This is a genomic window from Rhizobium mulingense (assembly GCF_029194105.1).
GTDB lineage: Bacteria > Pseudomonadota > Alphaproteobacteria > Rhizobiales > Rhizobiaceae > Rhizobium > Rhizobium mulingense.
The window spans coordinates 223,443-338,785 of sequence record NZ_JARFVE010000002.1; the positions used below are offsets into that span (position 1 = coordinate 223,443).

The window sequence follows — 115,343 nt, forward strand, 5'->3', positions numbered from 1 at the left end:
CGCTGGAGACGCTTCACGAAACCTGCAGGGAATCGAACCAGCACCTGGCGACGCTGCGCGAAATCGCCGAACCGATGGGCATCCGCTTCCTCGGCATCGGCGGCAGCCCGAAATGGACCTATGCGCAAACGCCGCAAATGCCGAAATCGCGCTACGAGATCATGACCCGCTACATGCCGAAAGTCGGCAGCAAGGGTCTCGACATGATGTACCGCACCTGCACGATCCAGGTGAATCTCGACTTCTCCTCGGAAGCCGACATGCGCCAGAAGATGCGCGTTTCGATGAAGCTGCAATCCTTGGCGACCGCGCTCTTTGCATCTTCGCCCTTCACCGAGGGCAAGCCGAACGGACTGCTCTCCTGGCGCGGTGATATCTGGCGCGACGTCGACAACCGGCGCTCGGGCCTGCTCGATTTCACCTTCCGCGACGATTTCGGTTTCCGCGACTACGCCGAATGGGCGCTCGACGTGCCGATGTATTTCATCGTCCGCGACGGCCGTTATCACGATTGCACCCATGTCACCTTCCGCCAGTTCATGAACGGCGCGCTGAAGGGCGAGGTCGCCGATCCGGCGCCGACGATGGGCGACTGGACAAACCATCTTTCGACGCTGTTCCCCGACGTGCGGCTGAAGCGTTTCCTCGAAATGCGCGGCGCCGACGGCGGCCCGTGGCGGCGCATCTGTGCGTTGCCGGCCTTCTGGGTCGGCTTGCTCTACGATGATGCGGCCCTGCAAGCTGCCGACGAGTTCACCAGGAATTGGAGCTTTGCCGAAGTCGCTGCCCTGCGCGACGCCGTCCCCGCCGAAGGGCTGAAGGCTGAGTTTCGCGGGCATGCACTGCTTGACGTGGCCCGCGAGGTGGTCGCCATATCGAGGACCGGCCTCAAGACGCGCGGAAAGCTCAACCGCGAAGGCCAGGACGAAAGCATCTTCCTGGCGCCGCTCGACGAGGTGCTCGCCAAGAAGGCGACGCTCGCCGAGGATCTGCTGTCGCTCTATCACGGCCGCTGGAACGGCTCCGTCGAACCGGTCTTCGAGGACTATCAGTACTGAGCCTGCCCGGAATTTTGCCGGGTTCGGAAGGGCGCCGCGCGCGTTTGCCGAAACGGCTTTAAGTTCTTATGGCAAAAAGCCGTTTGCACATTACCTTTTCCAGATATAGTGGCGTTACACACGCGTCACGACTCGGGGAAAGGGACCTCCATGCTGCCACTCTTCGACATGATGATGCAGGCGCAGAACGGTGCGGCGATGGAAGCGATCGCGCGGCAGTTCAACCTGGCGCAGGAACAGGCGACCAAGGCGATGGCGGCGCTGATGCCGGCCTTCTCCGCCGGCCTCAAGCGCAGCACCAGCAACCCTTACGATTTCGTCGGGCTGATGCAGGCCGTCGCCTCCGGCAATTACGCGCGCTATTTCGAGGATATGAGCCGGGCCTTCACGCCGGAGGGCATTTCCGACGGCAACAATATCCTCGCCCAGCTCTTCGGCTCCAAAGAGGTTTCGCGGGCGGTCGCCGCCCAGGCGGCGCAGATGACCGGGATCGGCCAGGATATCTACAAGCAGATGCTGCCCGTTTTGGCCGATACGCTGATGGGCGGGCTCTTCAAGCAGACAACCGGCCAGTTGGCCTCGCCGGTCAACCCGTTCGTCAACACGGCAATGGGCGAGACCATTCAGAAATGGCTCGAGAGCACCGGCTTTGCGCCGAAGCCGAAGGCGGCCCCGGAACCCAGCATCTTCGACAATCCCTTCACGCAGGCGATGCAGCTGATGTTCTCGATGCCGAAACAAGAACCGGCGCCTCAGCCGAACCCCTTCCTCGACAATCCCTTCGCCAAGGCCTTTCAGGAAATGATGACCGGGCTTGGCCAGCAGCCGCCAGCCAAACAACCGCCAGCCAAACAACCGGTGGGCAAACAACCCGCGGCCAAGACGCCGAAGGCGCCGAAGGAAGAGGCGAACAATGCCGAGAGCTATAGCGACATGCTGAACGCCATGTTCGACAGCGGGCTTGAGGTGCAGAAGAGCTACCAGAGAAACCTGGAAGCGATTTTCGAAACCTACCGGCCGAAGCCCCCCGAAACCAAGGCATAAAAAAACCCGGCGATGGCTTGGGAAAAGCCGATCACCGGGTCAAGCGGCAGGGCTATTGGCTATCACCCTGCGGGGAAACTCGACACTCCTACTCCTCGTGAGGGCGGAAAAGCTGCAGGCGCCAGCGATTGCGCGCCGAGCGCGTCAGATGTTCCGACGGATCCTCGAAAAAGGTCGAGGCCAGGAAGGCAGAAGTCAGGTCGGCCCTGGTGAGGCCGATATCCCTCAGCTGACTGTCGTTCAGATCACGCAGCCCGTTGACCTCCATTCGATTGCGAAACCCGCGAAAGATGGAGACCAGCGGAGCGAGGCCTGCCACCAGACGCTGGAAAAGCGTCGGGGTCAGCTTGCTGCAGTCGAGTTCTAGTGTTCGGTCTGTCGTGTGCATCGAACTCTCCTTTCTCGGGCACGCAACAACCCACCCCCTCCGCGAGGTCGTGCGAGAGGGGATAAGGCTGAATTCTGCTTGGGCAGGCAGGGTGTCTGCCCTTCACTTTGCTTGATTTGCACCCCGAAGATGCCAAAGACCTATTGATCAGTCCAACGAATGTTTCTAATGATTATCATCAGCTATCTTTATGGGTGATACCATGTCCGCGCCTCTTGATCTCGACCAATTGCAGACTTTCATCGCCATCGTCGATTCCGGCAGCTTCACCAAGGCGGCCGACAAGGTCTACAAGACTCAATCGGCCGTCTCCATGCAGATGCGCCGCCTCGAGGAGCGCATCGGCAAGCAGCTCTTCATCAAGGACGGCCGCGGCAACCGGCTGACGGTCGAGGGCGAGAAGCTGCTCAATTACGCCCGGCGCATCATCCGCCTCAACAATGAGGCGATCGCCGCCTTCGACGACAACAGGCTGGAGGGAACGCTGCGCATCGGCACGCCCGACGACTACGCCGACCGCTATATGCCTGAGATCATCGGCCGCTTCGCCAAGACGCACCCGAATGTTGAGCTCTATATTGTCTGCGAGCCTTCGGTGGATCTTGCCGAGCGCATGCACAAGGGCGAGCTCGATATCGCGCTCGTCACCCACAATCCGCGCGAGCGCATGTCCGACGTGGTGCGAACCGAACCGCTCTGCTGGGTCGGCTCGGCCAACCATCCGATCCGCGACGACGCGCCAGTGCCGCTTGCCGTCGGCCGCCGCGACTGCCAGTGGCGCCAGCTCGCCTGCTCGGCGCTCGATGCCGTGGGACGCGAGCACCAGATCCTGTTCACCAGCTGGTCCTGCACCGTCGTCGCCGCGGCCGTGCTTGCCGGCATGGCCGTCTCGGTGATGCCGGAATCGGCGCTGCGGACGGGCATGAAGGTGCTGAGCCAGGCAGACGGCTTTCCGGCGCTGCCGCCGGTGCAAATCGGCATCATGAAGCGGCCGGGCGTTTCGATCTCGCTGATGAACGCGATCACCGCGCATATCACGGCCTGCCTCGACAACATCACGCCTGCTGTCATTGACGACGGTTTGGATGCGGACGTCAAATCCGCGCAGGCGCGCCTTTATCCGCGGCTGAAGTCCGCAAATATGGTGCCTGGCTGGTAGAGGCTCTCAGACGGCGCGCGGCGCGGCCTCGGTAAAAAGGGAGGCGCGGATGACGCGTTTCCACTCACCGAGCATGCGCCGCGCTATAGTCTCTTCGCTGATGGCGGCAAGCCGGATGACGGCGCCGATCAGATGGCTGAAAAGGTAAGTGCGGGCGAACATTTCCTCGTCGCAAAGATCGGGAGCCAGCCTGCGCACGGCGTCATGAAAAATGCCGGCGACACGGCCGCTATGCTCTATATTCAGCCGCAGCAGATCCTGCTCGGTCTCCGTCCCCATCCAGACGCCGAGATAGACGGGATCGTCATGGTAGGAATCGTAATACCAATCGATGATATCGCAGACGAGATCGAGCGCCTGGTCGAGCGACTGCACGTCGGAGAACATCGCCGCCGTCTTCGTCTGTACCGCCGAAGCGTGCTGATCGAACAGGGCTTTGACGATCGCCGCTTTCTCCGGGAAATATTGGTAAACCGAGCCGATCGGCACTTTGGCAGCGATCGCGAGCTCGGTCATCCGCATGGCGCTGACGCCCTTCTCGGCGATGATCTTGGCAGCGGCGGCGAGAATAAGATCCAGCCTCTGAATGCTGCGCTCCTGCTTCGGCTTCCTTCGCAAGCCGATGCGATCCATGCTTTCCGCGCCCATGTCGTTCCCGTTTTTATTGTTCGCAGCCGAGGCTTCTGCCACCAGCGCGTCGAGCGGATATGACATGCAGGTCTTCATCAGGCGTAAACGGAAAGGCTCGCATTTTAACGACCTGCAAACGCGTATCAAAATTGGGAGTTCAGCTGTTCCCACCGGTTGCGTCAGGCGAGAGAATCCTTGAAATAGTTGCGAATTTCTCTTCGACGGGAATAGGCTGATGGCGCGACCCTTCGTTGCGAGGGGAATGACCGTCCAGAGATTTTAGAACTTCACAGATAGGGTCGCCTTAACCCCATGCTGCTGTGCGTCTTCCGCGATCTGGCCGGAATAGGCAATCCCGAGCGCAGCACCTTCGTTGAGGGCGACGTCAAGGCCGGCGTCGAGAACGAAGGCGTTCTGCGCCAGCGGCACGCCGACGACGGTGAAGGCATCGCCTCCTGCGAAAGCTTGCGTCGACAACGGGACGATATCGCCGGCGGCATGGCGCCAGCCTGACATGCCGTGCAGGGTGGCGCTCGTCCCGGCGAGGCGAACCTCCATTTCGGCACGCAGGCCGAGCGTGGTGATGGTGGTGTTGGTCGTGCGGCCGGAGACGTCGAGTGCGGCCGCCCCGCCCTTTTCGGAAAAGCCCGCCGTTCGAATGCCCATATGGGCGAGATTGACGAAGGGCTCGAAGGAGACCGCCGCCCTCTCGAACCGGTAGCCGAGCTCCGCAAAGCCCTGCAGCGTGCCGCCCCCATAGTTCGCGTCCAGCCTGTCCTCGAAGCTGCCGATCGCGACACGGCGGCTGGTTTCGATGTCATGCCAGGTATAGGCGAGGCCGGAGCGGAAGGCGAGACCGCCCCAGTGCGTACCGGCATACAGGCCGAGATGATAATCGTCGCTCGAGCCCGACGAAGCACGGTGACGGGGATCGAACCTTGAATTGCTGTAGCCGGCCATCAGGCCGAACCTGACCTCGTCGAAACTGCTGTCGACACCGGCAAGAAACCCGCCCGTCTGATGGCGGAATGTGGCGGCATTGCCATCCGTGAACGCCTCGCTCAGACCGCCGAAGGCCATGCTCCAGAAAACCGGCCCGTCCGCGGTCTCGGCGGCGGTCAGTTCCGGCGCGCCGGGCCAGAAGGCTTGTATCGGAACCATGGCGGTGACGGGATCGCCGAAAGCGGAGCGCAGACGTTCGTTGGCGGCCTCGCGAACAAACAGGCTCTGGGTGATCAGCGCCGTCTTGATCGACGCATGGATTTCGCCGGAAAGCGCGTCGAAGCTCGCCTGAACTTGCGACCGGTCGTCGGGCAAGGTGACGATCGCATCGTAGATGTCGTTGCCGGAGCCGAGGTTCTCGGCAGCCGCCGCCGTGGCAATCTGGTTGCTCGTCGCAGCCATGTCGGCGAAGCTCACATCATTGCGGGCAATTTCCAGGTAGACATTGTTCAAATCATAGGAGAGGTCGGCGGCCAGAAAGGCATAATTGGAGGTAACGGCGCTAAAGGTTCCGCTCACCCCGCCGCTCGCGGTCAGGATCGTATAGGTGGAGAACGGCCTGTACTCGCCATTCATTCCGATATGGGAAACGGTCGCGCCGTTGAGAAAGGCGGTGCCGGTAACCGAGATCAAATCGCTCGCGGTGCCGGCGGGATCGACCTCGACCTCATAAGTAGCGCCCGGATCGAAAGTGAGATTGCCGCCGACGGTCAAGGTTCCGATCGAATTGCCCGGCGCGATGGTGACGCCCGCCCCGGCGGTCAGCGCGCCGATATCACCCGAGCCACCCAGTCTGCCGCCCGTCATCGTCAGGATGCCGCCAAGGCTGCCATTGACGATCAGGCGGCCGTCCGAAACCGTGGTCGTCCCGGTAAAAGCCGAACTGTCGCCGCTCAGACGCAGGGTGCCGCTGCCGGCCATCGTGAGGTCGCCGCTGCCGGAGAGTACGCCGCCATAGGTGCTCTCAATTGCCTGATCGAGCGTGAGGTCGGTGCTGCCGAGCGCGATCTCGCCGCCGCTTCCCGAAAGCTCACCCATGGTCAGGTCGAAGCCGCCGAGATCGAGTATGCCGCCATTTACCGCATAGGCGCCGTTCTGCACGAAGGCACCGGCGCTGCCCGCCAGCAGCGTGCCGGCCTCGACCGTCGTTACGCCGGTATAGCTGTTGGTGCCGGACAGCGTCAGCGTGCCCGTACCCTGCTTGGTCAGGCCGCCGACGCCTTGCAGATCCGTGGTTATGCCGACCGCAAAGCCGTTGGTGTCGATAAAGGCGCCGCCCGAATTGGTCGTTACTTCGCCGGCGCGGAAGCCGCGCAGGAAATTCGCCTCATTGCCCGTTGCCCGCAGAATGCCGCCGTCGAAAACGAGGCTCGCACTGCCGCCGCCTCTCTCGACATAGCCGGTCTCCAGGACGCCGCGCCCGCTTCCGGCACTTCCGGCAAGTTCGATGGTGCCGGTCGCGGCTGAATCATCCGCGATAACGACCGCGGACGCCGATATCATGCCGGCATCGTCGATGCTGACGCTGCCTGAACCGAATTGGCCGACGAACAGCGTTCCGGAACTGATCCAGCTCGAGCCTGCGCCGGTCACGCTGACCACTCCGCTGCCGTTCGAACTGAAGCCGACATAACCGAAGCTGCCGGTGACAGAGCCACCATTCGAAATGGTCAGCGTTCCCGCGCCGGCCGCGCCGACCGAGACCTCGATGGAATTGCTCCAGAGCGAGTTGGCGCCCGTAACGATGACCTCGCCGACGGCGCTGGAATCATTGCTGATATAGCCGGATGCACTGTTGACCGTCCCGCCATTCGAAATGATCAAAGTGCCGGTGCCGCTGTCGCCGATGGTGAGATCCTGGAAGGTCGTCCAGGCCGAACCTGTGCCAGTGACCGTTGCCGTGCCGCTGGCGCCGGAGAAATAGCCGATATGTCCGAACTGGTTGTTGACCACAGCGCCGTCTTCGATGGTCAGCGCGCCGGCGCCCTGATGGCCGACATAAAGGTCGTCGGAATTGCTCCAGCTCGAGCCTGAGCCGGTGACCGTCACCGTACCGCCGGCGCCGGGATCGACGCCGAGCACGCCGATATCATTGCTGACCGCGCCGCCGTTGCGGATGATGAGGGTCGCATCATTGCCATTCTGATCGCCAATGACGAGATCGGTGTTGATGGTCCAGGGAGCCGGCTGCGTGCCCGGGCCGGTGCCGCCGGGGTCGTTGCCGTCGACGATCTCCGTGTCGTTGCCGGTTATGACCTGCTGCGCCCACCCCGGCTCTGCTGCCAGCATCAGCGCCAGCGCCGCGGTGCTCGCCGAGCCCGCAAGTCGCAGCATGGCCATGCGATGGATCGCCGCCCCGCCTGTCCTCTCGTCCATCTTCGCTCGCAAAACCGTCCCACTATCACTCGCTCGCGCAGAAATAGACGAATCAATTTAAATATTAGTAACCATGTTCCCGAGGTTATCTTGACGGGCGCCCGTGTCTTTCCGCACGCGTGAGGGATGCTGCAACATTTTGAATTTATGCATAATTTTGTCCTTGAATCGATTCCGATTCAGGGAGTTATGCCGTTGGTCGCGGCGCGTTTATCCCATTGCCATCCACCCGGCCAGCCAGACCCACATGGCGGCGAGCACGAGGTAACCGGCGGCGAAGATCGGGCTCCGGTAGCGGAGATCATTGCTGGTGACGTGGATGGCCGCATGCGCATAACGCAGGGCGACGAAGACCCAGGCGAACGCGACGGCGACAAGATTGTCGGCCTCGGTGACATAGAGAAGAATGCAGCAGGCATAGAAGAGCACGGGCAGTTCGAACTGGTTGGCGAGACAGTTCTTGACGGCGAGGCTTTCGGCCGGCTCGTCACGATTTTCGCGATAATCCGATTTCGCGATCCTGCCGGCGCGGACCATTTTCGCGCGCCGCTGTCCAAGAAGCGCATAAAGACCATAGACCAGGGCCACATGGGCAAGCAGTGGCCAGAAGATTTGATAGCCGGTCATATTGCTCCCTCAAGTCCTTTCCGTTCCGCACTCGTTGCCAGGAGTAGCCGAAAGGGGAGCAGGATGCCAGCGGCCGAGAACGCGTCTCAATCTCGGCGCGGCGACAGCCAGCGGACGATGGCAAGCCGGGCGAGGAGGATGAAGCAAATGGCGAGGCTTGCGAATTTCAGCCGTGTCATCCACGGCAGCAGATTTGCCGCCAGACTCGCGGACCCTCCATCGCCGAAGGCGATCAGACTTGAGATATTCTCGCCGTAGTCGGCGATGCCGTAGAGGAACGGCAGCAGGTAGACGGTGCGGCCGACGAGCGGATGCATCGATCGTCCGAACCAGGTGCCGACAGGACCGAGCTTGAGGAATGAGAGGAACAAAAGCGCCGTCAGCAATGCCGGAAAGATCAGCTCCGGCCCGAAATACATGGCGCTGAGCAGCCTTGCCGCCGTCTCGTTGCCATCGAGCAGCGTCTGCATATGAAAGACGGCGGACTCGTCGTAACCGGCGAAATAGGTGTCGAGCACCGCCTGGCCGGTTTCATGCTTGAACGGAACGACGAAGCCGAGGGTTGTCCAGCCGAGCACGGCCAGGCAGAGAGCGGCGAGCAGCGCGATGATCCAGAGCGGAATCCCGCTGCCCGCCTTCATGATCAGAGACCGGCGCCCGGATAGTTCGGGCTTTCCCGGGTGATCGTCACGTCATGAGCATGGCTTTCGCGAAGACCGGCGCCGGAGATGCGCACGAAGGTGGCCCGCTCCTGGAAGTCCTTCAGATCCTTGCCGCCGACATAGCCCATGGCCGCCTTCAGGCCGCCGGCGAGCTGGTGGACGACGGCCGAGACCGGTCCCTTATAGGGAACCTGGCCCTCGATGCCCTCAGGCACGAGCTTCAGCGTGTCGCGCACTTCCGCCTGGAAATAACGGTCGGCCGAGCCGCGGGCCATGGCGCCGACGGAGCCCATGCCGCGATAGGCCTTGAAGGAGCGGCCCTGGTAGAGATAGACCTCGCCCGGGCTCTCATCGGTGCCGGCGAGCAGCGAGCCGATCATGACGGCGGAAGCGCCGGCGGCGATCGCCTTGGCCAGGTCGCCGGAAAATTTGATGCCGCCATCGGCGATGACGGGCACATCCTGATCCTGGGCGGCCTGAACGGCCGACATGATGGCGGCGAGCTGCGGAACGCCGACGCCGGCGACGATACGCGTGGTGCAGATCGAGCCCGGGCCGATACCGACCTTGACGGCATCGGCGCCCGCATCGATCAGCGCTCTGGTGCCGTCATAGGTGGCGACGTTGCCGGCCATGATGCGCACCGAATTGGAGAGCTTCTTGACCCGGGTGACGGCATCCAGCACGCGCTGCGAATGGCCATGGGCGGTATCGACGACCAAGAGGTCGACGCCGGCCTCGATCAGCCGCTCGGCCCGCTCGAAACCGTCATCGCCGACGCTGATGGCGGCGGCGGCGCGAAGCCTGCCTTGGGCATCCTTGGAGGCGTTCGGGTTCAGCTGCGACTTCTCGATATCCTTGACGGTGATGAGGCCGACGCAGCGGCCTTCGGTATCGACGACCAGCAGCTTTTCGATGCGATGCGAGTGAAGCAGGCGCTTGGCTTCCTGCTGATCGACGTTCTCCTTGACGGTGACCAGATTGTCCTTGGTCATCAGCTCGTGGATCTTCTGCTCCGGATCGGAGGCGAAGCGAACATCACGGTTGGTCAGGATGCCGACCAGGCGGCCGGACTTCTCGACGACCGGGATGCCGGAGATGCCGTGCGACTTCATCAGGCCGAGCGCTTCGGCGAGCTTCGCGTCCGGACCGATGGTGACGGGATTGACGACCATGCCGCTTTCGAACTTCTTCACCTGTCGGACCTCTTCGGCCTGCTCGACCGGCGTGAGGTTGCGATGAATGACGCCGAGGCCGCCGGCCTGGGCCATGGCGATCGCCAGCCGGCTCTCGGTGACCGTGTCCATTGCCGAAGAGAGGATCGGGATGTTGAGATCGAAGTCGCGGGCGATGCGGGTCGCGATGTTCGTCTGCCCCGGCATGACTTCGGAATGGCCGGGCTGCAGCAGCACGTCGTCGAAGGTAAGCGCGTCCGCGCCGGTTGCCGTTTCAATGATGCGTGCCATGGCCAAATTCCTTCATTTAATAAGAATGCAATCCTGCCCGGAAACGAATCGTCCGCCCCGGCGGTGTGCATGAGTTGCTTGGAAGTTGGCGAGGGCTGGTAACACGTCTATGACAGGAAGGAAATAGCAAAAAACCCGGCGTGCCAGCCGGGCTCGTCATGGGTGCCATGCACGAAGAGCAATTCCGGGAAAAACGGAACCGCTTGGCGATCAGATATCGAACTGATAGGTCTTCGGCACGAAGCGGTAGCCGCCGTCCTGCCTTTCGGCGAAACCGACCGCCGGGAACGGCATGTGATAGCCGAGGAAGGCGATCTTGTCGGCCGCGATCATGGCGAAAACCTTGCGGCGGGCGGCGGCCGCCTGCGCCTTGTCCATATCGAAGCGCACCTCCCAATCCGGCCGCAGCAGCGACAGGATGTAGTGATTGGCCGTATCGCCGGTCAGTACCAGGCGTTTGCCCTCGGATTCGACGTGGAACACCATGTGCCCCGGGCTGTGACCGGCAGCCAGCATCGCGGTCATGCCAGGCGCGACGCTGGCGCCATCCTTGATGAAGGTGGCTTTTTCGACGAGCGGCGTCACATTGGTGAGTACGGCCTTGTGGCCGCCCTCGGCCGGTGTGCCCTCGCGCGCGGTGTTCGACCAGAAATCATATTCGGCCTCACCGATGACATAGCGGGCATTCTTGAAGGCGGGCGCGCCTTCTTCCATCAGCCCGCCGATGTGATCGCCGTGCAGATGGGTCAGAACCACCAGGGTCACGTCCTCGGGCGAATATCCCGCCACTTTCAGGCCCTCGGCGAGCTTTCCGAGCCCGCGGGCGCGGCCGCCCGCGCCAAAGCCGGTGTCGACGAGAATGAGGTCGGAACCGGTGTCGATGAGAACAGGCGCATAGCCGTTCAGGAGCTTGTCGGCCGGCAGGAAGTTGGCGGTCAGCAACGCCTGGACGGTTTCGGGATCCTGATTGGTGCCGTAGGTCTCATAAGGTTTTTCGGAGATATTGATACCGTCCCTAACGACGGTGAACTTATAGGAACCGAGCTTGAACTGATTGATTTCAGGTAAAGGCGCGATATCCATACGTCTGCTTGCTCCAGTGGCGGCCGCTTCGGCCTGGTCTCTCAAAATTGCCGGCGCCGCCAGCAGGCCGAGGCTTGCGGCAAAAAGCGTGCGTCGTGTCATTCGCGTTGAAATCGCCATATATCCATCCCCATGATGCGTGCTTTGTCGCTGCTCGGCCGATGACACCTGCCGGGTTTCTGGCCCGGCAGCCTAAACATATGTCAATCTTGATAGCGAACCTTGTCCGACAAGCCGTCTCACGCAGACGTGAAGCAAAGAACGCATCGAACCGGATTTGAGCATTGGCAGCTTCCGGAACTCGGATTAAACAGCACGGGCCTTCCAGCTCCATCCGCGCCCATCAAGGCTCCCGCCTATGAACCGCATCGTCCCGCTGATCCTCGCCGTCGCTCTCTTCATGGAACAGATGGACTCCACCGTGATCTCGACGGCGCTGCCGGCGATCGCCCTAGACCTCCATGTCGGGCCGATCACGCTGAAACTGGCGCTGACCTCCTACATGGTGGCGCTTGCGGTGTTCATTCCGGTCAGCGGCTGGATGGCGGACAGGTTCGGCGCCAAGAAAATCTTTCGCCTCGCCATATCGGTCTTCGTCATCGGCTCGATCTTCTGCGCCATCTCCTCCAACCTCGTCGAATTCGTCTTTGCCCGCTTCCTGCAGGGCATGGGCGGCGCGATGATGACGCCGGTTGGCCGTCTCGTGCTGGTGCGCACGACACAACGAAGCGATCTGGTCTCGGCCATGGCACTGCTCACCATCCCGGCGCTTGTCGGCCCACTCACCGGCCCGCCGCTCGGCGGCTTCATCACCACCTATTTCAGCTGGCACTGGATCTTCCTGATCAACGTGCCGGTCGGCATCATCGGCATTTGGCTCGCGACGATCTTCCTGCCGGAGGTGGAGGCGACAGCCCCGCCGAAGCTCGATTTCACCGGTTTCGTGCTGACCTCGCTTTCGGCCGCGGGCGTCGTCTTCGGCCTGTCGGTGGTCAGTCTGCCGGCCCTGCCGCCGATCATCGGCGTCGCCGCCACCGGCATCGGCGTCCTGTGCGGCTTCCTCTATATCAGCCATGCGAAGCGCCACCCGGCGCCAATCCTGAACCTCGGCCTGTTCAAGAACCCGACATTCCGGGTTTCGACCACGGGGGGCAACCTGTTTCGCATCTGCGTCGGCGCCATGCCGTTCCTGACACCGCTGATGCTGCAGCTCGGCTTCGGTCTGACGCCGTTCCAATCCGGCCTTATCACCTTTGCCGGCGCGATCGGCGCGATCACCACCAAGTTCATGGCAAAGCGCGTCTTCGCAGCCATAGGCTTCCGCACGACGCTGCTCGGCGCCGCTATGGTGACGACTGTCGTGACCGTCATTACCGGCCTGTTTACACCAGCAACGCCGCATCTCATCATCATCGGCGTGCTGCTGCTCGGCGGCTTCTCCCGCTCCTTCATGTTCACCGGCGTCAATGCGCTGGCCTTTGCCGATATCGACGATGCGCAGGCGAGCCAGGCGACCTCGATGAGCTCGGTGATGCAGCAGATCAGCCTGGCGCTCGGCGTCGCGGTCGCAGCCGCGATCCTGGAAAGCTCGATCTATATTAGAGGCGAGGCGCTGCAGGTGGCCGATTTCCACCTTGCCTTCTACATCATCGCCGGACTGACGGTGATTGCGACCATTCCCTTCATCAGGATGGACCGCAACGCCGGCGCGCTCGTATCCGGCCACCGCTCGAGGCGCGTAGCCGCATCGACGATCGAGGCCGAGCAGCAGGCCGTGAAATAAGCTTTCTATTCAGGGCTCTCGCAGACGGCAGAGAGCTTGTTGCCGTCGAGATCGCGAACATAGGCGGCATAAAAATGGGCATGGTAGGAGCGCAGACCCGGCCCGCCTTCATCGGCGGCGCCCGCCGCGATAGCCGCCGCATGGAAGGCATCGACGGCCGCCCTCGTTTGGGCTGAGAACGCGACCATGGCGCCATTGCCTGATGTCGCCCGGCGGCGATTGAAGGGGGTCACCACCCAGAAACGGCAGCGCGTATCGCTTTCGGCGGAATAGCCGATCTCCTCCTGCGAATAATGCTGGCGGCGATAGCCGAGTACCGGCAGAACGGCATCATAAAAATGCGCTGCGCGATCGAGGTCGTTGGTTCCGAGCGTGACGTAAAGAAGCATGGGGCGTCATCATCTGCCGGGATCTGCCCGAGATCAAGCCTGCTCTTCCTCAGCTTCCGCCTTGCGGCCTTTGAAGCCCTTGGCGAGCAGGAACATCTCGACCGATTCGGCGCGCGACGAGTTCGGCTTGACGTGGACGACCTGCCGGAAATTCTGCTTCAACATGGCGAGCAGATCACGCTCGGTGCCGCCCTGGAAGGTCTTGGTGAGGAAATGTCCGCCCTCGCCCAGCACCTCGATGGCAAAGTGGGCCGCCACTTCGCACAGATGCATGGTGCGCAGGTGGTCGGTGCGGTGATGGCCGGTGGTCGGCGCCGCCATATCGGAGATGACGAGATCGGGCGTGCCGCCGACGGCCTCCATCAGCTTTTCCGGCGCGCTCGGATCAAGGAAATCGAGCTGCAGGATCTTGACGCCGGGAAGCTGGGTCATTTCGAGGAAATCGATCGCGGCCACACGGACATCCTCATCGGTCGAACCGGTGACCTTGGCGGCGATCTGCGACCAGCTGCCGGGAGCCGCACCCAGATCGATGATCCGCCTGGCGCCCCGCAGGATGTGGTATTTCTCGTCGATCTCGAGCAGCTTGAAGGCGGCGCGGGCGCGATAGCCTTCGAGCTGGGCGCGCTGCACATAGGGATCGTTGATGTGGCGCTGCAGCCATTGGCGGGAGGACGCCTTCATCTTCTTGTTCTTGACGCGCTGGCCGAGCTTGCGGCCGGTGCGGTTTCCCGCGATCGGTGCCTTGGTCATGCCTTTCCCCTCATTTCGCGCGCTGGCCGCGGCGATTGCGATTGCGCCGCCACACGCCGTCATCGGCCATCATGTCGGTGAGCAGGCCTTCCCTCAAGCCGCGATCGGCAACGCGCATGCGCGGGCTCGGCCAGCGGCGGCGGATCGCCTCGAGAATGGCGCAGCCTGCGAGAACCAAATCGGCCCGGTCCGGCCCGATGCAGGGATTGGCGGCACGGCTGTCGAAATCCCAGGAGAGAAGCTTTGCCTGCATGGCGGAGACCTCATCATCCGACAACCAGATGCCGTCGACCTTGCGCCGGTCATAGCGCGGCAGGTCGAGATGCACGCCGGCAAGCGTCGTCACCGTGCCCGACGTACCGATCAGGTGGAAATCGCTGGTCTGGGCAATTTCGATCTCGGGGCAATCGAAGCGCCCGAGCATGCCTTCGACCTCGCGCACCATGCCTTCGAATAGCTCCGGCGTGACATCGCGCCCGCCGTGACGCTCCGACAGCGTCACGACGCCGACCGGCAGCGACGTCCAATGGGTGATGTGATTGGCAAGCCGGCTGAAGCGATTGTCGCCGATGCGGATGACGGCGATCTCCGACGAACCGCCGCCGATATCGAAGAGCACGACGGAGCGTGTCTCGCGCCCGACCAGCGAAGAGCAGCCGGAGACGGCAAGCCGCGCCTCGGTCTCCCGATCGATGATTTCGAGCTCGAGGCCGGTTTCGGCAACGACTCGGCCGAGGAATTCCTCGCCATTGACCGCCTGGCGGCAGGCTTCGGTGGCGATCAGCCGCATGCGGCGGATCTCCCGGTTCCTGAGCTTGGAGGCGCAGACCCTCAGCGCCTCGATCGCCCTTTCCATCGCCTCATCGGACAGACGGCCGCTCGCCGCAAGGCCCTCACCGAGGCGGACGATGCGGGAAAAGGCATCCACGACGCGGAACTGACCCGGACGGGTCGGCTGGGCAATGAGCAGACGGCAATTGTTGGTGCCGAGATCGAGAGCGGCATAGAGCTCTTCCGGCCAGGCATGCTCGGGCGCCAGGCGATCCCCCGGGTGCGCGTGGTTCTCCGGGCGGCCCTTGCGGCCGGCGCCGTTCTGCATCTCGCGCGGGAGGGCGGCGCGCGCCGTCTCCTCAGCCCGGTTTTCCTGCGGGTGGATATGGGAAGGCTTTGCCGATGTCAGCGGCCGGCCCTGCAGGCCGCGCTTGCCGCGATGCTTGCGGCGGTTGCGCCGGCTCGACGGCGAATCGCCTCCGTCCCGCGCGGCATTGGCTGCGACGCCCGTCTGTTCCATCGGCTGGGGTTGAAGCGAGCCCTCCTGCGAAGCGCCATGGCCGCCGCGACGGCGCCGCTTTCGCTTGCGGGCCGGATGTCCGGCGGCATCTTCCATTGGGCGCGCTGGCTGCCCGGCATTGCCGGAGAGCTCATGCGAAGCGGGATGAGCGGCGCTGCGGGTTTGCCCACCGCGCTTGCCCTTGCGGCGCCTGGACTTCTTGTCCTTGCGCCCTGCCGCCGACGCCCCGTGAACTTGCGGCTTAACGCCGCCTTCGGGGTCTTCCACGTTGTTTTTCCACCGCGCCGCGCAACTCCCTGAGGTATGCAGCAGGCGCTCATTCGATTTTTGCGTTGCCGCAAGAATATCAGCGCCCGCCAAAATCACCAAATTCTTTTTTGGCAGAGGGATTTGCGGAATAATTCCATCCTTGGCTGACGCGGCCGATTTTTTTCAAAACAGGTATTTGCAATCGGCGGGCTTTTGTTTATAAGCGCCGCACACCAGCCGAACCGCCCGCCGGTTCGCACTTGCTGGGGAATAGTTCAATGGTAGAACAGCGGACTCTGACTCCGTCGATCTTGGTTCGAATCCAGGTTCCCCAGCCAATTCTCCCTAAATGCCCTTAATTCCTTGATTTTCCAGTCGTGCCGGATATCGTTTTGGCATCATTGGCGACCTGATGCCCAGGACTGTAGCCCACAGGTGATGCCCAGGCGCTAGCGCGCCGCAGCCGACCCTTCGGGCGAAGACAGGGTATTCGTTATGGCCGTGCGCCACGAGGTCGAGAATCTCATTCGCCGCGGAAATATCTTCTATTGGCGGCCGCGCATACCGGCCGCTTTCGTTCATTGCCATCCGGGCAGCCGTCTTTCACTCAGCCTTCATTGTTCCGATCATAGAAAAGCTCAGACCATCGGCCGGAAGCTCAATATGCGACTGGCCGAACTGAAGATGAATTCGAAGGAAGCGATGCCTACCAAGAAGCAGCTCAAGATCCTGTTCGAGCACGTGCGGGATGAGGAAATCGAGAGGCTCGATGACATCAGCACGATGGCCAAGCGCAACGGCCGCGGTGGCGATGTCGTCGAGATGGAGCTCGATCTCGAGGTCGGCTGGGCCTGTCAACTGCTGGCGAAGTTCGGGACCCGCGTGGAGCTCTCCCTAGAGAACGGGTGCGCTGGCCTCACATACCTCCTGAACAACGGCGTGCCAGCCTCGCATGTCGATGCCATCCGGGCAAACTACGGGGCGAGCTGACCACAGCACGCAGTGCCGGATTCGAAGACGGCATCCGAAGGCTGATCTACCACTTCGAGATCGATGACACGGCCACCAATCGCGAACGAGCGGCGTCGAAGATGTTCGAAGGCCGTGCGGCTGCCCTGCTTGACATCGACGACCGCCACGACCTCGTCGACCGAAGCCTCAGCGAATTCACAGGCGGCGGCAGAGCCAGCAAATCCGTGGCCGAGATGAAGCCCGCAGAGGTCGAGCCAGCCACCCCTCTCTCATTGATGTTGGCCGAAGAGAGCATACCGGCATCGACTGCGACGGATATCGCGGAGGAGGCGGAAATCGCCTACCTCGACCTATCGCCGCGTCCCGCAGCGGCCAGGAAGGCTTCACCCAAACCTCAGGAAGCCGAACAGCGCGTTGTTGCCGTATCGGAGTTCGAGCAGGAGTGTGAAAAGCTCATCGCGAACATGCGGGATGAATGGACAGCGGAAACGGGGCGAGACGCCATGGCGCTGGTGCGGAGGAGGTGGGTCAGATCGGGCGCGGAATTGTCTGGAATCTTCTGGCCCGAGAAAACTTCCCATTCGCTGAGTATTTGCCAGCTCCGGAGTTGATGGAGGCAATCTGCTATGCTCATGACCTGGGGCACCCACCCTACGGTCACGGCGGCGAACGAGCCCTCTTTAGAAATATGCGCGAGTTCGGCGGCTTTGAGGGCAACGCCCAGACCATCCGAATTCTGACGAAGCTGGAGAAGTATTACCGAGGAAATGGAATACTCCCGACGCGGCGCCTTTTGCTTGGCGTTCTCAAATACCCGGTAGCGTATGGACGCTATGAAATAGGCGAAGGAGACAACAAGCCTCCGAAATGCTTCTACGATGAAGACATGCCCCTTATCGAGGCGGCATTGTCGATCTTCTCACCTAACGATACTGAAAAATTCACGTCGATCGGGCGGGATGGCAAGCCGATCTATAAAACGCTTGATTGCTCCGTCATGGAGCTTGCGGACGACATCGCCTATGGTGTTCACGATCTTGAAGACGGTGTCGGGCGAGGAATACTCAAGCGCGCTGAGATTGAAGACGATCTGCTGGACGGGTTTAGACGGGCAGGCGTGTCGCATGTACGCAACCTCACCATTCAAGAGCTACTGGATAAGCTTTTCTCTAGCGACGCTTGTGAACGAAAGCACGCAGTGTCGCTTTTGGTAGGGTTCTTCATTCTTGCAATTGAAGTGAGCCGTCTCAACACGTTCGAGTCGGGATTCCTCGACTTGCAGGCGACGGTACAGCCGGAGATTTCTCGCCTCCTTAAGCACTTGTCGAAAGAGATCACTTTCAAGAGCTTGGTTAGTCGACGCGAGGTGCAAACTCTTGAATTTAAGGGTGAAAAGGTCATTGATGGACTATTTTCTGCCTTTGATGAAAGGCCGGTGCAACTGGTCGGCTCAGAAGCTTTCGATCAAATAGAACCTGGGCTCAGCAATTTAATCTCCGACAAGAATGGAAATTGGCGCGACCTTGAGACGCCATACCGGCTTAAAGCGGCAAGAACAATTTGTGACTTCATCGCCGGGATGACAAATCCATACGCCGAGAAGTACTACAGGCGGCTCTATGAGCCTGGATATGGCAGCAGCACAGATGAACTGTGAACTAAGCAGGGGCGGAAATTGTTTCCGCTCCGCCCGCTGACGGGAATACCTCCCTATCAATGCCGCTAGCGATGACTTGCTGCGGCGACGGCGTTCCCAGCGGACCTTCGCTGTGCCGGCGTCGGATCGGGAACATATCTTCGCCGTGGTGGTGTAGACGGGTATGATGTAGCCGGCATAGCCAAGGGCTTGTCATATCGATCGTGATGAGCATCGACCGCTTTAGTCCCACAGACTTCGCACGTTTGCTTTTCAAGGTCACCCGCCTTCACCGCCCGCTGTACGGCAAGATGAGCATCATATTTGGCCGGATTGGCTCGGCGCCAATTCGCTTGGCGAGTATGGGTTTTTAGCATCAACGCACCCCAAACAAAGCTACGTCGCAACAAGCTCGGCGAGCTTGTCCGCCACCACAGCTATAGTGTCTTCTTCGGTGCTCAGGCCGCTTCGCGAGGCCAAAAGAGGACTGACGTTGCGGAGAGCTTCATACGTAGTGTTATGGACGATCGGAACGAGCTGTTCGGTCGCCAGCAGTGCCGAAAGCTCCTTATCGGCAACGCCTGCGGCTGGAAGACGGCGCAGCAATGCGGGCGTCACAAGCACGACCCCTACGCGCGACTTCACCAATCCTTTGTCGATTTCGCGAAGCAGCGACGTACCGAGGGCAACGTCCTTTTCGCTGAACCAGACTGATACGCCACGTGCCTCAAGCAGATCATGAAGCGTCTTGGCGTCCCCCTGCCGGTCGTCCCACGCATGACATAGGAAGACATCACGGAGATCGGGTAGCTCCGCTCGGATCTCGGCAGTCCGGCGTATTGGCGTGAGCGCCCGCACTTCTGTGGGGGTATACACGACGGCCGAACCAGCTTTTGACCATTTCGCACGTACACGACCAGACCCGCCGCCGCTGCTTCCTGACGAGGGGCGATAAGACGGCGAGTAGGAGGGCGAGGACCCATAACCGCTATTGTAACCGCTATAACTGCTGTAGCCACCATAGCGGCCGCGGCCGCGACATGCCGGACAATTCGCTGCGGCACTCGCTGAGCGATGCCCTTCTTTCGGTGCTGTACATTGAGCCATTGGAGGAACTCTCTTTAATGGAATGTCGCGTTCAACTGTCCTTGATTGTTGTGCGCGGGTTTGCCTTGCCATGCTTTGTGGTCACGAACCGTCCGGAGATAGCACTCCGATAGGTGCCCCCGGTGATCCCGCCACCCTTCGCTTCCCGCACCGTCGTCCGCGGGCTTGCCAGTCCATGTTTGGCTGTAACAAACCGCCCACTGATTGCGCTGCGGAAATTGCCTCCGCCCCCTTTTCCTTTTGCCATTTGCCTGCCCTTATCGAACGACCCTGGGAATCGGACCATTCCAATAGTACTCCAGCAGGGTGTCAGAAGTTGTCACCCTCAGAATCAGAGGATCGTGGCGGGTTGTCGCTTCTGTGCTTTGAGTTCGAATTCGATTATGGCAAGGCGTCGAAATCACTTCTGCGGTGGTGTTCAACTAGCCTGCGCAGCCCCTCAGGAGCGATGACCTCGACCGCATCTCCCCATTGATAGAGGTGCCAAGCCATCTCGAGCCAGCCTGCTGCATGAAAGCGCACGATGAGGCTGCCATCCTCTTGCGTTTCACCGGTTTGTTTTGGGTGAAAGCAGAACTCGGCCGCCCTTGCTGCGGCGCGCGGAGCGAAACGCCAGATGACTTCGTCATATTGCTCCGGGTCCTGGTACACGCCGAATGATTGTGCCGCATAATCCTCCAGGGAAAAGCCTGGCGCGGAGCTGAAGCTCTCGTCCAGGGTTTGAGCGCTCAGAATCTGGTCCATGCGAAAGTTCAGCAAATCTTCGCCGCGGGCCGGCTGGCGCGCCACGAGATAGCTGCGGTGCCCCAGCAGGAGACCATGCGGCTCTATGATCCGTTCGGGTGCCTCCTCAGTTCTGTAGCGTAAGCGCAGGCGTAACGGGCCGCGTAGGCCCTCGATTACAGCATCCAGTACCGCTGGCGCCAGATTGACGCGCGGGCCGGGGCGAGTGACCGATCCCATCGCCAAGAGAACCGCTTCGACATCGGTCTCGGTGCGCAGGGCGTCTTTGGGCGTCAGGCGCGCCAGCAACCCGTCGCGCAGATCTTCCAACGCGGCAGCGTGGCGTAGCCGGCCATCACCGCGTGCCGTTCGGCTGGCGATCTCTAGGGCTTCGATTGCCGTTGCCTGACGGAGCTGGAGCCGGTCGAGCATCGGGTCGGCGACACGCCAGCGCCGCCGGCGGTCCGCGCCATCCACCGCTTCGACATTGGTGAACACGGTCTCGAGCGCTTCTGTCATGCGCTGTGCTGTTCGATGCGAGACGGCGAATTCCTCGCAGATTTCATCGAGGCCAATCCCCGTTCGCCGCGTTGCGGCCAGCCGCGCCAGCCTGATCAGATCTTGAGCCTTGGAGAACGACATGATCCAGTTCCTGGCCGCCAACTATGACATATATTGACACCCACACACGTTATGGCTGAACTTGCACTCTGTCGAGATGGAAATCTTGTTGCGGATTGCGCTCGATCGGGGGGACGGCAATGCGAACTATTGAGGGGAACCAAATACTTTTGTCCGCATCGGATCTGATGCGTTTCATGGGCTGTAGCCACGCAACCGCGCTCGATATCGCCTATATGCGCGGCAGTGGGCCAGTGCCCCGCGAAGACAGTGATGACGCGGCTCTTCTGCAGAAGCAAGGTGATGCCCATGAAGCCGCGCATCTGGCGAAGCTCAAGGCGTCAGGTGTGTCGGTGTTTGAGATCGCGCGGTCAAATCTGGCCGACAATGCACGGGAAACTCGCGCGGCGTTGGCCGAGGGGCCGCAGATCGTGTTTCAAGGAGCGCTACTTGGCGACAAATGGGGCGGCTGGTCAGATTTCCTCGAGCGCGTCGAGCGCCCGTCAAACCTCGGCCGCTTCAGCTATGAAGTGACCGATACCAAGCTCAAGCGGCGTCCCCATCCCAAGCATGTGCTGCAACTGGTGCTGTATTCAGACCTGCTGACGCAGATTCAGGGCCTCGCCCCTGAATTTGCCCATGTCGAACTGGGGGATGGCAGCCGCGCGCGCCTGCGCCTTGCCGACTATCAGGCTTATGCCCGCATGGCGCGCCAGCGGCTCGAGGCCTTCGTGGAAAATCCGGTGCCGACCCGGCCGATCCCTTGCACCGATTGCAGGTTGTGCCGTTGGGGCGATCATTGCGAACACCAGTGGCAGGCCGAGGACAGCCTGTTCAACGTCGCCAATATTACACGGACCCAGGTCAAGAAGCTTGAGGCGGCCGGTGTTACCACCATGGAGGCGCTGGCCGCGCTCGATCATCCGGTCCGCGGCATGGCCGATACTACCCGGGCGCGGCTGGCGACGCAGGCGCGTCTGCAGCATTTCCGCAAGACGGGGGCGCCTGCCTTCGAGTTGCGCGAGCCGGAACCCGGCAAGGGCTTCGATCTCTTGCCCGCGCCGCAGCCGGGCGACATCTTCTACGATATCGAGGGCGACCCGCATTACGAAGGCGGCCTCGAATATCTCCACGGCGTTTGGCTCGATGGGCAGTTCAAGGCTTTCTGGGCGCATGACCATGGCGCTGAAGCGCGGGCTCTGTCCGAGCTCCTCGATTTCTTTAAACAAAGACTCGCGGCCTATCCCGAAGCGCGCATCTATCACTATGCCCCCTACGAGATTACCGCCTTGCGGCGGCTAACCGCCAAATACGGGATAGGCGAGGCCTTATTCGACCGGCTGCTGCGCGAGCGGCGCTTTGTCGATCTTTTCGCGGTAGTGCGGGGTGCACTTATAGGCTCGGAAGCCAATTATTCGATCAAGTCAATGGAAGCCTTCTATGGCCGGGTGCGCGAGGGTGAGGTGAAAACCGCCGGCGGCTCAGTCGTCGCCTATGAGCGCTGGCGCGAAACCGGAGAACAATCGATCCTCGATGAGATCGAGGACTATAACCGCGTCGACTGCATCTCGACCGAAGAATTGCGCGACTGGTTGGTGAGCATTCGGCCCGCTGCCCCTTGGCCGGTACTGGCGGCCGACGCCAGCGACAAGGAAGTCGAGGAAGACGCCGATACCCAGGCGCTGCGCGCAAAGCTCGCTGCCTCAGGACTGCCACAGGGTCGGCAGGATATGCTGTTCAATCTGGGCATGTTTCACAAGCGCGAGGCCAAGCCTGCGCAATGGGCGGTCTTCGACAGTGCTGGCAAAGACGAGGGCGATCTGATCGATGACCTCGACGCGCTGGCCGGTCTGGAGGCGATAGGCCGTGCAGAACCGGTCAAGCGCTCGATGCTACGGCGCTATCGCTTTCCGCCCCAGGAGACCAAGCTACGCGGCGGTCGCAACGCGACTGTCCCGGTTGTCGATGGACCACCAGCAAGTGTTAGCATCGAAGAGCTCGACCGCACCGAGCGGATCATCGCTGTCAAGGCCGGGCCGGCTAAGGCGCATCTCCTGACCGATCGCCTGACGCTGCATCCAGATTGGCCGCTCAGCACCGATGTCATTGCTGCGGCCTTGCGCGACGTAATCGACGATCATTGCGACACTCGCCGTTTGACCGCGCTCAATGACCTGCTTGCGCGCGCGGCCCCGCGTCTTGTGACGGGACCCCGCGCCGATCTGCTCGATGGCGCCGATCCTTTGACCGGCACGATCGCAGCGATCGCCGCCATGGACGGCACCGTCTTGCCGATCCAGGGACCGCCCGGAACGGGCAAGACTTACGTGACCGCGCATGCGATCTTGGCGCTGGTGCACCAAGGGTACCGCGTTGGCGTGGCATCGAACAGCCACGAGGCTATCCGCCATGTGCTGATGGGGTGTCTTGCCGCGCAAGGTGTTGGCAATCCTGCTCCGGGTTTGTGCATCGGCCATAAGGTCAGCAGCGGCGAGGATGGCTATCCGGACAGTTGCACCGGCGTCATCCGCTCGACCTCTAATGAGGATCCGCTATGGCGCCGCGCCCATGTCGTTGGCGGCACCGCCTTCTTCTTTGCTCGGCCCGAACACGAGCAGGCGTTCGATTGGCTATTCGTCGATGAAGCCGGACAAGTGGGGCTGGCCAATATGGTCTCCATGGGCCGCTGCGCGCGCAACATTGTGCTGGTCGGCGATCCGCGTCAATTGCCCCAGGTCATCCAGGGAGCGCATCCCGATCCCGCCAACCTTTCCTGTCTTGAGTGGATGCTGGGCGATCACGCTACCATCCCGCCCGATCGCGGCATCTTCCTGCCGGTCTCGCGCCGCATGCATCCCGATGTGTGCGAGTTTATTTCGCGGCAAGTCTATGAAGACCGGCTCGTCAGCGCTCCCGATACGGCCATCCAGGCGGTGCGCGGGACCGGTTGCCCCGAAGCTGGCACTTTCTGGGTGCCGGTCGCGCATGAGGGCAATGCCCAGATCGCGGCCGAGGAAGTCGCTGCCATTCAAGCGACGATTGACGATCTGCTCTCGGGAACCTGGACCGACAAGGATGGGGCAACGCGCGCCCTTGGTCTCGCCGATATCATCGTCGTTGCGCCCTATAATGCGCAGGTCAATGCCCTGCGGGACGCCTTGCCTGCTGGCATTCGTGTCGGCACTGTCGACAAGTTCCAGGGGCAGGAAGCACCCGTCTGCCTGATATCCATGACCGCCTCGTCGGCCGAAGAAACACCACGCGGCATGGATTTCCTGTTCTCGCTCAACCGTATCAATGTCGCTGTCTCGCGCGCCAAGGGCCTTGCGCTCGTTTTCGGCGCGCCGCGGCTGCGCGAAGCAAAATGCGAGACCGTCGAACAGATGGGTCTTGTGAACACGCTATGCGCCTTACCTGAACTTGGAGAATTTTGAATGTGGGAGAATTTCGAGGCGCGCCTCGAAGAAAATGAGCGTGATCGGCCCATACCATTGCGCCGGGTGCTTTTCGACGTGGTGCGCGGCTCGGGCCTGCGCCCGGGCGATGGCGTCACCAAGAAAATGGCGTCCTTTGAATTTGGACCGGGCGAGCGGCTATTGTGGGAAATCCAGAACCCGAACAACTTCTTTCTCCATGTAAAATGGCGCGATCTGGTCGAGGCGAATGGCTTCGCCACCGAGTTACGGCCGTATCAGAGGGGTATGAAGGATGGCGGGCGACATTCCGCGCTCAGCCGCGACTGGTCCTTCGGCGATGCTGACTGCTGTGTCCTGCGGATTGAGAATGCCGAAGCTCTGCGCCATCTGATCGCGGTGCTGCCGCAGCCCGGCGATAGGCTGGTGCTCACTCCGGCTGCGATCACGCGCTGGATCGAGCGCTTGCGCCATTTCTTTCCCGCCCTCGATCGGTTCGATCGGCCCGATCCGCATTTCGATGAGGCGGAGCGGACCTACAAACTGGAGATTGCGGCCGAGCTCAAGACGGTGATTGCGCAAGCCGGCTCCGATCGGGAACTCGTCGATGCCGTCAACATCGCGCTGGCCAAGAGCAATCTGCTGCAATGGCGCGCCTATTGGCCGATGTCGTCCAAGGGCGATGCCGATCGCGGGCAGCTCTGGCCGGCCTTGCGTACACTCGTCGACGCTGCACTTGGCGCACCCAACGGTCACGCCTCTGCACTGGAGGCCTTTGTCGCCGCCTGGATCGCGGCCGTCCCGGACGGCAAACCCGATCCGGCCCGCCAGATCGCAGAATTCCTGTTCCTCCATCTCGCTCCCGACGAGGGCATCTATATCCGCCATTCCGTGCGCCAGGACCTCTGGCTGGAAGCAGTCGGCAGCAGGTTTCCCGATCATGCGTCGATAGCCGACACCTATCGCGACGAATGGCGCTTCATGCAGGCGGTCCGCCACGTTTTCGCGGACCGGGGTCTGGCGCCGCGCGACATGATCGATGTGCAAAGCGCGCTGTGGATCGTCCACAATTACAAGGAAAAGGATGTGGCAATCTTTTCGCGCGAGGCGATCGAGGCAGCGATGGACGCCTATGATAGCTACCGCCAATCGGGTGAGCACGCCGCCATCTTCGAGGCCTTCGGCGAGCCGCGCGACTATTGGGTGCGCTCTACACGCGAGCGGCCCAACCGGATCTACCCCTCTAAGCCGATTGTCGGCTTCATCCGCGGCAAGACGCAGCTCAATGGTGGCTGGGGGCAGAAGGCCGATGCCGCCGCCCAGCTCCACAATGCCGGATATATCATCGTCGTTGCCGATAACGCTCCGGTCACTCCGCCCGAACGCTATGAGCATCTGGTCAGTAACGCTGATCGGATCCGGCTCTGCGCGCGCAACTATTATGTCGAACTGGCCCGTGAGAACGGCGCGTCAGAAGTCGCGATCCGCGCCAGCGACTTAAGCCGGGACATGGCTCTGCGCGATGCGTTTCCGGCCATTTGCAGCGCGCTCGGCGGCGAGAAATTTCAGAAGCTCGCCAATGTCCCCACACCGACGCACACTCTGCCCAATCCCAGCAGTTCCACCGTCTTCACCTATCAGCTCACCTCAACGGAAGAGCACCAAACCATGACCTTTGAACCCATGACTGCGATGCCCGCCGCCACCAATCTCATCCTTTACGGCCCGCCGGGAACCGGCAAGACCTACGCCACGGCTTGGGAGGCCGTGCGGCTTTGTCTGGGCGACGCCGAGGCCCAGCAGCTACGCGATGACCGTGACGCCCTAATGGCCGAATATCGTCGTCTGGCCGCCGAGGGACGGATTGAATTTGTCACCTTTCACCAATCCTTTTCCTACGAGGACTTTGTTGAGGGGTTGCGGCCGACGACCGGGAGCGTACAGGAAGGTGACACCGAGGGTGCCATTGCTTCGGGCGGCTTCAGTCTCAGGCCCCATGCCGGCGTGTTCAAGATCATCAGCGAGAGGGCGCGGCTCGACACCGGCGACGCGCCAGCCAAACGGCTCGACCGTTCGCGCCCGATCTACAAGATCGCGCTCGGCCAGCGCGGCAGCCAAGAAGATCGGATCCGTGAAGGCCTCGATGGCGAGCTGATCCATCTCGGTTGGGGCGGCGATATCGACTGGTCCGACGAGCGCTTCGACGATTTTGAAGAAATCCGGAAGACGTGGAACGACCAAAAAGACCCTGATGCATCCGGCAAAGACCCCAATATCGAGATGCTCTATGCTTTCCGCTCTGGTCTCCAGATTGGCGACTATGTCGTGATCTCCGATGGACGCGACAGCTATCGTGCCTTCGGCCGGGTGAGCGGCGAGTATTATTTCGATGCCGATGCCGACTTCCACCCGCACCGGCGCAGCGTCGAATGGATCTGGCGCAGCGATAATGGTGCCGAGCGCGAGCCATTCTACGCGCGCAATTTCCGCCGGCAGTCAGCCTATCGGCTCGATCCGGACCGGATCGACTGGGACGCGCTCGAAGCGAAGGTGATCGATCCGAATGCCGAGCGGCCAGTGGCCGGCGCGCGGCCGCATGTCCTCATCATCGACGAGATCAACCGGGCGAATATCTCCAAGGTCTTCGGCGAGCTGATCACACTGCTCGAAGTCGACAAGCGGCTCGGCTGCGAAAACGAAGTCAGGGTCCGGCTTCCCTATTCGGGAACGAGTTTTGGTGTGCCGGCCAACCTGCACATCATCGGCACCATGAACACCGCAGACCGCTCGATAGCGCTGCTCGACACCGCCTTGCGCCGCCGCTTCACCTTCCGCGAGCTGATGCCGGATGTCGAAGAACTGCGCCGGGCGCTGGCGGCCAGAGGGCTTGATGCCGCAAATCTCGATGGGATCGATCTGTGCAAGCTGCTGCACACGATCAACGAGCGGATCGAATATCTCTTCGATCGCGAACACCAGATCGGCCACGCCTATTTCTCCGCCTGCCGCAGCCGCGCCGATGTCGAGGACGTCATGCGCCACAAGGTCATCCCGCTTCTGGCCGAGTATTTCTACGAGGACTGGTCGAAAGTCGCCGCGGTGCTGAGTGATGGCGACGGCATCAATGGCTCCCATTTCCTTGAAGCGCGGCGGCTGACGGCGCCGGCCGGCTTTGCCGATGATGAGCTGGGCGGTGACAAGCTGCGCTGGAGCGTGAAGGCGCGCTTCGATTTTTCGGAGTTTGCCGCCTGATGCCCGCTTATACGGTTCGGGAATGGGACAAGCTCGCATATGGCGAGGGCAAGGGGCAGATTGCGGCCCGCCACGCCGATCGTCTGGCGGGTCTGGCGGCCCACTCGGCCTTTGCCGGGCGCGGCGGCAGCGGCGTGCTCGAACATGGCCGGCATGCATTGCGCGCCCGCGGCGTGGTCGGGATTCTGGCGGCGGGCGATGTTAGCCTGGAGATATTGCCCAAGATCGATGTGGCGCCCGGTGAAACAACCGATCACCAGAACGCAGCGATCCGCAAGCGTCTGGTGCATATGCTGGCGGTTGCGCTCGACCTCAAGATCGACCTCGGCGTCATCACCGATCTCGCCTGGCAGCGCGAAACTCTGCTGGAAATCCTGATCCGCATCTTTTGCGGCAAGCTGACCGAAGCCCTGCGCAAGGGCATGCCGCGCCGCTATGTCATTCGCGAAGAAGATCTGCCGACCTTGCGCGGGCAGCTCGACATCACGCGCCAGTTCACCGGCCATGCAGTCAATCCCTCGCGCCTTGCCTGCCGCTTCGATCTTTTGTCCGAAGACACGCCGCTCAACCGTATCATGAAAGCAGCAGTGGTGTGCTTGGCGCGCCTCTCACGGCGCGCCGCCAACCAGCAACGCCTGCGCGAGCTGGCTTTCGTCTATGCCAATATTACCGACGTGCCGGTTTCCGCGCTGCGATGGGATCAGGTGGTGATCGACCGCACCAACCGGTCCTGGCAGGAGCTCTTCGCCATGACCCGGCTCTTCCTGCAGGACCGCTATCAGACAACCACCGGCGGCGCCGGCCGGGGCACCGCCATGCTATTCGAGATGAACGCGCTGTTTGAGGAATATGTCGGGCGGTTGATCGCCCGCGCTCTGGCGGGGACAGGGCTCACCGTCTCGTTGCAGAGCGGACGGCTGTTCTGTCTGAGCGCACAGGACAGCGGACGCGCTCTGTTCCAGACCAGGCCCGATATCCTGATCCGCCAGGGGGGCACGGTCACTCATGTCATCGACACCAAGTGGAAGCGGATATCCGCGCGGATCGATGATCCCAAGCAGGGTGTCTCACAGGCCGATGTCTATCAGATGATGGCCTATGCCCAGCTCTATCGCGCGCCACGCCTGACGCTGCTCTATCCCCACCATCCGGGCCTCGGCGCCGAAGACACGGTTCGCACGCGCTACCGCATTACTGGACACACTACCACCCTCGAGACCGCCAGCATCGATGTATCGAACAGCTCGCAAATGCTGGCCAAGCTTCGCGGTCTGATAATCGGGGAAACAAGCCCAAGTTTGACGACAGCGAAAACGTTCAACCAAAATGCTTCCACTTGATGCACGATAGGCGACCAATCTGTCGGAAGAGCCCAATCAGGAACTACGGCAGTTTGTGATAGGTGTCGACACGGAACCGACAAGCTTGAATATTGGTGAACTGATAAAAGGCCGCGAGGTCCCTCGGTGCAGGTCCACCAGGGCGTGTCGCCATGCTGTTGGCGGTTCACGTTGAGCCATGGCGTGCTCTCTACAAGTCGAATACACACCGGGGCTTTCCCCGGTCCCGGACTGCGTTCAGGATGGCCAAATCGGCGTCACCCGCTCAATGCGATATCTCTTCTCGAACTCACGGAGCACCATTTCGAGCGTTGCCTCAAAAGCACCCTGGTCGAACATCATCGATTTATTTGCCTCGTGAAGGTAGCGCCAGTCGGTGAAGGCATCTTGGTGCTGATACAGAATGTGACGAATGCTGTGGTCGATGAAGAAACCGTTGGGATGGTACGGGACCACTGACCTTCTGAATTCCGCATCGAGTTTCTCTTGGCTTTCGGGCTTTAGGCTATCAAACAGTTTCAATAGGTTGTGCGACTTGACAACTTTTGGATCGTCGTAGTCGAAAACGAACCACGCCTTCAGCGCCAACTCCATGGAAAGCGCCAAAAGCATCGGTTCAACGCCGACGTGGTCGCTTTCGCGGAGGTCTGCATCCGTTCGGAATTCTGGGTCTGGAAAGCTCTGAGTTTTTCGAAAAATCGCCTTTGCGGCTTCCCCGATTCTAATGGCCGTCGATAGGCGCGCACTCATTAGAGATCCATTGATTGATGTAGACTGGTTTTGGAACTTGAGCTGAGAGATTACAAGAACGCTATTGCTTAGGCCAGGTGGCACGGAGTTACAACTTAACGACAACAGGGTGGAGTTGAGTTCACCGCCGGGGCTTGTTCTCCCCCTCACCCAATTCTGGCGTCCGACTACTGAGCGGACTCTCTTTAAGGAACTCGCGAGAAGGTGGCTGAACGGCAGGAATGGGGCGCATAGCGGCCGTTCGATTGATGGTTGCCGGACGGCGACCTCAGTGCTTAAAGCGGAAATTATTGCCGCTCGACTCCTGCTGTTGACTGGGACCCAAAGCCAGGGCACAAAGGTGGCATCCACGGTCGCTCGCGGCGGGAAAATATAGGGAAATCAAAGGCGATTTTGCTAAGTCTTTGAAATCATGTGAGAATACAAGGTCCCCAGGCAAGCCATTTTTGACCGATTTCATCAATTCAAATTGGCTACTATCTCCGCACGGAAAAGTGGCGTCTTCTCAATAACTTGGACGATCTCTGCCGCAGTTCCTTCGGCCATCCATCCTTTTCGAAGGCGGCCAGGCAAATTGGCTGGGGACCAGCCTCGACTGCAAAAAGTTGGCTTCGTCACCGACCAGACGCTCCACGTCTATGGCGTCAAGCGTTGAATGACAGGCTGCTCTATGGCGTGCTGCGGCTGGCTCTTTTTGGATGCTGTTTGGCACAAATAGCATCTTCATCATGTTTGAAGTTAGGTTCGTAACGAGCGACTTTCGGCACCATCAACTTGTATTCTTGAAAGAGATGGTCATGACTGAAACAAGCGCGACGATTGCAGGAGTTAAGATTCCCAGCAGCTCTATGGCGAAGGCAGCCACAGAGCTAGTTCGAGATACCGAAACCGAGCTGCTCTACCACCACTCGCGACGGGTCTTCTTGTTCGGCGCCCTGACTGGTGATCGCAAGGGTCAGAGCTACGACGCCGAACTACTCTACATCGGCGCCATGTTCCACGACATGGGCCTCATGGATTCGCATGCAAGCGAAACCGAACGCTTCGAAGTCGACGGAGCGAACGCAGCGCGGGAGTTCCTACGCGCCTACGACATACCGGAGCGCGACGTCGACGACGTCTGGGACTCGATCGCGCTCCACACGACGCCAGGCATTCCGCAGCACAAGCGCCCAACCGTTGCCCTTGTGACCGCCGGCGTCGAAATGGACGTGCTCGGCATCGGCTACGACGAGTTCACAAAGGAGCAGCGCGAAGAAGTGTGCGCCTGCCATCCGCGGGGCCTGAAGTTCAAGCACGGCATCCTATCTTCCTTCTGCATGGGGACGATCCGCAAGCCGGAGACCACCTTCGGCAACGTGAAAGCCGACGTGCTTTCTAGGATGGATCCGCGGGTCGACTTTACTGATCTGATTCTTGGTTCGAAGTGGGAAAGCTAAAAGGCGGCAACCACTTCGTCGACGGGGTGGGTTAGTCCTCCAGCCGCTGAAAGCTCGCTCTGTACTGACCGGGCGTGACGCCCAGCCTCCTTGAGAAGACCTGCCTCATGCGATGCGGCGATCCGAATCCGCATTCGTAGGCGATCTCCTTAAGCGCCAGACGGCTTCCCTCTAGCAGGTTTCGAGCGGCGTCCAGCCGGGCGTTCTCTACGAACTCGGCCGGCGTCGTTCGCGCCTGCTCCGCAAACAGACGTGCGAAGCTCCTGCGGCTCATGTGGATGTGGTCGGCAAGCTCGTCCACCGTCAGGCGGGACCTCAGGTTCGCCATGACAAACTCCGAGATCGCCGCCAGCGGAGACTTGGGATCCGCCGGCGCCACCACATATGGACTAAACTGCGACTGCCCGCCCTGGCGCTGGGCGACGACGACAAGACGCTTTGCGACTGTCAGAGCGATCTCCGTTCCGTGATCCTCCCTCACGATGGCGAGCGCAAGATCGATGCCGGCTGTCACTCCGGCCGAGGTCAGCAGACCGCCGTCCTTGACGTAGATACGGTCGCGGTCCACGACGGCGTCTGGGAAGCGCTCCGCCAGAGCGTCGGCATTTTGCCAATGCGTCGTCACCCGCTTTCCACCAAGAAGACCTGCATGTCCAAGGACGAACGCGCCCGTGCAAACCGATCCCGTTCGGACCGAAACCTTCGACAAGCGCCGGATGCATTCCAACATGCCCGTGTCCGGGAGGTCATCGGGAAGTTTCGGGCCGCCGGCTACGAGTACAAGATCGTAGCTGCCGGTGGCTTCGTCGTATGTTCGGTGCGCTTCCATCCTCATTCCGTTTGAGGCCGCGAAAATGCCCTCCGGTCCGACAACCTCGACCAGATATCTGTCGGCCTCCGGCAGAAGTGCATTCGCTTCCTCGAACACGTCCATAGGACCGGAAACGTCGATTGCTTGGACGCCGGGAAAGACGACAACAGCTACTGAGCGCATGCGAAGCTCCCGCCGTGGAATTCCTCAATGAGCACCATAGCCAACCCTTTGTTCAATCGGGATCGACCCGACATTGAAGAAGCGTCGAATAAGACGATTTGGCTGCACCCTACGAACATCGCATGATTGTCTCGATCAGGCGCTCGCACGTCCGCACCACGTTCTTGATAGGTGCGGTCGCGACGCCGAGCAGCAGCCCTGCCTCTGCCATTTCAGCGGACGCGTACCAGGGCGAAAGCGGTGCGGGAAACGTGCCGAAGGTCAATGCATCCCTGGCGATCGCAACGTCGCGCGCGCCCTTAGGCAGTTTAAGGAGGACCGACAGGCCCGGAGCCGAGACCGAGTCCGGGCCTAGGGTGTCGCGGAAATAGTCGAGAACCGGCTGCCGGGCCGCCGCGTAGGCACGTTTGATCCTCCTCAGGTGCCGCATGTAGTGCCCTTCTCGTATGAACTCGGAAATCGCCAACTGAACCGACGGACCGGGAGGCGGAGACAGGCAGGCCGCCACTTCGGCGAACCGGCCTGCGAGTTCGGCAGGAGCGATAACGAAACCGAGCCGGAGGGCCGGACTGATTGTCTTGCTGAACGAACCAATGTGAATGACACGGCCGCCGTTATCGATCGAGGCGAGCGCCGGCGCAGCCCGCCCGCTCAACTGGAGTTCGCTCAGATAGTCGTCCTCGACGATCCAGGCTCCGCTGCGCTCCGCCCACGCGAGAAGTTGCAGCCGTCTCTGCAGAGAAAGTGTCGCGCCAAGTGGTGCCTGCTGGCCCGGCGTCAGCACCGCGAGCTTGGCTTCGGGGTAGTTGCGTGTTCCGTGGTCGACGTTAAAGCCTTCGCCGTCGACAGGGACCGGAACCGGAAGCACATGAGCAAGTTCAAGTGCCCGCCGGGTCCAAGGAAATCCGGGATCCTCGAACCACGCACTGTGGCCATGCAGTCCGAGGACGCTGAGGGTCAGTCCGAATCCGCCTGCGAAGCCGCCGGTGATGATGACCTGAGAAGCCGAGCAGTTGATCCCTCTGGCCACGGCCAGATACGCTGCGATTTCACGTCTCAACTCGATCTCTCCGCGGGGATCCGGGTACAGAGGCGGCGCACTCAGCTCGGCGCGAACGGCACTTGCACGCAGCCGGGCCAGCAATTTGGACGGCATCGTATGAGATGCCGGAATGCCCATCTGAAACAGTGCTGGCCCTTGAGTCATCTCCAGATACGTATCAAGAAATGAGCCTGCCGTCGGCGACGTCACCCTTTTGGAGCCGGAGCGGGGACGATCGGCCACCCGCGTTCCCGCGGCCCCCGAAGCTTCGATCAACTGCGCGGCGGCGAGCTTCTCGTAGGCGGTCCGTACCGTTCCCCGTGCGACACCGAGCTGGACTGCAAGGTCCTGCCACGAGGGAAGCCGTGCACCCGGTTCAAGTACCCCATCCTCTATGGCTCTGGCGATCCCATTGCGGATCTGCTCGGACAGGGAGCGTGATTCCGCCCGGTCCACGGTCAACTTCAGCAGCGTGTTCATCTGGTCATGGTACACTAATTCTTCGCGTTCTTGGTTCTTTTTTCTGGATCATGATGAGGGCATTTTGAATGCGTCTCTGAAGGAGAATGAACCATGAAACGATCGATAAATCGCGCTGCAACTGCACTTACGGTTGCAATTTTGATTGCGGGACCAGTGCCGGCCCACGACGCTGAGCGGGAAAGCGTCACGCCGAAGTTCGCCCACGCGCTCGCCAACATTCCCGGTAAGTCCATGCGCGTCGTCGAGGTTGACTACGCGCCCGGCGCTTCCTCGCTCCCGCACACGCACGCTCCGTCCGCCTTCATCTACGCCTACGTCCTCTCGGGCGAGGTGGAGTCGAAGGTCAACGACGGCGAAACCCGTAGGTACAAGGCGGGCGAAAGCTGGTTCGAGGCGCCCGGCGCCGTTCACTCGATCAGCCGCAACGCCAGCGACACGGTGCCGGCAAGACTGCTTGCCGTCTTCGTCGTCGATACCGACGAGACGAAACTCACCACCCCTGTCAAGGAATAAAAGGAACTCGAACGATGACAAGAAGGCTCGACTACAATCAGGTTGCTCCAAACGGCGCCAAGGCGCTCGGCGGCGTCTATGGCTACGTGCTCCAGAGCGGTCTGCCGGGTGAACTGGTAGACCTCGTGTATCTGCGCGTATCCCAGATCAACAACTGCGCCTACTGCCTCGACATGCATACTCGCGAGCTCCTGAAGCGCAGCGTGAAGATCGAAAAGCTCGCGCTGGTTCAGGCATGGGAGGAAGGCGGCAACCTCTTCAGCGAGGCCGAGCGCGCTGCGCTTGCCTGGGCCGAAACCGTGACTCTTGTTGCGGAGACAGGCGTACCGGACGGCGCATACGAGGCGGCACGCCAGGTCTTCGACGAGAAGCAGCTTGTCGATCTTACGATCGCCATCAGCCTGATGAACAGCTACAATCGCATGGCGATCAGCTTCCGCAACACGCCTCAAGCGGTCCTCGAGACCTGACGGAGGACAGAACATGGCTGTCGTTGAAATTTCCGGCATCAGGATTCCGGACAGCAGGCTGGCCCGCGAAGCGAGCGAGTTCGTCCGAGAGATGGAGAGCACGTTGCTGTTCGAGCACTCCACGCGCGTCTATTTCTGGGGCGCGATGGCCGGGCAGCGGAGGGGCCTGAACTTCGATCGGGAACTGCTCTTCGCGGCGGCCATGTTCCACGACATCGGCCTGACAGCGGGCTTCAAGGAGAGCAGACTGCGCTTCGAAGTCGACGGCGCGAACGCCGCCCGTGACTTTCTTCGCGGCCACGGCATCTCGGAAGACGACATGCAGAAGGTCTGGCTCGCGATCGCGCTGCACACGACGCCGGGGATTTCGGCGCATCTGGACCCTATTGCTTGCCTGACCGCCGAAGGCGTCATGATGGACCTCGTCGGCGCCGGCTATAATCGGTTCGACGAAGACCAGCGAGCTGCCGTCGAAGCAGCATATCCGCGCGGAGCCGGCTTCGCTGAAGGCCTACTCCAGGCACTTTACGATGGCCTGGAGCACCGACCGGACGTCACTCAGGGAACAGGTCTCGCCGACGTGATGGCGGACAAGAACGCTCATTTCCATCGCCGCAACTTCTGCTGCCTGATGCGGAATTCCCCGTGGGCATGCGACGATTGCAGCTCCAGCTAAGAGGTTTTCCCATGTCGAAAATACCAGACGGAGTACGAATCCCTGACAGCCAGATTGCCCGCGAGGTCACCGAATTCATCCGTGACACCGAGAGCGACCTGCTCTTTCACCACTCCGTACGGGTCTACTTCTGGGGAGCGATGACCGGAAACAGAAAGCGAATGATCTTCGACCCTGAACTGCTCTATACGGCATGCATGTTCCACGACCTAGGACTGACAGACCAATATGGTGACAGCCAGCTCCGCTTCGAGGTCGACGGCGCCAATGCCGCAGCCGACTTCCTTAGAAGCCGTGGGATTGCGCCAGAGCAGATCGAGATCGTCTGGAACGCTGTCGCGCTTCACACCACTCCCGGGATTCCGGAATTCATGCGCCCGGAGATCGCACTGGTTCAGGCGGGCGCCGGAATGGACGTGGTCGGACGTGGTTTCGACGAGTTTTCTCCCGCGGAACGCGAGGCTGTCGTCGCAGCATATCCTCGCGAGGACGCCTTCGCAGACGGCATCATTGAAGCCTTCTATCATGGAATGAAGCATCGTCCTCAGAGCACGTTCGGTACATTCAACGACGACGTCCTCGCGTTCAAGGATCCAACGTTCGAGCGGGTCGACATCTGCAAGGCGATACTCAGCTCCCGATGGAAAGTCGAGCCTCGCCGCTGCGGAAACGCTTGCGATCACGCTCATTGAGCAAATGAGAATTTCCGGGTCTGCCGACGTTCACCTCTGCTCGCTACTGCGGATGTTGGATTGCCGAGCCCTGCGCACTCGATCAGAGGAAAAATACGACCATGAAGACACGAACGTTCCTCGTCACCGGTGCGAGCAGAGGCATTGGCAGAGCGCTGTCACATCGCCTCGCCGAATCCGGCCTTATCACCTTGGTTTTGGGATGAACTTGGCCCGTCTCACTATGGTTATGAGACATACCGTTCGAGGTCGAACCGCGCCGCCGGACCGTCAGCGGAAGGCATAGTCGGCCGGGACCATTTGCGTTTCGATGACGAGCTTCACCTCGTCCCCCAGTTCCGGAATGGCGAAGCCGAGGCCCCATTCGCTGCGGCGGATCGTGCCGGTGGCCGAGAAGCCGAGCTTGGAAGTCTTCATGATAGGATGCTGCGCCATGGATCCGTTGAAGGTCACGTTGAGGGAAGCGGGATGTGTCTGGTCCCGGAAGGTCAGCACGCCTTCCACTATCCCGGTCCTTTCGCCGGTGATCCGGATCGTACTGGAGACGAACCGGATCTGCTTGCCGGCCAGGAAGTCCGGATCACCGCCGATCTTCGCGTCGAAGTCGACCACGTCCGACCAGGGATAGTCGGTCCGCACCGACATCGGGTCGATCTCCACCGTCAGCTTGGAGGCTTCCGGCTTGATCGGGTTCCAATCCAGTCGCGCATTCACGCCGGTGAAGCGGGCGGTGTAGTTCGACAGGCCGGAATGGTTGAACGACCAGAGGAGGCTCGAATGCGACGGGTCGGTCTTGTAGGCTCCGGCGGAGGCCCGCTCATCGAGACCTGCGGCAACCGCGAGAGCCGTGCTCAGTGCGAAACCGACATAGAATGCGGCTATGCGAAGCATGGATGTTTCCTTGAATCCATAGTGTTGAAAGGGTGCCGCCTGTTCAGGCCGCCTTATCTCGGCCAATCGCCTGGATCTTGTCCCAGACCTGTCCGGGCCGGGGAATGTCGAGGTCGAAAACAGTTTCAAACGTGTCCGCGAGATGGGCGGCGCTTGTGATGCGGTGTTCGCTAACGCTGTTGGGCGTCACGGTGCGCAAACGATCGTTCTGCAGGGCGATGTAGCCCTCCGCGGTGTGACGCAGGACTGCCAGCGCATTCGTGAATGGCGAGCCGGGATCCTGCATCAGCCAGCCCTGGGTGGCGGCCATGGCGGCCTCGTCGCTGTGGTCGGCCCGGAAATCGAAACTGCGCGCGATGCCATGCACATGATTGTTGAAGCGCAGCCAACCATCTTCCGTCGGCATGATCGAAAAATCGAAACCGCGCTGGTTGATCGGTCCGACAGCAAGCGGCACGGGTTCGACGATGGCATCGGCCACGCCGACCTCGGCGAGATAGGCGCGGTCGAGATCGACACGCAGGGTCAGGTGATTGCCGATAGCGATGTCGCCCAGTTTCTCACGATCAACGCCACCACAGAGGCGGGTTACCCGGAAACCGAGCGCATCGAGAGCTGCGCCGAAGAGACCGTTCATCTCGTAGCACCAGCCGCCGCGCCTGCCCTCCACCATCTTGGCGAAGGCGGATGCCGGGGTGACCGAGGACGGCCATCCCATGAAGGCATCCAGCGCCTCCCAGGTGAAGGTCATGAGGTGAGCGCGGTGAAGCCTCGACAGGCTATGAAGGTCGAGAGAAATCGGCCGATCGACCCCGATCCTTGCGAGATATGTGTCTAGTTGGCCGGTTGTCAGGGTCATTTCGTTTTCGTTTGAAGGCACGTGTGTCATCCTTCAGTCTCCTTTCGATGGACCGTTGTTAAGGTTCTCGATGCTGTGTTTCGGGGCGGTTTGTCGCCAGATCAGGCGACCGTGCGGTCGTCGTCAGGCAGGAAGGTGAGGCCGAAATCCTTTGCGACGGAGGCGATCTGCTCGGGCGTTTCGGGCTTGCAAAGCTCGATGATCGGAAAGAAGTTCTCGAACCCGCCCGGCGTCACGACGACCATGAGGCAGCCTTCCTTCTCTCCGATGTTGCGGAAGCGATGCGGCACGCCGCGCGGCAGCGCGATGCAGCCCCCCTCCGTCAGTTCGACATAGTCGCCGGCACACCAGAAGCCGAAGCAGCCGGACAGGACGCGGAAGAACTCGTCCTCGCGCTCGTGCACATGAAGCGGCGGCCCCTCCCCGGGCGGCACGATGACCTCAAGCATGCCGAACGAGCCGCCTGTATTGGCCGCCATCATGCGTATGATGTGTTTGCCGAACGCCATTGCCGGCGTTCCATGGCCCGGCGGTGATACCGCCGCATAGGTGAATGTCTTCATGTCGGGTCTCCGTCTGCTTGAGGATATCCATCGATTACTTTGTGTTGCGTCTCATGATAAGTTCGATAAATTGACATCATTGAATGGATAATCGCGCTCATGAAAACGCTCGATCCGCTTGACGGGATTGCCGCCTTTCTAACGGTTTCCATGTATCTCAGCTTCTCTAAGGCGGCGGATGAGCTGGGCATGTCGCGTGCGACGGTGGGAGCCCAGGTCAGACAACTCGAGGATCGCCTCGGCATTCGCCTATTTCAGAGATCGACACGCAAGATCGCCCTTACCGAGGCGGGCGCGGCCTACCGGGAAGCCCTTTCGGGTATCCTGCCGCAGATAAGGGAGGCGGAACGGGCAGCAATCTCGTTCCAGAAGGAAGCTGTCGGGCGATTGCGGGTGTCTGCGCCGCCCGACCTCGGGCATCTGGTGATCGTGCCGGCGGTTTCGGAGTTCCTCAAGCTCAACCCGGCTGTATCCATCGAGCTGGACCTGTCGCACCGGGCCGTAAACCTGATCGAGGATGGCTTCGACCTTGCAATTCGAGGCCGCCTGTCTGTCGATCCTAATCTGATCACCCGGCAACTGGCGACATCGTCATTGGTGATCTGCGCTTCACCTACCTATATTGCCGAACATGGTGCACCGGAGACGCCGCACGACCTCGCACACCACTCCTGTCTCCACTTTGCCGAACTAAGATGGGGGCGGGTCTGGCCGTTCAGCAGGAACGGTGAGGAGTTTCGCATTCCGATCGTGCCCCGGCTGGAACTCAATCACAGCCTTGGCCTGCGCGATGCCGCCTTGCTGGGGGTCGGTATCGTCCTCCTGCCCGACTTTATCGTCGGGGAAGACCTCAGGCAGGGCCGGTTGGTACGTCTTCTCCCCGACTGGGATATAAGCACGATACAGTTGCAAGCGGTCTATCCGGCCAATCGCCATATTGCGGTGAAGGTCCGACGCTTCGTCTCGTTCCTGGCAGGCAAACTGCGGGAGTAGATGAGGCGGCCCTCGAGATCCTGGCGGGACAGACCGCCAACGCCTTGAGGGCAAGCGAACGGGAGGCGGCGGCAGCCGAACCGGGGCAGGGCTCGCCCGTGCCCGAACCTGCGGCCAGCGGCCGGGATGTCCGCGTGGCCCATCGTGCCTTCGGCGAGTGAAAGGCGACCATTGGTGCGAACCGGACGTTGGCCAAGGAACTGTCAACTCCCGCTCTCCACCCATCTCTGCTGATGCTGACCAGCCAGCGAAAGCCTGCCTCGCCCGGAAGCGGAAATTATTGCCGCTCTACGCACGTGTTGACTGAGGCCCAAAGCCAGGGCACAAAGGTGGCATCCACGGTCGCTCGCGATGGGAAAACAGAGGAAATTTCAAGTTTTTTCTTCTAAGTCATTGAAATCATGTGAGATTCCAGGTTCCCCAGCCAATTCTCCCAGATTGATGAGACGACAGGCGCCGATGCGGATGTCTGACCTGCTGCTTGTCAAAATAGCGAACGGTTGCCGCGATTCCGGCCGTGATCGTGCGCTTCGATCAACAGCTCCGCTCAGGGAGAGACATCAGACAGCGGCGCGCCCGATGCTGACGACACGCTGATGTCGCCGAGAGAACTCTAAACGGCTCGATCGCTACTTTCGCACCGCGGCGCCGTTGCCTTCGACCTGCAAAAACCATTCATATACGGCGCGAACCCCCTCCTCCAGCGAGATGCGCGGCTTCCAGCCCATGTTCTTCAGCTTGTCGTTGCTCATCAGCTTGCGCGGGGTACCGTCCGGCTTGGAGAGGTCGTGGGCGATTGTTCCTTCATAACCGACAACGCGGCAAACCAGGCGCGCGAGCTCGATGATTTCGATATCCTCCCCCGATCCGACATTGACGTGCTCAGCGCCCGAATAATTCTTCAACAGGAAAACGAGCGCATCTGCACAATCGTCGACGTGAAGAAATTCACGCCGGGGCGTTCCGGTTCCCCAGATGATAATTTCGGAAGCTCCGGTCGTCTTTGCGAGGTGGATTTTCCGGATCAGCGCCGGCAGAACGTGACTGGATTGCAGATCGAAATTGTCGCCCGGGCCATAAAGATTGGTGGGCATGGCCGAAATATAATCGCGGCCGTGCTGCTTGCGGTAGGCTTCGGCCAGCTTGATCCCGGCAATCTTGGCGATCGCATACCATTCGTTGGTCGGCTCGAGCGGACCGGTCAGAAGCGCATCTTCAGAAATCGGCTGCGGCGCAAATTTGGGGTAAATGCAACTTGAGCCCAGGAACAGAAGCCTTTCGACACCGCTGCGATGCGCGGCTTCGAAGATATTGGCCTCGATGATCAGGTTATCGTAAAGAAAATCGGCCGGAAAGGTATCGTTTGCAAGAATGCCGCCAACTTTCGCGGCGGCAAGGATGACTGCATCCGGTCTGTTTGCCTGGACGAATCTTTCGACCTCGTCCTGCCGCTTGAGATCAAGCTCCTGACGCGTTGCCGTCATGACGGTGCAATTTTCTGAGTGAAGCCGGCGCACAAGTGCGCTGCCCACCATGCCCCGATGGCCGGCCACCCAGATTTTCTTGTTGGACAAGTCGGACACTCAGCTCTCTTTCCTGAAGTTTTGAGCCTTCCAGTGCTTGATATCCTCACGCACCATTTCGGCGGCCAGTTCGCGAACCGGCGTCTTGTGGTGCCAACCCAGATTTTGACGCGCCTTGCTCGGATCGCCAAGCAAAAGATCGACTTCGGTCGGACGAAAATACCGGGGATCGATTTCGACAAGGCATCGACCCGAGGCGGCGTCATAGCCCTTCTCGTCAACGCCGGATCCCTTCCAATCCAGGGTGATGCCGACATCGGCGAAGGCCCACTGGACGAACTGGCGCACGCTGGTCGTCTCGCCCGTCGCCAATACGTAGTCCTCGGGCTTGTTCTGCTGCAGCATCAGCCACATGCCTTCGACATATTCGCGCGCGTGGCCCCAGTCGCGCTTGGCGTCGAGATTGCCGAGGAAAAGCTTCTCCTGAAGACCGAGATGGATGGCAGCCACCGCCATTGTGATCTTGCGGGTAACGAAGGTTTCGCCGCGAAGCGGGCTTTCATGGTTGAACAGAATGCCGTTCGACGCATGCATGCCGTAAGCCTCGCGATAATTCACCACGATCCAATAGGCATAGAGCTTGGCTGCGGCATAGGGAGAGCGCGGGTAAAAGGGCGTATTCTCGTTCTGCGGCACTTGCTGCACGAGGCCGTATAGCTCCGATGTCGACGCCTGGTAGAATCGCGTCTTCTTCTCAAGACTGAGGATACGGATCGCCTCAAGCAGCCTCAGCGTCCCAATGCCGTCGGCGTCTGCCGTATATTCAGGCGTTTCGAAGCTGACGCCGACATGGCTTTGTGCGGCGAGATTGTAGATTTCATCCGGCTGCGTCTGCTGCACGATCCGAAGAAGATTGGTCGAGTCGATCATATCGCCATAATGCAGCATGAAGCGCGGATGGGCTTCATGCGGATCCTGGTAGATATGCTCGATACGGCCGGTGTTAAAAGACGAAGATCGCCGCTTGATACCATGCACCGTATAGCCTTTGCTCAGAAGCAATTCGGCCAAATAGGCACCATCCTGACCAGTCACCCCAGTGATAAGCGCGGTTTTCGTCATTTTCTACGTCGTCTCTCAATGCAATCTTCAGGATGTGTTTATGGAAACGACCGAACGAGCGCAACCCCCATATGACTGAGCCCAATCCACCGACATGAGCATGATGGAGCTCTGTGGTTGACGCGGGTCAGGCGCAGTGGGACTGAAGCGTGAAAAATCACCTGCCGTACCGGCGGCAAGGTAATGGGCGGACGGGCAGATGGCCATTGTATAGCCTACTTCTGATAGATAAGCGGCGCGGGAGACCTTGATTTCCGATTATTTCAGTTGCGCTCGTTGCAGAAAGCGACAAGAAGGTGGTTGTCTATTGATCTGCGAGACGCTGGTTAGCAATGCCTGAAAATACTCCCACTGAGACGCCTCGCTCAGGATGGTTCTTAATGCCGATGCAAGCGCTCGTCGCCCCTCTGCTGGCGATGCCGCGGGTTGCCAAACGCGCTCTGGCCTTGCTGGTGGATTCCAGCTTTTGTGTTCTGACGATCTGGCTGGCCTATTGCTTCCGCCTGAACGAATGGACGGTGCTGACCGGTGTGCAGTGGCTGCCGGTTTTCGTTTCACTGTGCATGGCCCTTCCCATCTTCATCGTCATGGGCATGTATCGGGCGATCTTCCGTTATGCCAATATGGCTGCTTTCATTACTGTTCTGAAGGCGATTGCGATCTACGGCGTTGCCTTCATGACGATATTTACAGCACTCAGCGTCCCGGGTGTTCCGAGAACCGTCGGCATCCTCCAGCCCTTCCTTCTGTTAATTGCGATCGGGCTGTCGAGGTTGAGTATCCGCTATTGGCTGGGGGATGCCTACCAGCGCATCCTTCACAAGAATATGCTCGCCAAGGTGCTGATCTATGGGGCAGGCAAGGCCGGGCGGCAACTCGCCGGCGCCCTGAGGAACAGCGCCGAACTCATTGTCGTCGGTTACCTGGATGATGATCCGCGTCTTAAGGGCGGCGTCATGGGCGGCTTGCCGATCTACGACCCCTCGGATCTTCCGGTGCTTGCCGAATCTCTCGGCGTCCACAACGTGCTTCTTGCTCTTCCCTCCGCAACGCGGCAGCGCCGCAACGAAATCCTGGAGCACGTCCGTAAAGCCAGGGTCAATGTTCGCACGTTGCCGGATCTCACTGCCCTGGCTCAGGGACGCATCGCCGTCTCCGACATCCGAGAGCTCGAAATCGAAGATCTGCTGGGAAGAGAAGCGGTCGCGCCGCGCCAGGAGCTACTCGACAAGTCGATGCGCAACAAGGTGGTGATGGTCACCGGTGCCGGCGGCTCAATCGGCGGCGAATTATGTCGTCAGATTTTGCGCACCGGGCCTTCCAGCCTCATCCTCATCGATCAGAACGAGTTTGCGCTTTACAGTATTGACGCCGAATTGCGGAAGCTGGCCGAACTGTACAGATATGAAAATCTGCAGATCGTCCCAATCCTCTGCTCTGTCCGCGATCAGGATCGCATGGAACATGTCATGCAGAGCTGGCGACCTCAGACGCTCTATCATGCAGCCGCTTACAAACATGTTCCCCTTGTCGAACACAATGCCGTGGAAGGCATCAAGAACAATGTGATGGGTACGCTGGTCGCTGCACGCACGGCGCATAAATGCGGCGTCTCGAATTTCGTGCTGATCAGTACCGACAAGGCCGTGCGTCCGACAAATGTGATGGGCGCCAGCAAGAGGTTGGCCGAGATGGTCCTGCAGGCGCTCGCAGCGGAATCGACTACCCACAGAATGCGGACGAATTTCTCCATAGTCCGTTTCGGAAACGTGCTCGGCTCCTCCGGATCCGTCGTGCCGCTTTTCCGGCAGCAGATCAAGGAAGGCGGCCCCGTAACGCTGACACATCCTGATATAACCCGCTATTTCATGACCATTTCCGAGGCTTCCCAACTCGTCATACAGGCCGGCGCGATGGCCGAGGGCGGAGATGTTTTCCTGCTCGACATGGGAGAGCCAGTTCGCATCGCCGATCTCGCCCGCAAGATGGTGGAGCTTTCCGGGCTGGCCGTCCGCGACGAAAACAATCCCGAAGGCGATATCGAGCTGTTCGTTACCGGTCTTCGGCCCGGCGAGAAGCTTTATGAAGAACTTTTGATCGGGGATAATCCTGAAACAACCGAACATCCTCGGATTATGAAGGCGCGCGAGGATTTCCTATCCTGGCCCGAGCTGTCGCGAAGGCTCAACGCGCTCAACGCGGCATTGGACCGGAACGATATGATCGCTGCACGTGCGACATTGGCGGAGCTTGTTTCCGGCTATTCGTCAACGGGTGAGGTCTCGGATCTGGCTCTCACCGGCGCCGAGGCCAATACCGCCGCCTGAGACATGAGCGGCGGCGGGTTCGGGTTCAGCCACGCTGTGAGTGACAAAAATGGCTGACGCGGCCCACGAGACCGGCAACGACTCTAACGAGGACCGCTCTGGTGAAACTTATGAGCTCCATTTATGAGGTGGCTGCCTACGACCAAATAGCGAGCACAACCGCTAGATACCAGCGGGGCTCCCTTTTTCAAGGCCCCGACGAAAGCGCCAGGAACCTAAGCCAAAGCACCACATGACCGTCACCCACGTTATCGGGATAAGCGTGTATGCGGGCCTTTTGATGATTGACATCGAAGGTGCGATAGGATTGAAGCGTCATCAGCCTGCTGCTTTTGTTAGATTTCTTTGCTAGTTTGGCGCTATGGTGGAAAGCTGAGATGATGGAACAAAGGTTATTTGACGAGGAAATTAATCTTTTTTCGATTGTATCGCTTTTGAGAAGAGGCGTTGCCAGCATTGTTGTGTGCTGTTCCGTTGGAGTTCTGATAGCAGGCATTTTTCTGTGGCGTAGCCAACCCTTTTATCAAGCTTCAGCCCAACTGGTGCTTGCAACCGCATCTAATCCCACGCAGTTAGACCCCAATGCTGTCGCTCTTGTAGAGCCTCGCGAGCATGTTACTTTTCGTCTCCAGTCTCCATCCGCTTTCGATCAGCAGACCGTCTCCACGTGCTCCGGTGGCGGCGTGGCAACATCCGAACAGATAGCGCACAATGTGCGCGTGAAGGCACCGTCGGTTCCGAGTGACGTCGTTGAAATTTCATTTACTGCGCCTACCCCCGAATTGGCGCAGCAATGTGTAGCTGCGATCGTGCGGGGGGTTCAAGAACAGCAGACGTCAGTCGCATCCGACGGTTTGGAACGTCTGAAATCTAAAATCAGCTCCCTTCAGAGCCAGCTCGCCGAAAATTCTAATCTTCTCAAGCAGGCGCAGGGTTCCGAATGGCAGCAAGCAACATACCTCGCCACTCGGGACGACGCGATCGCCTTGCGTAAGGATATTGCCGATCTCACGGCCAAACTCGAATTAGGCAAGTCTGCTACGCTGCTTTCTCCAATTTATGCTCCGCCAAATCCAGCCTCTCCCACAAAGATAACTATTCTGAGTGCGGGTCTCTTTATCGGTTTTGTTACCGGCGTTCTGGTAAATCTCCTAAAAGACGCGTATGTCATCCAACGAAATCGCCGCAGACGGCCGAAGAGCTAACTCATCCCCGCACTTTGAACCAAACCGCGCGGAATACCTGTATTCCACGCGATACAAGCTTCTTCGAGAAGAAGCGTACTGGGTTGGCTCTCAAGCCATGAATTTTGAGCGCATGAAGGACTTCTTTGTTCTGCTGCAAGATATTTTGCCAACTGCGATTTGTGGTGCCGCCCAAGCGCATCGTTACCATTACTCCGGGCAAATAATTTGAGTTGATATGGTGGCGCTCTAGAAACCGCATCATTAATTCGACATCAGCAGCAATCCTGTAATCGAGGTCAAATAGACCATGGCGCTCGTAGACCTCCCGCCGAACAAAGAAGGTTGGATGAGGCGGGCACCAGCCCTCTTCGAAAGCTCCCGGCACAAAAGGCGAAGAGCGCCAGTGGCGCACTACCGAAGAGATATCATTTTGCCGAACATAGCAAAGATCGCCGTAGCACGCGTCCAAGCCCGGATCCAAAAACGCCTCTGCAACCTTTGCCAGAACACCTGGCATGTAGAAGTCGTCCCCATTGATGAAGCCTATAACTTCACCGGTCGCAAGACGTATTCCTTTGTTCATGGCATCATAGATACCAAAGTCCTTTTCGGAAACCAGCCGCGTGATAACATCGCCGTGTTCGTGGATCCGGTCAAGCGTGCGATCCTTTGAGAGCCCGTCAACAACTATATATTCCATGTTTGGATAGTTTTGGGCGCGAACAGACTCTATCGTGTCAACGATCGTGGCTTCACTATTAAATACAACGGTGATGATTGAAATTTTTGGGTTGCGCATTATTGATTTCGTCGCTGGTGGATAGGAGGTCAGTCTGCCGGCCTTCCTCTAAAGTCTGTTACCGGCGCTTGGCGGCTCGCTGAACGAGTGAATGGAAATCGGCGATAAAACGGTTTACCCGTTCGTTAGCGACGGCCTGTGCCTTCGCTGCCCGTTCGAACACGACATCCGGCGAAGACGGGGTTGCCGAAGCGAGTGCGTCGGCCAACGCGTGCGCGTCATAGCGATCGAAATAGACCGCCGCTTCACCCGCCTGTTCACGGTTGACGTCCAAATCAGACAAAATCAGTGGCACGCCCCAAGATAGAGCTTCTTCGACTGTCGTGCTCCATCCTTCGAAGAGAGATGGATTCAGCAAGGCCATACTGGCGACTGCAAGCGGGGCGAGATCGCGATACGGAATAAGGCCGAGAAGTATGAAGTTCGAGGAAAGACCGGAACTGTCGATGGCAGCCCTCACCCGCGGAAAATAAGAGGGATCGCGCGGATCACACTGGCTACCAGATGCTACTATCGTAACCTCTTGACCGCGGCGATGCAGAATCTTCAATGCTTCTACGACCAGCAGATGGTTCTTATGTTGCCAGAACTGATTAGGAAGGAAGATGTATCGCTCAGGCAGTTCATATTTGTCAGCGAGAGCACGGGCAGCCGAAGGAGCAATCACTCCCTTGGGCTGCACTGCGAATCTAGCGACATGTGTGCGCCCTCGGGAGGACGGATAGAAATGTTCACAAGCAATCCGCGAATCCTCGCTGCTCAGCATTATTTCGCGTTTTCCTAGAATCTGAATTCTAAACCCTATATCGCGTTTCCAGTAACCGACCCGGCTGAAGAGATGGGGAAGGAAGCGGTGCTGAAAATCCGGAATCCAGGCAATAGCGGGGACGCCTAGATTGAAGCCAAAAAATTGTGCCACTTCAAATGTTACGTCAATCTGATGAACTCTAAATAAGTTACGCACACCCCAGTCGGCGCTTGTGACAATGCTGGTAAGCAGAGATTTAAGACACCTAGATCTGTTAAAGAGCGGACTACGGACCACCTGGACGCTGTTAAGTGCGACAAAAGGGGTTACATCATCCTCATTGACGTCGGTGCCGAAGAACATCACGGGCGCAACAGCCCTACTCTGATCATTGGACAGCAGCGTAACGAGATTCAACAGATAGTTATAACCGCCTGTCCAGCTTTTCCCACCGATCATCGTGAAGGCAATGCGGATCATGATCTCGCCCCAGATTCGGAGCGAAACCAGCGGACGTAATCGGCTAGGCCTTCCATCAAATCCTTTTGCCACTCAAATCCTAGAGCTGCGAGCTGATCCGATTGTGCGATCAGACTCTGGGGATCGCCAGCTCTTGCTTTGCCTGAGAATTCAATTTCAGGACTCAAGTTGGTATCGGCCGCCCATGCTTGGCCAACGCCTTCAACGATCGTACGAACATTGGTGCCGCGGCCAGTGCCGATATTGATGACCTTTGGTGGGAGGTTGGCTTCCGTGTGGATAAACGACAGCGCGCGCACGACGTCGGTCACCGCCGTCCAGTCTCGAAGCTCGTTGCCACTACCACCGAGAAGGATCTGGTCAGGATGGACCTCGAGCTGCGAGCAAACATCCCAAAGCAGCTGCTTGCGTAATCCCTCCCCATAGACCGAAAACAAGCGACCAATCACCACTTTCAACTGATAGCTCTCGGAATAGGAGATGCACAAAGATTCCATTATATGCTTGTGATGACCGTAGGGGGAGAAGGGGTTCGGTCTCGCCGTCTCCGCTATCTGGCCTATATGGCCTGCCCCGTAAACAGCAGCACTAGAAACCGCCACCAGTATACTTTTTGAGGCCTCCTGGCGCAGCCATTCTAGCAGTTCAACTGTGGAGCTGACCGTACGGTGGAAATCTTCGCGGGGATTTGCGATTGCTGCTCCCACTGAAGAGCCGCCCGCGAGATGGTATACGATGTCGACCGTTCCGAACTGCTTTTGAATTGAGCGAAGGTTGGGGATGTCGATCTCGCCATTTAGCCAATAAACCAGCCCCCAACGCTGAGCATGAAGCGGTGGCCAATTCCCATGCCCGAGGCCAATCACCACGTTTCCGGCAAGTGCGAGCGACTTTGCCAGATGTCTTCCGATAAATCCGTGAGCGCCTGTTATTAGTATACGAGCCATTCTTTTTCTTTATAGGGGCCGCGTAGCGACAAAGGAATATAGCCGACCAGGCCGATGATCAAAGTTCGCTGCGGCGCGCGAGAAGATTGCCCATACAGCGCGAATATTCAAAAGCACCTGAGTTGCTTTTGCAATAAGCGGCAATCGCACGGCAATCCGCGCTCCAATTTCCGCCTTCAACTCCTCGGGAGTGTAGGGCGCGAAGTTGATCTCGCTCTCAAAAGGTGTAAGTAGCCTGTCCATCTTAAAACCGGCAGAAACAATCGAGTTCCGGTAGTCATTCAGGAGAAAGGCGTTTTCCCCTCCATAGAGCTTGTGTAGGGGATGGCGATCGAGAAAGGTCGGCAAATCGCGTTCGCTCGATATGACATGTTCGCGTACTGCGATGAAGCGCCCACCCGGTTTGAGCACTCGATAGAATTCACGACATGCGGCCGACAGATCCGAGGTGTGGTGCAGAACGGCTCTGGCAAAAACCACATCGAAGGCATGCTCAGGGAACGGGAGCTTCTCGGAAAATTCTTCGGCGATCGAAATTGAAAGATGAGCTTCATTGGAGAGCTCTCGAATTGCACCAGCACCTACGAGGTCGCTCGCGTCGGGTTCGAGTGCCGTTACTTCGAAACCTTCCTTAGCCAAAGCATAGCTGGCTATCCCCCGGCCGGCGCCAATATCTACAGCGGTTCCTGGTGCCTGCGGGAGAAATTCACGAATGGCAGACCACTCACCGCTCCGCCAATAGCGCTCCGCGGCCTCCAGAATTGGATCGTCGTAATACGCATCAAATACCAGCCTCTGCTGATCAGGCTGTTGCCGAAGCCACTGGACGGCTTCTTCCCATGTATCCAACTTTGTTGCTGTCATGGTTGAGCTTCTGCCTCTCTTGGTGTCGGGGTGAGAATCCGAATTATGCGAGCAGGGTTACCGGCGACGACTGCGTAAGGCGGGACATCGCGCGTGACAACTGCATTGGCTCCAATAACCGCCCCGTCACCGACTGTCACCCCCTTCAGAATACTCGCGCCGAAACCAATCCACACCTGGTTTCGAATAACCACCGGCCTGATGGATACCCCCGTCCAATCCTTGTTCCCCAAGCTCCAATCTGTCACATCGTTCTTGCGCAGCTCCCAGTCGAGAGAATGTGAATCGTGATCCACAATTGTCACTCCCCATGAGATGATGACGTCGTTTCCAATCGCAATCGCGGAATGGCAAACCAAATGACTGGCGCCTATGTAGCAGCGATCGCCAATGGTGATGCGGCCACCGGAGTGGTCAAAGCTAATGTTGCAATTGATGATACATCTCTCGCCAATCTCCACGGTGCCTCGACGAATGGATCGCAATGCTAGCCACCGGACAGTGCTACTGCTCCCAACGACAAATTTACTGCGCCTGCGAATTAACCATCCCGCCGCCGTGTTTGCGATTGTGGCCGGGCTAAACGTCATGCGTTACCAGCCAGCTGTTGGAAATTAAGCCATTGAGCATGCTTGCTGTATGACGTCCGTACAGTTCGAGTTCCTTCCTTAGCCAACGCCTGAAGACGCTCCGGTTCCCTAAGCAGTTTTACGATTTTCAGCTGTGCGGACTCAGCATCTTCATAAGTAACGACGCTGACATTGTCGACCATCCCCTCGGGATAAACGCCGGCGTCCGACACCATTAATGCACCACATCCCAACGATTCCCAGCATCGCATATTTCCCCTATCCGTGCCCGCCATATCGACAGCGCCGTTTAGAACGATTTTCGACTTTGAAATCGCTTCATAAAGCTCGCGCCCGAAGAGTGGGGCACGGGATACTGCACGAATATTCGTTGGACGTCTGTGCTTCCCGAGAGGCAAAAGCCACCCAATTGGGCTTTCCGCAAGCCTAGTCAGTCGTGACCGGTCAAGATGGTAGTAAACTTCGAAATCTCTTCTAATGGCAGATACCGCTTCCAGTATCTCTGCACGGCGACGGTGGTGACGACTATATCCTCCGACGAAAAGCACATCGATTGGTCGATTTCGGTTTTCGGCGTAGCTGTCCATTGCAGGATCATGGGCCGGCGTAAAATATTCAGCCCGCCAGCCAAGCTTCCTATAACCTTCCAGTATGAGAGGAAAGTTGCAGACTATCAAATCGTAAGCGCCAAAGTCGGCGTTGCTCGAAGGTGCCGCTCGCCACATGATTGACTTCCGCACGCTGCCGGGAAGCTTGCGGACAAATTCGTTTCCGTATCGCATTGGATCCAAATTATAGAATATCTCAGTGCGATGATGCTCGATCTGGCTCAACAAAATTTTCTCCATGTCGGAGGAAGCGGGCAAGCCGTTTTCTATCGCCCAGTATCTTTGGAGTATCTCGTCATCGCCATTCGTAAAGAAGAACTCTGGCGACCTATCCATCGCCGGTTTTAATATGTGACAAGCCCCATAGCGATCATCCAGAAAAAGCGCCAATCGATCTGAAAAACTTCTCGCACCGCCTGCGAGCATGTTGAGCCGCTGCAGGTAAGCCGGATATACCCCGGAATTCTGAAAAACGCGCATCTAGGACTTCTATATCTATCCGGTCGTGACAAGCTGTTCTCGCCCGCCATTGTTGTTATCTGGCACCCACTTCAGCGAACTAGACAGCGCCACTACTAGTGGAATAATCAAAATTAAACCACCTGTCATCATCGCAGTTTGAAGAGCGGTTGAAAGCATCACGAATATTCCATAGTGGCCCAGAGCCAGCCCCGCAATTGTTGCGACGGTCTTTCCTCGCTTTACGAAAAGTTCGATATCTAGCAAACGAATAAAGAAGCCGGCAAAGAGTGAAAACAGAAGAACGCCAATCCAAGAGAAGTCGGCCCAAGCATCCGCGATGAACAATGCTGTCGATGTGGAACCTTCCACACCCCTATGGACGGCGCCGACCAGTAGATAAGTTGGCTCATTGGGTTCTCCCGCTAGAAAGCTGATCAGCCAACTGGACTTACTGCCCCAGCTGTACGGGATAACGCTCGGAATTGCAGTATAATACTCGAGCAAGCTCTCATTCGGGATCATGAATATCCGGTAAAAGAGAAATTCGAGTGCGTCGCCGACACCATGTAATTCACGAATGGCAATAAGTACCATCGCTCCGAACAGAAGTACGCCAAACAGAATAAACCTGATCGCCATCCCTAACGGCAAATCTAAAGATTTTCTAAGATGTTCAACGACTAGCAACTGCAGTATAAATATCGCCAGTGGTGCCTTGCTCAGAGTTGAGGCCTTGGCCACCACAACGGCGATTATAAAAGCCCAAGCAATCGCGATCGCTCTCAATTTCATTGACCGCTGTCTTATTACTATAAAGCAGCAAAAGGCACAGAACGGAAGTACATTGGAGACCAGGAGATTGAAAAGATAAAAGCGGCTTCCACCCGACTCCCGTCGCATCGCAATTTTCGCGACCTCACTTGCATCCGAAATAAAGTAGACGATTATTTTGGGTATGTTGTTTTCTAACACAACAACCGCCAAAATGATAAGGAGTCCGATTATTGAAATAACCTCGACGCGTTGACCGACGCCTTTAGATATGCGGACAGGCCGAGTACGCCAGGAATGCAGGGCAGCCTGGATCTGCTGATGACTAATGCCAGACGCGAAATCCGCCAACCCTATACCGAAAGTAATGCAGATAATTGAAATGGCAAGTGAGAGATCCAGCGCGCCTATAGCATCATTATAGGGGGCAGCAGACATGATTGTCTCGAAGAACTTGGTCTGAGGACCCCATACTCGAGTGTAATATAGATACATAGGGCCATGAAGCATGAGCATGAGGCCTAAAAATACTGACGAAAGCGTCAGATTGATACCCACCTTCCAAACGTAGAAGCCCACCGACAGTGTGACAGCCATTGCGAAGACGAGGCTAGTCGACATCAGCTGCCTCTACGGTTGCGCTGCGTGACGGCAGCAAAATTCGAGTCACCTTACGCAGGCGCAAAAGCGCTTTATGAAGCCACATGCCGTTCGGAAAGTTACTGTGCGGTACTGGCGGTGCCTCGATATACGATTGGAGCTCTTCCGGCTTCAATCCCAGCTTTTTGGCCACGAACTTTGTTTCCCTGCGGGCATCCTGAACGGAGATGATGGGCGTTGAAATTTCGCGCAGCGCCTCCTCCCGTGTCATTTGTCCGGCCACAATCAAACTTGAAAGATGAAGCCGTCTTTTGTCAAAGTTAAATTTTTTCGGAAGATAGATATCCTGGTAGAATTTTGTGAATCGAGATTCACTGTGTTTGCCGCCGTAGTCTCGCCACCCATATTCGCGCTGAAGCTCAGTGCGCGCCTCTTCTTTATTGTAGTCGATGTAGTTGAGCGGACGGTGAATGGTGAGTTGCCGTCGGACGCGGGTAAGCCAAATATACTCAAGAGGGCTCATGAAGGGATAGGTCGTGAGCTTCAAGGAGCCGAAGCGTTTTTGAATCGCGCTCGCATGCGTTCCGTCAATCGACGGATAGCCAAAGCCGCGGGGTATCACCGATTCTGACGCGAAGTTTACGCCGCTGAGGAAGTGACGAATGCCGAATTTAGCTGCTGTCCTATAGAGGGTGGAAAAGAATGCATGATCTTGCGGGATGTCCTGATTGAGGACAGAAGCCTTCATAAACGCAATCTGCAGATCGCGCATCTCCTGCCAGTCGATTACATACGTGTGAAGGTCGAGATCGAGTTTTCGGACAAGAATTTCAATATTGTGGACGGCGGGCTCGGAATTCCAACCGCCGTCGACATGGACCGCCAGAAGACGAAGACCATGCTTTCGCGCAGCTAGATGCGCAAGAAACGCGCTGTCAATTCCACCGCTAAGCCCGACCATGGCGTCGTACGGCTTATCTGCGCCTTCTTCCTTCAATGTGGCGATCAATCGCCGCATTCGTATGTCGCCTTCGGGGCCGGTCCACCACTCGTGCGGCTTGCGATTCAGCGCATCTCGACAGCAGTTACATTGGCCGTTTGCGTCAAACACGATCGACGGGTTGGAGTTGTCCATGACGCAAAATGAGCAAACTCGCGACGCGTTATCCATGAGCACCTTGCTCCGCCTCCTCCAAAATTTCTGGTGCAGGGTAGCTTATAAGGACTGCCCTTAGCCGACCGATAAAGGTGAAGGCGCTCCCCGAAGCCGCGGCGGAAGCGCCGGCATGAAGGCCTTCCATCAGGTGGGCGACGTTTCCGGCGCCACCCAAGGCAACGACCGGAATGCTCAGCTTCCGGGTAATCGACTGGATCAACTCAAGATCATATCCGTTGCGCGTGCCGTCGAGAGTTTTCGACTGAAGAATTATTTCGCCAACGCCGGCATCCTGCAGCCTCAGGCAGAATTCTATCGGCTCTTGCCTCGCATCGCTTGAAGCGTAGCAGCTCGCCGCCGCGCCGCGACCGTTAACGTCGACACAGGCGACCACAGCCTGGCTGCCCATATCGGCAGCGATCGCTCCCACCAGTTGCGAATTGCGCGCGCCTTGACCGAGTACAAACTTCTCGACGCCGGAACGGTTAAGTTCCTCGCACTGCTTAAGCTCGGTGATGCCGCCGCCATATGCCAAAGGCATGAAACATTCGGTTGCGAGTTCGCGAACGAAGCCGAGGTCAGGACCTCGCCCCGTACGTGTGGCGTCGATATCGAGAATGCAGATCTCGTCGACTTCCTTTTCGTTGAACAGGCGAACAACATTGAAGGGATCGCCGACGTAGGTGCGCTCACCAAACTCTATCGTTTTCACCAGCCGACGTTTCTGATCGACCAGCAGGACGGGTATAAGCCTTTTTCTCATCAAAGCTTTCCGAATGCTTCAAGAACCCGCATTCCGAAGCGGTGGCTTTTTTCAGGATGAAATTGCACGCCGCTGACATTGTTCGAACTCACTGCGCAACATAGCTCCTCGCCGTAGTCGATGACGGCGGTAACGTCATTCGGATCATCGCAATCGACAAAATAGCTGTGGTCGAAATAAAAGCGCTCCCGCCGGTTGGACCTGTCGAACAGAGCGCTTTCTCGGCGCGGCCTTATCTCAAGCCAGCCGATATGAGGAACCTTAAGGGACGATGTTGCCGGCAGCCTGATGCGCTTCACATCCGCATTTATCCAGCCAAGGCCAGTTTCCGAGCCTTCCTCGCTGCATCGCGCCAACAGCTGCATACCAAGACATATGCCGAGAACAGGAACCCTCCGTTCGCGCACCGCGTGATTCAGCGGATCGACCAATTTTCTGTTTCTCAACGTGGCCATTGCTTTGTCAAACGCACCGACCCCTGGAAGAATGAGCTTCGCGGCACTTTCGATCTCCTTGGGATCACCGCTTGGCCGAGCATCGATCCCCAGATACTCCGCCATATTGGTAATTGCGCCGATATTCCCGACGCCGTAGTCTACCACAGTGATCACTCAAAACCCTCTCTTGCGTTTCACAAGATGGTTATTCCATCCAATTAGGCGTCTCTCGGACAAAGCCGTTCTAACGGACCCATAGATACGGGACAAGATAATGCTCCCGGTTTTCGTCGTCATCGCCACGGCTGCGATCGCAGCGGAGACAACGCAGACAGAACAGACATACGCGAAAGCGAGGGATAGCCAGCCATTGATCCAGGTGAAATTCAGGCCTAAAGATCCGACAACTACGCAGATGCCAACCAAGATAGGAGCAACTGTACAGGCGAACATTTGCTCCGCGCTGAAAGCGCGAAAGAAGCAGTTGCGAGTCACCAAAAGCGCGAGAGGTACTCTTACAAGGCTGGCAGCAAGCAAGCCTGCTCCAGCAGCGTATGGACCGAAACACCAAATGGAAACGAAAGAAAAAACAACCGTCATCACCGAATACGCAAGCGAAGTATATGCAGCCGGTGCGTTTCTGCCCATTCCCATGGCGTAATACTGGAATACATTCGAACCGCACCCGACGATGCCGCCGAGAATGAGTATCTGGAGCAGATGCGTGCCGCCTGCAGCGGTTTCTTCCCCGACCCAAACCGTCAACAGCGGCCTGGAGAGAACCGCGATTGGCGAGAGTACGATGGCTCCGAAAGCCGAATTGCCCCATGAGGCGAGCATAAAGAAATCATGCCGCTCCTCTTCACGGCTGTTCGACATGTTGCCAAATCGAGGAAACAGGACTTCACAGATACGTATGACCGCAATGTAAGCGGCCTCCTGGACGCGATTGCACACGTTATATTGGCCGACAACGGCAGACGGCGCGAGCGAAGCCAGAACGTAGCGGTCCATCTGGTTGCCAAAGATTCCCGCAAGCTGAGAGAGGCTTTGCCATTTTCCAAAATGAAGCAATGATTTCAGTTCGTCGGGAGACGATGAGATCAATCGGCCGCTCTCACGGAATTCCGAGGATGTAACCCATATCCATCCTGCAGTCGACAATACAAGACTTCCAGAAAACCCGAGCAAATAGCCATTTAGCACTGGAAAGGACCATGTGCATCCCAAGGTCATGATGATGGTTGCGAATGAACTCCACGCTGATGCTTTGGCCACCAATCGAAAACTTTGCTTTCCCACGCAAATACCTTGCAGGACAAACGAGAACTGCTGCGCCATTGTGCCGGTTGCGACAATGAGGAAGGAGACGGTGAGATTCTGTGATGGAAGAGACGCACCGGCGATGCCGGTCATGATCCAGGGCCCGGCAAGCACGATCCCTAGCCACGCCACCGCCGAAGCGATTAGGCAGATTTTCATTCCGACGATAGCGATACGGGCGGCGGCATGCTCCTCGCCACGTCCAATCCGCGCGGAAATTTCCCTGACAACGGCCTGCCCGAGCACGTTACCGATCAGCGTCACGGGAGCTGCGATAGCGATCACTATGCCTGCGCTTCCCAGCGCCTGCAGTCCAATCCAGCGCACGACGAACGGCACCGTGGCAAGGTTAGCAACCAGCGTAAAAAGGAAACCCGCAAAATTCCAGCCTGAGTTTCCAAGAAGATTGCTGCGCCTTCCATGGCTCTCCGGGCGTTCATCACTCACTCGGCGAATCCCCTGATCGTATCTGCGACGTATAGGAGTTGAGCATCTGTCATTTCAGGGAAAATCGGAATTGAAAGAATCTTGGATTGATTCCCAAACGCGTTGGGGAAATCTTCCGGCCGATGGCCAAGGCGTTCGTAAGCCGGCAGGAATGGCAGCGATATTGGATAGTTGACCACGGTTTGGATGCCGGCATGTTTTAGGTGTGCAGCCAGGGCATCGCGACGCTCGTGCTTGATCACAAAAAGGTGATAGACATGACTTCGTCCTGCTGCGGTTTCGGGCAGTTCGACCCAATCAATATCCTTGAGGGCGCTCATATAACGTCTCGCCAGTGCCTGCCGTTTTGCAGTCCACTCGCGCAAACGCGGCAGCTTTACTGAGAGAATCGCGGCTTGTAGTCCGTCGAGGCGACTATTTATTCCTTCGATTTGGTGGTCGCCTTTTGAAAGCCCGCCATGCCGCGCAAACATTGCCATCCGATCGGCCAGTGATTTGTCCTTGCAGGTAATGGCGCCCGCGTCGCCCATCGCGCCAAGGTTCTTTCCCGGATAGAAAGAATAAGAAGCGACATCCCCAAAGCTCCCGACGATTTGCCCATCAATTTCGGCCAGATGGGATTGAGCACAGTCTTCTATGACCCAGAGACCGTGCTTCCGTGCTATCGCCATGATCGCAGTCATATCGGCCGGTTGGCCATAGAGATGAACCGGGATGATGCCAACCGTTCGAGCCGTGATCTTCGCTTCGATTTGGACAGGATCGATGGTGTGTGTCAAAGCATCAGTATCGCAGAAGACAACATTGCCACCGGCTTGCGAGATGGTCTCTGTGGTTGAAATCCAAGAATGAGCGGTCGTAATAACTTCATCCCCAGGCCTGACGCCTAACGCACGCATCGCTATGAAAAGTGAGTCCGTGCCATTCGCACACGAGATGCAATAAGGGGCGCCAACAGCGGCGGAAAATTCGTCCTCGAACGTCTGAACGAATGGCCCCCTGATAAACGCGGAGGATCGAATAACCGAAGCTATTGCAGCATCGATCTCCTCCTTCAGCGAGAGATATTGGAGATGAAGATCAGCGAAGGGAACTTTCATTAAACCTGCTTTTGGTAAATTTTCATGATTTCCGCGTGTGGCAGCGCCGCCAACTCACAAAGCCAAAGGCGCCGGTTATCTACCAACGACGACATTTCCGAACAAACTAAGCTTCGTTGCTTGCCGTACGAGGTATAGGCCGGGCGGGATTGCCGGCATAGATGCCGGAAATGGTGATATCCCGGGTTACAACGGCGCCTGCGCCGATGACAACGTCGTCGCATATCTGAACTGGAAGGACCGTGGCGTTTGAGCCAATCGAAACCCGATTACCGATTCGAGTTTCCTTCCAGAGCGCGCGATTTCCCCGTGCAGGCCCACCTCCCGAAAAAAGATCGTTCACAAAAACTACCCCATGCCCAATGAAACAATCCTCCCCAATCTCGACAAGTTCGCATATGAAACTATGTGACTGAATTTTTGTGCGCGGCCCTATCTTCACGCCCTTCTGGATTTCCACGAATGGGCCAACAAAGCAATCATCGGCAAGTTCGCATTCATAAACATTGGCTGGCTCAACTATTTTTACGCGAGCGCCACAAACGACGTCCCTGACCTGCGCCTTCCAAAGCGTGGGAAAGCCGTCGCTCATTGGGAAGACCGTCCCAGTTTTGAGTGTTTCAATTCCAAAGGAAGTTTCACTTCTTTATTCGAAGCGATTGATTCATAAAGCGCCGAGATCAATTCAAGACTCTGGCGGCCCTCATGACCATCCACCAGAGCTTTTGTATCATTCACTAGGCAATCGACGACGTGTTCGTAATAAGCCTGATGACCAAAACCATAAACGTTTGGAGGATTAACCGAGTATTTCTCCATAACATGCTCATCGCCTAAGTCATTGTCGCCGAACTGCCAGGTGCGGATCTTGTTCACCGCAAAGCCTGCAATCTCAACAGAGCCCCCAGCACCAAGTATCGAAATCGATCCTTCAATGTCCTTGGGTCGAGTTGCTGCGGTAGCTTCTATAATGCCGAGTGCGCCGTTGCAGAACTTCAGTGTGGCGACGGCAGTGTCTTCCGCCTCGATATCCACCAACGCTGTCGCTGCTCGCGCGTGAACACTTTCGACATCACCCATGAACCAAGTCAACATGTCGATATGATGACTTGCCTGATTGGCAAGGACGCCGCCGTCATATTGCCAGGTACCGCGCCAGCTATCCTGATTATAGTAACTCTGATCGCGGCACCATCGGACCCTAACCGTGCCGAGCACGAGCTTACCGAAGCGTCCCGCATCAAGAGCTTCGCGCGCCTTCACGACCGGGACGTTGAAACGGTTTTGCTTGACGACGAACAATCGAATATTATTCTCGTCACAAGCCTTGATCATCGCTTCAGCATCGGTCAGAGTCAGGGCCATTGGCTTTTCGACGACGATATGTCGTTTATATTTCGCCGCCGTAATGACGTGTTCTGCATGCATACCGCTTGGCGTCAATATCGATACGACATCCACCTCCGTGCTCTGAAGCATTTCGTCGATTGACTGATAGTAAGGAACGTCGAACCGCTCTCCAAATTCCTTTGCTTTTTCTTCCACAACATCACAAACTGCAACGAGCGTCGCACCTTTTATCTGTGACAGACCCAAGAGTTCGGAATGCCTTTTGGCAATGCGCCCGCATCCGACGATAGCGAATTTTATCAAGATCTCTTTCCCCATACGATCGTAAGCGCTCTCATTCGACTTACGTTGACATCGAGACATGCTGTCTGGGCATAGCATGTCGCTGCGCGTACCCTAGATCACGCAGTACCAAGTTTCCCCTTCGGCTATATAAACTGGATCCGATCAGGAGAAGTTTTCGAACCGCGGCGCGTAAGGCAACATTCAATTCAACCAAGCTTTGGTAGATTAAACCAACTGACTGCATAATGCCTGCATCTACGCCGCAGACTTTCGCGAGATAAGCCCTGTAAGGGCGCGCTCTCTCTAAGAGCTGGCGAACATTCAACTGCTCGATCAAATTAAGCTGTTTGAGTCCGCCAGTAAAAATCCGACAAGGCAGATGTCGGTCTGCCATCAGCTGCCGTACGATGGCCAAGCCAGCCATACGGCTATGCCGAGGCATTAACGTATTTGGAAGACCCATAATTTGCTCGCGAGCCCGTGGCATCAGGAAAGCACCAGACTTTGTTATCGATGACCGTACCATTGCCATATCGGACTCTCGGCAGGTGGATGTCTCATTGGGTGTTCCTGTTGTAAAAGTCAATCTTGATCTCTCAGAGGAAACCGGCGAACCCGAGCTTTCCGGGAATGTCTTTTGCAAACCGCCCTTTTGCGTGAAGCTGATACCGCTCCCCGTTGCAATCCGCGGTTCCTGCCCTTTGCTGCCATCCCGGCTCTAGCCAATGGTTCATCTATGGCCAAGGGCCGAGGTTAGGTCTTCAATAGGTCCATTTCCTGCCCCAGTCCGTCAGCGGTTTTTCAAAGAAACGAAAGCTGACGTAAGACCACCATAAGGACAACACAAGCGCCAAAGCAGACAGAGGAACGGCGCCGAAGCTATGCAGCGCTTCCGGCTGGCGGCCTCCGATATAAATTGCCGACAACATCAGTGGATGAACAAGATAGAGCGTATAAGAGATCCGACCCAACTTCTGTAGTTTTTCATTCCTTAGATATTTAAGGTTCTCGCTTCCCAGAGAGCCAAGAATGTAAATGAGCAGTGCGCTATACAGAAGTGCGAGATAAGTATGCCCCCATGCTGCTGTAGTCGATGCGACGTTGTTTGACATTCCCACGACGAGGGGTATGAATCCGAAGGCAAGGATCCCAACCGCTTTGGTCCACCCAGACAAATTCCGACGGAGCCACTCTCTAAAGCGATCATCCCGCCACAGAATGGCGACAACCCCGCCCTCTGCAAGTCCATCAAGGCGGCTAAAGGTGTGCACATACATCGTAAAGACACTGCCGTACCCGAAATAACCGACTGACCGGTAAATGATCGACGCGCCGGCCACGAGCGCTAGCATTGGCAGCAACATTCGCTTTGGAAGAAACAGGATGACAAAAGGGAAAACGAGGTAAAACTGCTCTTCGATTGCGACGGACCAAGTTACAGATATGCCGCCTGGACCCCATTGCTCATGGGTCGCCATCCAGATGTTCTGGGTGAACGTCAAATGGCGCCAAAGCGGAGTATCAGCGTTGAACACGGCGTTACTAGCGCCTGCATATACGGCGCTCCAGAATAAAAAGACCAACGCTAGATAAGATGGCACAATGCGGAGTACACGCCGCAGATAGAAATGCCTCAAAAAACGAAATGCGGGTTGTTGCCGATCGAGAATGATACCGATGATAAGAAAACCGGACAGGACAAAAAACAGGTCGACGCCGGTGCGTCCTAGGATGGTCACATCATGTATAGCCTTGAATAAAAAATTATCCCGTGACGTCAATGGTGCGCCGACGAAATGCCATATCAGCACCATGCCGACTGCAACGCCCCTCAGCCCGTCCAGTTCCACAAGACGCGGCGCTGTCGAGACGTTATAGGTCTGATTGATCTGCAGCATCAGAACATTTGCCTGCGCATTGCGAGTGCCCGCCCTGTCAGTTGATACCGATTGCAGAGCCTGGGCGAGACGAGCAGAGTGCACCAGCCATATACACCATATTTCTAACGGCCACCTTGGGGGCAAAGCGAAGCAGGTTCTGGCGGATCTGGTATTTGAGCCAACCCTTTGCCCGTCCGGAAAGATATTGCTCATACTCTATATCATGAGCGAAGATCATCATCTTCTCGATGTTTAAACCCGAGGTTTTCAATAAGTTCTCGAAAGAGCCGGGCGTGTAGAAGTTAATATGCCCATAGGGACCAGACATGCGGATTGACCTGTCGAGGTTGCTGGTCAGTTCGAGCGGCACTTCTATATAAAGTTTCCGGCTGACACGTTTGGCCTCGTGGAGAAACATTCGCTCGTGCTCGACGTGTTCAAGAACATGAACGGCGAGGGCTAAATCGAAAGCCTGGTCAGGATGAGGAACTTTGTATCCGTCGAATTGATCGACAGAACGGACAGCGGGGATCGAACGGGCCTTTATAGCACTAACCCCGGAGGGAGAAATCTCGACTGCTGAAAAATCTTTCGCAAAGCCGGAAGCATGGAGCTCGGCCAACACCGCTCCTTCTCCCGCGCCGATATCGATGACCGAATCAAATTTTTGGTTTCCAGCAACGGTCCGTATATGAGCCACTGACTGACGAGCAGCGATGGCCCGCTTCTCGGCTACTACCCCATCAGCATAATAGTCGTCATACATATTCATCAGGCCGGCATCTGTGCGCATCTTTGTCCCCTGCATAAGATAGAGTTAAGCTTGCATACTCGAAACAGGTGCGCAACCGTGTTGGAGAACGCTGCACAAAGTACTACTTGGTTTGTGGGGTCCTCAGACAGCTACCCTCCCCCTCACCCCTTCCGCAATCCCCGTCATCCTGTCCGCCGCAGCATGTCCGATCAGCATGAAGGCATGCGTCGCATTCGACCAGTAGACGACATTCATACCATTGCGGTTTTCAAGGTCTGGCGCCTTCGGCCCTGCGTCAGATTTCACTATGCAGAGCGCCATCGGGCCGGTCTCGGGGTCGAGATAGGCGATCTGGGCGAGCGCCTTACCGTCATATTGCAGCAGCAGGGCGCGTTTGAAATCGACCCCCGGGAGCGAGACGGCTTCCGGGGAGAGTGACAGACCGAGCTTCTCGTCGAGACTAGCGAGCTGGTCGGCCTGGTCCTGCCTGCCGGGGACGGGGCCGGCGAGCGTTTCGGCGGTATAGAGCGAAATATAGTCGGCGACCGCGGCGCGCCATTCGCTGTTTTCGTCCTTTGCCGAAAAACCCCTGCCGATGCCGATAACGGCGCGGTCGATGGCGATGCCGGCGACAAGCGAAGCGGCGAGAGCGCCGAGGAAGCGACGGCGCGTGGGCGCGGGCGCCGCGATAGATCTTGCGTTCTCATGCGCAGGAATGGCGGCGAGCATCGCCTCCAGTTTCTCCCGCGGGGCTTCGGAGAGGAGCGGGGAGAAAGCCTGCTCGAACGGCAGGCTGGCGCGCGCCAGGAAATTCAGCCGTTCGGCGACGCTCTCATCTTCCTGGACGATGGCCTCGATGCGGGCTGTCTCTTGCGCTGTCAGCTCGCCATCGATGAAGGCTGTGAGATCCTCGTCGGAGGGAATGGTGTGTTTGGTGCTCATGGCCGTTCCCCTTCAGGTCTGGCGCCGGAGAGCCTGGCGCGGGCGGCCGCCAGCCGGCTCATCACGGTGCCGATCGGGATATCCAATATCCCTGCAACCTCGCGATAGGAAAGTCCTTCCACATAGGCGAGGAAAACCGCCGTGCGCTGCGCCTCGGGCAACGCATTTACCTGCTTCAGCACCTGCCCCGCCATCACATGTGTTTCAGCATCGTGCGCGCCGTCGAAAGTCAGCGCCTCGCCGGCATCGACGAAACCCTGGCCCTGGCGCACCCGGCGTGAGCGGATCTCGTTCAGCCAAATCGAATGCAGAATCGAAAATAACCAGCGGTCGAGCCGAGTGCCGGGGACGAACTGACCGGCGCGCTCGAGCGCGCGAAGGCAGGTCGCCTGTACGAGGTCGTCGGCGACATCACGCTGGTGCGAGAGGACGAGACCATAACGCCAGAGCCTGGCCAGGTTTTCCGTCAGACCGCTCCTGATATCCGCTTCGCTCGCGATGGCAGCCTCCGCCGATCCTGCATCCCTTGGAACCGCCTGATAAACCGGCGATGCCATTCTCGCGCGACTATAGGCAGGAAATGTAGCGTCCGCGACCGACATTCGGATATCCTTTCCCGGCTCCATTTCCCGCCAGTGACCTAAGCTCAGATCTTCGACGGGTCGAGGATCGCCGCGTTCAGATCCTGATATTCCTCGCAAGCCGTGCCGCAGATCGTCTTGATCGTGTTTAACTGCTCTTTTGCGAGGTCGAGCCGGCCCTTGATGACATAGGCTTCGCCGAGATATTCGCGGACCTTGGCGTATTGCGGATCCATCTTCACCGACTGCAGGTAATAAGAGATGCCTTCGTCGGTGCGGCCGAGTTTGCGGGTGGCGTAACCGCGATAGTTCAGCACCTCTGCGCTGCTCTGGTCCTTGACAGTATCGAGCATGGCAAGCGCCTCTTCATAGCGGCCGGCCTTGGCCAGCGAATAGGCATAGTCGGTACGGTTCTCGTCCGAGACATTGGCGCTCTGCTGCTTGACGCATTTCTTGGTCTTCTGGTCGTAGATCTCACCCTTCTTGCAGGTCGGCATCGTGCTGTTGTCATTGCCGACAGCAAAGACGGGGCCGGTGAAGAGGGAAGCGGCAAGGCAGCCGCCGAGAAGGATGGAAGCGATGCGGACTGTCGTGATCGTCATGGGAGAACTCCTCGAGAGTGACGTTGCGAGGAGTGAACACCGCTGCCCCGGGTCTTATTCGCCGGCCCCTCCATTTTCTTCATCACTGCTTCGTGAAGCCATCGACGCCGAATAAATCATCGGGACCGGGTGTTCTCAGCGTTGTGCCGGGAAGACAAGGAGAATTCCGTGACCGATACCGTGAGACTCGTCAGCCTCGCCACCGCCACGCCTGAACATGTCATTTTCCAAAACCAGGCGGCCGAAGCCTCGGCTCGGCTGTTTGCCGGCCGTTTCGAGGATTTCCATCATCTTGCGCGCGTCTTCGACACCGCCGGTATCTACAAGCGCCATGCGGCACGGCCGCTTGCCTGGTTCGACGAGCCGCATGGCTGGCAGGACCGCATGCAGGCCTATGCGGAGGTGGCAGGCGCCCTGTTCGTCGAGGCGGCCACCTCGGCACTTCGCCGGGCCGGGCTTGAAGCCGGCGATGTCGACTGTGTCGTCACCGTTTCTTCCACCGGCTTTACGACGCCGAGCCTCGATGCGCAGCTTAGCCGCCGAATGGGCTTCAGGACCGATATCGAGCGGGTGCCGGTGTTCGGGCTCGGTTGTGCTGCCGGCGTCTCGGGTTTTGCGATCGCGGCACGGCTAGCCCGCAGCCGGCCGGGCGCCGTCGTGCTTTTCGTCTCGATCGAGCTTTGCACGCTCGCCTTCCGGCTGGACGAACTGACGCGGCCAAACATCATCGCGACGGCGCTGTTCGGCGACGGCGCGGCCGCCTGCGTGCTCCGCGCTAGCGAAGGCGGCCTAGCGGAAGTGGAATCGACCGGCGAGCACCTGTTTCCCGACACGCTCGATATCATGGGATGGAAGATCGACGACGGCGGCTTCGGCATCGTGCTGGCCCAATCGCTGCCGCCCTTCGCCGAACGGGAGCTCGCCCCGGCGGTGACGGCCATTCTGGCGCGAAACGGTCTGGAACTGACAGACATCGACCGCTTCATCTGCCATCCCGGCGGTACAAAGGTGCTGGCCGCAATGGAGAGCGCGCTTTCACTGACATCCGGCACACTCGATCACGAACGAGCCGTGCTTGCCGAATACGGCAACATGTCTTCGCCGACCGTTCTCTTCGTGCTGGAGCGGGCGATCCGCGCCGGGTTGCCGGAGCGCTCGGCGATGATCGCCATGGGCCCGGGCTTCTCGGCGAGCTGCGTGACGCTTCGGAGGACCGCATGATGTGGCCGTCGATCGTACTTCTGACATTCGTGACGCTGCAGCGGCTGGGAGAGCTCGTGCTTGCCCGGCGCAACACCGCCGCCCTTCGTACCAGGGGTGCCAGAGAGGTCGCGCCCGAACACTATCCCCTGATGGTGGCGCTGCACGCGGTCTGGATCATCGGCCTCTGGCTGCTGGCGCCCGGCAGACCAATCGAGCCCTTCTGGTTGGCGATATTCATGGGGCTACAGGCGCTGCGGCTCTGGGTGCTGGCGACGCTGAAGGACCGCTGGACGACTCGCATCATCATTCTGCCAGGGGCACCACTCATCCGCTCCGGCCCCTACCGCTTTCTCCGGCATCCGAACTATGCGATCGTCGCCGGCGAGATCGCGACCCTTCCTCTCGCCTTTGGCCTGCCGGTCTTTGCGGTCGTCTTTTCGCTTTTCAATGCCGCCATCCTGCATGTGCGGATAAAGGTCGAAAATGCCGCATTGGAAAGCGCAATGATTTTGAAATGAACGCGATTTTTCGTTTGCGCCCCGGGTTCGGCCCGGGCATTTTACCGGATAATCAAGCGGAATGCAGGGGAATGACAATAAACGCAATCGTGCTTGGCGCCGGCATCGTCGGGGTGTCCACTGCCATCCATCTGCAGCGACGCGGCCGGCAGGTGACGCTGATCGACCGCAAGGATCCGGGCAGCGAAACCTCCTTCGGCAATGCTGGCCTGATCCAGCGCGAAGGGGTGGCACCTTACGGCTTCCCCCAGCAGCTCGGCCTGCTGCTGCGTTATGCGCTCAACAACGAAATCGATGCCCATTATCATCTCAGTGCGCTGCCGAGCCAGCTCGCCTTTCTCGCCCGTTACTGGTGGAATTCGAATGCCCGGCGCCACGCGGTCATCACCCGGGCCTATGCGCCGCTGATCGAAAACTCGGTTGCCGAGCACAAGGACCTGATCGAGGCCTCGCAGGCGCAGGCGCTGATTCGCAAGGACGGCTGGATGAAGATTTTCCGGACGGAAGCGGCGCGCGACGAGGCCCTTGCAGAGGCCGCACTTTGGCAGACCGAATTCGGAGTGGACTATGACAGCCTGACGCCGGCCGACATCGCCCGCATGGAACCCGATATGACCGTCCGTTTCGCCGGCGGTATCCGTTGGCGTGATCCCTGGTCAGTGCTCGACCCGCATGCGCTGACATTGGCCTATCGCCGCTATTTCGAAAGCCTCGGCGGCCGCTTCGTCACAGGCGACGCCGCCTCGCTCGGCCAGTTCGGCGCCGGCTGGAAGATCATGACCAGCGAGGGCGCACTCGAAGCGGAGGATGCGGTCCTCGCGCTCGGCCCCTGGGCAGCCGTCGCGACGCGCCGGCTCGGTTATTCCTTTCCCCTCGGGATCAAGCGCGGCTATCACATGCATTATGCCGCCAAGGGCAATGCCGTGCTCAACAACTGGATCCTCGATGCCGAGCGCGGTTATTTGCTGGCGCCGATGAACCGCGGGATTCGCCTGACGACGGGGGCGGAGTTCGCAAGGCTCGACGCGCCGAAGACGCCGGTGCAGCTCGACCGGGCGGAAGCCGTGGCGCACAGGATCTTCCCGCTCGGAGAAAGGCTCGATCCCGAACCGTGGATGGGCGCGCGCCCCTGCACATCAGACATGATGCCTGTCATCGGCAAGGCTCCTCGCCATCAGGGCCTGTGGTTCGCCTTCGGCCACGCCCATCACGGGTTGACGCTCGGGCCGGTGACCGGCCGCGTGCTCGCGGAACTTATCACCGGCGAGACGCCGCTCATCGATATCTCGGCTTACTCGCCGCAGCGCTTCAAACCATAACACCGAGGGTGGAGAGACCCCGCAGGGCCGTCGCCGCAATGCCGACGACCGTGTCGTCGATGTCGACGGTGACAACGCCTTGTTCGCCCGTCGGCACCTCGAGTGTCGCAAGCTGACTTTCGAGCAGCGAGACTGGCATGAAGTGTCCTTTGCGCTCACCCATTCGCTTCGTCAGCAGCGCCTTGGATCCTTCGAGGTAGATGAAGAACAGATTGCCGCCGGCAGCACCCCTCAGTCTCTCACGATAGATGCGCTTCAGCGCCGAACAGGAGACGATGATGCCTTCTCCTTTTTCCAGCGAGGCATGCATGCGTTTGGCGATCAGGTCGAGCCATGGCATCCGATCCTCATCGGTCAGCGGAATGCCCTTCGACATCTTCTCGACATTGGAAGCGGGATGAAGCGCATCACCTTCGACGAAGGCCAGGTGCAAGGCCTCGGCGAGTTTTTCGCCGACCGAGGACTTGCCGCAGCCGCTGACCCCCATGACGATGATCGCATGAGGTTTGTTGATCGGGTCGTCCTGCATGTTTCCTCTCAAACGGCGGCCTCCCGCTCAGTCGAGCGGGAAATGACAGGCATATTGCTGTGCGCCTTCTCCCCGTAATTCGGGAGAAACCTGGCGACAATAGTCCTGCGCCTTCCAGCAGCGCGGGTTGAAGTGACAGCCTGACGGAGGCTTCAGCGGCGATGGAAGTTCGCCCTGCAGGCGGATGCGGTTCTTGGCGCGCTCGGGATCGGCGATGGGGGTCGCCGACAGCAAGGCGGCCGTATAGGGATGGCGCGGGCGGGCGAAGACCTCGGCTGCAGGACCGGTTTCGATCGGGCGACCGAGATACATCACCATCACCTCGTCGGCGATGTGATGGACGACCGAGAGGCCGTGCGAGATGAAGAGATAGGCAAGACCCATCTCCTTCTGCAGATCCATAAGCAAGTTCAGCACCTGCGCCTGGATCGACAGATCCAGCGCCGAAACCGGTTCATCGAGCACCAGCACCTTCGGCCGAAGCATCAGGGCGCGGGCAATGGCGATGCGCTGCCGCTGGCCGCCGGAGAACATATGGGGGTAGCGGCCGTGATGTTCCGGGCGCAGCCCGACGCGGGCCATCATCTCCTCCACCTTGCGGCGGCGGGCACCGGCATCGAGATCGGTATTGATCTTCAGCGGCTCTTCCAGAATTGCACCCACCTTCTGGCGCGGGTTGAGCGAGCCGTAGGGATTCTGGAAGACGATCTGCACCTGGCTGCGCAGGCTGCGGTCGCCGACTCGCGCCGGCTTGCCGTCGATCAGCAATTCGCCGGCCGTCGGATCCTCGATCATCGTGACCAGACGGGCAAGCGTCGACTTGCCGCAACCGGATTCGCCGACGACGGCAAGGGTCTTGCCGGAATGGAGGCTGAAGCTGACGCCGTTCAACGCCTTGACGGTGGCGTCGGCTTTGAAGAGACCGCGGTTGACGGTGTAGAAGCGGGCGAGATCCCTGCCCTCGAGAACAGCGCCCGTCATACCAGGTCTCCTGCAGTTTCGACGCGCATCACGCCGGGATGCCCTAGCGGCTTGCCGTCCTTCAATGGATAATTGCATAAAGCCAGCCCGAGCTCCGGCCCCTGGCGTACGACGCCGCGATCGCATTCGACCGTGGCGTAGCCGCAACGTGGCGCGAACAGACAGCCTGTCGGGCGGCCATGCTGGCCGGGCACGACGCCGGCGATCGAGGGGAGACGCTGGCCGACTTTGGCGCGTTCCGGAAGGGCGGCGAGCAGGGCTGCCGTATAGGGGTGGTGCGGATCGCGAAACAGCGCCCTCACCGGCTGCTCCTCGACCTTCTGGCCGGCATATTGCACCTGCACGCGCTCGGCGGTTTCGGCAACGACACCCATATCGTGGGTGATCAGCACCAGCGCCATGCCGTGCTCCTTCTGCAGGCGCACGAGCAGATCGAGGATCTGCGCCTGGATCGTCACGTCGAGCGCGGTCGTCGGCTCGTCGGCGATCAGGAGCTTCGGATTGCAGGCGAGCGCCATGGCGATCATGACGCGCTGGCTCATCCCACCCGACATCTGATGCGGGAAGTTCGAGAGCCGGTCTTCCGGCGCCGGAATTCCGACGAGGTTCAAGAGCTCGATCGAGCGTTCGCGGCGCTCTTTCCGGTTGAGGCCCATGTGGAAGCGCAGGGTCTCGCCGAGCTGGAAGCCGACGGTGAAACACGGATTGAGGCTCGACATCGGCTCCTGGAAGATCATCGCCATGTCCTTGCCGACGATCCTTCGACGCTGGCGGGCGGAGATGCCGCGCAGATCCTGGCCGTCGAACTGCATGCGGTCGGCGGTGATCTTGGCAGTCCAGGGCAGAAGCCCCATCAGGGCCAGCATGGCAACGGATTTGCCGGAGCCGGATTCACCGACGATCGACAGGATCTCGCCCTTGTCGCAGGCAAGCGATACGCCATCGACGGCGCGGAAAAGACCGGAAGACGTCTGGAATTCGACAGTCAGATTTTCGATTTCGAGGAGCGGCATCACGACCTCTTCAGCTTGGGGTCAAGCGCATCGCGCAGGCCATCGCCCATCAGGTTGATGGCAAGAACGGTGATGAGGATGGCAAGACCCGGAAATGTTACGACCCACCAGGCGCGCGAGATGAACTCACGGGATTCAGCAAGCATCGTGCCCCATTCGGGCGTCGGCGGCTGGGCACCCATGCCGAGAAAGCCGAGGGCGGCGGCATCGAGGATCGCCGCCGAGAAGGCAAGCGTCGCCTGGACGATCAACGGCCCCAGACAGTTCGGCAGGATGGTCTTGAACATCAGCCGCAGGGTGCCTGCTCCGGCGACCCGTGAGGCGATCACATATTCCTTCTCACGCTCCGAAATGACAGAGGCGCGGGTCAGCCGCACGAAATGCGGCTGGTTGACCAGCGAAATCGCGATCATCGCGTTGGTCAGGCCAGGACCGAGGACCGCCACCAGCACGAGCGCGAGCAGCAGCGACGGGAAGGCCAGGATGATGTCCATCAGGCGCATGATGACGGTATCGATCCGGCCGCGGAAATAGCCGGCGACGAGGCCGATCAGGACACCACATATGACCGAAAGTGTGACGACCACGACACCGATGAAGAGTGAGAACCGCGCGCCGTAGATCAGCCGCGAGAGGATATCGCGGCCGACGGCATCCGTTCCGAGCGGAAAGGAGGCGTGGCCTCCCTCCATCCAGGAAGGCACGGCGAGCAGCACCTCTCGGTTCTGCTCGTTTGGCGCATGTGGCGCAAAGACCGGTGCGAAGATCGCAACGACGAGAATGACGACGAAAACAAAGAGGCCGATGACGGCGCCCTTGTTGCGGGAGAAATAGTGCCAGAATTCCGCAAGAGCGGATGGCTGGCCGGTTTTAACGGTGACCGTGCTCATGGACCGCTCCTAGTGACGAATGCGCGGATTGATGAAGCCGTAGAGGACGTCAACAATCAGGTTGACCAGCATGATGACGCCGGCGATCAGGAGAAGGCCGCCCTGCACCACCGCGTAATCGCGCTTGAATACCGAATCGACCATCCATTTGCCGATGCCCGGCCAGGAGAAGATCGTCTCGGTGAGGATGGCGCCGGCAAGAAGGACACCGATCTGCAGGCCGATCGTGGTGATGACGGGGATCATTGCATTGCGCAGTGCATGCACGCCGACGACGCGCAGCGGCTTCAAACCTTTCGAGCGTGCGGTGCGGACATAATCCTCGCCGAGGACCTCGAGCATAGCCGAGCGCGTCTGGCGGGCGATGACGGCGAGCGGGATGGTCGCCAGCACGATGGTCGGCAGGATGAGATAGCTGACGGCCGAAGCAAAGGCCCCTTTCTGACCTGACAGCAGGCTGTCGATCAGCATGAAGCCGGTCACCGGCTTGAAGAAATACATCAGCGAGATCCGGCCGGAAACCGGCGTCCAGCCGAGATAGCCGGAGAAGAAGATGATGAGCAGCAGACCCCACCAGAAAATCGGCATGGAATAACCGACGAGGGCGACACCCATCACGCTCTGATCGAACCACGTGCCTCGCTTGACGGCCGCAAAGACGCCGGCGGGCACCCCAAGACAGACGGCAAGGATGATGGCGCAGAAAGACAGTTCCAGCGTTGCCGGAAACAATGTCAGGAATTCGCCGAGAACGGGCCGCTTGGTGACGATCGAGGTGCCGAGATCGCCCTGCAGCACTTTTCCGAGATAATCGAAATACTGCATATACATGGGCCGGTCGAAGCCGAGATCGTGCATGATCTGGGCGTGCCGCTCCGGTGCCATGACGCGTTCACCCGAGAGCAGCATGACGGGATCTCCGGGCAGCAGGCGGATGAAAGAGAAGGCAATCAGGGAAACGCCGAGGAATGTCGGGATCAGCACCGCAAGGCGGCCGATGAAAAAACGCAACATGGCAGATGTCCAATAGTTTCCGGCGGTCAGGAGGACCCTGACCGCCGGCTGCGCCCAGCTCTGCCGGGCATTCTTACATTATTCTTGTTATTCGGATACGTCGACGCCGTCGAAACGGTGAATGCCGAGCGGGTCCATCTTGAAGCCCGAGACCTTCTTGCTCATCGGAACGAAGACGAGCGAGTGGTCGAGGGTCGCCCAGGGGGCTTCCTTCTTGAAGATCAGCTGCGCCTGCTCGTAGGCCTTGGTGCGCTCGCCGACATCGGCGGTCAGCTTGGCCTTGGTCATCAGGTCGTCATATTCCTTGTTGCACCACTGGGCGCGGTTGTTGCCGCCGACGGCATCGCAGCCGAGCAGCGTATCCATGAAGTTGTCAGGATCGCCATTGTCGCCGGTCCAGCCGAGGATGACGGCACCGTCACGCTTCACGTCGGAGGAGAGCTTCAGATATTCGGCCCATTCATGGGTGACGATCTCGACCTTGACGCCGATCTTGGCGAAATCGGCCTGAATCAGCTCGGCGGCGCGGCGGGCGTTCAGCATGTATGGACGCGAAACCGGCATCGCCCAGACCTTCATGCTGAGGTCCTTGACGCCAGCATCGGCGAGCGCCTTCTTTGCGGCATCCGGGTCGTATTTCTCGTCCTGAACGGCGTCGTTATAGGACCACATCGTCGGCGGGATCGGGTTCTTGGCAACGGTCGCCGCACCCTGGAAGACGGCATCGACGATCGCCTGCTTATTGATCGCCATGTTGAGCGCACGGCGGACTTCGGGCTTGTCGAACGGCGCCATCTGCGTGTTGTAGGCGAGGTAGCTGACGTTGAGGCCGGGCTGCTCGAGAACCGTCAGGTTCTCATCCTTCTTCAGTTCGGGAACGTCGGCAGCATTCGGATAGGGGATCAGGTGGCACTCACCGGCCTTCAGCTTCTGCGCGCGCACCGCGGCGTCGGAGGTGATGGCGAACACTAGATCGTCGATCTTTTCCTTGCCCTTGAAGTAGGTTTCGTTCGCTTTGTAACGGATGACGGCATCTGGCTGGTAAGCGACAAAGGTGTAGGGGCCAGTACCGAGCGGCTGCTGGTTGAGCTGCGCCATCTTGCCGTCGGCGGCAAGCTTGTCGGCATATTCCTTGGACATGATGGAAGCGAAATCCATCGCGAGGTCGGCCAGGAACGGCGCTTCCGGGTGGTTGAGCGTGAACTTAACGGTAAGGTCATCGACCTTCTCGACCGACTTGATCAGCTCAGGGAAGCCCATGCCGGCGGCATATTCGTAGGAGCCGCCCTCGACATATTTGTTCCAGGGATTGTCGGATTTCAGCTGGCGCTCGAAGGAGAACACGACGTCGTCGGCGTTGAAATCGCGCGTCGGCGTGAAGAAGTCGGTGGTCTGGAACTTGACGCCGGGATGAAGTTTGAAGGTGTATTCCTTGCCGTCGTCCGAAACGCTCCAGCTGTCGGCCAGACCGGGTTCGATCTCAGTGCCGCCATGCTTGAATTCGACGAGGCGGCTGTAGACCGTGCGCGACGAGGCGTCGAAGGTCGTGCCTGCCGTATAGAGGCTCGGGTCGAAGCCTTCCGGCGAACCCTCAGAGCAATAAACAAGGGTCTTGGACCAGGCCGACGTCGCCATGACCGAAATCAGGGCCGTCGCTGCCAGCATGACAGAGATCTTTTTCATAATATTTGTTTCCCGGTTGTTCTTTTTTGATGTCTGGAGACCGCAGATTAGGCATCCCGATCGACGGTCGATGGAACGACATTTATCTACTGAAAGCAACGGGCTACGGAGAAAATTTTTCCAGATGGACAATTTTAGAAATTTTAGGTCAAAAATCGGCCTCATTTCGAAATATTCGGATAAAAACCGGCAGAATTTCGTCGCATTTTGGATATTGCACCTCCTTAGCTGCGCATTATGACCATTCCCCGCATCCGCGAGCCTGGTGAAAATGCCGCAAACAAAAACCGCGGCTGCCGGGGCAACCGCGGTTTTACAAGTCTGTTCTGCTGTGAATTTAGGCGGCCGGGACGACGATCGCGGGCTTGCGGTACCCCTGCTCTCCGGTCAGTCCAAGAAGGAAATTGATCTGCGGACGGGCCTTGACGAGATCGTCGATGGTGTAGTCCGAAAGCACGGCAAAGAACGCGTTGAGCGCCTTGCGCAGCGCCGAATTCAGGCCGCAGCTGTCGACCAGTGGGCACTCGACCATGCCGTCATCCTCGAAGCATTCGGCCATGGCGAAACTGTCTTCCGTGACCCGCACCACGTCGAAGAGGGTGATGTCGGCCGCCGGCTTGCCGAGCCGCACGCCGCCATTGCGACCGCGCACCGTCTCGACCAGTCCCGCCTTGTTCAGCGGCTGGAGGATCTTGAAAAGAAAGAGCTCGGAAACGCCGTAAGCCTTGGCGATTTCCGGGATGCGGCTCAGCTGCCCGTCGTTGGCAGCACAATACATCAACATGCGAACCGCATAGTTGGTCTGCTTCGTCAACCGCATGCCATTCTCCTGACTCGTGCCCGTTCAGACCTATATAGGCGGTTTGGTAGTTTTGAACAATTCCAAAATATGAAATTCGCATTCAGCTTATGAGGCCATTTGCCGCGACGTCTATTCCGCCTGCTGAGGCTGGGGATCACAGCCCAGCAGAGCGGCAGCGACGTGATTCCTAGACTTTAGTAAAACGGGGGCCGAAAGGCCCCCGAATTGCAGATCGATCTATCGTCAGATCACTTCATCGTCGGCATGACGAATTCGGCGCCGCTCTTGATGCCGGAGGGCCAGCGGGCGGTGACGGTCTTGGTCTTGGTCCAGAACTTGATCGAGTCGGTGCCGTGCTGGTTGAGGTCGCCGAAGCTCGATGCCTTCCAGCCGCCGAAGGAGTGGTAGGCGAGCGGAACCGGGATCGGAACGTTGATGCCGATCATGCCGATATTGACGCGCGAGGCGAAATCGCGGGCGGCATCGCCGTCACGGGTGTAGATGGCGACGCCGTTGCCGTATTCGTGCTTCATCGGCAAAGACAGGGCTTCTTCGTAATTCTGGGCGCGAACGACGGAGAGAACCGGTCCGAAGATCTCGGTCTTGTAGATATCCATCTCGGGGGTGACGTGATCGAACAGGCAACCGCCGACGAAATAGCCGTCTTCATAGCCCTGGAGCTTGAAATTGCGGCCATCGACGACGAGCTTGGCGCCTTCCTCGACGCCGCGGTCGATCAGGCCGCGGACGCGGTTATAGGCGTCCTTGGTGACGAGGGGGCCCATGTCGGCCTTGTCGTCGGTGTAGGGGCCGATGCGCAGCGATTCGATCTTCGGCGTCAGCTTCTCGACGAGGCGGTTGGCGGTCTCTTCGCCGACCGGGACGGCAACCGAGATCGCCATGCAGCGCTCGCCGGCCGAACCGTAGCCCGCGCCCATCAGCGCGTTGACGGCCTGATCCATATCGGCGTCCGGCATGATGATCATGTGGTTCTTGGCACCGCCAAAGCACTGGGCGCGCTTGCCGTTCATTGCCGCCGTGCCGTAAACGTAGCGGGCGATCGGCGTCGAGCCGACGAAGGAAACGGCGCCGATATCGGGATCGGTGAGGATCGCATCGACCGCGCCCTTGTCGCCGTTGACGACGTTGAGGATGCCGGCCGGCAGTCCGGCCTCGATCATCAGTTCGGCAAGACGGATCGGCAAGGAGGGATCACGCTCGGACGGCTTCAGGATGAAGGCGTTGCCGCAGGCGATCGCGGGTGCGAACATCCACATCGGGATCATGCCGGGGAAGTTAAAGGGGGTGATGCCGGCGCCGATGCCGACCGGTTGGCGGATCGAATACATGTCGATCGCCGGACCGGCACCTTCGGTGAATTCGCCCTTGGCGAGATGCGGAATGCCGCAGACGAATTCGCAGACTTCGAGGCCGCGGATGACGTCGCCCTTGGCGTCCTCGATCGTCTTGCCGTGCTCCTTGGAGAGCATTTCAGCAAGCTCGTCCATGTGCTTGTTCAGGAGTTCGACGAATTTGAAGAAGACGCGGGCGCGGCGCTGCGGGTTGGTGGCAGCCCATTTCGGCTGCGCAGCCTTGGCGTTTTCGACGGCCGCGCGCAATTCCTCGACGCTTGCGAGTGCGACGGTCGCCTGCACTTCGCCGGTTGCCGGATTGTAGACGTTGCTGACACGGCCGCTGGTGCCGGCGACCTGCTGGCCGCCGATGAAATGTCCGATCTCACGCATGGATGTTCCTCCTGTTTGGATGGCCTACAATCGCACTTCAATTTGCACAAATCAATGCGCTGATATAAGCAACCGTTGTGCGCATAATATAGCTCGATTGTTGCATCGGGTGCTGATATTTCCAAACTTGGCACCCCATTTGAACAAGTCAAACCCAAGGAGAGGTCGAGCCGATGAGCGGGGAACCTGTCGTCAGGATGGCGGAGCTGGAGATCGATCCGGCCAAGCTGGAAGCCTACCGCGCCCTGCTTACAGAAGAAATCGAAGCGTCGCTTGCTCTGGAAGACGGCGTTCTCTCACTCAGCGCCGTTTCCCTCCGGAACAATCCAACCCTGATCCGTATCCTCGAGGTCTACGCGAACCAGGAAGCCTATGAGGCCCATCTGCGGACACTGCATTTCCTCAAATATAAGCAGGAGACGGCCGGCATGGTGACATCGCTGACGCTCATCGATGTCGATCCGATTGTCATGCGTGCCAAACCATGAACTGGGACGATGTCCGCATTTTCCTTGCCGTCGCCCGCACCGGGCAGATCCTGGCCGCTTCGAAGCGATTGGGGCTCAATCACGCCACGCTTTCACGGCGGCTGACGTCGCTCGAAGAGGCGTTGAAGACGCGGCTTTTCATCCGCCGCACGAATGGCTGCGAGCTGACGGCCGAAGGCGGGGTCTTCCTGCATGCCGCCGAGCGCATGGAAACCGAAATGCTGGCAGTGCAGGCCAATCTCGGCCACACTGACACGGCAATCGCCGGCACGGTGCGCGTCGGCGCGCCCGACGGCTTCGGTGTCTCCTTTCTGGCACCGCGCATGGGCAGGCTGATCGAGCGCCATCCGGCGTTAAAAATCCAGCTGGTGCCGGTGCCGCGCTCCTTCTCGCTGTCGCAGCGCGAGGCGGATATCGCAATCACACTGGAGCGTCCCGAACAGGGCCGCCTCGTCTCCTCCAAGCTCACGGATTATACCCTCGGCCTCTATGCCTCGCGCGACTATCTCGCCCGCCACGGCAGGCCCGGCCACGTCGAGACGCTGAAGGCGCATCCGCGCATCGGCTATGTCGAAGACCTGCTCTTCACCGCCTCGCTGAATTTCTCCGGCGAGGTGATGCGCAGCTGGGACGCCGGTTTCGAAATCTCCACGGCGATCGGCCAGACGGAGGCAGTGCGATCGGGCGCCGGCATCGGAATCCTGCACGATTATATCGCCCGGCAATATCCGGAACTTCAGCGCATCCTTCCTGACGTTTCGATCCGCCGCGCCTATTGGACCACATATCACGAAACGGCGCGCGACCTCGTACGCGTCCGCAGTGTCGTCGACTTCCTGCAGGAACTTGTCAGCGCCGAACGGCAAATCTTCCTTTAACCCCCGGAAGCGTGTTTGGCCGGCTCGTCATTCTCGTCCGGATTGGGAACAGGCGCTTCATCCGGAAGCCGGTCCGGCTCCGGTTCGGTGATCGGCGGCACCGGCTTCCAGCCGGGTGCCGGCATCGGCGGCTGATCGGGAATGGGTTCGTTGGGCACGGACATGACCGCCTCCCTTCATGTTTGCGATGTTCGTCGGGCTATTTGTCCGGCTTCAGCGTCTCGGCAGCGCGCATCGGCATGCTGTCGATAATGGCGAAGAGTTCGCCGCTGGTGATCGGCTCGCTGACTTTCAATTTGACGGTTCCATCCTTGCCGAGAAGGAAGGCTGCGAATTCGCCCGCCTCCGGCCCATCGAGATCGTGACGGATCGCTTCGCCGTCAAGGCCATTGGCAGCGCCGAACAGCGGCCGGACATTACCGGCCGAGACCTTCAGCACCACTATATCGCGCTCATCGAGCGCCGCGCGATCAGAAAGCAGCTGGTTTTCTTGGCGCGCCGCGCGGGCATTGTCCCTGTCGGCGAAAAGAATGAAGACACGGTTCTTCCACTGGAAGGCGGCTAGGCTTTTGATCGGCGCATAGGCGCTGTTGGTCTCATCGATTTTTGTCGCGCCGTAGAGAAGGGTTTTCGACATGCATATTCTCCCGTTAACCTGGAGAACGGCGCGCGTCGGCATGGGTTCCATTGAAACGATAGGGACCGGATTTTCACTCTGAAGGGGAAAGATGGTACGGTTGGGGGGTCTCGAACCTCCGACCTCAGGTGCCACAAACCTGCGCTCTAACCAACTGAGCTACAACCGCATATACCGCGCCGGGCGCGATGGGGGTCACATACGAGGACTTCGCGATGAATTCAAGCCCCATTCCTCGTCAATATACAAAAAGGCTGGACGCGAGGTCCAGCCTTTTTGTTTCCGACCGGTTAAGATCGATCAGGCAACCTTGAAGGAGGCCATGGCCTTTTCGGCGGCGTCCTTGGAGGGCTTTGCGAGCTTTTCGGCAACCTGCTTGGTGGTTTCCTGCATCGACTTCGCCTGGTCGACGGCGAGTTCGGCCTGCTTGCGCAGGAACGAAGTCTGCAGCTCGACGAATTCGGCGACCGACTTGACGCCGAGCAGGGCTTCCATGTGCGAGAGCGAGCTCTCCGCATTGACGCGCAGGACGTCGATGGCCTTGAGGCCGATCTCGACGGTGCCGGCCTGGGCCGTCTGGACGGTGGCTTCGAGCGTCTTGCCGGCTTCTTCGCCGGCGGTCTTCAGCTTGGCATAGGCGTCTTTCGACTGCTGTGCGCCCTTTTCAGCGAATTCGCGGAAGGATTCCGCGAGCTTGGACGGGTCGAAAGAAGCAATTGAAAAAACGTCATCGGTCTTTATGGTAGCCATGTCGCATTCCTTTGGGTTGAGGCAGCCGCTGCCTGTGATCATCGAATGACGTCTATATAGGGCATTTCATTGTGCATTGCAACAATTATTGTGCAACGCACAAGACGTTAACCCTGTGGGCCGAAACTACCCTGCTGTTCTGGACCGGCATGCGACCTGCAGTTATTAATAAGCCGTTAATTTAGAAGGCCGACAGCGACAAGGTTCGATCATGCCCGCAGTCCAATATCCGTTCATCGATATCGCCGTGCATGCACGGGTGCGGGAACGCTTTTCACGCGGCGAGGCGATGGTGCTGTTTTCGGCCGATCTTGCCCGGCTGCTCTGGGCAAACGGCGCGGGTGCCGAGCTTTTCGGTCATTCGGCGGTCTATGATCTGCTCGACCAAGGCGTCGACCGAACCGACATTACCTTCCGCCAGTTGGAGACAGCGGCGCGCCAGCTCGCCGATATTGGCGACAACCGCAGCCTGATGATCCGCGTCGCCAAAGGCTTCCAGCGCGCGCAGGTGCAGGCGGCGGCCGAACTGATCCGGCTTTCACAGGGCGAAAAAGCCATTTTGTTTTCGGTGCCGGTCTCGGCAAGGCCGCTTGCATCAGACGCCTCCGCCGCCCAGATGCTGCAGGGGCTCGACGATCCCGACACGCATATGGCCGTCATTGGCGCCAATGGCGAGGTCATCGCCGCCTCGCCGGGCTTTGCCTCGCTTGCCATCTCCGGCGAGACCGCCAAGACCCTGATCAATCTTGCCGGCGCGCATCCCGATCGATTGGTCAAGCGCCCGGTTGCTACCGGCCGGGGTTATCTCCCGGCCGCGGTCGGCAAGCTTAGCGACGAACCGCCGCTCAATCTGCTGTTTGCTGTGGAGACCGCGATCGGTCATCTCGACCCGGTCGATGCACCCGTGCTCGATCCAGTCGATGCACCCGTGCTCGACGCTGTCGATGCACCGTCGCGGGCGGCTGACGCGCCCGCGAGGGAAGCAAGCGTGCCGCCAGCCGAACTTCCCCCGGAAGAGCCGGTCGCAGCACCCGGCTTCACCGAAATCGTCGACGCGGTGTCTGATATCGAAGAGGTCGAGGAGACCCTCGAAGAGGTCGCCGTCGAAAGCGAACAGCCGGCAGAGGCGGCCGCCGCATCCGCCGACGAGACGACTGCGGAGATGCACCGGGGTGAAGACGCGGCGCCGAAAAACGACGAGGGCGTAATCGACAGCAGTGCTGATGAGGCTGACGCGCCTGCCGCGCTCGTCGACGAGGCTTCGGCCCATTCGGCTGATGAGACCGCGGAAACGAACGGGACGGCAGAACCGGCCGAAGCCAGCCAGACGCCCGCCGAAGAGACGCCGGCCATGGCCAATGAAGCGCCGGCCGCTGCCGCGCCTGCGATTTCCGACACGTCCCCTACCCCGGCGCTTGCACCGGAAGCCGGCTTCGTCTTCCGGCCGAACAGCCGCGCCACGCGCTTCGTCTGGAAAATCGATGCGGAAGGCCGGTTCAACGAGGTCAGCCACGAATTTGCCGAGGCCGTCGGTCCGCATGCATCCGCCATCATCGGCTCCGCCTTCAGCGATATCGCCGCTCTTTTCAACCTTGATCCGGAAGGCAAGCTGTCCGAGGCGCTCGCGCGCCGCGACACATGGTCGGGCAAGACGATCCTCTGGCCGGTCGAGGGCACCAGCCTCGTCGTTCCGGTCGATCTCGCGGCACTGCCGACCTATACCCGCAACCGCGACTTCGACGGTTTCCGCGGCTTCGGCGTCGTCAGGCTCTCCGACGCGCATGAGGATCCGCTGGCGCTTGGCCTGACGCTCGGCCCGGATGGCGTCGGCCATGGTGCGGCAAGCCTCGGCCCGATCGCCGAGCCTGTCGCCGAACCGGTGCCTGACATGCAAGCCGCGTCCGAGGAAGTTACGGCGGAACCGCCAGTGGCGGACGAGAACGGGATTGAGACGCCGGCAGTAGCCGCGCCGCAGGCCGAAGAGACGGTCCCGGAAGCGATTACCGGCGAAGAGACGAGAGTCGAGACACCCGCCCGGGAAAATGCTGCAGACGAACCGCCGGCGCTTCGCATCGTCGAAACACCCAATCGCCGTTTCACCGACAAGGTCGTTCAGCTTCACAGCACCGGCGCCGCACTGACGGCCGCCGAACAGGCGAATTTCCGGGAAATCGCCAAGCGCCTGGAAGCCTTCGGCGCCCTCAAGGAAGAGCCTGCCGCTCCGCCGTCGACGGACGCCGGCGCCACGGAGACAGCGGCTTTCGAAGCGAGCTTGGAACCGGAAACTTTCAAGGAAGAAGCACCGCTCGCCGATACGGCCGGCATGGCTTCGGCCGAGGAGCCGGCGCCGCAGGAAGCGATCTTCGAGAACGCGGCCGAGGCGCTGCGAGAAGAGCCTGAAGAGCCCGCCTCCATAGAAGAGGACGAGGCGACGGAAGGGCTCGAGGAGACGGTAAGCCAGATCGAGGTTCTCACAAGCTTCATCCCGCCGCGGGTCAAGATGACCGACGGGCTGTCGGCCGGAACGGTCGACCAGCTGCCTGTCGCGGTGCTCATCCATGTCGGCGACGCGCTGATACATGCCAATCCCGAATTCATGCGGCTGACGGGCTATGCCTCCCTCGATGCGCTGCGCGACGTGGGCGGCATCGAAGCGCTGCTGCAGCGCCGCGAACTCGAGGAAAATGCCACGGGCTCCGGCACCATGATGCTGGTCAAGGCCGACGACACGCTGACGCCGGTCACCGCGCGGCTGCAATCGGTGCGCTGGGAAGATGCCAACGCCCTGATGCTGGCGCTGATGCCGTTGGAAGGCAAGGAAGACGCCCGCGCTGATGCCGGCCGGTCCGAAGCCCGCCCCGAGCGGATGGTCGAGAAGGTGGCCAAGCTTCAGGTCGAAGTGGAGGAGTTGCGCTCGATCCTGGAAACGGCGACCGACGGTGTCGTCGTCATCGGAACGGAGGGCGACATCCGCTCAATGAACCGGTCGGCAAGCGCGCTTTTCAATTATGACGAACAGGAGACACGCGGCAAACCCTTCGTCATGCTGTTTGCCCATGAGAGCCAGAAAGCCGTTGTCGACTATCTGAACGGCCTCTCCGGCCATGGCGTCGCCAGCGTCCTGAACGACGGGCGCGAGGTGATCGGCCGCGAGGCCGCCGGCGGCTTCGTGCCACTGTTCATGACGATGGGCCGGCTCACCTCTTCGAATGGCTATTGCGCCGTCATCCGCGATATCACCCAATGGAAGCGCACCGAGGAAGAGTTGCGCAACGCCAAGGGGGCCGCCGAAACCGCCAATGCCCACAAGACCGATTTCCTCGCCCGCGTCAGCCACGAAATCCGCACGCCGCTTAACGCCATTATCGGCTTTTCCGATATGATGGCCGGCGAGCGTTTCGGTCCGATCGGCCATCCCCGCTATATCGAATATGCCAACGATATCGGCCGCTCCGGCCGGCACGTCCTCGACATCGTCAACGACCTGCTCGACATTTCGAAGATCGAGGCGGGCGAGATGGATCTCGATTTTGCCGCCGTCGGCCTCAACGAGGCGGTCTCGGAGGCCGTCGCCCTAGTCCAGCCGCAGGCGAATGGCCAGCGCGTCATCATCCGCACGGCGCTGTCGCATGCGGTGCCCGATGTCGTTGCCGATCTGCGCTCGATCAAACAGATCGCGCTCAACATCCTATCGAACGCCATCCGCTTCACCCCGTCGGGCGGGCAGATCGTCGTATCCACCTCCTACGAGGCGAATGGCAGCGTGGTGTTGCGGGTCCGCGATACCGGCATCGGCATGACGCGCGCCGAACTCGACCATGCGATGAAGCCCTTCCGGCAGGTCTCCTCGACCCAGTCGCGCCATCGTGGCGATGGCACCGGCCTCGGCCTGCCGCTGACCAAGGCAATGGTCGATGCCAATCGGGCGACATTCTCGATCAATTCGGCGCCCAACGAGGGCACACTCGTCGAGATCACCTTCCCGTCGCAACGGGTGCTGGCCGGCTGATCCCTATCAGCAGAGTTGAGCCTACAGCCGCTGCAAATTTCTGCGCGGCATGTCGTAAAAAAAGGGCAGCCCAGAGGCTGCCTTTGAATTTAGTGCTGTTCAACAAGAGCTCAGGCGATGAACGTCATGTTTCGTAAGCTCTGCTGCATAATTCCTTAAATCAGAATCGATTTGAGGGCAGATTATGCAGCAACTCAAAGTGCTACAGCGTCCTTACGCGTCGAAGACGCGGGCGCTATAGCGCTTCAGGCCGCCTCGTTCATGTGCGGCCCCTAAGTTATTTCACCTTTGACGAACCTTTCTTAACGAAAGGTTTCCATGACAAGGGATTGCTGAATGGTGAAAGCTTGTGGTTTACGATTCCTTATCAGTCCCTCAGTTCGCTTAAGCCTGCAAAGAGCCGCAGCGCCTCGGGATTGGCGAGCGCTTCCTGGTTTTTCACCGGCCGGCCATGCACGACCTCGCGCACCGCAAGCTCGACGATTTTGCCTGACTTGGTGCGGGGAATATCGGCAACCGCGATGACCTTCGCCGGCACATGGCGCGGCGAGGCGCCGGTGCGTATCCGTGTCTTGATCGCCTTGATCAGCTCCTCGTTCAGCGTCACGCCCGCTGCCAGGCGAACGAAAAGGATGACGCGCACGTCGTCCTCCCATTCCTGGCCGATGCACAGCGCCTCGGCCACCTCTTCCATCTGCTCGACCTGATTGTAGATTTCGGCCGTGCCGATGCGCACGCCGCCGGGATTGAGCGTCGCATCCGAGCGGCCGTGGATGATCAAGCCGCCATGTTCCGTCCATTCGGCGAAATCGCCGTGGCACCAGACGTTGTCGAACCGGTCGAAATAGGCGGCGCGATATTTGGCACCGTCGGGATCGTTCCAGAACATCACAGGCATCGAGGGGAATGCCTTGGTGCAGACGAGTTCGCCCTTTTCGCCGCGCACCGGCTTGCCGTCATCGTTCCAGACGTCGACGGCAAGGCCGAGGCCCGGCCCCTGGATCTCGCCACGCCAGACCGGCTGCAGCGGATTGCCGAGCACGAAACAGGAGACGATATCGGTGCCGCCGGAGATCGAGGCGAGCTGCACATCTGCCTTGATGCCCTCATAGACGAAGGTAAATCCTTCGGGCGACAGCGGCGAGCCGGTCGACGTCATCAGCCGCAGGCTGGAGAGATCGTGGCTTTGGCGCGGCGTCAGCCCGCTTTTGCGCACCGCATCGATATATTTCGCCGAAGTGCCGAAGATTGCGAATTTCTCGGCCTCGGCATAGTCGAACAGCACGTTGCCGTCGGGGGCAAAGGGCGATCCGTCGAACAAGCAGAGGGTGGCGCCGCTGGCAAGACCGCTGACCAGCCAGTTCCACATCATCCAGCCGCAGGTGGTGAAGTAGAAGAGCTTCTCGCCGGCCTTGAGGCCGCAATGCAGCCGCTGCTCCTTCAGGTGCTGCAACAGCGTGCCGCCGGCCGAATGGACGATGCATTTCGGCACGCCCGTCGTGCCGGAGGAAAAGAGGATGTAGAGCGGATGGGCGAAGGCGAGTTGGGCGAATTCAATCTCGCTCGCCTCATAGGGCGCAATGAAGGCTTCCAGCGTCGAAGCGCCAGGCGTTGCGAGCGCCACCGCCTCGGAATCGCCGGCATAGTGGACGACGATCGTCGGCACGCCCAGGCTTTTCGCCACCGCGGCGACCTTGGCGCCGACGTCCTGCAGCTTACCTGAATACCAATAGGCATCGCAGGCGATGAACAGCCTCGGGCCGATCTGGCCGAAACGGTCGAGCACGCCCTGTTCGCCGAAATCGGGGGAGCAGGACGACCAGATGGCGCCGATCGAAGCGGCCGCCAGCATGGCGGCGACGGCCTCCGGCATGTTCGGCATCATGGCGGCGATCCGGTCGCCTTCGCCGATACCCTGCGCCTTGAAGGCCTGCTGCAGCCTCGAGACCAGCGCGCGCAGCCGATCCCACGACCAGCGATCCGCAACCTTATCCTCGCCGCGGAAGAGGATGGCGTCGCCCTCGCCGCGGCCGGGCAGCAGGTTTTCGGCGAAGTTCAGCGTCGCATCGGGAAAGAAGCGGGCGCCGAGCATGCTGTCGCCGTCGATCAGCACTTCCGCGCCACGTTTTCCCTTCACGCCGCAGAAATCCCAGACGGTCGACCAGAATTTCTCCCGCTCGGCGACAGACCATGCATGCAGGTCCTCAAAGCCCGAAAGCGATAGCCCGAAGTCCGCGTTGCAGCGCGCCATGAAGGCATGGATCGGGCTTTTTGCGACGGCTACGTCCGATGGCACCCAAAGTGGTCTGTTGTCCTGCATTCAATCCTCCTCCCCAATCTTGTCTTTATATCATGCTGCATTGCATTATAAAGGGCGGAACCGGAGTGCATCCGACGCCCGGTGAAACAGGCCGGAAAGCGCAAACGATCTCAACGTCGATTCAAAATACCCGCGCACACGCGGCGTTGGTGGGATTTGCATCTGCCCGATATTTCCTATATCCGGCGAAATCAGCGCTTAACGGCTTAACCGGCTGAATGCCCGGCGGAGATCATGGGTACGTCAAGACATCGCAGGTGGCGCAGGAAGATCGGACCCGTTTCGCGCTGGCTGCCGGCCTTCGCGCGTGTTTCGACCGTGCTGCTGCTGATAGCGCTTGGGCTTTTCGTGGCGCTGAGGGTGGCCGCGCCCTATCTCATCACCACCGGTTTCGTGCGCTCCGGCATCGAGGACGCACTGTCTAAATGGACGGGCTATCAGGCCGAGATCGAAGGCGATCCGGTTCTCGAATTCTGGCCGACGCCACGCATCACGCTGAACGAGGTCACGATCCGCCAGCCGCGCGAAAGCGGCGACAAGCTGCTCGGCAGCATCGAAAGCCTGTCGGCCGATTTCAGCCTCATCGATGCGCTGAGAGGCCGGACGAGTTTCCACGAATTCCATCTGCTGCGTCCCAACCTGGCGCTGACTCGTGACGAAGAAGGCCTGATCGACTGGAGTTATGCCGGCCTGCTTGCCCGTGCGATCAGCGGCGTGCGCTATGAAAACGGAACCGAGGTGCTCGATCCGGCTCTCGATGCCGAGATCGGCGCGGTGACCGTCGAGGACGGTACGCTTGCCGTCACCGACATCGGGAGCGCCAAGACCTACCATTTCGACAGCGTCACGGCCGACATCGCCTGGCCGCGGCTCTCAGGCGCGATCTCGGCGGTCGTCATCGCCCGCATCAACGGCGAGGACCTGAAGGTCGATTTCGCCTCCCGCCAGCCGCTGCTCGCCTTTGCCGGCAAGAGCGCCGAGACGCGGACATCGCTGACGTCAAACCTGCTGACGGCGCGTTTCCAGGGAATTGCCAGCATCGCCCGCCTTTCGGCCGTTTCCGGCAATATCGCCGCCACTATTCCCGATGTGCCGGCGCTTCTCACATGGTCGGGCAAATCGATCCCCGGCATCGGGACGCTGAAAAGCGCATCGCTGGAATCCGACATCATGTCGTCGGGCAGCGGGCTGCGCTTCAACGATCTCAGCCTGTCGCTGAACGAGGCAAGCGCTACCGGCGTGATGGACCTTTCGACCGTGCCCGGCAAACGGCCGAAGATCGGCGGCACGCTTGCCTTCGACCAGATGAACCTCAAACCTTTCCTCGATGCCTTTGCGCTCAGGCTCGCCGCCGGCGAGGCAGAGGAAATCTCCAAAGGCGTGCGCGAACCGCTTCAGCTGCTTGACATCGACGTCAGGCTTTCGGCGCGGCGCGCGCAGATGGGTCTCTTCGAGCTTTCCGATGTCGGCGCCAGCATGATCGTGACTGGCGGCGAGGCGAAATTCGATATCGGCGACAGCGCCTTCGAAGGCGGCGAGCTGACCGCGCATCTGGAAGCGACGCAGCGTGATTTCGACGGCGGCGGCAAACTGCAGCTGTCGATCCGCGATGCCGACTTCGCCGCTCTTGCCGAGCGCCTGCAGCTCAAAGGGCCGCTGCCGCTTGCGACGGGATCGCTCGATCTCGACCTGCAGTCGCCAAAAGCGATCTGGACGACCGGCCTTGCCGACGTCACCGGCAGGCTGCACTTCTGGACGAAAGAGGGCACAATCCCCGGCATCGACGCCGCAGCGCTGCGGACCCAGGCCGCCGAAAAGCCGTTCTTTCCGCTGAGCGCGGCGGCGAACGGCGCCTTCGCCTTCAGCCGGCTGGATCTTCAGGCCGATTTCGCCAATGGTTCGGCCGAGATCCACGACGCCCATATCGCCGGACCTGCACAGACACTGACACTTTCCGGCGTCGTCACCTACCAGTCGAACGGGCTGGCGCTTTCAGGCTCGCTGGAGGCAACCGATCCGGCCAAGGCGGCCGAGCTGCCGCTTCTGCCGTTCTTCATCGGCGGCTCGTGGCCAAATCCGGTCATTTCGCCGGTTCCGGTGTTCGGCAATACGCCTCACGCGCAGTAAATCAGGCCCCGGCGGCGGCGCGCTCGTCTCGATCACGTTGGATTTCGCGGCGCTTGGTGATGATCGAGGCGCAGACGACGCCGACCGCGACGACGGCGATCAGAATGGTGCAGACGGCATTGATCTCCGGCGTCACCCCCAAACGAACTTGACTGTATATCTTCATCGGCAGCGTGGTTGCGCCCGGGCCGGAGGTGAAGCTTGCGATCACGAGGTCATCCAGCGACAGGGTGAACGCCAGGATCCAACCCGAAAACACTGCCGGCGAGATGATCGGCAGGGTGATTTCGAAGAAGGTGCGCACCGGCGGCGCCCCCAGATCCTGCGCCGCTTCCTCGATCGACTGATCGAAGCTTAGAAGCCGTGACTGCACGACGACGGCGACAAAGCACATGGTCAGCGTCGTATGCGCCAGCGTGATCGTCCAGAAGCCGCGGTCGAAGCCGATCGCCACGAAAAGCAGCAGCAGCGACAGGCCGGTGATGACCTCGGGCATGACGAGCGGCGCATAGACCATGCCCGAGAAAAGCATGCGGCCGCGAAAGCGGGTGTAACGCACCAGCGTCAGCGCCGCCATCGTGCCGAGCACGGTGGCGAAGGTGGCCGACAGCAGACCGACACGGATCGTCACCCAGGCGGCGTCTAGCAGGGACTGGTTCGACAGCAGCGAGACGTACCATTTGGTCGAGAAGCCGCCCCAGACGGTAACGAGCTTCGACTCGTTGAAGGAAAAGATCACCAGCAGCACGATCGGCAGATAGAGGAAGGCAAAGCCGAGCACGACGGAGATGACGTTGAAACGGGTCCATCGCAGCATGGTCTATCTCCCCCGCTCTTCGGCCTTGGCCTGTGCATTCTGAAAGAAGACGATCGGGATCACCAGGATCATGAGCAGGATGGTTGCGACCGCCGAGGAGACCGGCCAGTCGCGATTGGCATTGAACTCGTTCCAGAGCGTCTTGCCGATCATCAGCGTCTGCGACCCGCCGAGAAGATCGGGGATGACGAACTCGCCGACGGCGGGGATGAAGACCAGCATGCAGCCGGCCACCACACCGGGGATCGACAGCGGGAAAGTGACGCGCCAGAAGGCCCGGATTGGCGTGCAGCCGAGATCCTGGGCCGCCTCGATCAGCGTGCCGTCCATCTTTTCGAGCGCCGAGTAGAGCGGCAGCACCATGAAGGGCAGGTAGGAATAGACGATACCGATATAGACGGCCGTGGGCGTGTTGAGGATGATCAGCGGCGTGTCGATCATATGCAGCGACAGGAGGAACTGGTTCAGCAGGCCTTCGGGCTTCAGAATGGCAATCCAGGCATAGACGCGGATCAGGAAGCTCGTCCAGAATGGCAGGATGACGAGCATCAGCAGCGTCGGGCGGATCGTGCGCGGCGCCTGCGCCATGCCGTAGGCGATCGGATAGGCGATCAGCAGCATCAGGAATGTCGAGACCGCCGCGATGATCACGCTCGACAGATAGGCGTTGAAGTAGAGTGGGTCGTCGGTGAGATAGCCGTAATTGTCGAAGGAGAAGGTCGCGACCTTGCTCCAGAAACCGCCCCAGCCGTCGGCAAAGGAGAAGACCGGCTCATAGGGCGGTATGGCGATCGCCGTCGTTGACAGCGAGATGCGGAAGACGATGAAGAACGGCGCCAGAAAGAAGAGCAGCAGCCAGGCGTAGGGAATGACGATGACGAGGCGGTTATAGAAGGGTGATGCCAGCATTCCCATGATCTCAATCCTTCAGCAGCACGCCGCCGTCTTCATCGAAGGAGACCCAGACGTCCTGATCATAGGTGAAGGGGTCTTCGACGGAGCGCCGCGCGTTGAGGAAAGAGGCTCTGACAAATTTGCCGCTCGGCAGCTTGATGTGGAAGACGGTCATGTCGCCGAGATAGCCGATATCCCAGATCTCGCCCCTGGCCGCGTTGACCGACGCGTTCGCGGGGGCCGCGCGGCTGACGCGGATCTTCTCGGGGCGGATGGCAAAACCGGCCGTGCTGCCGATCGCCGGGGCACCTGCGGCAGCGATACGGATGGTGAAACCGCTGTCGACGGCGATCTCGGTTGCGCCGCTCCCCGATGTCGTCACCTTGCCGTCGAAGATGTTCACGTCGCCGATGAAATCCGCCACGAAGCGGGAATTCGGCGCCTCGTAGATTTCGGCCGGCGTCGCCACCTGCACGACCTTGCCGTGGCTCATGACGGCAATACGGTCCGCCATGGTCATCGCCTCTTCCTGGTCGTGGGTGACGACGACGAAGGTGAGGCCGAGGCTTTGCTGCAGGTCCATCAGCTCGAACTGGGTTTCCTCGCGCAGCTTCTTGTCGAGCGCGCCGAGGGGTTCGTCGAGCAGCAGCACTTTCGGGCGCTTGGCGAGCGATCGGGCGAGCGCCACGCGCTGACGCTGGCCGCCGGAGAGCTGGTTCGGCTTGCGCGACGCAAACTGCTCCAGCTTGACGAGCTTCAGCATCTGCGCAACGCGCTCGGCCATTTCGTCCTTCGGCATGCCGTCCTGCTTCAGGCCGAAGGCGATGTTCTTCTCGACGGTCATGTGCGGGAAAAGCGCGTAGGACTGGAACATCATATTGACCGGCCGCCGGTAGGGCGGCGTGCCGGCGAGATCGGTGCCATCGAGAACTATTTCGCCGGATGTCGGCTGCTCGAAGCCGGCGAGCATGCGCAGGAGCGTCGACTTGCCGCAGCCGGACGCGCCGAGCAGCGCGAAGAACTCGCGGTGATAGATGTTCAACGACAGGTCGTTGACAGCGGTAAAATCACCGAAGCGCTTGGTGACGTTCTTGAAGGCAATGAACGGTTTTGCGGACGGATCGGTCCAAGGCGCGAAAGCGCGGCGGATATTGCCTAAGGATTTCATATTATTCCCCGAAAATATGCGTATTCGGCCGGCCTCCACCTAGAGCATGATGCCGAAAAGTGTGAGCGGTTTTCGGACGACATCATGCTCTAACTCTTCAATCTGGAACAGGATTCAGATTTTAGGCCGACCGGCCTAAAATCATCCTGTTCTAGGCCGCAATTGAAAGGCCCGGACGTTGCCGTCCGGGCCTGGCATTGACTTACTGGCCGGTGACGACCTTCGTCCAGATCCGCGTCGCCGTGCGCTGGGTCTTCGGGTCCCACGGCTTGACGGTGAACAGGTTCTTCATCACCTCTTCGGTCGGATAGACCGCCGGATCGTTCAGCACGTCCTTGCTGACGAACTGCTGCGAAGCCTTGTTGCCGTTGGCATAGAAGGTGTGATCGCTCGCCTTGGCGATGACCTCGGGCTTCATCATGTAGTTCAGGAACTCATGCGCTTCGGCCACATGCTTGGCATCGGCGGGGATCGCCATCATGTCGAACCACATCTGGGCGCCCTGTACGGGGATCGAGTAGTTGACCTCGACGCCGTTCTTGGCTTCGGCCGCGCGGTCGCGGGCCTGCAGCATGTCGCCGGAATAGCCGAAGGCGATGCAGATATCGCCGTTGGCAAGGGCGTTGATATATTCGGACGAATGGAACTTGCGGATATAGGGGCGGACCGCCGTCAGCAATTCCTCGACCTTCTTGAAATCCTCGGCCTTGGTCGAGTTCGGATCGAGGCCGAGATAGCGCAGCGCCGTGGTCATGACGTCCTTCGGCGTGTCGAGCACGTAGATGCCGCAGTCCTTGAACTTTTGGGCGACCTTTGGATCGAAGATCACTTCGAGGCCGGGTTTGGCATCGGGACCCAGGATTTCAGCCACCTTTTTGACGTTGTAGCCGATGCCGTCGGTTCCCCACATGTAATCGACGGCATATTCATTGCCTGGATCGTATGCAGCGGTGCGCTGCTGGATCACGTCCCACATGTTGGAAAGGTTCGGCAGCTTCGACTTGTCGAGCTTCTGGAAGACGCCGGCCTGGATCTGGCGCTGCAGGAAGTCGGCGGTGGGAACGACGACATCATAACCGGTGCCGCCGGCAAGCAGCTTGGTTTCGACCGTCTCGTTCGAGTCGAAGGTGTCGTAGACGACCTTGATGCCGGTTTCCTTGGTGAAGTCGGTCAGGATGCTGTCGTCGATATAATCTGACCAGTTGTAGACGTTGACGACACGCTCCTGGGCAAAGGCCGGAGCGGCGGCAAAAAGCGCGGCGATGGCGGCGGCCGTCACACTTGCGATGGTTGACCTCATGACTTCTCCTGTTTGTTCAAAGCGTCCGCATCCCCGGACGTCTTTTCCCTCTGGTTTGGCCGCAGACTAAGAAGGAATTTCCAAGCCCACAAGCGCAAAAACTGCGCCCTCAACGATTTCACAATCACTGGAAGTCGAAGGCGCTGAGGCCTGCCACCATCTCGTCGAGCCCGAGCGGTCTCGTCACCGGCGGCTCGGCGCGGGAAAGGCAGCCGCGCCGCTCGCAAAGGCGACAGGCCGGGCCGATCGCGACCGGATCGACCGCCGTCATCTGCCCGTAGACCAAGCCGTCTGCAAGGGCGGCATCGCAGCCGATCAGGATCGCCGTGCGCCTGATCCTTTCGCCGAATTCGACGCTCGGCCCCTCCAGCGTGCGGGCGACCGTCAGGAAGGATGCTCCATCCGGCATGACCACCGTCTCGGCAAGAATCTGGCCCGGCTGCAGGAAGGCGGCGTGGATATTGAGCTTCGGACAGCCGCCGCCGAAACGGGCCTGCGGAAAACCCTGGGCGCCGCCTCGTCGCAGCCGGTGGCCGGCGGCATCGATCTCCATCATGAAGAAGGGGATGGCTGCCGCCCCCGGCCGCTGCAGCATGGCCAGACGCGTCGCGGCATGGCCAAATGAGACGCCGAAGCGGGCGCGCAGAATGTCGATGTCGTAGCGCGTCGTCTTGGCCGCCGCCAGGAAGGCCTCATAGGGCATGGCGAGCGCCAGGGCCGCGATGCGGGCCAGCTCGAAGCGAGCAATGCGGCGCGCCTCGGCGGAGGAGAGCGCGAGATCGTCGAGCTCGGCATTGATGGCCGGCAGCAAAGCGAGGTTGGCCGCCTCGACAGCGATCTCATGCGTACGGTCGGCCGGCGACAGGCGCTCGGAAATGAAAAGCCGCATCGAATGCCGGTCGAAACGGCGGCGCAGATCCGGCATGACATGCACCGGCAGGACGCGCACCGCAATGCCGCGCTCGGCGCGCAGCCAGTCCTTCAGCCCGGCGGCAAGGTCGGCGCCGCCGGGAAGCGTCGCGGCAAAGGTTTCCGCCGCCGTCTCGATCCGTCCGAAATAGGCCGATCTGCGCTCCAGCGTCTCGCGCAGCTCGTCGAGCGGCAACCGGCCGACGGCGACGGGTGCGTGCCCTTCGGCCGCCATCAGCGCCGTCAGGTCCGACAGCCGGGCGGCCTGTTCACGATAGGCGCGATAGAGCTTGATCATGCCGGCCGCGGCATTGGGTGCGGCCTCGGCCACTTCCACCAGTTCCTGGTCGCCGGGCAATTCGCCTGCAAGCAGCGGATCGGCAAAGACCTCCTTGAGCTGGCCGAGGCTGCCGCCGGTTTGACCGCGCAATTCCTCCAGATCGACCCTGTAGACGGCCGCGAGCTTTAAGAGCAGCTGCACCGTCAATGGCCGCTGGTTGCGCTCGATCAGGTTCAGGTAAGAGGGCGATATTTCGAGCGCCTCGGCCATGGCGGTCTGCGTCAGCGCCAGCGCATTGCGGATGCGCCGCAATTTCGGGCCTGCGAATATCTTCCGTTCCGCCATTGTCGCACCCTTTGACAGGCAAGCGGCGCCAAAGTTTACAAAACTTTACAAATTCACAGCGCCGCTCTGTCAATCTTCGTCATCTTAACCTCTTTCCGCCTAGGAAATCAAAGGTTTTTCTGGTCATTCCACGCGATATTGTCAATCTTGTCATCAACATCCCTGATATCGGATATTTAGTGAGGAGATCAGCATGACCGATTTTTACAAACTTGTTGCCAATGCACCGGCGGGCCGCTTCGACGGCATCGAAAGGCCTTACTCGGCCGCCGACGTGCAGCGGCTCAGAGGCTCGGTGGCGCTAACCCACACGCTCGCCGAAATGGGGGCGGACCGATTGTGGCGGCTGCTGCGCCAGGAGGATTTCGTCAATGCGCTCGGCGCCCTTTCCGGCAACCAGGCCATGCAGATGGTGCGCGCCGGGCTGAAGGCGATCTACCTCTCCGGCTGGCAGGTGGCGGCCGACGCCAATACGGCATCGGCGATGTATCCCGACCAGTCGCTCTATCCCGCCAATGCCGGGCCGGAGCTTGCCAAACGCATCAACCGCACCCTGCAGCGCGCCGATCAGATCGAGACAGCGGAAGGCAACGGGCTTTCCGTCGAAACCTGGTTCGCGCCGATCGTCGCCGATGCCGAAGCCGGCTTCGGCGGGCCGCTCAACGCCTTCGAGATCATGAAGGCCTATATCGAGGCGGGTGCCGCCGGCGTCCATTTCGAGGACCAGCTCGCCTCGGAAAAGAAATGCGGCCATCTCGGCGGCAAGGTGCTGATCCCGACGGCCGCCCATATCCGCAATCTCGACGCCGCACGGCTTGCCGCCGACGTCATGGGCGTGGCAACGCTGGTGATCGCCCGCACCGACGCGGAAGCGGCAAAGCTGCTGACCTCCGACATCGACGAGCGCGACCAGCCCTTCGTCGATTATGATGCCGGGCGAACGGTCGAGGGCTTCTACCAGGTCCGAAACGGCATCGAGCCGTGCATCGCCCGGGCCGTCGCCTATGCGCCGCATTGCGATCTGATCTGGTGCGAGACTTCCAAGCCGGATCTCGAGCAGGCGCGCCGTTTTGCCGAGGGCGTGCACAAGGTCCATCCCGGCAAGCTGCTTGCCTATAATTGCTCGCCTTCGTTCAACTGGAAGAAGAACCTCGATGAGGCGACGATCGCCAAGTTCCAGCGCGAACTCGGCGCGATGGGCTACAAGTTCCAGTTCATCACGCTCGCCGGCTTCCACCAGCTGAACTACGGCATGTACGAACTGGCGCGCGGCTACCGGCAGCGGCAGATGTCGGCCTATTCCGAGCTGCAGGAGGCGGAATTCGCCGCAGAGGACTACGGCTATACCGCCACCAAACATCAGCGCGAGGTCGGCACCGGCTATTTCGACGCCGTGTCGCTCGCCATCACCGGTGGCCGGTCGTCGACCACCGCCATGCACGATTCAACCGAACATGCGCAGTTCAAACCGGCTGCGGAATAACCTGAACAGGAGGACAGAACCATGGCATCCATTTCGCGCGTCCGGGAACGGGCCGAAGAGCAGACGTCCAGCATGAGCGAGGATCAGCAGACGACGATCCGCATGCTCGCCAATGACCTGCACCGGCTGAACCAGTCGGTCATGAAAGCCGTCGAGGTCGGCGTCTCGGTCGAGCTGGTGCGCTCGGCCCGTCATCACGGCGGCGACGGCAACTGGGGCGACCTGCTCATTCCGGTCGTCGTCACCAACCGGCATTGACAGGCATAGCCTGGCAACCGCTGGTCGCCGCCTTCATCTAAACGCCCGCGTGTCCCGGAGATGCGCGGGCGCTTCATCGTAAACGTCAACCGCGGCTCGGCCGCTTTCCGGCGAAGAGATCGGCATAGCTTCGGATGAGCTTGGTCATTCGGTCGGCGACCGTGCGGATTTCGGGGCGATGACGGTCCTCGGCATTCATGACGATCCATTGGCGGTGACGCAGTTCCGGCAGTTCGCCGCCCTGGCGCTGCAATTCCGGATGAAGGTCGCCGACGAAACAGGGAAGCACGGTCTTGCCGGCGCCGGCGCGCACCAGATCCGGCAGCGAACGCGGCCGGTTGACAGTGGCGACGATCCCGGATGCGGCATAGGCGTGCGGCCAGCGCAGATAGGCCGAGATCGCTTCCTCCTCGCCGACGGCAATCCAGCGCTCGTCGGTCTCGGCGGCGTTGCGTCTGGCATAGACGGCATAGGCCACCTCCCCGAGCGCGCGGGCGGCCAGGTTGGCTTCCGCCGGCTCGAAGGCGCGAATGCCGATATCGCTCTCACGATAGGCAAGGCTCGCCCGCGCCTCGCCGATGCTGAGCGCGATGGCGAAGGCATCGCCCGGCATGCGGATTGCGGCGAAATTCTCCGTCAGCAGCCAGGCGACCCAGGTGCCGGCGGTGATCCTCACAGTTGTGCCGCCCTCACCGGATTGCCGCCAGGCTTCGACCTTGCGGGCGGCGGCTTCCATCTCCTGAAGATGATCGAGCAGCGCCTGGCCATCCTGCGTCAGCCGATAACCGGTCTGACTGCGCGAAAACAGGGCGCGGCCGACCTCCTGCTCAAGCTCGAGCATGCGCCGACCGACGGTGGCGGGGCTGAGCCCGCTGGCAGCGCTCGCTCCCGTCAGACCGCCGAGCCGGGCGACCTGCAGGAAAAGCTGATAGGAATCCCAATTCGCGTTTTTCATTGATGAAAAATATAGCGGGATTTCTCCTGTTTATGAAGCGAATTTTGACGCCTAAATGAGGTGATGTCTGACATGAGAAAGGACATCGCCATGATCGACATGATCACCATCGCCGGCGTCTACGGATACCGGCATTACTCCAAGCCAAGCGGTTCCAAGGCGGATGAAGACCGGTTTTATGCCGAGTACGGAGACAGCAACATCATCCGCTTCGCCGCCTGGCTGACTTCGATCGACCTCATTTTAAAGCGGGTCGCAGCGACGGAAAACGCCGCAGCGTTGCGGCGCAATCCTGCGGCTGTCAGGGCCGTGCTCCTCAGGCGACTTTTCTTGCGCCGAGGTGAGCGGCTGCCGGTTCCGCGCCGATGCGGAAACGCTCGATGAGCGCCATCAGCGTATCGGCTTCGCCGGCAAGCAGGCGGCTTGCCTTCGTCGTCTCGGCAACCATCGAGGCATTCTTCTGGGTCATCTGGTCCATGGCGTTCACGGAACCGTTGACCTCCTGCAGCGCCGCCGACTGATCGCGGCTGGCGGTGGCGATAGTCTCGACATGGCCGCTGATCGCGATGATCTCGTGGCTGATCGAGGCAAGGACGCTGCCGGTCTTCTGGACCAGCTCGGAGCCGGCCGTCACTTCCCGGCTCGATGTCTCGATCAGCGACTTGATCTCGCGCGCCGCATCGGCCGAACGCTGGGCGAGCTCGCGGACCTCCTGGGCGACGACGGCAAAGCCCTTGCCCGCCTCGCCGGCCCGCGCCGCCTCAATGCCGGCATTGAGCGCCAGAAGATTGGTCTGGAAGGCGATATCGTCGATCACCTCGATGATCTGCTCGATCCGCTGCGAGGCCTCTTCGATACGTTCCATGGCAGCGACGGCATCGCGGACGACGGTTCCGGAATTGTCGGCGGTCTTCTTGGTGGCGGCGACGACACTGTTGGCTTCACGGGCGCGCTCGGCGGAAGAGCGAACCGTGACGGTGATCTCCTCGACCGCGGCGGCGGTCTCCTCGAGGTTTGCCGCCTGCGCTTCCGTGCGTTTCGAAAGTTCATCGGCGGAAGCCGAGACGGCGCCGCTGTTGCGCTGGATCGTCGAGGCGCTGTCGCGGATGCCGGAGAGCGTATCCTGAAGCCGCAGAAGCGAGGTGTTGAAATCGACGCGCAGCTGCTCCAGCCGGCCGACGAAAGGTGTGCCGATCGTCTGCGAGACGTCGCCCTGGGACAGGCGGCCGAGGCCGGCCGCAAGCTGGTTGACCGCAAAGTCGATCTGGCTGTCGAGCGAGCGCTTGTCGGCATCGTTCCTGGTGCGTTCGGCATCGCTCAAGGCGCGCTGTTCGGCCGCCTCAGTTTCCAGGTCGCGCCTGGCGCGGGCGCTGTCGCGGAAGAGCGAGAGGGCTCGGCCGATCTCGCCGAACTCGTTTTTCTTCTCAAGACAGGGGATTGCCTCGTCGAGATCGCCCGACGAGATCGAGTGGACGCTGGCGGTCAGCGCCTGCAAAGGCTTCACCGACTGGCGGATCGCATAGAAAGCGAGAACGCCGACGAGCAGCATGACGACGGCGCCGATGCCGAGAACCAGGATCAGCAGTTCGTTCATGCGCTGAAAATAGAACTCCATCGGGATGCCGATGAAGAGAATGCCGACATTGGCGTTCGATGCGTTCTTGATCGGGAAATAACCGGTCATGAACTTGCGGCCGAACAGCTCGGCCGGGCCGAAATAGGCCTCGCCCCGGGCGAGAACCGGCTGGGCCGGGTGCTCGGCTGCGAGCTTGGTACCGACGGCGCGGTCGCCGTTTTCCTTCTTGACGTTGGTGGATATGCGGACGTAGTCGCCGCCCTGCTTCTGGAAGATCGTCGCAACGCCGGCGATCGACTGGGCGGTGTGGTCGACCAGCGAATGATCCGCAAGGGCCGGAATGGCCTCTTCGGTGACAGCGGTGAGCCGGTTGTCCTTGACCTCGACCTTGGCGGCCTGATCGGCCGCGCCGTAGAGGACGGCCATGGCGCGGGCGGCGTCCCTCGCGTCGGAGACGGCGCCGTCCATCACATGGCGGCTCAGATTGTAATAGGTCGCGCCGACGATGGCGGCCGTGCTGATCGCCAGCAGAAACAGCGTGATCACAACGATCTGGCGGACGATCGACGTAGAGAAAAGGCGCGGCATCAAAGACCCCCAGCGGCACAACAAGGGCTAAATTAGAGGAAAAGCGTTAAGGAAATTTTTCCGTAAATCTGAATTGGCCGGGATAACCAACCGCCCCGATTTGGACATTCCGATCGGCCTGCCAAGCCGGCCGATCGCGCCTTACCAATACACAAACGGCCCCGGAAAACCGGGGCCGTCGAAACAATAGAAATCAAGCGTTGATCAGGCGGCGCGGTAGGCCGGCGCTTCGCCCACCCCGTCGATCTTGAACTGCTGGATGAGACGGCGCAGCGCATCGGCCTCGTCGGCCAGTTCGCGGCTGGCGGCGGTCGTCTCCTCGACCATGGCGGCGTTCTTCTGGGTCATCTGGTCCATCTGGTTGACGGTCGAGTTGACGCTCTGCAGCGCATTAGACTGGTCGTGGCTGGCGCGAGCGATCATCTCGACATGCTGGCTGATCGTGACGATCTGGGCGCTGATCTTGGCAAGCACCGTGCCGGTCTCCTGCACGAATTGCGAGCCGGAGCTGACCTCGTTGGTCGACTTGTTGATCAGTCCCTTGATCTCCTGCGCCGCGGCAGCGGAGCGCTGGGCGAGCTCCCGGACTTCCATGGCGACGACGGCGAACCCCTTGCCGGCCTCGCCGGCGCGCGCCGCCTCGATGCCGGCGTTGAGCGCCAGCAAGTTGGTCTGGAAGGCGATCTCGTCGATGACGCCGATGATCTGCTCGATCTGGCGCGCAGCATCCTCGATGCGGCCCATGGCGTCGATCGCGTTGCTGACGACGACGGCGGAATCGTCGGCGCTGCGCTTGGCCTGACGGACGATCTGGTCGGCATCCTTGGCGCGTTCGGCCGACGAGCGCACCGTGACGGTGATCTGATCGACGGCAGCCGCGGTCTCCTCGAGCGACGCCGCCTGTTGTTCGGTGCGCTTGGAGAGATCCTCGGCCGACTGGGCCATCTGGTTGCCGTTGCCCTGGATCAGCTCGACATTGTCGCGGATCTGGCTCATCGTCGCCTGCAGGCGCAGCATCGAACCGTTGAAGTCCTGACGCAGCTGTTCGAGGCGGCCGATGAAGGGCGTTTCGATCGTCGTCGAGATATCGCCCTGCGACATGCGTTCGAGGCCGGCGGCAAGCGCGTTGACGGCGAATTCGATTTGCCGGTCCATCTCGCGCTTTTCGGCGTCGTTGCGCTGGCGCTCGTGTTCGGCAGCCGCGCGTTCCTCGTCGCTCTGCTCCTCGATGCGGATCTTCGAGATGGCATTCTCCTTGAAGATGCCGAGGGCGCGGGCCATGTCGCCGATCTCGTCGTAGCGCTGCTCGCCGGAGATGCTGGTATCCAGCGACCCTTCGGCGATGCGCCGCATGGCGGCCGTAATCTGGCTGATCGGGCGCTGCAGCGTCAGCACCAGGGCGATGCCGCCGAGGATCGACAGCAGGATACCGAGGCCGGTGGTGAGCACCGAGATGCTGTTTGCCTGGGTGCGCTCGGTGCCGGCCGTCTGTTTCTGCAGCTCGGCGAAATCGGTCAGCTTCGTCCAGATCTGGTCGAGTTCCTGGCGGGCGGCGGCATAGGCAGTGACGCGCTCGCCGATCGTATCGACGATCTTCGAGCCGCCGCCGGAAATGGCGTCGAGCGCCGGCTGGATCGCGCCGGAAATGCCTTCGGCAAAGCCCATGCCCTTGGCACTGGTGGTCAGCACCTGCATGTCCTTGCCGAGCGTGCCGGCCTGCTGCTGCAGGCGCACGAGGTTGTCCTTGCTCGAGTTGGAGAGGAAATCGGACAGCACGATCTGCAGCGCATAGACGGAATTTTCCAGGCGTCGTGTGTCCTGAAGGACGGAGTTGGTCTGGGCGATGCGGCCCTCGAGCTCGGCGAAGCGCTGGGTCGCCTCGCGCATCTTCTGCGTTGCGGTCAGCTGCGTATAGGTCGAGGTCTGGCGGAAGCGGGAGACGAGACGGCCGAGTTCGGCGACGTTCTCGTCGGTCGGAGCGGGCATCTGGGCAATCGCCTTGATGCTGTCGATGGTCGCCGCCAGGGCGTCGATGACATTCTTCTGGTTGGTCGGAACCGAAATGGCGATCAGGCGCTGGGCCTTGATGATCTCCGGCATCTGCTCGTTGATGAAGGCGATTTTGTCCTGCGGCGTCTGAGGCTTGCCGAAGCCGCTGGCGACGTTGCCGAGGAAATCGCCGCCCTTCAGCAGGCGGTCGGCGGTGCGAAGGGTGACGGTGGCGGCGCTCTCGTCGCGCTGCAGCGCCGTCTGCAATTCCTCGGCCTGGTAGGAGACCGTGAAGCGGGTGCTGATCAGGCTCTTCTGCGCCGCGTCGATCTGCTCATGCAGCGCCTCTTCCTGCTCGTGCAGCGCCCAGAGCTTGTCGACGACACCTGAAATGTCCTTGGTGCGGCTCGAGGCTTCCGCAAGGCTGTCGCGGCCGGCAGCTTCTTTGCCCACCTGGTTCAGCGTCTGGTCGAGCACGCCTTGCTGGGTCTTCAGATCGGTGAGCAGCTTGTCGCGCGCCTGCTGGCTTGTGATGCGCAGGAAGTCGTCCATCGAACCGTAGAGATCCTTGAACCCGCTCAGCGACTGTAGCACGCTGTTGGAGATTTCCATTCGGCCCTGGAGAAGTCCGGAAGCATAAAGGCCCGTCAGACCCACCGCCGAAATGGTCACAACGAAAGGCAGAACGAAGATCAGAACCTTCGTCTTGATCTTGAAGCGGGAAAGAATCTTGTCAATCAACATGGCGTTCCGGGCCTTTCATACACTACTCCTCCGGCAGGCAGCCATCAGGCGCGCCAGCCGAGTGCACATTGAGCTATTCTCTTTACATCGGGGAACCCGGAAGCCAGGCGGCAGTCATTGCCGGTTCATGTCCAAGCAAGTTGGAGATGCCCAAATAATCGCGGGCAATTGTGTCAGATTAGATATTAATTTTCGGATAAGCGGTAACGTCTGGTTCAGCCAAGACGGTGAAATAGTTGCAATTTATGCACAACAGGACCGCGAGGTCGCGCGCGAAGGCGGCAAGATTACTTACGGATGCGAGTACCGATCAGAGGAAGTGCGCGAGCAACAGGGCGAAGGTGGCGGCTGTGGCGCCGGCTGCGAGCATCAAATATCGCAGGACGGCCATCGCGGCGTCAGCCTTTGCATGGGTGATTGCGATGGCGCGGGCGCGTCGTGCGTGTCTGGTCATGCTCGAAACCTCACTCTTCTGACACAACAATCCAACAAAACGGCTTGCCGGTAAAGCTTAATTTAGGAAGAGCTTTGCAAGCCGCCAATTGAGACAGGATGGCGCACCTCTCTTAAGAAGTCTTGAATCGGTAGTTCTAATATACGGGTTCCGCCGATATGCAGAAATCGAAAGATTCAGGCGCATTCGCCCGCAGCAAATCCAGAGGCCCAGGCCCATTGGAAATTATAGCCGCCGAGCCAACCCGTGACGTCGACGCATTCGCCGATGAAATAGAGGCCGGGCACGGCCTTGGCCTCCATGCTGCGTGAATCGAGCGCGGCCGTGTCGATGCCGCCAAGCGTCACTTCGGCGGTGCGATAGCCTTCAGAGCCGGAAGGCTTGATTGCAAAGTTCTGGACGCTCGCGGCAAGGCTGAGCAGCGTCTTGTCGGGTAGGTCGGCCATATTGCCGGAGATCTTTTCGCGCTCGACGAGAAACTGCGCCAGCCGCTTCGGCAGGATCTCGCCAAGCGCGGTCTGGGCCGACTGGCGGCCGTTCAGCTGCTTTGCAGCCTTCAGCTGTGCGGCGATGTCGATATCCGGTTCGATGGCAAGGACGATTTCGTCGCCTTCGCGCCAATAGGAGGAGATCTGCAGGATGGCAGGTCCGCTCAAGCCCCGATGGGTAAACAGCAGCGCTTCGCGGAAAGCGGTCTTGCCATGGCGGATTTCGGCCGGAGCGGAAATGCCGGCAAGCGGCGCAATGCTTGCGAGCAGACCGGGATCGAGCGTCAACGGCACCAGGGCCGGGCGGGTTTCGAGCACGGCGAGGCCGAACTGCTCGGCGAGGCGATAGGCAAAGCCGGTGGCGCCCATCTTCGGGATCGATTTGCCGCCGGTCGCGACGATCAGCGATGAGGCTTCATAGGCGCCCTGCCCGGTCGAGATGCGGAAGCCCGCATCGGTTCTTTCGACGCCTGTTATCTCGGTATCGAGATCGAGTGCCGCACCGGCGGCGCACATCTCGTCCAAGAGCATGCGGATGATATCCTTGGCGCTGTCATCGCAGAACAGCTGGCCGAGCGTCTTTTCATGCCAGGCAATGCCGTGCCGCTCGACCATGGCGATGAAATCGGCAGGCGTGAAACGGGCAAGCGCCGACTTGCAGAAATGCGGATTGGCGGACAGAAAATTCTTCGGCCCGGCATGGATATTGGTGAAATTGCAGCGGCCGCCACCGGATATGCGTATCTTCTCGCCGGGCGCTCGCGCATGATCGAGAACGACAACCGAGCGACCGCGTTTTCCCGCGCGGATGGCCGCCATCATGCCCGCCGCCCCGGCGCCGATGACGATGACGTCGCTTTTGCGCTGCAAACCCGTTTCCCCAATCAAATCGGTGTCTTCTTTTTCCATCGAAGGGCGAAAGTCAACGTTCTCGCCCCCTCGCCAATTGGCAAAGTCCGGCTATGATGGCGCCACGATCAACCAAACCGGTGTGTCATGCCCCCAAAAAAGACGACGCTGAAGCCTGCCAGAACCGTACCCGCCTCGACGAAAACTCCTCCGGATCCCGGATCCCTGCGCGGCGTTGCGAACTGGAAGGAAGCGGCGCAATGGCTGAGGGCCAGGGGCATCGAAGACATCGAATGCATCACGCCCGACCTTGCCGGCGTGCCGCGCGGCAAGATGATGCCGAGCTCGAAATTCACCTCCAACACCTCGCTGGCGCTGCCTTCGGCAATCTACCGGCACACGATTTCCGGCGAATATCCCGAGGAGACGGAAAGCTTCCGCTACGAGCCGCGTGACAGCGACCTGAAGCTGATGCCGGATCTTTCAACACTTTCGGTTGTGCCCTGGGAAACCGATCCGACGGCGCAGGTGATCTGCGATATCGTCGATTCGGACGGCGGCGAAGTGCCCTATACGCCACGCAACGTCTTGAAGCGGATCATGAGCCTCTATCACGACCGCGGCTGGAAGCCGATCGTCGCGCCCGAGATCGAATTCTACCTGGTCGCCAAGAACGACGATCCCGACTATCCGCTGCACCCGCCGAAAGGCCGCTCCGGCCGCTCGATCCTCGGCGGCCAGGGTTATTCGATCGCCGGCATCAACGAATTCGACGAGTTGATCGACGACATCTACCATTTCTCGGAGAAGCAGGGGTTGGAGATCGACACGCTGATCCATGAAGAGGGGCCGGCCCAGCTCGAAATCAATCTGCGCCACGGCAATCCGATCGAGCTTGCCGATCAGGTCTTCCTGTTCAAGCGCACGATCCGCGAGGCGGCGCTGAAACATGACATCTACGCCACATTCATGGCCAAGCCGATGCAGGGCCAGCCGGGGTCGGCGATGCATATCCATCAGTCGGTGGTCAATATCGAGACGGGCAAGAACGTCTTTTCCAATGCGGATGGATCGGCCTCCAAGGAATTCTTCCATTTTATCGGCGGCATGCAGAAATTCGTGCCGAGCGCGATGGCAATGCTTGCCCCTTACGTGAATTCCTACCGCCGCCTGCAGCCGGACATGTCCTGCCCTGTCAACAATGCCTGGGGCTACGACAACAGGACTACCGCCTTCCGCGTCCCGGTGTCCGATCCGCAGGCCAGGCGCGTCGAAAACCGGCTGCCGAGTTCGGACGCCAATCCATATCTGGCGCTTGCCGCCTCGCTCGCTTCCGGCCTGCTCGGCATTATGAAGCAGATTGAGCCGACGGCGCCGACGGAGGATTCGGCCAATGAGGGCTCGATCGACCTGCCGCGCGGCCTCTTGGAAGCCGTGGCGCTGATGGAGGATGAGCCCGCCTTCGAAGAGGTATTCGGCAAGCAGTTCATCGGCCTTTATGCCGGCGTCAAGCGCGGCGAATTCGAGACCTTCATGCAGGTGATCAGCCCATGGGAGCGGGAATTCCTTCTGCTCAACGTGTGAGGGGATCGTCATGGCACCACAAGAGATGTGGCAGAGTCCGATCTCCCCGGGCTTATCCTGGTATCAGGCAACGGTCGGCGAGCGGCCCACCTATGCCGCCCTCGACGGCTCGAGAACATGCGACGTCGCCATCATCGGCGGTGGTTATACCGGCCTGCAGGCCGCCTATCACCTCGCCAAGTCAGGCGTTTCGGTCGTCCTGATCGAGGCCTGTCGCTTCGGCGACGGAGCGTCCGGGCGCAATGGCGGCCAGCTCGGCACGGGTCAGCGATGGTGGCCGGAAGAGCTCGAGGAAAAAATCGGCTATCAACGCTCGAAGGCGCTGTTCGACGTTGCCGAGGCGGCCAAGCGCCATCTCCTCGATTTTGCAAGCGAGCACCAGATAGAGATCGACTTCGTACCCGGCCAGCTCAATGTCGCCCACAAGGCGAGTTACGAACGCGACTATCGCGAGAACGCCGAGATCGCCGCGCAGCGCTACGACTATCCGCACATCAGATTTATGGACAAGAAAGAGACGGAGGAAAGGCTCGGCTCGAAGCGCTTCCACTGCGGCGCGCGCGATCTCGGCACCGGCCATATCCATCCGCTGAAGCTGCTCATCGGGCTCGCCCGTGTCGCCGCCAACGCGGGTGCTGATATCTTCGAGATGACCAAGGCGACGGCGATCCGCCAAAGCGGCGGCAAGGTGACGATCGAAACCGAGCGAGGGACGATCACCGCCGACCGGGCGCTGATCGCCTGCAACGGCCATATCGGCAATCTGGAGCCGGTAACTGCAAGCCATGTCATGCCAATCCGTTCCTTCATCGGCGCCACCGTTCCGCTCGACGGCTATCCCGATGTGCTGCCGGGGGGTGAGGCCGTTGCCGATTCGCGCTTCGTCGTGCGCTACTTCCGTAAATTTGAAGGCCGCCTGCTGTTCGGCGGACGCGAGGCCTATACGGCCGACAATCCGCGAGACATTTCGCAGCATATCCGCCGGCAGATCGGCGAAATCTATCCCGATCTGAAAGACATCGAAATCACCCATGCCTGGGGCGGCAGTGTCGGCATCACTATGCCGCGCCAGCTCTTCGTGCGCGAGGTGATGCCGGGCGTTACCTCGATCGGCGGTTATTCCGGCCATGGCGTCATGCTGTCAAACTACTGTGGCAAGCTCTATGCGGAAACGGTGCTTGGGAAATCCGGCGATCTGGATCTGTTCAGATCGCTCGATATTCCCGCCTTTCCCGGTGGAGCACGCATGCGGGCGCCGCTGCTTTTCCTCGCCTTGTCGTGGTTTGCGCTTCGCGACAAGTTTTAGTCCGATTGCGGATTTCCTCTCGCCGAAATTCGCTCTAAAACCGGTGCCTGACAGATTCATTGCACTGCACACTGGCTTTTTTAAATCGATTAGATTAAAAGGGCCGCCAACCAGCATGATTGAGAGACAAGCTCATGAGCAGCCAGATCATTCCCGTTGAGCCTTTTGATTACGTCGTCTTCGGCGGCAGCGGCGACCTTGCCGAACGCAAATTGCTGCCCGCCCTCTATCACCGCCAGATCGAAGGCCAGTTCGGCGAACCGACCCGGGTGATCGGCGCTTCGCGCAGCCCGCTGACCGACGAGGAATACCGCAAATTCGCCCGCGATGCCCTGAAGGAACACCTGAAGAAGGGCGAATATGACGAGAACGAAGTCGAGAAGTTCTGCGCCCGCCTCTATTACGTCTCGGTCGATGCCCGCTCCGACAACGGCTGGGATCAGCTGAAGAGGCTGCTCGACGAGAGCAAGGATCGGGTGCGCGCCTTCTATCTGGCGGTCGCACCCGGCATCTTCGGCGACATTTCGCAGAAGATCCACGACCACAAGCTGATCACCAAATCGACCCGCATCGTCGTCGAGAAGCCGATCGGCCGTGACCTCGCCTCGGCGCTGCAGCTCAACGACATGATCGGCCGCGCCTTCAAGGAAGAGCAGATTTTCCGCATCGATCACTATCTCGGCAAGGAAACGGTGCAGAACCTGATGGCGCTGCGCTTTGCCAATGCGCTCTACGAGCCGCTGTGGAATGCCAACTACATCGATCACGTGCAGATCACCGTGGCCGAAGCGGTCGGCCTCGAAGGCCGCGCCGGCTATTACGATACGGCGGGCGCGCTGCGCGACATGGTGCAGAACCACATTCTGCAACTGCTCTGCCTGACGGCGATGGAAGTGCCCTCGTCGATGGATTCGGAAGCCGTTCGCGACGAGAAGCTGAAGGTGCTGCGGGCGCTGAAGCCGCTCGATGCCTCCAATGTCGAGCAGGCGACGGTGCGCGGCCAGTATCGCGCCGGCGCCTCGGGCAGCGGCCCGGTCAAGGGCTATCTCGAAGAGCTCGAAGGCGGCGTCTCCAACACCGAGACCTTCGTCGCCATCAAGGCGGAGATCAACAACTGGCGCTGGGCCGGCGTTCCCTTCTACATCAGAACCGGCAAGCGGCTTGCCGGGCGCATGTCCGAGATCGTCATCACCTTCAAGTCGATCCCGCATGCGATCTTCGATCAGGCCGCCGGCCGCATCAGCCAGAACCAGCTGATCATCCGCCTGCAGCCGGACGAGGGCGTCAAGCAGTCGCTGATGATCAAGGATCCGGGCCCGGGCGGCATGCGCCTGCGCAACGTCTCGCTCGACATGAGCTTTGCCCGGGCCTTCAACGTCCGCAATCCCGACGCCTACGAACGCCTGCTGATGGACGTGATCCGCTCCAACCAGACATTGTTCATGCGCCGCGATGAAGTCGAAGCCGCATGGAAATGGGTCGACCCGATCCTGAAAGGCTGGGAGACAACCGGCCAGCAGGTGCAGGGCTATACGGCCGGCACCTGGGGCCCGAGCCAAGCCATCGCGCTGATCGAGCGCGACGGCCGCACCTGGCATGACGATATCTAGGACGACATCGATGGCATCGACCCTGCATTCCTTCGCCAGCCCCGCAGATCTCGCCGACAGCCTCGCCGACAAGGTCGCCCATACGCTTTCGACGGCGATCGCCGCCCGCGGCGCCGCCTCCATCGCCGTTTCCGGCGGCTCGACGCCAAAGGCCTTCTTCCAGGCGCTGTCGACACGCGACATCGCCTGGGACAAGGTGACGATCACGCTGGTTGACGAACGCTTCGTGCCGGCCGACAATACCCGCTCGAACCATCTGCTGGTCGATGCCAATCTCTTGCAGGACAAGGCGAAGGCGGCGCGGTTCGTGCCGCTTTACCAGCCGGCAGCCTCGGTCGAGGAGGCCGCAAGGCTGGCGACGAAAAAAAGCGCCGAGATCGGCATCCCCTTCGATGTGGTCATCCTCGGCATGGGCGGCGACGGCCACACGGCCTCGTTCTTTCCCGGCGGCAACAATCTTGCCGAGGCGCTCGATGCCTCGACGCCGCGCGGCGTCATCACCATGGAGGCAGAAGGAGCCGGCGAGCCGCGCCTGACTTTCACCTTCTCCAGTCTTCGGGATGCCGCACTGCTGGTTCTCCATATCGAGGGCGAAGGAAAAAAAGACGTTCTCGCCAAGGCGGAAGGCAGCGGTGACGAGGCAGACATGCCGATCCGCGCCGTTCTGCGCCGGGCCACTTCCCCGGTCGAGATCTACTGGGCTCCCTGATAAGGCCTGACGGCCGCCGGAGCCGGTGAACACATTGAGACGAACCAGAACAAGGCAGGGATCTTCCATGTCCGCTCACGCACGCATTGCTGCGATCACCAACCGCATCGTCGAACGCTCGAAGCCGACCCGCGAGCGCTATCTGGAGCGGCTGCGCGCCGCCGCCTCCCAGGGCGTGCACCGCTCGGTGCTCGGCTGCGCCAACCTCGCCCATGGCTTTGCGGTCTGTTCCCCCGCCGAGAAGGACGCGCTTGCCGGCGACCGCATTCCCAATCTCGGCATCATCACCGCCTATAACGACATGCTCTCGGCTCACCAGCCGTTCGAGACCTATCCCGCAATCATCCGTGAGGCGGCCGCCGAAGCAGGTGGCGTCGCCCAGGTGGCCGGCGGCGTGCCTGCCATGTGCGACGGCGTCACTCAGGGGCAGCCGGGCATGGAGCTGTCGCTCTTTTCGCGCGACCTGATCGCCATGGCCGCGGGCGTCGGCCTGTCGCACAATATGTTCGATGCCGCCCTCTTCCTCGGCGTCTGCGACAAGATCGTTCCCGGCCTCGTCATCGCGGCACTCTCCTTCGGGCATCTGCCGTCGATCTTCGTGCCGGCCGGGCCGATGACCACGGGCCTGCCGAACGACGAGAAGTCGCGGGTGCGCCAGCTCTTTGCCGAGGGCAAGGTCGGCCGCGCCGAACTCCTGGAGGCGGAATCGAAATCCTATCACGGCCCCGGCACCTGCACCTTCTACGGCACGGCCAACTCCAACCAGATGCTGATGGAGATCATGGGCTTCCACATGCCCGGCTCCTCCTTCATCAATCCCGGCACGCCGTTGCGCGAAGCGCTGACGCGCGAAGCCGCCAAGCGGGCGCTGGCGATCACCGCGCTCGGCAACGAATTCACGCCGGCCGGCGAGATGATCGACGAGCGTTCGGTCGTCAACGGCGTCGTCGGCCTGCATGCGACCGGCGGATCGACCAACCACACGCTGCACCTCGTCGCCATGGCGCGGGCAGCCGGCATCCAGCTCACCTGGCAGGACATCGCCGAGCTTTCGGAAATCGTTCCGCTGCTTGCCCGCGTCTATCCGAACGGGCTTGCCGACGTGAACCATTTCCAGGCGGCCGGCGGCATGGGTTTCCTGATCAAGGAACTCCTGAAGCACGGCCTGGTGCATGACGACGTGCGCACCGTCTTCGGCCAGGGTCTCCAGGCCTATACGGTCGATGCCCGCCTCGGCGAAAACAGCACCGTTCTGCGCGAGCCATCGCCGGAGAAGAGCCATGATCCGAAGGTGCTCTCCAGCATCGAAACACCGTTCCAGGCGAATGGCGGGCTGAAGATGCTGCGCGGCAATCTCGGCAAGGCAGTCATCAAGATCTCCGCCGTCAAGCCGGAGCGCCACATCATCGAGGCGCCGGCGATCATCTTCCACAGCCAGCAGGAACTGCAGGACGCCTTCAAGGAAGGCAAGCTCAACCGCGATTTCGTCGCCGTCGTTCGCTTCCAGGGCCCGAAGGCGAACGGCATGCCGGAGCTGCACAAGCTGACGCCGCCGCTCGGCGTGCTGCAGGATCGCGGCTTCCGCGTGGCGCTTCTGACGGACGGTCGCATGTCCGGAGCATCCGGAAAGGTACCGGCGGCAATCCACGTCACGCCTGAAGCGGTCGACGGCGGCCCGATCGCCCGCATCAAGGACGGCGACATCATCCGCCTGGACGCGATCAAGGGCACGCTGGAAGTGCTGGTCGATGCTGCCGACATGGCCGAGCGCGAGCCGGTAACCGTCGATCTCTCCGACAATGAATTCGGCATGGGCCGCGAGCTATTCGCGCCGTTCCGCCGCGCCGTCGGAGCTTCGGATCAGGGTGCGAGCGTTCTCTTCCACTGAACCTAACCAACGCGAATAAGCAAAAACCCGCGGAGCGCGCGAAGCGTCCCGCGGGTTTTGCTATTGGCAGCCCGATCTATCCGTCAGGCGCGGATATCGAGGACGTAATCCTTGTGCGCCGGGTGCGTGCTGTAGACGAAAATCTTGTTCAGCTCCTTCTGCGTCAGCAGGCGCAGGAAGCGGACTTCGATCGTGTTGTTGGCGTTGACCTTCATCAGCAGGCAGCCGACCTTGGTGATGCGGGCATCCGGAATATCCAGATAGAACTGCTTCGGCAGGCTGAACTGGGTCAGGATTGCGAGCGTCGCGCTGCTCATCGAGATCCGGACGATGTCACAGCGGCGCGAAGCCGCGTGCATGACGCCCTTTTCCGTATATTCGATGCGCGCGGCATTCATCGTGTCCTCCATTTTGAACCGCGCCTCGCGGTCATACATGAAGGATTCTTCCTTGCTCAGGAAATGAGATCTTGGCTGTGACGGATTGGAAGCGGCCACTTGCTTATCCCCCTCATAAATTGACGAGGAAAAAGTAGCAGCCGATCTTTAACAGAAAGTGAGAATCCGGTCCGCCAAGTATAATTCTGGGGATCATCAGCCCAAAAATGGCGGCCTCATTTCCGGTAGGTATGGCCGCTTGCATCGAAGAGATGCAGCTTCTGCCGGTCGGCGGCAAAGCGCATCCTCTGGCCCTTATGGACATCGTAAATGCCGGGCAGCTTGACGACGATCGGCTCGCCGGGGACCAGGCCTTCGATATAAAGCAGCGTCACTTCGCCGAGCGCTTCGACGATCGAGACTTCGCCCTCGAAGACATAATCGGCGCCGTCGGCGATCCTCAGATCCTCCGGTCGAACACCGAAGCTCGCCTGCTTGCCCTTCTCGGATGCTTCGGTCGCCACATCGAGCGTGACCGACATGCCGCCGGTCAGCGTCACGGTCGTCTGGTTGCCGGTGCCTGATATCGTCGCGGGGATGATGTTCATGGCCGGCGAGCCGATGAATTTTGCCACGAAGAGGTTGGCCGGGCGCTCGTAGAGTTCCAGCGGCGCGCCAACCTGCTCGATATTGCCGGCGGAAAGCACGACGATGCGGTCGGCAAGCGTCATCGCCTCGACCTGGTCGTGGGTGACGTAGATCATCGTCGTATCGGCCATCTGCTCGTTCAGGCGGGCGATCTCGATGCGGGTCGCGACGCGCAGCGCAGCATCGAGGTTGGACAGCGGCTCGTCGAACAGGAAGACCTTGGGGTCGCGGCAGATGGCCCGGCCGATCGCCACGCGCTGGCGCTGGCCGCCCGAAAGCGCCTTCGGCAGGCGGTCGAGATATTTGCTCAGTTGCAAGCTCTCGGCCGCCGCACGCACGCGCCGATCGATCTCCTGCTTGCTTTCGCCGGCGATCTTCATGCCGAAGGCCATGTTGTCGTAGACGGTCATATGGGGATAGAGCGCGTAGGACTGGAAGACCATGGCGATGCCGCGCTTCGACGGCGGCACGTCATTAACGAGTTGGCCGTCGATATACATCTCGCCGCCGGTAATCGCCTCGAGGCCGGCGATCATGCGCAGAAGCGTGGATTTGCCGCAGCCGGACGGACCGACGAAGACGATGAATTCGCCCTGCTTGATATCGAGGTCGATGCCGTGGAGAACGTCCACGGAACCGTAGGATTTGCGAATATCCTTCAGCGTCAGTCCAGTCATGTCTCTCTCCCCTCCTGATCCTTAAGCGAGACGGGCGAAATACGCCCCCCAGGCCGGAATATCGATCTTGTCGCCATAGTTGTTGCTGATAAAGCCGTGCCCCGTCAACGCCTGCCATTCTCCCGCAGGCAGAGTGACGCTAGCCTCGGCCGGGCACATGTTGAAAATGCAGAGCAGCTTCTCGTCACTGTACTCGCGGGTGAAGACCAGGACATCGCCCTCTGTCTCCTCGAATTCGATTTCGCCCTTGGCAAAAGCCGGGTGCAGCTTGCGGAAGGCGATGAAGCGTCGATAGTGCTCGAGCACGGAAGCCTCGTCGCCCTGCTGGACGTTGACGGCCCGCAGGATATGTTCGACCGGCACCGGCAGCCAGGGCTTGACTGTCGAAAAGCCGCCCTGGGCGACGTGGCTGTCCCAGACCATCGGCGTGCGGCAGCCGTCACGGCCTTTGAACTCCGGCCAGAACTGGATGCCATAGGGATCCTGCAGATCCTGATAGGCGAGATCGGCTTCGGTCAGCGCAAGCTCCTCGCCCTGATAGAGGCAGACGGAACCGCGCAGCGTCATCAGCAGCGAGGCATACAGCTTGGCGAAGGCGTCGTGATCGGCGACCAGTCCGCCCCAGCGGCTGACATGGCGCATGACGTCGTGATTGGAAAAGGCCCAGCAGGCCCAACCGTCGGGGGCTGCGGCTTCGAAATCCTCCATCACCTCCTCGACGCGCTCCGGCGTCAGCGGATCGGGCGCCAGGAACTCGAAGGCGTAGCACATGTGCATCTTGTCATTACCGGATGTGTATTCGCCGACGATTTCGAGGCCGCGCTGGCTGTCACCCACCTCGCCGACAGCGGCGATCGCCGGATATTCCTCGAGAACGGCGCGGAAGCGCTTCAGGAAGGCTAGGTTCTCCGGCCGGTTCTTGTCGTAGACATGCTCCTGGAAGTTATAGGGATTGACCGCCGGCGCCGTCGAGGCGTTGCGGCGCTCGGGAGCAAGCGCGGGATTGTCGCGCAAGAGCGGGTCGTGGAAATAGAAATTGATGGTGTCGAGGCGGAAGCCGTCAACGCCGCGATTGAGCCAGAAGCGCACGACATCGAGCAGGCGATCCTGCACTTCCGGGTTATGCAGGTTCATGTCCGGCTGCGAAGTCAGGAAATTGTGCAGGTAATATTGCATGCGCGTCGGATCCCACGCCCATGCCGAGCCGCCGAAGATCGACAGCCAGTTGTTCGGCGGCGTGCCGTCCGGCTTGGCGTCGGCCCAGACATACCAATCAGCCTTGGCGTTGGTCTTGCTGGAACGGCTCTGCACGAACCACGGGTGCTGGTCCGAGCTGTGGGAGATGACGAGGTCGATCATTACGCGGATGCCGAGGCGATGGGCCTCCGCGATCATGGTATCGAAATCCACCAGGGTGCCGAAAATCGAATCGACATTCTCGTAATCGGAAACGTCGTAACCGAAATCGCGCATCGGCGAGGTGAAGAAGGGCGAGATCCAGATCGCATCGACGCCGAGGCTTGCCACATGCGGCAGGCGGGCGGTGATGCCCTTCAGGTCGCCGATGCCGTCGCCGTTCGAATCCTGGTAGGAGCGCGGATAGATCTGATAGATCACCGCGCCGCGCCACCAGTCCTTGTCGGCGGTCAAGATCGATTGGGAAGCCACGTTCATGAGATATCCTGTCTGAAGTCACGTTTGGGAATGGTCAGCCGCCCTTGACCGAACCCGCCAGCAGACCACGCACCAGATAACGCTGCAGTCCGAAGAAAACGAGCAGCGGCACGACGATAGTGACGAAGGCCGACGCCGTCAAAATCTCCCAATTGCCGCCGCGCGAGCCGAGCAGCGCGTTCAGCCTGCCGGTCAACACGAGGTGATCCTGGTCGGTGCCGAGGAAGACCATGGCGACGAGCAGGTCGTTCCATACCCACAGGAACTGGAAGATGGCGAAGGAGGCGAGTGCCGGGAAGGACAAAGGCAAAACGATGCGAACGAAGATCTCGAAGTCGCTTGCGCCGTCGACGCGGGCGGATTCGATGATCTCCTTCGGCAGGCCGGCGATATAGGCCCGCAGGAGAAAGATGGCGAGCGGCATGCCGAAGGCGGTGTGCGCGAACCAGATGCCGGGATAGGTCTTCGACGGCTGGCCGAGCATATTGCCGATCTCGTTGTAGAGGCGAAGCAGCGGAATCAGCGACATCTGCAGCGGCACGACGATGAGGCCGACGACGAGCGCAATCAGCAGCGCGCGGCCGGGAAAGTCCATCCAGCTCAAGGCATAGGCGGCAAACGCGGCAATCAGGATCGGGATGATCGTCGCCGGGATCGTCACGGTCAGCGAATTGATGAAGGACTGGCCGATGCCCTCGCCGGTTAGAACCGTCTTGTAGTTCTCCAACGTGAATTCCGGCGGCGCTGAGACGGACGCGTAGATGCGCCGCGGCCGCTCGTCAGGCGAAAAGGCCGTGTTCTTCATGTAGCGATAGCTGCCGTCGCTGTTGATCTGCAGGCTCTCGCCATCGCCGAGATCGGCGGTCTCGCCGGCTTCAAAAGCGGCCGGCTGCTGCACGCGGTTGCCGAAGGCTTTTACCGAGCGGCCGGTCTGCCCTTCCAGCACATTGCCTGTGATGACGTAGTTGGCGCCTTCCTGCCGCTGCTGGTCAGGCGTGCCCAGGCGGACGGCGACCGTCTGTGTCGAGCCGACAAAGGCCGTCCACCAGCCGGAGACGACGATCTGATCCCTATCACGCAGGGCGCTGACAAAGATGCCGAGCGTCGGGATGAGCCAGATGATGACGATCAGCAGAACGGCAAGGTGAACAAAGAGACGGGCGGGGCCGATCTTGAAATAGCTTCCGACAGCGGTCATCTCAATGGCCCTTCAGTTCGCGGTTGGCGCGGCGCACGTTCCAGATCATGATCGGTGTCACGGCTAGCATGATGATGATGGCGATGACCGCACTTCGGCCGGAATCGCCGCCACCGCGGAACATCCAGTCGAACATCAGATTTGCCAGCACCATCGTCTGCCACTGGCCGTTGGTCATGGTCAGCACGATGTCGAAGACCTTGAGGACGAGGATGGTGATCGTCGTCCAGACGACGGCGATGGTGCCCCAGACCTGCGGCACCATGATGCGCCAGAAGATCTGCCAGCCATTGGCGCCGTCGATGACGGCGGCCTCGATCGTCTCCTCGGGAATACCGCGCAGCGCTGCCGACAGGATGACCATGGCGAAACCGGTCTGGATCCAGATCAGGATAACCATCAGGAAGAAATTGTTCCAGAAGGGAACCGAGATCCAGACTTCGGGCGTGCCACCGAACAACTGGACGATGGCGTTCAGCAGGCCGATCTGGACGTCGTTACCGCCGCGATATTCATAGATGAATTTCCAGATGACCGAGGCGCCGACGAAAGAGATCGCCATCGGCATGAAGACGATGCTCTTGGCGATATTGCCCCACCAGATGCGGTCGGTCATCACGGCGATCACGAGGCCGAAAAAGGTGCAGGCGGCCGGCACGACGGCGAGCCAAAGGATGTTGTTGAAGATCGACTGGCGGAATTCGCGGTCGCCGATCGCCCATTTGTAATTGGCAAGACCGACGAACTGCAGGCCGGTGCGATCGTAAAAGGAGAGAACGAAGGTCGCAACGACGGGATAGACGAGGTAGACGAAAAGCAGCAAGAGCGCCGGGCCGAGAAAAAGCCATGGCCGGATAACCGCGCGGCGATTGAGATTACGCGATGCGGCGCGAATGTCGCCGTCCTTCACCGGCAGGGCCAGATCCAGAAGCTTGTTGGAAAAATAGAAATAGGCCGAGCATGCAAAAACGGCAAATGCCACGACGCCCAAAGCGGACACTATCTGCGACAGCATTACGTCCCTCCCCTGCTTCCCCTGATCTTATTCCGACCGGTTTTCATTCTGACGGGTCAAGCCCGGTCACCGTCAATATGCTTACATTGCCCAGTCACAATATATCCCGCGATGGCCGGGCTCTTTGCGAACCCGGCCAGTCATGCAGGCCATGCCGCCGGCAAACCGGCGGCATCATCTTGAACGATTACTTGATGCCGTCCCAGGCGCTCTGGATTTCGCCGGCGGCCTCTTCGGCAGACTTGCCGCCGACGAAATCGACCATGCCCGTCCAGAAGGCGCCGGCGCCGATCTTGCCCGGCATCAGGTCGGAACCGTCGAAGCGGAAGGTGGTGGCGGACGTCAGAATCTCGCCTTCCTTCTTCATCTGCGGATTGGCGTACGCATCAGTGCTGACGCCCTTGTATGGCGTCAGGAAGCTCGACTGCGCCATCCATACCTCGTGCGCGATCGGGGTCTTCAGGAAATCGATGAAGGCACGAGCGGCCTTCGATTCCTTGGTAATCGAAACGAGCGTGCCTGCGCCGAGAACTGGCTTCCCGAGTTCCGGATGCGCGGCATAGGTCGGCATGTAGAAGAAATCGGCGTCTTGGCCAAGCTTCGTCCCCTCGGGGAAG

At 60.1% G+C, this 115,343-nt stretch carries 99 protein-coding genes, 2 tRNA genes and 3 pseudogenes (2 of these 104 cut by a window edge); 35 read left to right on the forward strand and 69 right to left on the reverse strand.

The features are described 5' to 3' along the window. Together PYR71_RS01245 and PYR71_RS01250 are read left to right on the forward strand one after the other, a co-directional pair. Positions 1-1,058 carry the 3' portion of a glutamate--cysteine ligase gene (locus tag PYR71_RS01245; protein ID WP_275617940.1) on the forward strand. 316 nt of this gene lie to the left of the window's left edge, so 1,058 of the gene's 1,374 nt are visible here — the last part of the coding sequence; the start codon falls outside the window, past its left edge; the stop codon is at positions 1,056-1,058. 150 nt (positions 1,059-1,208) lie between these two features. Then, a complete protein-coding gene (locus PYR71_RS01250) occupies positions 1,209-2,102 on the forward strand; it encodes a DUF937 domain-containing protein (RefSeq protein WP_275617941.1) in 894 nt (297 codons plus the stop codon). An 88-nt stretch (positions 2,103-2,190) separates the two neighbouring features. Here the strand turns inward: PYR71_RS01250 and PYR71_RS01255 are convergent, their stop codons facing one another. Beyond that, complete coding sequence (locus PYR71_RS01255) at positions 2,191-2,490, reverse strand: YjiS-like domain-containing protein (protein WP_183918625.1); 300 nt, start codon at positions 2,488-2,490, stop codon at positions 2,191-2,193. Positions 2,491-2,692: 202 nt separating this feature from the next. Here PYR71_RS01255 and PYR71_RS01260 point away from each other — a divergent pair, with 202 nt between their 5' ends. Beyond that, a complete protein-coding gene (locus tag PYR71_RS01260) occupies positions 2,693-3,649 on the forward strand; it encodes a LysR substrate-binding domain-containing protein (RefSeq protein WP_210314533.1) in 957 nt (318 codons plus the stop codon). Positions 3,650-3,655: 6 nt separating this feature from the next. On the opposite strand, the gene PYR71_RS01265 is transcribed toward PYR71_RS01260, so the two are convergent. The 6 genes from PYR71_RS01265 to PYR71_RS01290 all read right to left on the reverse strand — a co-directional run bounded on the left by PYR71_RS01265 (position 3,656) and on the right by PYR71_RS01290 (position 11,615). Further along, positions 3,656-4,297, reverse strand: coding sequence for a TetR family transcriptional regulator (locus PYR71_RS01265; protein ID WP_275618447.1), 642 nt, complete (start codon positions 4,295-4,297; stop codon positions 3,656-3,658). A 261-nt stretch (positions 4,298-4,558) separates the two neighbouring features. After that, positions 4,559-7,657, reverse strand: a complete 3,099-nt coding sequence (locus tag PYR71_RS01270) for an autotransporter outer membrane beta-barrel domain-containing protein (protein ID WP_275617942.1) — start codon at positions 7,655-7,657, stop codon at positions 4,559-4,561. A 210-nt stretch (positions 7,658-7,867) separates the two neighbouring features. Beyond that, a complete protein-coding gene (locus tag PYR71_RS01275) occupies positions 7,868-8,284 on the reverse strand; it encodes an MAPEG family protein (RefSeq protein WP_275617943.1) in 417 nt (138 codons plus the stop codon). A gap of 86 nt (positions 8,285-8,370) precedes the next feature. After that, a complete protein-coding gene (locus PYR71_RS01280; protein ID WP_275617944.1) occupies positions 8,371-8,925 on the reverse strand; it encodes a hypothetical protein in 555 nt (184 codons plus the stop codon). A gap of 2 nt (positions 8,926-8,927) precedes the next feature. Then, positions 8,928-10,412 carry an IMP dehydrogenase gene (gene guaB / locus PYR71_RS01285; RefSeq protein ID WP_096768730.1) on the reverse strand — a complete coding sequence of 495 codons (1,485 nt, stop codon included), beginning with the start codon at positions 10,410-10,412 and terminating at the stop codon, positions 8,928-8,930. A gap of 210 nt (positions 10,413-10,622) precedes the next feature. After that, the gene (locus tag PYR71_RS01290) at positions 10,623-11,615 is read right to left on the reverse strand and encodes an MBL fold metallo-hydrolase (RefSeq protein WP_275617945.1); all 993 of its coding nucleotides are present in this window, start codon (positions 11,613-11,615) and stop codon (positions 10,623-10,625) included. Between the two features lie 238 nt (positions 11,616-11,853). Between PYR71_RS01290 and PYR71_RS01295 the strand changes: the two genes are divergently transcribed. Then, on the forward strand, positions 11,854-13,278 hold the full coding sequence (locus tag PYR71_RS01295; RefSeq protein ID WP_275617946.1) for an MFS transporter: 1,425 nt from the start codon (positions 11,854-11,856) through the stop codon (positions 13,276-13,278). Positions 13,279-13,283: 5 nt separating this feature from the next. On the opposite strand, the gene PYR71_RS01300 is transcribed toward PYR71_RS01295, so the two are convergent. Genes PYR71_RS01300 through PYR71_RS01310 form a run of 3 tightly spaced genes read right to left on the reverse strand, consistent with a single transcriptional unit; the run spans position 13,284 to position 15,978 of the window. Further along, positions 13,284-13,667: a VOC family protein gene (locus tag PYR71_RS01300; protein ID WP_010048065.1), complete on the reverse strand. Its 384-nt coding sequence runs from the start codon at positions 13,665-13,667 to the stop codon at positions 13,284-13,286. Between the two features lie 33 nt (positions 13,668-13,700). Beyond that, entirely contained in the window at positions 13,701-14,420 is a 720-nt protein-coding gene (locus tag PYR71_RS01305; RefSeq protein WP_275617947.1) for an RlmE family RNA methyltransferase, read from the reverse strand. Between the two features lie 10 nt (positions 14,421-14,430). Next, positions 14,431-15,978, reverse strand: coding sequence for a Ppx/GppA phosphatase family protein (locus PYR71_RS01310; protein ID WP_275617948.1), 1,548 nt, complete (start codon positions 15,976-15,978; stop codon positions 14,431-14,433). Positions 15,979-16,224: 246 nt separating this feature from the next. Between PYR71_RS01310 and PYR71_RS01315 the strand changes: the two genes are divergently transcribed. From PYR71_RS01315 to dgt, 5 genes and pseudogenes are all read left to right on the forward strand, one after another. Next, a tRNA-Gln gene (locus tag PYR71_RS01315) sits at positions 16,225-16,298 on the forward strand. 157 nt (positions 16,299-16,455) lie between these two features. Then, positions 16,456-16,575, forward strand: a pseudogene (locus PYR71_RS30790) (DUF6538 domain-containing protein); the annotation flags it as partial. Positions 16,576-16,623: 48 nt separating this feature from the next. Next, positions 16,624-16,950, forward strand: coding sequence for a hypothetical protein (locus PYR71_RS01320; RefSeq protein ID WP_275617949.1), 327 nt, complete (start codon positions 16,624-16,626; stop codon positions 16,948-16,950). Between the two features lie 101 nt (positions 16,951-17,051). Continuing rightward, positions 17,052-17,543, forward strand: coding sequence for a hypothetical protein (locus tag PYR71_RS01325; protein WP_275617950.1), 492 nt, complete (start codon positions 17,052-17,054; stop codon positions 17,541-17,543). Continuing rightward, positions 17,456-18,589, forward strand: a complete 1,134-nt coding sequence (gene dgt, locus PYR71_RS01330) for a dGTP triphosphohydrolase (protein WP_275617951.1) — start codon at positions 17,456-17,458, stop codon at positions 18,587-18,589. The genes PYR71_RS01325 and dgt overlap by 88 nt, the downstream gene beginning before the upstream one ends. Before the next feature lie 121 nt (positions 18,590-18,710). On the opposite strand, the pseudogene PYR71_RS01335 reads toward dgt, so the two are convergent. The 3 genes and pseudogenes from PYR71_RS01335 to PYR71_RS01345 form a co-directional block, all read right to left on the reverse strand. Further along, positions 18,711-18,945, reverse strand: a pseudogene (locus PYR71_RS01335) (hypothetical protein); the annotation flags it as partial. Between the two features lie 19 nt (positions 18,946-18,964). Continuing rightward, positions 18,965-19,675 carry a toll/interleukin-1 receptor domain-containing protein gene (locus PYR71_RS01340; protein WP_275618448.1) on the reverse strand — a complete coding sequence of 237 codons (711 nt, stop codon included), beginning with the start codon at positions 19,673-19,675 and terminating at the stop codon, positions 18,965-18,967. Positions 19,676-20,056: 381 nt separating this feature from the next. After that, positions 20,057-21,040 carry a helix-turn-helix transcriptional regulator gene (locus PYR71_RS01345; protein WP_275617952.1) on the reverse strand — a complete coding sequence of 328 codons (984 nt, stop codon included), beginning with the start codon at positions 21,038-21,040 and terminating at the stop codon, positions 20,057-20,059. A 119-nt stretch (positions 21,041-21,159) separates the two neighbouring features. Between PYR71_RS01345 and PYR71_RS01350 the strand changes: the two genes are divergently transcribed. From PYR71_RS01350 to PYR71_RS01360, 3 genes are read left to right on the forward strand one after another with little or no spacing between them, the layout of a single operon-like run. Continuing rightward, positions 21,160-24,453, forward strand: coding sequence for a TM0106 family RecB-like putative nuclease (locus PYR71_RS01350; RefSeq protein ID WP_275617953.1), 3,294 nt, complete (start codon positions 21,160-21,162; stop codon positions 24,451-24,453). Then, complete coding sequence (locus PYR71_RS01355) at positions 24,454-27,684, forward strand: AAA family ATPase (protein ID WP_275617954.1); 3,231 nt, start codon at positions 24,454-24,456, stop codon at positions 27,682-27,684. Continuing rightward, entirely contained in the window at positions 27,684-29,024 is a 1,341-nt protein-coding gene (locus PYR71_RS01360) for an McrC family protein (RefSeq protein ID WP_275617955.1), read from the forward strand. The genes PYR71_RS01355 and PYR71_RS01360 overlap by 1 nt, the downstream gene beginning before the upstream one ends. Before the next feature lie 237 nt (positions 29,025-29,261). On the opposite strand, the gene PYR71_RS01365 is transcribed toward PYR71_RS01360, so the two are convergent. Next, the gene (locus PYR71_RS01365; RefSeq protein WP_275617956.1) at positions 29,262-29,774 is read right to left on the reverse strand and encodes a hypothetical protein; all 513 of its coding nucleotides are present in this window, start codon (positions 29,772-29,774) and stop codon (positions 29,262-29,264) included. 791 nt (positions 29,775-30,565) lie between these two features. Between PYR71_RS01365 and PYR71_RS01370 the strand changes: the two genes are divergently transcribed. Further along, positions 30,566-31,213, forward strand: a complete 648-nt coding sequence (locus PYR71_RS01370) for an HD domain-containing protein (protein WP_416340295.1) — start codon at positions 30,566-30,568, stop codon at positions 31,211-31,213. A gap of 31 nt (positions 31,214-31,244) precedes the next feature. Here PYR71_RS01370 and PYR71_RS01375 read toward each other — a convergent pair whose 3' ends face one another. Together PYR71_RS01375 and pdxR are read right to left on the reverse strand one after the other, a co-directional pair. Next, entirely contained in the window at positions 31,245-32,207 is a 963-nt protein-coding gene (locus tag PYR71_RS01375) for a GlxA family transcriptional regulator (RefSeq protein ID WP_275617958.1), read from the reverse strand. A gap of 109 nt (positions 32,208-32,316) precedes the next feature. Further along, positions 32,317-33,729, reverse strand: coding sequence for a MocR-like pyridoxine biosynthesis transcription factor PdxR (pdxR, locus tag PYR71_RS01380; protein WP_275617959.1), 1,413 nt, complete (start codon positions 33,727-33,729; stop codon positions 32,317-32,319). Between the two features lie 93 nt (positions 33,730-33,822). On the opposite strand from pdxR, the gene PYR71_RS01385 reads away from it, so the two are divergent. Genes PYR71_RS01385 through PYR71_RS01400 form a run of 4 tightly spaced genes read left to right on the forward strand, consistent with a single transcriptional unit; the run spans position 33,823 to position 36,083 of the window. Next, the gene (locus PYR71_RS01385) at positions 33,823-34,245 is read left to right on the forward strand and encodes a cupin domain-containing protein (RefSeq protein ID WP_275617960.1); all 423 of its coding nucleotides are present in this window, start codon (positions 33,823-33,825) and stop codon (positions 34,243-34,245) included. 14 nt (positions 34,246-34,259) lie between these two features. After that, positions 34,260-34,715 (forward strand): carboxymuconolactone decarboxylase family protein, encoded by a 456-nt coding sequence (locus tag PYR71_RS01390; RefSeq protein WP_275617961.1) that lies wholly within the window; start codon positions 34,260-34,262, stop codon positions 34,713-34,715. A 13-nt stretch (positions 34,716-34,728) separates the two neighbouring features. Then, a complete protein-coding gene (locus PYR71_RS01395) occupies positions 34,729-35,391 on the forward strand; it encodes an HD domain-containing protein (RefSeq protein ID WP_275617962.1) in 663 nt (220 codons plus the stop codon). Between the two features lie 11 nt (positions 35,392-35,402). Beyond that, on the forward strand, positions 35,403-36,083 hold the full coding sequence (locus PYR71_RS01400) for an HD domain-containing protein (RefSeq protein WP_275617963.1): 681 nt from the start codon (positions 35,403-35,405) through the stop codon (positions 36,081-36,083). A 270-nt stretch (positions 36,084-36,353) separates the two neighbouring features. Here the strand turns inward: PYR71_RS01400 and PYR71_RS01405 are convergent, their stop codons facing one another. The 3 genes from PYR71_RS01405 to PYR71_RS01415 all read right to left on the reverse strand — a co-directional run bounded on the left by PYR71_RS01405 (position 36,354) and on the right by PYR71_RS01415 (position 38,396). Beyond that, positions 36,354-36,974: a YceI family protein gene (locus PYR71_RS01405; protein ID WP_275617964.1), complete on the reverse strand. Its 621-nt coding sequence runs from the start codon at positions 36,972-36,974 to the stop codon at positions 36,354-36,356. Between the two features lie 43 nt (positions 36,975-37,017). Further along, positions 37,018-37,863, reverse strand: a complete 846-nt coding sequence (locus PYR71_RS01410; RefSeq protein WP_275617965.1) for an arylamine N-acetyltransferase family protein — start codon at positions 37,861-37,863, stop codon at positions 37,018-37,020. 71 nt (positions 37,864-37,934) lie between these two features. Next, a complete protein-coding gene (locus PYR71_RS01415) occupies positions 37,935-38,396 on the reverse strand; it encodes a cupin domain-containing protein (RefSeq protein ID WP_275617966.1) in 462 nt (153 codons plus the stop codon). 99 nt (positions 38,397-38,495) lie between these two features. On the opposite strand from PYR71_RS01415, the gene PYR71_RS01420 reads away from it, so the two are divergent. Then, positions 38,496-39,389, forward strand: coding sequence for a LysR family transcriptional regulator (locus tag PYR71_RS01420; protein WP_275617967.1), 894 nt, complete (start codon positions 38,496-38,498; stop codon positions 39,387-39,389). Positions 39,390-40,018: 629 nt separating this feature from the next. On the opposite strand, the gene fcl is transcribed toward PYR71_RS01420, so the two are convergent. Together fcl and gmd are read right to left on the reverse strand one after the other, a co-directional pair. Continuing rightward, on the reverse strand, positions 40,019-40,972 hold the full coding sequence (gene fcl, locus PYR71_RS01425) for a GDP-L-fucose synthase (protein ID WP_275617968.1): 954 nt from the start codon (positions 40,970-40,972) through the stop codon (positions 40,019-40,021). Then, positions 40,973-42,034 (reverse strand): GDP-mannose 4,6-dehydratase, encoded by a 1,062-nt coding sequence (gene gmd, locus PYR71_RS01430; protein WP_183918591.1) that lies wholly within the window; start codon positions 42,032-42,034, stop codon positions 40,973-40,975. It lies immediately after the preceding gene. A 332-nt stretch (positions 42,035-42,366) separates the two neighbouring features. Here gmd and PYR71_RS01435 point away from each other — a divergent pair, with 332 nt between their 5' ends. Both PYR71_RS01435 and PYR71_RS01440 read left to right on the forward strand, forming a co-directional pair. Further along, the gene (locus tag PYR71_RS01435) at positions 42,367-44,361 is read left to right on the forward strand and encodes a polysaccharide biosynthesis protein (protein WP_275617969.1); all 1,995 of its coding nucleotides are present in this window, start codon (positions 42,367-42,369) and stop codon (positions 44,359-44,361) included. A gap of 377 nt (positions 44,362-44,738) precedes the next feature. Beyond that, positions 44,739-45,566: a Wzz/FepE/Etk N-terminal domain-containing protein gene (locus PYR71_RS01440; RefSeq protein ID WP_275617970.1), complete on the forward strand. Its 828-nt coding sequence runs from the start codon at positions 44,739-44,741 to the stop codon at positions 45,564-45,566. A 1-nt stretch (position 45,567) separates the two neighbouring features. Here the strand turns inward: PYR71_RS01440 and PYR71_RS01445 are convergent, their stop codons facing one another. From PYR71_RS01445 to PYR71_RS01535, 19 genes are all read right to left on the reverse strand, one after another. Continuing rightward, positions 45,568-46,347: a glycosyltransferase family 2 protein gene (locus PYR71_RS01445; RefSeq protein ID WP_275617971.1), complete on the reverse strand. Its 780-nt coding sequence runs from the start codon at positions 46,345-46,347 to the stop codon at positions 45,568-45,570. Positions 46,348-46,405: 58 nt separating this feature from the next. Beyond that, positions 46,406-47,575: a glycosyltransferase gene (locus PYR71_RS01450; protein WP_183739548.1), complete on the reverse strand. Its 1,170-nt coding sequence runs from the start codon at positions 47,573-47,575 to the stop codon at positions 46,406-46,408. Then, a complete protein-coding gene (locus PYR71_RS01455) occupies positions 47,572-48,522 on the reverse strand; it encodes an NAD-dependent epimerase/dehydratase family protein (protein ID WP_183739551.1) in 951 nt (316 codons plus the stop codon). The genes PYR71_RS01450 and PYR71_RS01455 overlap by 4 nt, the downstream gene beginning before the upstream one ends. 9 nt (positions 48,523-48,531) lie before the next feature. Beyond that, a complete protein-coding gene (locus tag PYR71_RS01460) occupies positions 48,532-49,386 on the reverse strand; it encodes a class I SAM-dependent methyltransferase (RefSeq protein WP_275617972.1) in 855 nt (284 codons plus the stop codon). Beyond that, positions 49,383-49,976: an acyltransferase gene (locus tag PYR71_RS01465; protein WP_416340293.1), complete on the reverse strand. Its 594-nt coding sequence runs from the start codon at positions 49,974-49,976 to the stop codon at positions 49,383-49,385. Before PYR71_RS01465 ends, PYR71_RS01460 begins: the two co-directional genes overlap by 4 nt. Beyond that, positions 49,973-51,064 carry a glycosyltransferase family protein gene (locus PYR71_RS01470; protein ID WP_275617974.1) on the reverse strand — a complete coding sequence of 364 codons (1,092 nt, stop codon included), beginning with the start codon at positions 51,062-51,064 and terminating at the stop codon, positions 49,973-49,975. The genes PYR71_RS01465 and PYR71_RS01470 overlap by 4 nt, the downstream gene beginning before the upstream one ends. Positions 51,065-51,079: 15 nt before the next feature. Further along, entirely contained in the window at positions 51,080-52,438 is a 1,359-nt protein-coding gene (locus tag PYR71_RS01475; RefSeq protein WP_183739563.1) for an oligosaccharide repeat unit polymerase, read from the reverse strand. Continuing rightward, positions 52,428-53,588 (reverse strand): N-acetyl sugar amidotransferase, encoded by a 1,161-nt coding sequence (locus PYR71_RS01480; RefSeq protein ID WP_275617975.1) that lies wholly within the window; start codon positions 53,586-53,588, stop codon positions 52,428-52,430. Before PYR71_RS01480 ends, PYR71_RS01475 begins: the two co-directional genes overlap by 11 nt. Beyond that, positions 53,581-54,336 carry a HisA/HisF-related TIM barrel protein gene (locus tag PYR71_RS01485; RefSeq protein ID WP_225882572.1) on the reverse strand — a complete coding sequence of 252 codons (756 nt, stop codon included), beginning with the start codon at positions 54,334-54,336 and terminating at the stop codon, positions 53,581-53,583. The genes PYR71_RS01480 and PYR71_RS01485 overlap by 8 nt, the downstream gene beginning before the upstream one ends. Next, on the reverse strand, positions 54,336-54,947 hold the full coding sequence (gene hisH / locus PYR71_RS01490; RefSeq protein WP_183739572.1) for an imidazole glycerol phosphate synthase subunit HisH: 612 nt from the start codon (positions 54,945-54,947) through the stop codon (positions 54,336-54,338). Before hisH ends, PYR71_RS01485 begins: the two co-directional genes overlap by 1 nt. After that, entirely contained in the window at positions 54,948-56,543 is a 1,596-nt protein-coding gene (locus PYR71_RS01495; RefSeq protein ID WP_275617976.1) for a lipopolysaccharide biosynthesis protein, read from the reverse strand. Next, positions 56,540-57,643 (reverse strand): DegT/DnrJ/EryC1/StrS family aminotransferase, encoded by a 1,104-nt coding sequence (locus tag PYR71_RS01500; protein ID WP_275617977.1) that lies wholly within the window; start codon positions 57,641-57,643, stop codon positions 56,540-56,542. Before PYR71_RS01500 ends, PYR71_RS01495 begins: the two co-directional genes overlap by 4 nt. A 106-nt stretch (positions 57,644-57,749) precedes the next feature. Further along, on the reverse strand, positions 57,750-58,235 hold the full coding sequence (locus PYR71_RS01505) for an acyltransferase (protein WP_221953961.1): 486 nt from the start codon (positions 58,233-58,235) through the stop codon (positions 57,750-57,752). Continuing rightward, entirely contained in the window at positions 58,232-59,296 is a 1,065-nt protein-coding gene (locus tag PYR71_RS01510; protein ID WP_275617978.1) for a Gfo/Idh/MocA family protein, read from the reverse strand. The genes PYR71_RS01505 and PYR71_RS01510 overlap by 4 nt, the downstream gene beginning before the upstream one ends. Before the next feature lie 743 nt (positions 59,297-60,039). Then, positions 60,040-61,176: an acyltransferase family protein gene (locus PYR71_RS01515; protein WP_183918585.1), complete on the reverse strand. Its 1,137-nt coding sequence runs from the start codon at positions 61,174-61,176 to the stop codon at positions 60,040-60,042. 37 nt (positions 61,177-61,213) lie between these two features. Next, entirely contained in the window at positions 61,214-61,951 is a 738-nt protein-coding gene (locus PYR71_RS01520; protein WP_275617979.1) for a class I SAM-dependent methyltransferase, read from the reverse strand. Positions 61,952-62,053: 102 nt separating this feature from the next. Then, positions 62,054-62,854, reverse strand: coding sequence for an anti-sigma factor family protein (locus PYR71_RS01525; RefSeq protein WP_275617980.1), 801 nt, complete (start codon positions 62,852-62,854; stop codon positions 62,054-62,056). Then, positions 62,851-63,456, reverse strand: coding sequence for an RNA polymerase sigma factor (locus PYR71_RS01530; RefSeq protein ID WP_275617981.1), 606 nt, complete (start codon positions 63,454-63,456; stop codon positions 62,851-62,853). Before PYR71_RS01530 ends, PYR71_RS01525 begins: the two co-directional genes overlap by 4 nt. A 44-nt stretch (positions 63,457-63,500) precedes the next feature. Further along, a complete protein-coding gene (locus PYR71_RS01535) occupies positions 63,501-64,037 on the reverse strand; it encodes a tetratricopeptide repeat protein (protein WP_275617982.1) in 537 nt (178 codons plus the stop codon). Between the two features lie 168 nt (positions 64,038-64,205). Between PYR71_RS01535 and PYR71_RS01540 the strand changes: the two genes are divergently transcribed. The 3 genes from PYR71_RS01540 to PYR71_RS01550 all read left to right on the forward strand — a co-directional run bounded on the left by PYR71_RS01540 (position 64,206) and on the right by PYR71_RS01550 (position 67,077). Next, on the forward strand, positions 64,206-65,258 hold the full coding sequence (locus tag PYR71_RS01540) for a type III polyketide synthase (RefSeq protein ID WP_275617983.1): 1,053 nt from the start codon (positions 64,206-64,208) through the stop codon (positions 65,256-65,258). Then, the gene (locus PYR71_RS01545) at positions 65,255-65,758 is read left to right on the forward strand and encodes an isoprenylcysteine carboxyl methyltransferase family protein (protein WP_275617984.1); all 504 of its coding nucleotides are present in this window, start codon (positions 65,255-65,257) and stop codon (positions 65,756-65,758) included. The genes PYR71_RS01540 and PYR71_RS01545 overlap by 4 nt, the downstream gene beginning before the upstream one ends. Before the next feature lie 71 nt (positions 65,759-65,829). Continuing rightward, positions 65,830-67,077: an NAD(P)/FAD-dependent oxidoreductase gene (locus PYR71_RS01550; RefSeq protein WP_275617985.1), complete on the forward strand. Its 1,248-nt coding sequence runs from the start codon at positions 65,830-65,832 to the stop codon at positions 67,075-67,077. Here PYR71_RS01550 and PYR71_RS01555 read toward each other — a convergent pair. From PYR71_RS01555 to PYR71_RS01590, 8 genes are all read right to left on the reverse strand, one after another. After that, positions 67,067-67,606, reverse strand: a complete 540-nt coding sequence (locus tag PYR71_RS01555) for a gluconokinase (protein WP_275617986.1) — start codon at positions 67,604-67,606, stop codon at positions 67,067-67,069. The two genes, PYR71_RS01550 and PYR71_RS01555, sit on opposite strands and share 11 nt — an antisense overlap. A gap of 27 nt (positions 67,607-67,633) precedes the next feature. Next, positions 67,634-68,587, reverse strand: coding sequence for a peptide ABC transporter ATP-binding protein (locus PYR71_RS01560; protein ID WP_183739612.1), 954 nt, complete (start codon positions 68,585-68,587; stop codon positions 67,634-67,636). After that, on the reverse strand, positions 68,584-69,600 hold the full coding sequence (locus PYR71_RS01565) for an ABC transporter ATP-binding protein (protein WP_038687001.1): 1,017 nt from the start codon (positions 69,598-69,600) through the stop codon (positions 68,584-68,586). Before PYR71_RS01565 ends, PYR71_RS01560 begins: the two co-directional genes overlap by 4 nt. Continuing rightward, a complete protein-coding gene (locus PYR71_RS01570) occupies positions 69,600-70,490 on the reverse strand; it encodes an ABC transporter permease subunit (protein WP_183918577.1) in 891 nt (296 codons plus the stop codon). Before PYR71_RS01570 ends, PYR71_RS01565 begins: the two co-directional genes overlap by 1 nt. 9 nt (positions 70,491-70,499) lie before the next feature. Beyond that, on the reverse strand, positions 70,500-71,504 hold the full coding sequence (locus PYR71_RS01575; protein WP_038686996.1) for an ABC transporter permease subunit: 1,005 nt from the start codon (positions 71,502-71,504) through the stop codon (positions 70,500-70,502). Between the two features lie 87 nt (positions 71,505-71,591). After that, positions 71,592-73,187 (reverse strand): ABC transporter substrate-binding protein, encoded by a 1,596-nt coding sequence (locus PYR71_RS01580; RefSeq protein ID WP_183918576.1) that lies wholly within the window; start codon positions 73,185-73,187, stop codon positions 71,592-71,594. Between the two features lie 337 nt (positions 73,188-73,524). Beyond that, positions 73,525-74,007: an iron-responsive transcriptional regulator RirA gene (rirA, locus tag PYR71_RS01585; protein ID WP_010060089.1), complete on the reverse strand. Its 483-nt coding sequence runs from the start codon at positions 74,005-74,007 to the stop codon at positions 73,525-73,527. Positions 74,008-74,237: 230 nt separating this feature from the next. After that, positions 74,238-75,734 carry a CoA-acylating methylmalonate-semialdehyde dehydrogenase gene (locus PYR71_RS01590; protein ID WP_183918575.1) on the reverse strand — a complete coding sequence of 499 codons (1,497 nt, stop codon included), beginning with the start codon at positions 75,732-75,734 and terminating at the stop codon, positions 74,238-74,240. Positions 75,735-75,907: 173 nt separating this feature from the next. Here PYR71_RS01590 and PYR71_RS01595 point away from each other — a divergent pair, with 173 nt between their 5' ends. Together PYR71_RS01595 and PYR71_RS01600 are read left to right on the forward strand one after the other, a co-directional pair. After that, positions 75,908-76,222, forward strand: coding sequence for a putative quinol monooxygenase (locus tag PYR71_RS01595; protein ID WP_275617987.1), 315 nt, complete (start codon positions 75,908-75,910; stop codon positions 76,220-76,222). Further along, positions 76,219-77,100, forward strand: a complete 882-nt coding sequence (locus PYR71_RS01600; RefSeq protein ID WP_275617988.1) for a LysR family transcriptional regulator — start codon at positions 76,219-76,221, stop codon at positions 77,098-77,100. The genes PYR71_RS01595 and PYR71_RS01600 overlap by 4 nt, the downstream gene beginning before the upstream one ends. On the opposite strand, the gene PYR71_RS01605 is transcribed toward PYR71_RS01600, so the two are convergent. From PYR71_RS01605 to PYR71_RS01620, 4 genes are all read right to left on the reverse strand, one after another. Then, positions 77,097-77,264: a hypothetical protein gene (locus PYR71_RS01605; protein ID WP_275617989.1), complete on the reverse strand. Its 168-nt coding sequence runs from the start codon at positions 77,262-77,264 to the stop codon at positions 77,097-77,099. The two genes, PYR71_RS01600 and PYR71_RS01605, sit on opposite strands and share 4 nt — an antisense overlap. 35 nt (positions 77,265-77,299) lie before the next feature. Further along, positions 77,300-77,737 (reverse strand): DUF4174 domain-containing protein, encoded by a 438-nt coding sequence (locus tag PYR71_RS01610; protein WP_275617990.1) that lies wholly within the window; start codon positions 77,735-77,737, stop codon positions 77,300-77,302. Between the two features lie 92 nt (positions 77,738-77,829). After that, positions 77,830-77,906, reverse strand: a tRNA-His gene (locus PYR71_RS01615). 131 nt (positions 77,907-78,037) lie between these two features. Then, positions 78,038-78,487, reverse strand: coding sequence for a phasin (locus PYR71_RS01620; protein ID WP_038692241.1), 450 nt, complete (start codon positions 78,485-78,487; stop codon positions 78,038-78,040). Positions 78,488-78,698: 211 nt separating this feature from the next. Between PYR71_RS01620 and PYR71_RS01625 the strand changes: the two genes are divergently transcribed. After that, the gene (locus PYR71_RS01625; protein ID WP_275617991.1) at positions 78,699-82,496 is read left to right on the forward strand and encodes an ATP-binding protein; all 3,798 of its coding nucleotides are present in this window, start codon (positions 78,699-78,701) and stop codon (positions 82,494-82,496) included. A 367-nt stretch (positions 82,497-82,863) separates the two neighbouring features. On the opposite strand, the gene PYR71_RS01630 is transcribed toward PYR71_RS01625, so the two are convergent. Then, on the reverse strand, positions 82,864-84,816 hold the full coding sequence (locus PYR71_RS01630) for an acetoacetate--CoA ligase (RefSeq protein ID WP_275617992.1): 1,953 nt from the start codon (positions 84,814-84,816) through the stop codon (positions 82,864-82,866). Between the two features lie 234 nt (positions 84,817-85,050). On the opposite strand from PYR71_RS01630, the gene PYR71_RS01635 reads away from it, so the two are divergent. Next, positions 85,051-86,943 carry an AsmA family protein gene (locus PYR71_RS01635; protein ID WP_275617993.1) on the forward strand — a complete coding sequence of 631 codons (1,893 nt, stop codon included), beginning with the start codon at positions 85,051-85,053 and terminating at the stop codon, positions 86,941-86,943. A 1-nt stretch (position 86,944) separates the two neighbouring features. Here the strand turns inward: PYR71_RS01635 and PYR71_RS01640 are convergent, their stop codons facing one another. The 5 genes from PYR71_RS01640 to PYR71_RS01660 form a co-directional block, all read right to left on the reverse strand. Then, positions 86,945-87,760 (reverse strand): ABC transporter permease, encoded by an 816-nt coding sequence (locus tag PYR71_RS01640; RefSeq protein WP_183914648.1) that lies wholly within the window; start codon positions 87,758-87,760, stop codon positions 86,945-86,947. Between the two features lie 3 nt (positions 87,761-87,763). Next, the gene (locus PYR71_RS01645; RefSeq protein WP_275617994.1) at positions 87,764-88,675 is read right to left on the reverse strand and encodes an ABC transporter permease subunit; all 912 of its coding nucleotides are present in this window, start codon (positions 88,673-88,675) and stop codon (positions 87,764-87,766) included. 4 nt (positions 88,676-88,679) lie between these two features. Continuing rightward, entirely contained in the window at positions 88,680-89,822 is a 1,143-nt protein-coding gene (locus tag PYR71_RS01650) for an ABC transporter ATP-binding protein (protein ID WP_275617995.1), read from the reverse strand. Between the two features lie 202 nt (positions 89,823-90,024). After that, entirely contained in the window at positions 90,025-91,122 is a 1,098-nt protein-coding gene (locus PYR71_RS01655; RefSeq protein WP_183914642.1) for a polyamine ABC transporter substrate-binding protein, read from the reverse strand. Positions 91,123-91,246: 124 nt separating this feature from the next. Then, positions 91,247-92,656, reverse strand: coding sequence for a helix-turn-helix domain-containing protein (locus PYR71_RS01660; RefSeq protein ID WP_275617996.1), 1,410 nt, complete (start codon positions 92,654-92,656; stop codon positions 91,247-91,249). Positions 92,657-92,849: 193 nt separating this feature from the next. Between PYR71_RS01660 and aceA the strand changes: the two genes are divergently transcribed. Next, on the forward strand, positions 92,850-94,139 hold the full coding sequence (gene aceA / locus PYR71_RS01665) for an isocitrate lyase (protein WP_183914638.1): 1,290 nt from the start codon (positions 92,850-92,852) through the stop codon (positions 94,137-94,139). 21 nt (positions 94,140-94,160) lie between these two features. Beyond that, entirely contained in the window at positions 94,161-94,397 is a 237-nt protein-coding gene (locus PYR71_RS01670; RefSeq protein ID WP_275617997.1) for an SMc00767 family acetate metabolism repressor, read from the forward strand. Between the two features lie 85 nt (positions 94,398-94,482). Here the strand turns inward: PYR71_RS01670 and PYR71_RS01675 are convergent, their stop codons facing one another. Beyond that, positions 94,483-95,352: a LysR family transcriptional regulator gene (locus PYR71_RS01675; RefSeq protein WP_183914636.1), complete on the reverse strand. Its 870-nt coding sequence runs from the start codon at positions 95,350-95,352 to the stop codon at positions 94,483-94,485. 90 nt (positions 95,353-95,442) lie between these two features. On the opposite strand from PYR71_RS01675, the pseudogene PYR71_RS01680 reads away from it, so the two are divergent. After that, positions 95,443-95,696, forward strand: a pseudogene (locus PYR71_RS01680) (hypothetical protein). Here PYR71_RS01680 and PYR71_RS01685 read toward each other — a convergent pair. From PYR71_RS01685 to PYR71_RS01700, 4 genes are all read right to left on the reverse strand, one after another. After that, entirely contained in the window at positions 95,669-97,516 is a 1,848-nt protein-coding gene (locus PYR71_RS01685) for a methyl-accepting chemotaxis protein (RefSeq protein WP_275617998.1), read from the reverse strand. The pseudogene PYR71_RS01680 and the gene PYR71_RS01685 sit on opposite strands and share 28 nt — an antisense overlap. A gap of 204 nt (positions 97,517-97,720) precedes the next feature. Beyond that, on the reverse strand, positions 97,721-100,249 hold the full coding sequence (locus PYR71_RS01690) for a methyl-accepting chemotaxis protein (protein ID WP_275617999.1): 2,529 nt from the start codon (positions 100,247-100,249) through the stop codon (positions 97,721-97,723). A 310-nt stretch (positions 100,250-100,559) separates the two neighbouring features. After that, positions 100,560-100,703: a hypothetical protein gene (locus PYR71_RS01695; RefSeq protein WP_275618000.1), complete on the reverse strand. Its 144-nt coding sequence runs from the start codon at positions 100,701-100,703 to the stop codon at positions 100,560-100,562. Positions 100,704-100,879: 176 nt separating this feature from the next. Then, the gene (locus PYR71_RS01700; protein ID WP_275618001.1) at positions 100,880-102,100 is read right to left on the reverse strand and encodes a BaiN/RdsA family NAD(P)/FAD-dependent oxidoreductase; all 1,221 of its coding nucleotides are present in this window, start codon (positions 102,098-102,100) and stop codon (positions 100,880-100,882) included. Positions 102,101-102,187: 87 nt separating this feature from the next. On the opposite strand from PYR71_RS01700, the gene PYR71_RS01705 reads away from it, so the two are divergent. From PYR71_RS01705 to edd, 5 genes are all read left to right on the forward strand, one after another. Then, positions 102,188-103,624 (forward strand): glutamine synthetase family protein, encoded by a 1,437-nt coding sequence (locus PYR71_RS01705; RefSeq protein ID WP_183914626.1) that lies wholly within the window; start codon positions 102,188-102,190, stop codon positions 103,622-103,624. Positions 103,625-103,634: 10 nt separating this feature from the next. Continuing rightward, complete coding sequence (locus PYR71_RS01710) at positions 103,635-104,930, forward strand: NAD(P)/FAD-dependent oxidoreductase (protein WP_275618002.1); 1,296 nt, start codon at positions 103,635-103,637, stop codon at positions 104,928-104,930. Between the two features lie 134 nt (positions 104,931-105,064). After that, positions 105,065-106,540 carry a glucose-6-phosphate dehydrogenase gene (gene zwf / locus PYR71_RS01715; RefSeq protein WP_275618003.1) on the forward strand — a complete coding sequence of 492 codons (1,476 nt, stop codon included), beginning with the start codon at positions 105,065-105,067 and terminating at the stop codon, positions 106,538-106,540. Between the two features lie 10 nt (positions 106,541-106,550). Then, a complete protein-coding gene (gene pgl, locus PYR71_RS01720; RefSeq protein ID WP_275618004.1) occupies positions 106,551-107,249 on the forward strand; it encodes a 6-phosphogluconolactonase in 699 nt (232 codons plus the stop codon). A gap of 67 nt (positions 107,250-107,316) precedes the next feature. Next, complete coding sequence (edd, locus tag PYR71_RS01725; RefSeq protein WP_183914622.1) at positions 107,317-109,137, forward strand: phosphogluconate dehydratase; 1,821 nt, start codon at positions 107,317-107,319, stop codon at positions 109,135-109,137. A gap of 83 nt (positions 109,138-109,220) precedes the next feature. On the opposite strand, the gene PYR71_RS01730 is transcribed toward edd, so the two are convergent. The 6 genes from PYR71_RS01730 to PYR71_RS01755 form a co-directional block, all read right to left on the reverse strand. Next, a complete protein-coding gene (locus PYR71_RS01730; RefSeq protein ID WP_020920408.1) occupies positions 109,221-109,574 on the reverse strand; it encodes a hypothetical protein in 354 nt (117 codons plus the stop codon). Between the two features lie 176 nt (positions 109,575-109,750). Then, positions 109,751-110,839 (reverse strand): ABC transporter ATP-binding protein, encoded by a 1,089-nt coding sequence (locus PYR71_RS01735; RefSeq protein ID WP_275618005.1) that lies wholly within the window; start codon positions 110,837-110,839, stop codon positions 109,751-109,753. Positions 110,840-110,860: 21 nt separating this feature from the next. Beyond that, positions 110,861-112,513, reverse strand: coding sequence for a beta-galactosidase BglA (gene bglA, locus PYR71_RS01740; RefSeq protein ID WP_183914620.1), 1,653 nt, complete (start codon positions 112,511-112,513; stop codon positions 110,861-110,863). 34 nt (positions 112,514-112,547) lie between these two features. Next, positions 112,548-113,711, reverse strand: coding sequence for a carbohydrate ABC transporter permease (locus PYR71_RS01745; protein WP_183914619.1), 1,164 nt, complete (start codon positions 113,709-113,711; stop codon positions 112,548-112,550). Position 113,712: 1 nt separating this feature from the next. Beyond that, entirely contained in the window at positions 113,713-114,726 is a 1,014-nt protein-coding gene (locus tag PYR71_RS01750) for a carbohydrate ABC transporter permease (RefSeq protein WP_275618006.1), read from the reverse strand. Positions 114,727-114,913: 187 nt separating this feature from the next. Next, positions 114,914-115,343, reverse strand: the final stretch of a protein-coding gene (locus PYR71_RS01755) for an ABC transporter substrate-binding protein (protein ID WP_275618007.1). It continues 932 nt past the right edge of the window; only the last 430 of its 1,362 coding nucleotides appear in the window; its start codon lies off the right edge, out of view; it ends in the stop codon at positions 114,914-114,916.

Bases quoted from the DNA above. Each gene is read 5' to 3' on its own strand.
- PYR71_RS01250 (WP_275617941.1), top strand. From the start codon at position 1,209: ATGCTGCCACTCTTCGACATGATGATGCAGGCGCAGAACGGTGCGGCG.
- PYR71_RS01255 (WP_183918625.1), bottom strand. From the start codon at position 2,490: ATGCACACGACAGACCGAACACTAGAACTCGACTGCAGCAAGCTGACC.
- PYR71_RS01260 (WP_210314533.1), top strand. From the start codon at position 2,693: ATGTCCGCGCCTCTTGATCTCGACCAATTGCAGACTTTCATCGCCATC.
- PYR71_RS01265 (WP_275618447.1), bottom strand. From the start codon at position 4,297: ATGGGCGCGGAAAGCATGGATCGCATCGGCTTGCGAAGGAAGCCGAAG.
- PYR71_RS01270 (WP_275617942.1), bottom strand. From the start codon at position 7,657: ATGGACGAGAGGACAGGCGGGGCGGCGATCCATCGCATGGCCATGCTG.
- PYR71_RS01275 (WP_275617943.1), bottom strand. From the start codon at position 8,284: ATGACCGGCTATCAAATCTTCTGGCCACTGCTTGCCCATGTGGCCCTG.
- PYR71_RS01280 (WP_275617944.1), bottom strand. From the start codon at position 8,925: ATGAAGGCGGGCAGCGGGATTCCGCTCTGGATCATCGCGCTGCTCGCC.
- guaB (WP_096768730.1), bottom strand. From the start codon at position 10,412: ATGGCACGCATCATTGAAACGGCAACCGGCGCGGACGCGCTTACCTTC.
- PYR71_RS01290 (WP_275617945.1), bottom strand. From the start codon at position 11,615: ATGGCGATTTCAACGCGAATGACACGACGCACGCTTTTTGCCGCAAGC.
- PYR71_RS01295 (WP_275617946.1), top strand. From the start codon at position 11,854: ATGAACCGCATCGTCCCGCTGATCCTCGCCGTCGCTCTCTTCATGGAA.
- PYR71_RS01300 (WP_010048065.1), bottom strand. From the start codon at position 13,667: ATGCTTCTTTACGTCACGCTCGGAACCAACGACCTCGATCGCGCAGCG.
- PYR71_RS01305 (WP_275617947.1), bottom strand. From the start codon at position 14,420: ATGACCAAGGCACCGATCGCGGGAAACCGCACCGGCCGCAAGCTCGGC.
- PYR71_RS01320 (WP_275617949.1), top strand. From the start codon at position 16,624: ATGCGACTGGCCGAACTGAAGATGAATTCGAAGGAAGCGATGCCTACC.
- PYR71_RS01325 (WP_275617950.1), top strand. From the start codon at position 17,052: ATGTTCGAAGGCCGTGCGGCTGCCCTGCTTGACATCGACGACCGCCAC.
- PYR71_RS01340 (WP_275618448.1), bottom strand. From the start codon at position 19,675: ATGGCTCAATGTACAGCACCGAAAGAAGGGCATCGCTCAGCGAGTGCC.
- PYR71_RS01345 (WP_275617952.1), bottom strand. From the start codon at position 21,040: ATGTCGTTCTCCAAGGCTCAAGATCTGATCAGGCTGGCGCGGCTGGCC.
- PYR71_RS01350 (WP_275617953.1), top strand. From the start codon at position 21,160: ATGCGAACTATTGAGGGGAACCAAATACTTTTGTCCGCATCGGATCTG.
- PYR71_RS01355 (WP_275617954.1), top strand. From the start codon at position 24,454: ATGTGGGAGAATTTCGAGGCGCGCCTCGAAGAAAATGAGCGTGATCGG.
- PYR71_RS01360 (WP_275617955.1), top strand. From the start codon at position 27,684: ATGCCCGCTTATACGGTTCGGGAATGGGACAAGCTCGCATATGGCGAG.
- PYR71_RS01365 (WP_275617956.1), bottom strand. From the start codon at position 29,774: ATGAGTGCGCGCCTATCGACGGCCATTAGAATCGGGGAAGCCGCAAAG.
- PYR71_RS01370 (WP_416340295.1), top strand. From the start codon at position 30,566: ATGGTCATGACTGAAACAAGCGCGACGATTGCAGGAGTTAAGATTCCC.
- PYR71_RS01375 (WP_275617958.1), bottom strand. From the start codon at position 32,207: ATGCGCTCAGTAGCTGTTGTCGTCTTTCCCGGCGTCCAAGCAATCGAC.
- pdxR (WP_275617959.1), bottom strand. From the start codon at position 33,729: ATGAACACGCTGCTGAAGTTGACCGTGGACCGGGCGGAATCACGCTCC.
- PYR71_RS01385 (WP_275617960.1), top strand. From the start codon at position 33,823: ATGAAACGATCGATAAATCGCGCTGCAACTGCACTTACGGTTGCAATT.
- PYR71_RS01390 (WP_275617961.1), top strand. From the start codon at position 34,260: ATGACAAGAAGGCTCGACTACAATCAGGTTGCTCCAAACGGCGCCAAG.
- PYR71_RS01395 (WP_275617962.1), top strand. From the start codon at position 34,729: ATGGCTGTCGTTGAAATTTCCGGCATCAGGATTCCGGACAGCAGGCTG.
- PYR71_RS01400 (WP_275617963.1), top strand. From the start codon at position 35,403: ATGTCGAAAATACCAGACGGAGTACGAATCCCTGACAGCCAGATTGCC.
- PYR71_RS01405 (WP_275617964.1), bottom strand. From the start codon at position 36,974: ATGCTTCGCATAGCCGCATTCTATGTCGGTTTCGCACTGAGCACGGCT.
- PYR71_RS01410 (WP_275617965.1), bottom strand. From the start codon at position 37,863: ATGACACACGTGCCTTCAAACGAAAACGAAATGACCCTGACAACCGGC.
- PYR71_RS01415 (WP_275617966.1), bottom strand. From the start codon at position 38,396: ATGAAGACATTCACCTATGCGGCGGTATCACCGCCGGGCCATGGAACG.
- PYR71_RS01420 (WP_275617967.1), top strand. From the start codon at position 38,496: ATGAAAACGCTCGATCCGCTTGACGGGATTGCCGCCTTTCTAACGGTT.
- gmd (WP_183918591.1), bottom strand. From the start codon at position 42,034: ATGACGAAAACCGCGCTTATCACTGGGGTGACTGGTCAGGATGGTGCC.
- PYR71_RS01435 (WP_275617969.1), top strand. From the start codon at position 42,367: ATGCCTGAAAATACTCCCACTGAGACGCCTCGCTCAGGATGGTTCTTA.
- PYR71_RS01440 (WP_275617970.1), top strand. From the start codon at position 44,739: ATGATGGAACAAAGGTTATTTGACGAGGAAATTAATCTTTTTTCGATT.
- PYR71_RS01445 (WP_275617971.1), bottom strand. From the start codon at position 46,347: ATGCGCAACCCAAAAATTTCAATCATCACCGTTGTATTTAATAGTGAA.
- PYR71_RS01450 (WP_183739548.1), bottom strand. From the start codon at position 47,575: ATGATCCGCATTGCCTTCACGATGATCGGTGGGAAAAGCTGGACAGGC.
- PYR71_RS01455 (WP_183739551.1), bottom strand. From the start codon at position 48,522: ATGGCTCGTATACTAATAACAGGCGCTCACGGATTTATCGGAAGACAT.
- PYR71_RS01460 (WP_275617972.1), bottom strand. From the start codon at position 49,386: ATGACAGCAACAAAGTTGGATACATGGGAAGAAGCCGTCCAGTGGCTT.
- PYR71_RS01465 (WP_416340293.1), bottom strand. From the start codon at position 49,976: ATGACGTTTAGCCCGGCCACAATCGCAAACACGGCGGCGGGATGGTTA.
- PYR71_RS01470 (WP_275617974.1), bottom strand. From the start codon at position 51,064: ATGCGCGTTTTTCAGAATTCCGGGGTATATCCGGCTTACCTGCAGCGG.
- PYR71_RS01475 (WP_183739563.1), bottom strand. From the start codon at position 52,438: ATGTCGACTAGCCTCGTCTTCGCAATGGCTGTCACACTGTCGGTGGGC.
- PYR71_RS01480 (WP_275617975.1), bottom strand. From the start codon at position 53,588: ATGGATAACGCGTCGCGAGTTTGCTCATTTTGCGTCATGGACAACTCC.
- PYR71_RS01485 (WP_225882572.1), bottom strand. From the start codon at position 54,336: ATGAGAAAAAGGCTTATACCCGTCCTGCTGGTCGATCAGAAACGTCGG.
- PYR71_RS01500 (WP_275617977.1), bottom strand. From the start codon at position 57,643: ATGAAAGTTCCCTTCGCTGATCTTCATCTCCAATATCTCTCGCTGAAG.
- PYR71_RS01505 (WP_221953961.1), bottom strand. From the start codon at position 58,235: ATGAGCGACGGCTTTCCCACGCTTTGGAAGGCGCAGGTCAGGGACGTC.
- PYR71_RS01515 (WP_183918585.1), bottom strand. From the start codon at position 61,176: ATGCTGCAGATCAATCAGACCTATAACGTCTCGACAGCGCCGCGTCTT.
- PYR71_RS01520 (WP_275617979.1), bottom strand. From the start codon at position 61,951: ATGCGCACAGATGCCGGCCTGATGAATATGTATGACGACTATTATGCT.
- PYR71_RS01525 (WP_275617980.1), bottom strand. From the start codon at position 62,854: ATGAGCACCAAACACACCATTCCCTCCGACGAGGATCTCACAGCCTTC.
- PYR71_RS01530 (WP_275617981.1), bottom strand. From the start codon at position 63,456: ATGTCGGTCGCGGACGCTACATTTCCTGCCTATAGTCGCGCGAGAATG.
- PYR71_RS01535 (WP_275617982.1), bottom strand. From the start codon at position 64,037: ATGACGATCACGACAGTCCGCATCGCTTCCATCCTTCTCGGCGGCTGC.
- PYR71_RS01545 (WP_275617984.1), top strand. From the start codon at position 65,255: ATGATGTGGCCGTCGATCGTACTTCTGACATTCGTGACGCTGCAGCGG.
- PYR71_RS01550 (WP_275617985.1), top strand. From the start codon at position 65,830: ATGACAATAAACGCAATCGTGCTTGGCGCCGGCATCGTCGGGGTGTCC.
- PYR71_RS01555 (WP_275617986.1), bottom strand. From the start codon at position 67,606: ATGCAGGACGACCCGATCAACAAACCTCATGCGATCATCGTCATGGGG.
- PYR71_RS01560 (WP_183739612.1), bottom strand. From the start codon at position 68,587: ATGACGGGCGCTGTTCTCGAGGGCAGGGATCTCGCCCGCTTCTACACC.
- PYR71_RS01565 (WP_038687001.1), bottom strand. From the start codon at position 69,600: ATGCCGCTCCTCGAAATCGAAAATCTGACTGTCGAATTCCAGACGTCT.
- PYR71_RS01570 (WP_183918577.1), bottom strand. From the start codon at position 70,490: ATGAGCACGGTCACCGTTAAAACCGGCCAGCCATCCGCTCTTGCGGAA.
- PYR71_RS01575 (WP_038686996.1), bottom strand. From the start codon at position 71,504: ATGTTGCGTTTTTTCATCGGCCGCCTTGCGGTGCTGATCCCGACATTC.
- PYR71_RS01580 (WP_183918576.1), bottom strand. From the start codon at position 73,187: ATGAAAAAGATCTCTGTCATGCTGGCAGCGACGGCCCTGATTTCGGTC.
- rirA (WP_010060089.1), bottom strand. From the start codon at position 74,007: ATGCGGTTGACGAAGCAGACCAACTATGCGGTTCGCATGTTGATGTAT.
- PYR71_RS01590 (WP_183918575.1), bottom strand. From the start codon at position 75,734: ATGCGTGAGATCGGACATTTCATCGGCGGCCAGCAGGTCGCCGGCACC.
- PYR71_RS01595 (WP_275617987.1), top strand. From the start codon at position 75,908: ATGAGCGGGGAACCTGTCGTCAGGATGGCGGAGCTGGAGATCGATCCG.
- PYR71_RS01600 (WP_275617988.1), top strand. From the start codon at position 76,219: ATGAACTGGGACGATGTCCGCATTTTCCTTGCCGTCGCCCGCACCGGG.
- PYR71_RS01605 (WP_275617989.1), bottom strand. From the start codon at position 77,264: ATGTCCGTGCCCAACGAACCCATTCCCGATCAGCCGCCGATGCCGGCA.
- PYR71_RS01610 (WP_275617990.1), bottom strand. From the start codon at position 77,737: ATGTCGAAAACCCTTCTCTACGGCGCGACAAAAATCGATGAGACCAAC.
- PYR71_RS01620 (WP_038692241.1), bottom strand. From the start codon at position 78,487: ATGGCTACCATAAAGACCGATGACGTTTTTTCAATTGCTTCTTTCGAC.
- PYR71_RS01625 (WP_275617991.1), top strand. From the start codon at position 78,699: ATGCCCGCAGTCCAATATCCGTTCATCGATATCGCCGTGCATGCACGG.
- PYR71_RS01630 (WP_275617992.1), bottom strand. From the start codon at position 84,816: ATGCAGGACAACAGACCACTTTGGGTGCCATCGGACGTAGCCGTCGCA.
- PYR71_RS01635 (WP_275617993.1), top strand. From the start codon at position 85,051: ATGGGTACGTCAAGACATCGCAGGTGGCGCAGGAAGATCGGACCCGTT.
- PYR71_RS01640 (WP_183914648.1), bottom strand. From the start codon at position 87,760: ATGCTGCGATGGACCCGTTTCAACGTCATCTCCGTCGTGCTCGGCTTT.
- PYR71_RS01645 (WP_275617994.1), bottom strand. From the start codon at position 88,675: ATGGGAATGCTGGCATCACCCTTCTATAACCGCCTCGTCATCGTCATT.
- PYR71_RS01650 (WP_275617995.1), bottom strand. From the start codon at position 89,822: ATGAAATCCTTAGGCAATATCCGCCGCGCTTTCGCGCCTTGGACCGAT.
- PYR71_RS01655 (WP_183914642.1), bottom strand. From the start codon at position 91,122: ATGAGGTCAACCATCGCAAGTGTGACGGCCGCCGCCATCGCCGCGCTT.
- PYR71_RS01660 (WP_275617996.1), bottom strand. From the start codon at position 92,656: ATGGCGGAACGGAAGATATTCGCAGGCCCGAAATTGCGGCGCATCCGC.
- aceA (WP_183914638.1), top strand. From the start codon at position 92,850: ATGACCGATTTTTACAAACTTGTTGCCAATGCACCGGCGGGCCGCTTC.
- PYR71_RS01670 (WP_275617997.1), top strand. From the start codon at position 94,161: ATGGCATCCATTTCGCGCGTCCGGGAACGGGCCGAAGAGCAGACGTCC.
- PYR71_RS01675 (WP_183914636.1), bottom strand. From the start codon at position 95,352: ATGAAAAACGCGAATTGGGATTCCTATCAGCTTTTCCTGCAGGTCGCC.
- PYR71_RS01685 (WP_275617998.1), bottom strand. From the start codon at position 97,516: ATGCCGCGCCTTTTCTCTACGTCGATCGTCCGCCAGATCGTTGTGATC.
- PYR71_RS01690 (WP_275617999.1), bottom strand. From the start codon at position 100,249: ATGTTGATTGACAAGATTCTTTCCCGCTTCAAGATCAAGACGAAGGTT.
- PYR71_RS01695 (WP_275618000.1), bottom strand. From the start codon at position 100,703: ATGACCAGACACGCACGACGCGCCCGCGCCATCGCAATCACCCATGCA.
- PYR71_RS01700 (WP_275618001.1), bottom strand. From the start codon at position 102,100: ATGGAAAAAGAAGACACCGATTTGATTGGGGAAACGGGTTTGCAGCGC.
- PYR71_RS01705 (WP_183914626.1), top strand. From the start codon at position 102,188: ATGCCCCCAAAAAAGACGACGCTGAAGCCTGCCAGAACCGTACCCGCC.
- PYR71_RS01710 (WP_275618002.1), top strand. From the start codon at position 103,635: ATGGCACCACAAGAGATGTGGCAGAGTCCGATCTCCCCGGGCTTATCC.
- zwf (WP_275618003.1), top strand. From the start codon at position 105,065: ATGAGCAGCCAGATCATTCCCGTTGAGCCTTTTGATTACGTCGTCTTC.
- pgl (WP_275618004.1), top strand. From the start codon at position 106,551: ATGGCATCGACCCTGCATTCCTTCGCCAGCCCCGCAGATCTCGCCGAC.
- edd (WP_183914622.1), top strand. From the start codon at position 107,317: ATGTCCGCTCACGCACGCATTGCTGCGATCACCAACCGCATCGTCGAA.
- PYR71_RS01730 (WP_020920408.1), bottom strand. From the start codon at position 109,574: ATGTATGACCGCGAGGCGCGGTTCAAAATGGAGGACACGATGAATGCC.
- PYR71_RS01735 (WP_275618005.1), bottom strand. From the start codon at position 110,839: ATGACTGGACTGACGCTGAAGGATATTCGCAAATCCTACGGTTCCGTG.
- bglA (WP_183914620.1), bottom strand. From the start codon at position 112,513: ATGAACGTGGCTTCCCAATCGATCTTGACCGCCGACAAGGACTGGTGG.
- PYR71_RS01745 (WP_183914619.1), bottom strand. From the start codon at position 113,711: ATGACCGCTGTCGGAAGCTATTTCAAGATCGGCCCCGCCCGTCTCTTT.
- PYR71_RS01750 (WP_275618006.1), bottom strand. From the start codon at position 114,726: ATGCTGTCGCAGATAGTGTCCGCTTTGGGCGTCGTGGCATTTGCCGTT.